This is a genomic window from Methylobacterium nodulans ORS 2060 (assembly GCF_000022085.1).
GTDB lineage: Bacteria > Pseudomonadota > Alphaproteobacteria > Rhizobiales > Beijerinckiaceae > Methylobacterium > Methylobacterium nodulans.
The window spans coordinates 4,555,361-4,668,962 of record NC_011894.1 but is presented as its reverse complement, the minus strand read 5'-3'; the positions used below and the strand labels follow the sequence as shown (position 1 = coordinate 4,668,962).

At 70.8% G+C, this 113,602-nt stretch carries 97 protein-coding genes, 1 other RNA gene, 2 pseudogenes and 1 riboswitch (1 of these 101 only partly in view); of the genes and pseudogenes, 54 read left to right on the top strand and 46 right to left on the bottom strand.

Features of this window, described 5'->3' with window-relative positions; translation table 11 throughout:
• Both MNOD_RS21690 and gltX read left to right on the top strand, forming a co-directional pair.
• A protein-coding gene (locus tag MNOD_RS21690; RefSeq protein ID WP_015931108.1) for an alpha-amylase family protein crosses the window boundary here: on the top strand, window positions 1-1,567 show its 3' portion. Its footprint begins 98 nt before the window's first position; the window shows 1,567 of its 1,665 coding nt (coding positions 99-1,665); its start codon lies beyond the left edge, outside the window; it ends in the stop codon at window positions 1,565-1,567.
• Between the two features lie 195 nt (window positions 1,568-1,762).
• Entirely contained in the window at window positions 1,763-3,106 is a 1,344-nt protein-coding gene (gltX, locus tag MNOD_RS21685; RefSeq protein WP_015931106.1) for a glutamate--tRNA ligase, read from the top strand.
• Window positions 3,107-3,184: 78 nt separating this feature from the next.
• On the opposite strand, the gene MNOD_RS21680 is transcribed toward gltX, so the two are convergent.
• A complete protein-coding gene (locus MNOD_RS21680; RefSeq protein ID WP_012631076.1) occupies window positions 3,185-4,822 on the bottom strand; it encodes an ISL3-like element ISMno5 family transposase in 1,638 nt (545 codons plus the stop codon).
• 252 nt (window positions 4,823-5,074) lie between these two features.
• On the opposite strand from MNOD_RS21680, the gene MNOD_RS21675 reads away from it, so the two are divergent.
• From MNOD_RS21675 to MNOD_RS21660, 4 genes are all read left to right on the top strand, one after another.
• Window positions 5,075-6,448 (top strand): MBOAT family O-acyltransferase, encoded by a 1,374-nt coding sequence (locus tag MNOD_RS21675; protein WP_015931105.1) that lies wholly within the window; start codon window positions 5,075-5,077, stop codon window positions 6,446-6,448.
• Window positions 6,449-6,568: 120 nt separating this feature from the next.
• Window positions 6,569-7,639 carry a hypothetical protein gene (locus tag MNOD_RS21670; protein WP_015931104.1) on the top strand — a complete coding sequence of 357 codons (1,071 nt, stop codon included), beginning with the start codon at window positions 6,569-6,571 and terminating at the stop codon, window positions 7,637-7,639.
• Window positions 7,640-7,767: 128 nt separating this feature from the next.
• A complete protein-coding gene (locus MNOD_RS21665; protein ID WP_015931103.1) occupies window positions 7,768-8,301 on the top strand; it encodes a FecR domain-containing protein in 534 nt (177 codons plus the stop codon).
• On the top strand, window positions 8,298-10,166 hold the full coding sequence (locus MNOD_RS21660; RefSeq protein ID WP_015931102.1) for a CHASE2 domain-containing protein: 1,869 nt from the start codon (window positions 8,298-8,300) through the stop codon (window positions 10,164-10,166). Before MNOD_RS21665 ends, MNOD_RS21660 begins: the two co-directional genes overlap by 4 nt.
• 18 nt (window positions 10,167-10,184) lie before the next feature.
• On the opposite strand, the gene MNOD_RS21655 is transcribed toward MNOD_RS21660, so the two are convergent.
• The 3 genes from MNOD_RS21655 to MNOD_RS21645 form a co-directional block, all read right to left on the bottom strand.
• Window positions 10,185-10,871, bottom strand: coding sequence for a Crp/Fnr family transcriptional regulator (locus MNOD_RS21655; protein WP_043751803.1), 687 nt, complete (start codon window positions 10,869-10,871; stop codon window positions 10,185-10,187).
• A gap of 513 nt (window positions 10,872-11,384) precedes the next feature.
• Complete coding sequence (locus MNOD_RS21650) at window positions 11,385-12,959, bottom strand: L,D-transpeptidase family protein (protein WP_015931100.1); 1,575 nt, start codon at window positions 12,957-12,959, stop codon at window positions 11,385-11,387.
• 390 nt (window positions 12,960-13,349) lie between these two features.
• Window positions 13,350-14,303: an acetyl-CoA carboxylase carboxyltransferase subunit alpha gene (locus MNOD_RS21645; RefSeq protein ID WP_015931099.1), complete on the bottom strand. Its 954-nt coding sequence runs from the start codon at window positions 14,301-14,303 to the stop codon at window positions 13,350-13,352.
• Window positions 14,304-14,573: 270 nt separating this feature from the next.
• On the opposite strand from MNOD_RS21645, the gene MNOD_RS21640 reads away from it, so the two are divergent.
• The 3 genes from MNOD_RS21640 (at window position 14,574) to MNOD_RS21630 (ending at window position 17,344) form a co-directional block, all read left to right on the top strand.
• Entirely contained in the window at window positions 14,574-15,698 is a 1,125-nt protein-coding gene (locus MNOD_RS21640) for a patatin-like phospholipase family protein (RefSeq protein WP_015931098.1), read from the top strand.
• A gap of 79 nt (window positions 15,699-15,777) precedes the next feature.
• A complete protein-coding gene (locus tag MNOD_RS21635; RefSeq protein WP_015931097.1) occupies window positions 15,778-16,521 on the top strand; it encodes an acetoacetate decarboxylase in 744 nt (247 codons plus the stop codon).
• Window positions 16,522-16,558: 37 nt separating this feature from the next.
• The gene (locus MNOD_RS21630; RefSeq protein WP_015931096.1) at window positions 16,559-17,344 is read left to right on the top strand and encodes a 3-hydroxybutyrate dehydrogenase; all 786 of its coding nucleotides are present in this window, start codon (window positions 16,559-16,561) and stop codon (window positions 17,342-17,344) included.
• A 91-nt stretch (window positions 17,345-17,435) separates the two neighbouring features.
• Here the strand turns inward: MNOD_RS21630 and MNOD_RS21625 are convergent, their stop codons facing one another.
• Window positions 17,436-18,038: a pyroglutamyl-peptidase I family protein gene (locus MNOD_RS21625; RefSeq protein ID WP_015931095.1), complete on the bottom strand. Its 603-nt coding sequence runs from the start codon at window positions 18,036-18,038 to the stop codon at window positions 17,436-17,438.
• Window positions 18,039-18,049: 11 nt separating this feature from the next.
• Window positions 18,050-19,294, bottom strand: coding sequence for an amidase (locus tag MNOD_RS21620; RefSeq protein ID WP_015931094.1), 1,245 nt, complete (start codon window positions 19,292-19,294; stop codon window positions 18,050-18,052).
• Between the two features lie 211 nt (window positions 19,295-19,505).
• On the opposite strand from MNOD_RS21620, the gene MNOD_RS50050 reads away from it, so the two are divergent.
• Entirely contained in the window at window positions 19,506-19,631 is a 126-nt protein-coding gene (locus MNOD_RS50050; protein ID WP_015931093.1) for a hypothetical protein, read from the top strand.
• A gap of 138 nt (window positions 19,632-19,769) precedes the next feature.
• Here the strand turns inward: MNOD_RS50050 and MNOD_RS21615 are convergent, their stop codons facing one another.
• Both MNOD_RS21615 and MNOD_RS21610 read right to left on the bottom strand, forming a co-directional pair.
• The gene (locus MNOD_RS21615; protein WP_015931092.1) at window positions 19,770-21,533 is read right to left on the bottom strand and encodes an ABC transporter ATP-binding protein; all 1,764 of its coding nucleotides are present in this window, start codon (window positions 21,531-21,533) and stop codon (window positions 19,770-19,772) included.
• On the bottom strand, window positions 21,530-22,348 hold the full coding sequence (locus MNOD_RS21610; RefSeq protein WP_015931091.1) for a glycosyltransferase family 2 protein: 819 nt from the start codon (window positions 22,346-22,348) through the stop codon (window positions 21,530-21,532). Before MNOD_RS21610 ends, MNOD_RS21615 begins: the two co-directional genes overlap by 4 nt.
• A gap of 707 nt (window positions 22,349-23,055) precedes the next feature.
• On the opposite strand from MNOD_RS21610, the gene MNOD_RS21605 reads away from it, so the two are divergent.
• Window positions 23,056-27,108 (top strand): PAS domain S-box protein, encoded by a 4,053-nt coding sequence (locus tag MNOD_RS21605; RefSeq protein ID WP_015931090.1) that lies wholly within the window; start codon window positions 23,056-23,058, stop codon window positions 27,106-27,108.
• A 100-nt stretch (window positions 27,109-27,208) separates the two neighbouring features.
• Complete coding sequence (locus tag MNOD_RS21600) at window positions 27,209-27,823, top strand: pyridoxamine 5'-phosphate oxidase family protein (RefSeq protein WP_015931089.1); 615 nt, start codon at window positions 27,209-27,211, stop codon at window positions 27,821-27,823.
• 95 nt (window positions 27,824-27,918) lie between these two features.
• Here the strand turns inward: MNOD_RS21600 and MNOD_RS21595 are convergent, their stop codons facing one another.
• Complete coding sequence (locus MNOD_RS21595; protein WP_015931088.1) at window positions 27,919-28,275, bottom strand: c-type cytochrome; 357 nt, start codon at window positions 28,273-28,275, stop codon at window positions 27,919-27,921.
• A 270-nt stretch (window positions 28,276-28,545) separates the two neighbouring features.
• Between MNOD_RS21595 and MNOD_RS21590 the strand changes: the two genes are divergently transcribed.
• From MNOD_RS21590 to MNOD_RS21570, 5 genes are all read left to right on the top strand, one after another.
• Window positions 28,546-29,979 carry an FAD-linked oxidase C-terminal domain-containing protein gene (locus MNOD_RS21590; RefSeq protein ID WP_015931087.1) on the top strand — a complete coding sequence of 478 codons (1,434 nt, stop codon included), beginning with the start codon at window positions 28,546-28,548 and terminating at the stop codon, window positions 29,977-29,979.
• Window positions 29,980-30,305: 326 nt separating this feature from the next.
• The gene (locus MNOD_RS21585) at window positions 30,306-30,683 is read left to right on the top strand and encodes a hypothetical protein (RefSeq protein WP_015931086.1); all 378 of its coding nucleotides are present in this window, start codon (window positions 30,306-30,308) and stop codon (window positions 30,681-30,683) included.
• Window positions 30,684-30,797: 114 nt separating this feature from the next.
• Complete coding sequence (locus tag MNOD_RS21580) at window positions 30,798-31,514, top strand: class I SAM-dependent methyltransferase (RefSeq protein WP_043749196.1); 717 nt, start codon at window positions 30,798-30,800, stop codon at window positions 31,512-31,514.
• 57 nt (window positions 31,515-31,571) lie between these two features.
• On the top strand, window positions 31,572-32,888 hold the full coding sequence (locus MNOD_RS21575; RefSeq protein WP_015931084.1) for a flavin monoamine oxidase family protein: 1,317 nt from the start codon (window positions 31,572-31,574) through the stop codon (window positions 32,886-32,888).
• Window positions 32,889-32,991: 103 nt separating this feature from the next.
• Window positions 32,992-33,213, top strand: a complete 222-nt coding sequence (locus tag MNOD_RS21570; protein ID WP_015931083.1) for a hypothetical protein — start codon at window positions 32,992-32,994, stop codon at window positions 33,211-33,213.
• Between the two features lie 4 nt (window positions 33,214-33,217).
• On the opposite strand, the gene MNOD_RS21565 is transcribed toward MNOD_RS21570, so the two are convergent.
• The 3 genes from MNOD_RS21565 to MNOD_RS21555 all read right to left on the bottom strand — a co-directional run bounded on the left by MNOD_RS21565 (window position 33,218) and on the right by MNOD_RS21555 (window position 35,097).
• Window positions 33,218-33,571, bottom strand: a complete 354-nt coding sequence (locus tag MNOD_RS21565) for a hypothetical protein (RefSeq protein WP_015931082.1) — start codon at window positions 33,569-33,571, stop codon at window positions 33,218-33,220.
• Window positions 33,572-33,652: 81 nt separating this feature from the next.
• Complete coding sequence (locus tag MNOD_RS21560; RefSeq protein WP_015931081.1) at window positions 33,653-33,940, bottom strand: hypothetical protein; 288 nt, start codon at window positions 33,938-33,940, stop codon at window positions 33,653-33,655.
• Between the two features lie 32 nt (window positions 33,941-33,972).
• Window positions 33,973-35,097, bottom strand: coding sequence for a S1C family serine protease (locus tag MNOD_RS21555; RefSeq protein WP_043751796.1), 1,125 nt, complete (start codon window positions 35,095-35,097; stop codon window positions 33,973-33,975).
• Window positions 35,098-35,346: 249 nt separating this feature from the next.
• On the opposite strand from MNOD_RS21555, the gene MNOD_RS21550 reads away from it, so the two are divergent.
• From MNOD_RS21550 to MNOD_RS21535, 4 genes are all read left to right on the top strand, one after another.
• Window positions 35,347-38,049 (top strand): ATP-binding protein, encoded by a 2,703-nt coding sequence (locus tag MNOD_RS21550; RefSeq protein ID WP_015931079.1) that lies wholly within the window; start codon window positions 35,347-35,349, stop codon window positions 38,047-38,049.
• Between the two features lie 153 nt (window positions 38,050-38,202).
• Complete coding sequence (gene scpA, locus MNOD_RS21545; protein WP_015931078.1) at window positions 38,203-40,365, top strand: methylmalonyl-CoA mutase; 2,163 nt, start codon at window positions 38,203-38,205, stop codon at window positions 40,363-40,365.
• A gap of 90 nt (window positions 40,366-40,455) precedes the next feature.
• Complete coding sequence (locus MNOD_RS21540) at window positions 40,456-42,303, top strand: M23 family metallopeptidase (RefSeq protein ID WP_015931077.1); 1,848 nt, start codon at window positions 40,456-40,458, stop codon at window positions 42,301-42,303.
• Between the two features lie 139 nt (window positions 42,304-42,442).
• Complete coding sequence (locus MNOD_RS21535; protein ID WP_015931076.1) at window positions 42,443-42,679, top strand: hypothetical protein; 237 nt, start codon at window positions 42,443-42,445, stop codon at window positions 42,677-42,679.
• Between the two features lie 15 nt (window positions 42,680-42,694).
• On the opposite strand, the gene MNOD_RS21530 is transcribed toward MNOD_RS21535, so the two are convergent.
• Complete coding sequence (locus MNOD_RS21530) at window positions 42,695-43,219, bottom strand: Uma2 family endonuclease (RefSeq protein ID WP_244424541.1); 525 nt, start codon at window positions 43,217-43,219, stop codon at window positions 42,695-42,697.
• 268 nt (window positions 43,220-43,487) lie between these two features.
• Here MNOD_RS21530 and MNOD_RS21525 point away from each other — a divergent pair, with 268 nt between their 5' ends.
• Genes MNOD_RS21525 through MNOD_RS21510 form a run of 4 tightly spaced genes read left to right on the top strand, consistent with a single transcriptional unit; the run spans window position 43,488 to window position 47,719 of the window.
• On the top strand, window positions 43,488-43,955 hold the full coding sequence (locus MNOD_RS21525) for a (2Fe-2S)-binding protein (protein ID WP_015931074.1): 468 nt from the start codon (window positions 43,488-43,490) through the stop codon (window positions 43,953-43,955).
• A gap of 16 nt (window positions 43,956-43,971) precedes the next feature.
• The gene (locus MNOD_RS21520; protein WP_425277515.1) at window positions 43,972-46,149 is read left to right on the top strand and encodes a xanthine dehydrogenase family protein molybdopterin-binding subunit; all 2,178 of its coding nucleotides are present in this window, start codon (window positions 43,972-43,974) and stop codon (window positions 46,147-46,149) included.
• A complete protein-coding gene (locus MNOD_RS21515) occupies window positions 46,146-46,442 on the top strand; it encodes a c-type cytochrome (protein WP_015931072.1) in 297 nt (98 codons plus the stop codon). The genes MNOD_RS21520 and MNOD_RS21515 overlap by 4 nt, the downstream gene beginning before the upstream one ends.
• Window positions 46,439-47,719 (top strand): NAD(P)/FAD-dependent oxidoreductase, encoded by a 1,281-nt coding sequence (locus MNOD_RS21510; protein WP_015931071.1) that lies wholly within the window; start codon window positions 46,439-46,441, stop codon window positions 47,717-47,719. Before MNOD_RS21515 ends, MNOD_RS21510 begins: the two co-directional genes overlap by 4 nt.
• A 422-nt stretch (window positions 47,720-48,141) precedes the next feature.
• On the opposite strand, the gene MNOD_RS21505 is transcribed toward MNOD_RS21510, so the two are convergent.
• Window positions 48,142-48,696, bottom strand: coding sequence for a DUF4337 domain-containing protein (locus tag MNOD_RS21505; protein ID WP_015931070.1), 555 nt, complete (start codon window positions 48,694-48,696; stop codon window positions 48,142-48,144).
• 141 nt (window positions 48,697-48,837) lie between these two features.
• Here MNOD_RS21505 and MNOD_RS21500 point away from each other — a divergent pair, with 141 nt between their 5' ends.
• Window positions 48,838-49,533 (top strand): hypothetical protein, encoded by a 696-nt coding sequence (locus MNOD_RS21500; RefSeq protein ID WP_015931069.1) that lies wholly within the window; start codon window positions 48,838-48,840, stop codon window positions 49,531-49,533.
• Window positions 49,534-49,555: 22 nt separating this feature from the next.
• The gene (locus tag MNOD_RS21495) at window positions 49,556-49,813 is read left to right on the top strand and encodes a DUF6894 family protein (protein WP_015931068.1); all 258 of its coding nucleotides are present in this window, start codon (window positions 49,556-49,558) and stop codon (window positions 49,811-49,813) included.
• A 79-nt stretch (window positions 49,814-49,892) separates the two neighbouring features.
• On the opposite strand, the gene MNOD_RS21490 is transcribed toward MNOD_RS21495, so the two are convergent.
• The 3 genes from MNOD_RS21490 to MNOD_RS21485 all read right to left on the bottom strand — a co-directional run bounded on the left by MNOD_RS21490 (window position 49,893) and on the right by MNOD_RS21485 (window position 53,025).
• Window positions 49,893-50,195, bottom strand: coding sequence for a hypothetical protein (locus tag MNOD_RS21490; protein WP_015931067.1), 303 nt, complete (start codon window positions 50,193-50,195; stop codon window positions 49,893-49,895).
• A gap of 528 nt (window positions 50,196-50,723) precedes the next feature.
• Complete coding sequence (locus MNOD_RS48195; RefSeq protein ID WP_015931066.1) at window positions 50,724-50,864, bottom strand: hypothetical protein; 141 nt, start codon at window positions 50,862-50,864, stop codon at window positions 50,724-50,726.
• A gap of 376 nt (window positions 50,865-51,240) precedes the next feature.
• Window positions 51,241-53,025, bottom strand: a complete 1,785-nt coding sequence (locus MNOD_RS21485) for a glucan ABC transporter ATP-binding protein/ permease (protein ID WP_015931065.1) — start codon at window positions 53,023-53,025, stop codon at window positions 51,241-51,243.
• 213 nt (window positions 53,026-53,238) lie between these two features.
• Between MNOD_RS21485 and MNOD_RS21480 the strand changes: the two genes are divergently transcribed.
• Window positions 53,239-54,012, top strand: coding sequence for a motility protein A (locus MNOD_RS21480; RefSeq protein ID WP_043749192.1), 774 nt, complete (start codon window positions 53,239-53,241; stop codon window positions 54,010-54,012).
• Between the two features lie 131 nt (window positions 54,013-54,143).
• Window positions 54,144-54,977, top strand: coding sequence for an OmpA/MotB family protein (locus MNOD_RS21475; protein ID WP_015931063.1), 834 nt, complete (start codon window positions 54,144-54,146; stop codon window positions 54,975-54,977).
• Window positions 54,978-55,102: 125 nt separating this feature from the next.
• On the opposite strand, the gene MNOD_RS21470 is transcribed toward MNOD_RS21475, so the two are convergent.
• Both MNOD_RS21470 and MNOD_RS21465 read right to left on the bottom strand, forming a co-directional pair.
• Entirely contained in the window at window positions 55,103-55,612 is a 510-nt protein-coding gene (locus MNOD_RS21470; RefSeq protein WP_015931062.1) for a CAP domain-containing protein, read from the bottom strand.
• A complete protein-coding gene (locus tag MNOD_RS21465; protein ID WP_015931061.1) occupies window positions 55,609-58,260 on the bottom strand; it encodes a DUF3772 domain-containing protein in 2,652 nt (883 codons plus the stop codon). The genes MNOD_RS21470 and MNOD_RS21465 overlap by 4 nt, the downstream gene beginning before the upstream one ends.
• Window positions 58,261-58,806: 546 nt before the next feature.
• Here MNOD_RS21465 and MNOD_RS21460 point away from each other — a divergent pair.
• The gene (locus MNOD_RS21460) at window positions 58,807-59,355 is read left to right on the top strand and encodes an HNH endonuclease (protein WP_043751791.1); all 549 of its coding nucleotides are present in this window, start codon (window positions 58,807-58,809) and stop codon (window positions 59,353-59,355) included.
• 7 nt (window positions 59,356-59,362) lie between these two features.
• On the opposite strand, the gene MNOD_RS21455 is transcribed toward MNOD_RS21460, so the two are convergent.
• The 8 genes from MNOD_RS21455 to MNOD_RS21420 form a co-directional block, all read right to left on the bottom strand.
• Entirely contained in the window at window positions 59,363-59,635 is a 273-nt protein-coding gene (locus tag MNOD_RS21455) for a hypothetical protein (protein WP_015931059.1), read from the bottom strand.
• Window positions 59,636-59,726: 91 nt separating this feature from the next.
• Window positions 59,727-60,494: a glucose 1-dehydrogenase gene (locus MNOD_RS21450; protein ID WP_015931058.1), complete on the bottom strand. Its 768-nt coding sequence runs from the start codon at window positions 60,492-60,494 to the stop codon at window positions 59,727-59,729.
• Between the two features lie 86 nt (window positions 60,495-60,580).
• Window positions 60,581-61,438, bottom strand: coding sequence for an outer membrane protein (locus MNOD_RS21445; RefSeq protein ID WP_015931057.1), 858 nt, complete (start codon window positions 61,436-61,438; stop codon window positions 60,581-60,583).
• A gap of 236 nt (window positions 61,439-61,674) precedes the next feature.
• On the bottom strand, window positions 61,675-62,514 hold the full coding sequence (locus MNOD_RS21440; RefSeq protein WP_015931056.1) for an outer membrane protein: 840 nt from the start codon (window positions 62,512-62,514) through the stop codon (window positions 61,675-61,677).
• 85 nt (window positions 62,515-62,599) lie between these two features.
• Entirely contained in the window at window positions 62,600-63,550 is a 951-nt protein-coding gene (locus MNOD_RS21435) for an outer membrane protein (RefSeq protein ID WP_015931055.1), read from the bottom strand.
• Window positions 63,551-63,716: 166 nt separating this feature from the next.
• Window positions 63,717-65,057, bottom strand: a complete 1,341-nt coding sequence (gene glmM, locus MNOD_RS21430; RefSeq protein ID WP_015931054.1) for a phosphoglucosamine mutase — start codon at window positions 65,055-65,057, stop codon at window positions 63,717-63,719.
• A gap of 172 nt (window positions 65,058-65,229) precedes the next feature.
• Entirely contained in the window at window positions 65,230-65,565 is a 336-nt protein-coding gene (locus MNOD_RS21425; RefSeq protein WP_015931053.1) for a hypothetical protein, read from the bottom strand.
• A 39-nt stretch (window positions 65,566-65,604) separates the two neighbouring features.
• Window positions 65,605-65,883 (bottom strand): hypothetical protein, encoded by a 279-nt coding sequence (locus tag MNOD_RS21420; RefSeq protein WP_015931052.1) that lies wholly within the window; start codon window positions 65,881-65,883, stop codon window positions 65,605-65,607.
• Between the two features lie 150 nt (window positions 65,884-66,033).
• On the opposite strand from MNOD_RS21420, the gene MNOD_RS21415 reads away from it, so the two are divergent.
• The 10 genes and pseudogenes from MNOD_RS21415 to MNOD_RS21380 all read left to right on the top strand — a co-directional run bounded on the left by MNOD_RS21415 (window position 66,034) and on the right by MNOD_RS21380 (window position 76,436).
• A complete protein-coding gene (locus MNOD_RS21415; protein WP_015931051.1) occupies window positions 66,034-66,969 on the top strand; it encodes a sugar kinase in 936 nt (311 codons plus the stop codon).
• Window positions 66,966-67,616 carry a bifunctional 4-hydroxy-2-oxoglutarate aldolase/2-dehydro-3-deoxy-phosphogluconate aldolase gene (gene eda, locus MNOD_RS21410; protein ID WP_015931050.1) on the top strand — a complete coding sequence of 217 codons (651 nt, stop codon included), beginning with the start codon at window positions 66,966-66,968 and terminating at the stop codon, window positions 67,614-67,616. Before MNOD_RS21415 ends, eda begins: the two co-directional genes overlap by 4 nt.
• A 67-nt stretch (window positions 67,617-67,683) precedes the next feature.
• A non-coding RNA gene (gene ssrS, locus MNOD_RS42400) (6S RNA) lies at window positions 67,684-67,841 on the top strand.
• Window positions 67,842-67,848: 7 nt separating this feature from the next.
• Window positions 67,849-68,436 (top strand): 5-formyltetrahydrofolate cyclo-ligase, encoded by a 588-nt coding sequence (locus MNOD_RS21405; protein WP_015931049.1) that lies wholly within the window; start codon window positions 67,849-67,851, stop codon window positions 68,434-68,436.
• 3 nt (window positions 68,437-68,439) lie between these two features.
• A complete protein-coding gene (locus MNOD_RS21400; protein ID WP_015931048.1) occupies window positions 68,440-69,261 on the top strand; it encodes a TIGR00282 family metallophosphoesterase in 822 nt (273 codons plus the stop codon).
• Window positions 69,262-69,703: 442 nt separating this feature from the next.
• On the top strand, window positions 69,704-70,690 hold the full coding sequence (locus MNOD_RS21395; protein WP_015931047.1) for a MotA/TolQ/ExbB proton channel family protein: 987 nt from the start codon (window positions 69,704-69,706) through the stop codon (window positions 70,688-70,690).
• Window positions 70,691-70,715: 25 nt separating this feature from the next.
• On the top strand, window positions 70,716-71,729 hold the full coding sequence (locus tag MNOD_RS21390) for a peptidoglycan -binding protein (RefSeq protein WP_015931046.1): 1,014 nt from the start codon (window positions 70,716-70,718) through the stop codon (window positions 71,727-71,729).
• Window positions 71,730-71,846: 117 nt separating this feature from the next.
• Window positions 71,847-72,464 carry a LysE family translocator gene (locus tag MNOD_RS21385; protein WP_015931045.1) on the top strand — a complete coding sequence of 206 codons (618 nt, stop codon included), beginning with the start codon at window positions 71,847-71,849 and terminating at the stop codon, window positions 72,462-72,464.
• 124 nt (window positions 72,465-72,588) lie between these two features.
• A pseudogene (locus tag MNOD_RS47010) lies at window positions 72,589-72,714 on the top strand (cysteine synthase A); the annotation flags it as partial.
• A gap of 203 nt (window positions 72,715-72,917) precedes the next feature.
• Window positions 72,918-76,436 carry a hybrid sensor histidine kinase/response regulator gene (locus MNOD_RS21380; RefSeq protein ID WP_015931044.1) on the top strand — a complete coding sequence of 1,173 codons (3,519 nt, stop codon included), beginning with the start codon at window positions 72,918-72,920 and terminating at the stop codon, window positions 76,434-76,436.
• Window positions 76,437-76,609: 173 nt separating this feature from the next.
• Here MNOD_RS21380 and MNOD_RS21375 read toward each other — a convergent pair whose 3' ends face one another.
• A complete protein-coding gene (locus MNOD_RS21375; RefSeq protein WP_015931043.1) occupies window positions 76,610-77,239 on the bottom strand; it encodes a S24 family peptidase in 630 nt (209 codons plus the stop codon).
• A gap of 143 nt (window positions 77,240-77,382) precedes the next feature.
• Here MNOD_RS21375 and MNOD_RS21370 point away from each other — a divergent pair, with 143 nt between their 5' ends.
• Both MNOD_RS21370 and MNOD_RS21365 read left to right on the top strand, forming a co-directional pair.
• Window positions 77,383-77,730, top strand: coding sequence for a DUF952 domain-containing protein (locus tag MNOD_RS21370; protein ID WP_015931042.1), 348 nt, complete (start codon window positions 77,383-77,385; stop codon window positions 77,728-77,730).
• An 8-nt stretch (window positions 77,731-77,738) separates the two neighbouring features.
• Entirely contained in the window at window positions 77,739-78,818 is a 1,080-nt protein-coding gene (locus MNOD_RS21365; protein WP_015931041.1) for a quinone-dependent dihydroorotate dehydrogenase, read from the top strand.
• Window positions 78,819-78,842: 24 nt separating this feature from the next.
• Here MNOD_RS21365 and MNOD_RS21360 read toward each other — a convergent pair whose 3' ends face one another.
• Together MNOD_RS21360 and MNOD_RS21355 are read right to left on the bottom strand one after the other, a co-directional pair.
• Entirely contained in the window at window positions 78,843-80,198 is a 1,356-nt protein-coding gene (locus MNOD_RS21360) for an MATE family efflux transporter (RefSeq protein WP_015931040.1), read from the bottom strand.
• A gap of 6 nt (window positions 80,199-80,204) precedes the next feature.
• Window positions 80,205-80,552: a DUF6460 domain-containing protein gene (locus MNOD_RS21355; RefSeq protein WP_015931039.1), complete on the bottom strand. Its 348-nt coding sequence runs from the start codon at window positions 80,550-80,552 to the stop codon at window positions 80,205-80,207.
• A 196-nt stretch (window positions 80,553-80,748) separates the two neighbouring features.
• Here MNOD_RS21355 and MNOD_RS21350 point away from each other — a divergent pair, with 196 nt between their 5' ends.
• A complete protein-coding gene (locus MNOD_RS21350) occupies window positions 80,749-81,699 on the top strand; it encodes an alpha/beta hydrolase fold domain-containing protein (protein ID WP_015931038.1) in 951 nt (316 codons plus the stop codon).
• A gap of 160 nt (window positions 81,700-81,859) precedes the next feature.
• On the opposite strand, the gene MNOD_RS21345 is transcribed toward MNOD_RS21350, so the two are convergent.
• Together MNOD_RS21345 and thiC are read right to left on the bottom strand one after the other, a co-directional pair.
• Complete coding sequence (locus MNOD_RS21345; RefSeq protein WP_015931037.1) at window positions 81,860-82,234, bottom strand: flagellar protein FlaG; 375 nt, start codon at window positions 82,232-82,234, stop codon at window positions 81,860-81,862.
• Window positions 82,235-82,639: 405 nt separating this feature from the next.
• On the bottom strand, window positions 82,640-84,523 hold the full coding sequence (gene thiC / locus MNOD_RS21340) for a phosphomethylpyrimidine synthase ThiC (RefSeq protein ID WP_015931036.1): 1,884 nt from the start codon (window positions 84,521-84,523) through the stop codon (window positions 82,640-82,642).
• A 57-nt stretch (window positions 84,524-84,580) separates the two neighbouring features.
• Window positions 84,581-84,688: riboswitch (TPP riboswitch) on the bottom strand.
• Window positions 84,689-84,876: 188 nt separating this feature from the next.
• On the opposite strand from thiC, the gene MNOD_RS21335 reads away from it, so the two are divergent.
• Window positions 84,877-85,251: an HNH endonuclease family protein gene (locus MNOD_RS21335; protein WP_015931035.1), complete on the top strand. Its 375-nt coding sequence runs from the start codon at window positions 84,877-84,879 to the stop codon at window positions 85,249-85,251.
• Window positions 85,252-85,366: 115 nt separating this feature from the next.
• A complete protein-coding gene (locus MNOD_RS21330; RefSeq protein WP_015931034.1) occupies window positions 85,367-86,440 on the top strand; it encodes an acyltransferase family protein in 1,074 nt (357 codons plus the stop codon).
• 209 nt (window positions 86,441-86,649) lie between these two features.
• On the opposite strand, the gene MNOD_RS21325 is transcribed toward MNOD_RS21330, so the two are convergent.
• Window positions 86,650-87,108, bottom strand: a complete 459-nt coding sequence (locus MNOD_RS21325) for a GatB/YqeY domain-containing protein (RefSeq protein WP_015931033.1) — start codon at window positions 87,106-87,108, stop codon at window positions 86,650-86,652.
• Window positions 87,109-87,273: 165 nt separating this feature from the next.
• Between MNOD_RS21325 and carA the strand changes: the two genes are divergently transcribed.
• The gene (gene carA / locus MNOD_RS21320; protein ID WP_015931032.1) at window positions 87,274-88,491 is read left to right on the top strand and encodes a glutamine-hydrolyzing carbamoyl-phosphate synthase small subunit; all 1,218 of its coding nucleotides are present in this window, start codon (window positions 87,274-87,276) and stop codon (window positions 88,489-88,491) included.
• Window positions 88,492-88,504: 13 nt separating this feature from the next.
• On the opposite strand, the gene MNOD_RS21315 is transcribed toward carA, so the two are convergent.
• The 4 genes and pseudogenes from MNOD_RS21315 to MNOD_RS21305 all read right to left on the bottom strand — a co-directional run bounded on the left by MNOD_RS21315 (window position 88,505) and on the right by MNOD_RS21305 (window position 91,668).
• Window positions 88,505-89,521: an NAD-dependent epimerase/dehydratase family protein gene (locus MNOD_RS21315; RefSeq protein WP_015931031.1), complete on the bottom strand. Its 1,017-nt coding sequence runs from the start codon at window positions 89,519-89,521 to the stop codon at window positions 88,505-88,507.
• A 220-nt stretch (window positions 89,522-89,741) separates the two neighbouring features.
• A pseudogene (locus MNOD_RS45760) lies at window positions 89,742-89,882 on the bottom strand (flagellar basal body protein); the annotation flags it as partial.
• Window positions 89,883-89,969: 87 nt separating this feature from the next.
• Window positions 89,970-90,347 (bottom strand): DUF2794 domain-containing protein, encoded by a 378-nt coding sequence (locus MNOD_RS21310; RefSeq protein WP_015931029.1) that lies wholly within the window; start codon window positions 90,345-90,347, stop codon window positions 89,970-89,972.
• Window positions 90,348-91,014: 667 nt separating this feature from the next.
• Window positions 91,015-91,668, bottom strand: coding sequence for a peroxidase-related enzyme (locus tag MNOD_RS21305; RefSeq protein ID WP_015931028.1), 654 nt, complete (start codon window positions 91,666-91,668; stop codon window positions 91,015-91,017).
• Window positions 91,669-91,796: 128 nt separating this feature from the next.
• Between MNOD_RS21305 and MNOD_RS21300 the strand changes: the two genes are divergently transcribed.
• Complete coding sequence (locus tag MNOD_RS21300; RefSeq protein WP_015931027.1) at window positions 91,797-96,641, top strand: NAD-glutamate dehydrogenase; 4,845 nt, start codon at window positions 91,797-91,799, stop codon at window positions 96,639-96,641.
• Window positions 96,638-97,279, top strand: coding sequence for a 5,6-dimethylbenzimidazole synthase (gene bluB / locus MNOD_RS21295; protein ID WP_015931026.1), 642 nt, complete (start codon window positions 96,638-96,640; stop codon window positions 97,277-97,279). Before MNOD_RS21300 ends, bluB begins: the two co-directional genes overlap by 4 nt.
• Window positions 97,280-97,402: 123 nt before the next feature.
• Here the strand turns inward: bluB and MNOD_RS21290 are convergent, their stop codons facing one another.
• The gene (locus MNOD_RS21290; protein ID WP_015931025.1) at window positions 97,403-98,566 is read right to left on the bottom strand and encodes an FIST signal transduction protein; all 1,164 of its coding nucleotides are present in this window, start codon (window positions 98,564-98,566) and stop codon (window positions 97,403-97,405) included.
• A 247-nt stretch (window positions 98,567-98,813) separates the two neighbouring features.
• A complete protein-coding gene (rpmB, locus tag MNOD_RS21285) occupies window positions 98,814-99,104 on the bottom strand; it encodes a 50S ribosomal protein L28 (protein WP_015931024.1) in 291 nt (96 codons plus the stop codon).
• A 294-nt stretch (window positions 99,105-99,398) separates the two neighbouring features.
• Between rpmB and MNOD_RS21280 the strand changes: the two genes are divergently transcribed.
• Window positions 99,399-100,262 (top strand): DUF3108 domain-containing protein, encoded by an 864-nt coding sequence (locus tag MNOD_RS21280; RefSeq protein WP_015931023.1) that lies wholly within the window; start codon window positions 99,399-99,401, stop codon window positions 100,260-100,262.
• Between the two features lie 135 nt (window positions 100,263-100,397).
• Here the strand turns inward: MNOD_RS21280 and panB are convergent, their stop codons facing one another.
• Both panB and MNOD_RS21270 read right to left on the bottom strand, forming a co-directional pair.
• Window positions 100,398-101,291 (bottom strand): 3-methyl-2-oxobutanoate hydroxymethyltransferase, encoded by an 894-nt coding sequence (panB, locus tag MNOD_RS21275; protein ID WP_015931022.1) that lies wholly within the window; start codon window positions 101,289-101,291, stop codon window positions 100,398-100,400.
• Window positions 101,288-101,941: a TetR/AcrR family transcriptional regulator gene (locus tag MNOD_RS21270; protein ID WP_015931021.1), complete on the bottom strand. Its 654-nt coding sequence runs from the start codon at window positions 101,939-101,941 to the stop codon at window positions 101,288-101,290. The genes panB and MNOD_RS21270 overlap by 4 nt, the downstream gene beginning before the upstream one ends.
• Window positions 101,942-102,037: 96 nt before the next feature.
• Here MNOD_RS21270 and MNOD_RS21265 point away from each other — a divergent pair, with 96 nt between their 5' ends.
• From MNOD_RS21265 to MNOD_RS21255, 3 genes are all read left to right on the top strand, one after another.
• A complete protein-coding gene (locus tag MNOD_RS21265; protein ID WP_015931020.1) occupies window positions 102,038-102,742 on the top strand; it encodes a PspA/IM30 family protein in 705 nt (234 codons plus the stop codon).
• Window positions 102,743-102,781: 39 nt separating this feature from the next.
• Window positions 102,782-103,057, top strand: coding sequence for a YiaA/YiaB family inner membrane protein (locus tag MNOD_RS21260; protein ID WP_015931019.1), 276 nt, complete (start codon window positions 102,782-102,784; stop codon window positions 103,055-103,057).
• Between the two features lie 74 nt (window positions 103,058-103,131).
• Entirely contained in the window at window positions 103,132-106,551 is a 3,420-nt protein-coding gene (locus tag MNOD_RS21255) for an acyl-[ACP]--phospholipid O-acyltransferase (RefSeq protein ID WP_015931018.1), read from the top strand.
• Window positions 106,552-106,832: 281 nt separating this feature from the next.
• On the opposite strand, the gene MNOD_RS21250 is transcribed toward MNOD_RS21255, so the two are convergent.
• Both MNOD_RS21250 and MNOD_RS21245 read right to left on the bottom strand, forming a co-directional pair.
• Window positions 106,833-108,515, bottom strand: a complete 1,683-nt coding sequence (locus MNOD_RS21250) for an acyl-CoA dehydrogenase family protein (RefSeq protein WP_015931017.1) — start codon at window positions 108,513-108,515, stop codon at window positions 106,833-106,835.
• A gap of 109 nt (window positions 108,516-108,624) precedes the next feature.
• A complete protein-coding gene (locus MNOD_RS21245; RefSeq protein ID WP_085984990.1) occupies window positions 108,625-109,512 on the bottom strand; it encodes a DMT family transporter in 888 nt (295 codons plus the stop codon).
• Window positions 109,513-109,656: 144 nt separating this feature from the next.
• Between MNOD_RS21245 and MNOD_RS21240 the strand changes: the two genes are divergently transcribed.
• A complete protein-coding gene (locus tag MNOD_RS21240) occupies window positions 109,657-110,538 on the top strand; it encodes a YihY/virulence factor BrkB family protein (protein WP_015931015.1) in 882 nt (293 codons plus the stop codon).
• Window positions 110,539-110,860: 322 nt separating this feature from the next.
• Here the strand turns inward: MNOD_RS21240 and MNOD_RS21235 are convergent, their stop codons facing one another.
• Together MNOD_RS21235 and MNOD_RS21230 are read right to left on the bottom strand one after the other, a co-directional pair.
• Entirely contained in the window at window positions 110,861-111,901 is a 1,041-nt protein-coding gene (locus MNOD_RS21235; RefSeq protein WP_015931013.1) for a glutamine synthetase beta-grasp domain-containing protein, read from the bottom strand.
• 76 nt (window positions 111,902-111,977) lie between these two features.
• Window positions 111,978-112,184 carry a hypothetical protein gene (locus MNOD_RS21230; protein WP_015931012.1) on the bottom strand — a complete coding sequence of 69 codons (207 nt, stop codon included), beginning with the start codon at window positions 112,182-112,184 and terminating at the stop codon, window positions 111,978-111,980.
• Between the two features lie 192 nt (window positions 112,185-112,376).
• Here MNOD_RS21230 and MNOD_RS21225 point away from each other — a divergent pair, with 192 nt between their 5' ends.
• Complete coding sequence (locus MNOD_RS21225) at window positions 112,377-112,571, top strand: DUF2735 domain-containing protein (RefSeq protein WP_015931011.1); 195 nt, start codon at window positions 112,377-112,379, stop codon at window positions 112,569-112,571.
• Window positions 112,572-112,633: 62 nt separating this feature from the next.
• Here MNOD_RS21225 and MNOD_RS21220 read toward each other — a convergent pair whose 3' ends face one another.
• On the bottom strand, window positions 112,634-113,563 hold the full coding sequence (locus tag MNOD_RS21220; protein WP_015931010.1) for a glutaminase: 930 nt from the start codon (window positions 113,561-113,563) through the stop codon (window positions 112,634-112,636).
• Between the last annotated feature and the right edge of the window lie 39 nt (window positions 113,564-113,602).

The following is a 113,602-nucleotide window of genomic DNA, read 5'->3' as shown; positions in this document are numbered from 1 at the left end:
GCTGGAGCGGCGGCTCGACTATCTGGTCGGCCTTGGCGTCACGGCCCTGTGGCTGATGCCGTTCCAGCCCTCCCCGATGCGCGACAACGGCTACGATATCAGCGACTATTACGGCGTCGATCCGCGCTACGGCACGCTCGGCGACTTCGTGGCCTTCACGCACGCGGCCAAGCAGCGCGGCCTCAAGGTGCTGATCGACCTCGTGGTCAACCACACCTCCGACCAGCATCCCTGGTTCCAGTCCGCCCGCTCCGATCCGGATTCGCCCTACCGGGACTGGTACGTGTGGTCGAAGACGAAACCGCCGCACGCCGACAGCGGCATGGTCTTTCCGGGCGTGCAGAAGACCACCTGGACCTACGACCGCGCCGCGCGGGCTTGGTATTTCCACCGCTTCTACGACTTCCAGCCGGATCTCAACACCACGCATCCGAAGGTCCAGGCCGAGATCCTCAAGATCATGGGCTTCTGGATCCAGCTCGGCGTTTCCGGCTTCCGCATGGACGCGGTGCCCTTCGTGATCGCCGAGAAGGGGCCGGAGGTCGAGGGCGAGCCGATCGAGCGGTTCGGGATGCTGCGCGAGTTCCGCGAGTTCCTGCAATGGCGCCAGGGCGACGCGATCATCCTGGCCGAGGCGAACGTGCTGCCGCGGCAGGACCTCGAATATTTCGGCGCGGATGGCGACCGCATGCACATGATGTTCAACTTCCAGGTCAACCAGGCGCTCTTCCTGGCCCTGGCGACCGGCAGGACCGGGCGGCTGATCGAGTCGCTGGACAGGACCCGCGCGCGGCCGGCCGTGGCGCAATGGGCGCAGTTCCTGCGCAACCACGACGAGCTCGACCTCGGGCGGCTCCAACCGGAGGAGCGTGCGGCGGTGTTCGCGGCCTTCGGGCCCGATCCCGAGATGCAGCTCTACGGCCGGGGCATCCGCCGCCGCCTGCCGCCGATGCTCGGCGGCGACCGCAGGCGCCTCGAACTCGCCTACAGCCTGGTGTTCACCCTGCCCGGCACGCCGGTGCTGCGCTACGGCGACGAGATCGGCATGGGCGACGACCTCTCGCGGCCCGAGCGCGAATGCGCCCGCACGCCGATGCAATGGTCCGACGAGCCGCAGGGCGGCTTCACCAAGAGCAACCGGCCGGCGGCGCGCCCCATTAGCGGCGGCCCCTACGGCTTCGAGCACGTCAACGCCGCCGCCCAACGCCAGGACCCGAACTCGCTCCTCAACTGGCTGGAGCGGATCATCCGCATGCGCAAGGAGGTGCCGGAGATCGGCTGGGGCGACTTCGCGGTGCTGAAGACCGGCGCGGAGAGCGTGCTCGGGCTGCGCTACGACTGGCGCAACAACGCGGTGCTGTGCCTGCACAATCTCCAATCCGAGCCGGTGGAGATCCGGTTCGCCACCGGGCTCGACGGCGAGGGCGGGCTTTTGATCGACCTCCTCACCGGTGAGCGCAGCCGCGCGGACGGGAAGGGCCGCCACACGGTTCTCCTCGAAGGCTATGGCTACCGCTGGTACCGGGTCGGAGGGCTCGACTACCTGCTCAAGCGCAGCGAGGTGTGATACCAACGGGCCTTGAAAAGGACCGTTGGTTCCGTTCTCGAATTTTCGCCAAGCCACAGGCTTGGTGTCGAAAATTCGAGATGGTCAACGGCCCGCTGCGTCAGCACTTGGCTTACGTCAGCAGCCCGGGCCGTTGGTATGACGACGCCGATCGAGACCTGTGACAGCGCGCGCGAGGATGCGTAGAAGCCCATCATGGCTCCCGTCGTCCGCTTCGCCCCCTCCCCCACGGGCTACCTCCACATCGGCAATGCCCGCACCGCCCTGTTCAACGCGCTGTTCGCGCGGCGCGAGGGAGGCACCTTCGTGCTTCGCCTCGACGACACCGACACGGCGCGCTCGACGCCCGAATTCGCGGCGGCGATCGCGGAGGACCTGCGCTGGCTCGGCATCGCGCCCGATCGCTCGGTGCGCCAGTCCGACCGCATCGCGCTCTACGACGCGGCGGCGGAGCGGCTGCGGGCGTCGGGCCGGCTCTACCCGGCGTATGAGACGCCCGACGAGCTGGAGCGCCGCCGCCGCCGCCAGCTCGGGCGCGGCCAGCCGCCGGTCTACGACCGCGCGGCGCTGCGGCTGACGCAGGCGGAGCGCACGGCGCTGGAGGCCGAGGGCCGCCGGCCGCATTGGCGCTTCCGTCTCGATCCGGGGCCGGTGACCTGGACCGACCTCGTGCGTGGCCCCTGCCACGTCGAGGCCGAATCGCTCTCCGACCCGGTGCTGGTGCGGGAGGACGGCAGCTATCTCTACACCCTGCCCTCCGTCGTGGACGATGCCGAGATGGGCATTACCCACGTCATCCGGGGCGAGGACCACGTCACCAACACGGCGGTGCAGATCCAGATCTTCGCCGCGCTCGGCGCCCCCGTGCCGGTCTTCGCGCACCACAACCTGCTCACCACGGCGAGCGGCGAGGGCCTGTCGAAGCGGCTCGGCCACCTCTCGCTGCGCGGCCTGCGCGCGGACGGCTACGAGCCCGGCGCCGTGGCCTCGCTCGCGGTGCTGACCGGCTCGGCGGAGGCGGTGCGGGCCGTCGCCGACCTCGACGAGCTGGCGCGCCTCCTCGACCTCGCCCATGTGTCGCGGGCGCCCGCCAAGTTCGATCCGCACGATCTCGACCAGCTCAACGCCCGCATCATCCACGGGATGGATGCCGCGGAGGCACTGCCCCGCCTCGCCGCGCTCGGCATCCCGCCCGCCCGGGCCGAGGCGTTCTGGACCGCGGTGCGCGCGAACCTGACGAAACTCTCCGACGCAGCCGCGTGGTGGCGGGTGGTGGAAGGGCCGGTGATGCCGGTCGTCGCGGATGCGGCCTTCGCCGCGCAGGCGGCCGCGCTGCTCCCGCCGGAGCCCTGGGACGGCGGCACCTGGAAGGCCTGGGGCGATGCGGTCAAGGCGAGAATCGGCCTCAAGGGCAAGGCGCTGTTCCTGCCGCTGCGGCTCGCGCTGACCGGCCTCGATCACGGCCCGGATCTCTCCGGGCTGCTCCCGCTGATCGGGCGCGAGCGGGCCCTGCGGCGCCTCCGGGGCGAGGCCGCCTGACGCCGGAAGGTCACAGAAGAGGCGCGTCGACTGCTCGAGTCTGTTCAGGAGAAGTGGTTCTTCCGCACTTTGCGTGGATCAGGCAGCGATGAGGATGCGGCTACGGAGGAGTGCGAAGCTGGCGCGACCGTACATGGTGCGCTTGAGCATCTTCAGCCGACTGATCTGCCCTTCCGCCTGAGCATTGCTCCAGGACGTCGTCAGCGCCGCCCGAACGGCCGCCCCATCCTGCGCCAAACCGGCCGCGAAGGTCTCCAGCGCAGCGACACCGCAGTTCCGGGTTTCGAGCAGCCATCTGTCGAGCTCGCTGGCAGGGTCCGCCGGCCGGTCGCCGCCCAGGCCACAGGCACGCACGAGCATCGTGAACCGCCGCGCCAGATCGGCGATCCGTGCGGCTTCAGGATCCTGCCGGATGCGGGCGAGGTCAGCCGCGGCGCGGGGCTGCAGTGTCGCGAGGGGCTGCACCAGGATCCAGGCCAGTTGCTTGGGTGAGGCGATGGGTGAGGGTCTGATCGCCTCAGTGCTCGTCGAGGCGGGCTGCGACAGCCATTTGCGAGCCGTGCGCCGCTCGGCGACGAAGCGGTGCACCTGCCGATGGGTTCCCGCGAAGCCCTGGCGGCGGATCTCGCGCCAGAGCGCCATAGCGTTCTCGCAGCCCTCGGCCATGCGCTGCTCCAGATGGGCGAGGTAGGGATCGAGGCGAGAGGGATTGGGTCTGCGGATCGCGCGCTCCGGGAAGCTCTCGGCCTGGGCGTACTTGCGCACGGTCGCTCGCGCCAGACCCGTGGCGCGGCCGATCGCCAGGAGGGTCTCGCCAGCGAGATGGCGTCGGCGCACGTCCTCATAGGCCGCCAGCCGGCGGGCGCGGCTGTCGAGGCTGACGGCAATCTCGGCTGCGCTGCGGCGATAGGCGCGCGGGCGCTCCCCTGGCTGTCGTCCGTCACCACTCGCAAGAGGAGGGAGCTGTCGCAGCCGGCCATGGACGCGGCCAAGCCAGCGTTCGAGAACCTGGCGCAGGTTGAGGAGCAGGTGCCATCGGTCGGCGACCTGGAGGGCGGCCGGCGCGCCCGCGGTGGCCGCTCGGGCGTACTCGGTCGAGCGGTCGCGGGCGACGATCTGGATGCTGGGATGGCGACGCAGCCATGCGGCAACGGTCGCCCCTGAGCGGTCGGGCAGCAGGTCGATCGGGCATCGCCGTTCGAGGTCGACGAGAAGCGTGCCGTAGCTCCGACCTTTGCGGATGGCCCAGTCGTCGATGCCCACGGCGCGCGGCGCGTTCGCTCTCGGCAACGGGAGGCGGTGCACGAGGCGCAGGATCGTGTCGGGGCTGGTTTGCATCCCCAGGTGGCCGGTCAGGCGCGCGCCGGCCTCGCCGCCGACTGCAAGCCCGATCCGGGTCTGGGCCTGAGCGAGGCGGCGGGTCCGGCGCGCTCGCGGCGGTATCAGCCGCGGAAGAGGCTCGGCGAACGTGCGGCGGCGGCAAGCGGGATGATGGCAGTAGAAGCGTCGGATACGCAGGCGCAGCGTCACAGGCTGGCCCATGCTCGGCAGATCGGCCGGACGGCGATCATAGCGGCTGTGAACGGCGGAACTGGGCGTGCCACAGGTCGGACATCGACCATGACAACGGCGGCCATGGGCGATGACGACAAGGTGATCGGTGTGGCGAAAGACCCGCTCGATCGTGCAGCCCGGCAGGGATGAGGACAGGATCATCCGCCTCGTGAATCAGCCTGCGCTTCCCGCGTCACCGCGACCGTTCCACGCAAAGTGCGGAAGAACCGGAGAAGTGGACACCTTTTCTCCGTCCGGAATCCGTTCGATCAATGGCTTGGAGCCTGTCAGGCGCTTCTAAAAGGGCCTGACAGGCTCTAGCATCGTTGACGCGCCTGATTCGATCTCCCACAACGGCGCAAGCTCGGGCGGCCGGCCGATCCCGCCGGAGGATCTCCCGCACATCCGGCGTCGATGCTCTTCAACTCCTTCCCGTTTCTCCTCGGCTTCCTGCCGCTCGCCCTCGCGCTCCACGCCTTCGTGGAGGGCTCCCGGCCGGGCTGGCGGCTGCCGCTCCTCGTCCTCCTGTCGCTGGCCTTCTACGGCTGGTGGGATTGGCGCTTCCTGCCCCTGCTGGCGGCCTCGATCGCGCTGAACTGGCTCGTCGCGCGCTGGTTCGTCCGCCTCCGCGCCGCCCTCCTCATCCCGCTCGCCATCGCGGCCAACCTCGCGCTCCTCGCCGTCTTCAAGTATGCGGGCTTCCTCGTCGACCTCGCCAATCTCGTCCCGGGCCTCGACCTGTCCAGGCCCTCTCTCGCCCTGCCGCTCGGCATCTCCTTCTTCACCTTCCACCACGTGATGTACCTGACGGACCTGGCGCGAGGCCGCGCCCCGTCCATGGACCTCACGCGCTACGCCCTCTACATCGCCTTCTTCCCGCAGGTCCTCGCCGGCCCGCTGGTGCGCTGGAGCGAGATCCTCGACCAGTTCGACGAGCGACCCTACGACCGCCCGGACGCAGCCGAGCGCTTCGGCCGCGGCCTGATGCTGCTCGGCGTCGGCCTGGCCAAGAAGGTCTTCCTCGGCGACCCGCTCGCCGCCTACGCCAATCCGGTCTTCGAGGCGGCGAGCCTCGGCCGGTCCGTCACCGTGGTCGAAGCCTGGCAGGCGACGCTCGCCTTCACGTTCCAGATCTATTTCGACTTCTCCGGCTATACCGACATGGCGCTGGGCCTCGCGCTCCTGTTCGGGATCGTGCTGCCGCAGAACTTCGACGCGCCCTACCGGGCGACCTCGCTGCGGGACTTCTGGCGGCGCTGGCACATGACCCTGTCGCGCTTCCTGCGCGACTACCTCTACGTGCCGCTCGGCGGCAACCGGCGGGGCCTCGCGGTGCAGCTCGGGGCGCTCCTCGCTACGATGACGCTCGGGGGCCTGTGGCACGGGGCGGGGCTCGCCTTCGTGGCCTGGGGTCTGGCCCATGGGCTCGGGCTCGGCGCCGGGGTGTTGTGGCGGCGGGCGGGCCTCGCGATGCCGGCGCCGCTCGGCTGGGCGCTGACCTTCGGCTTCGTGATGCTGACCTGGGTGCTGTTCCGGGCGACGAGCTTCGAGGCGGCGCTGACCCTGTTCAAGGGGCTGTTCGGCCTCGCCCCCGTGGGCCACGGCTTCAAATGGCGCGCCTTCGTGCCGGCCGTGCTGGTGGCGCTCGCCGGTCCCACCGCCTGGGCGGCGGTGCACCGACTGCAGCCCAGGCCCGCCCTCGCAGTGGCCTTCGGGCTCCTGTTCGTCGCGGCCCTCCTGCGCATCGGCGACGATGCGAACTACGAGTTCATCTACTTCCAGTTCTGAATGCCAGCGGCCGCTCGGCCGCCGTGAGAGGGAGGAACGGTTGCGCGCGCTCCAAGGCAGCCCGGACAACCCGGCCCGCATGGCGCCGATGAGCCCCGCCGCGAGGAGCGAGCGTTCCGCGTGAAACCGGCCGATCCCATCACCGCGCCCCGGGCCCCCGAGGCTCCGCCCGCCGATGGCCGCGGCTCCGCGGCGGCGTGGCGGCGATTCTCCGGGCTGGTTCTCGGCAGCATCGTCGCGCTTCTCGCCGGCTACCTGGCCCTGGCCCTCGCGATCGACCCCTACGACACCGGCCGGCCGCGGCTCCTGGACCGCGACGGCGTCCGCCCGCAGGGCCCCCGCACCGCTTCCGCGAGCCGGGGGCGCGATCCCGCCTTCACGGGCGCCATCATCGGCAACTCCCACATCCAGCTCGTGACGCCCGAGCGCCTGCGCACTGAGACCGGCATCCCCTTCGTCCAGCTCGCGGTGCCGGCGACCGGCCCGGGCGAGCAGCTGACCCTGGCGGCGTATTTCCTGCGCCACCATCCGCGGCCCCAGGCGCTGGTCCTCGCCGCGGATGCCTTCTGGTGCGGCGACGACCCGGCGCTGCCGCCGTCGAAGCCATTCCCGTTCTGGCTTCTCGCGCCCGACTGGCCGGGCTACCTGCGCGGACTCCTCCGCTCGACGGCCGCGGCGGAAGTCGCCACCCGGATCCGCTGGGCCGTCCGGCCCGAGAAGCGGCGGGCCCGCCCCGACGGCTACTGGGATTACGAGCCGGAATACCTGCGGCTCGGCGATCCGGACGATCCGGTCCGTGTGGCGGCTCGCGAGCGGCGGCCGCCTGCCGAGCCGGATCCCGGCCGCGCCGGACCCGCCTTCCCGGCGGCCGATCGCCTGCGCGAATTCGCAGGCAGCCTGCCGCCGCAGACGGCGCTCGTGCTGGTCTTCCCCCCGGTCTATGCCGGTGCGCAGGCTGCGCCCGGCACGCATCGGGCGGCAGCCGAGGCCGCCTGCCGCGCCGCACTGGCGGACGCCGTCGCCGGCCATTCCCGCCATCGCGTCATCGACTGGTCCGGCGGCCGGCCGGAGCTCGCCGATCCGGCGGCGTTCTTCGATGCCACCCATTACCGCCAACCGCTCGCGCGGCGCGTGGAAGCCGATATCGCCATGGCTCTCTTCGCCTTGAAGGCCGAGCGGGCGGAACGGTGACGGTCGCCACGGGCCCGGGCGGGGAAGGCGAGGTCGGGCTCAGGCGCAACTTCGGCGCGATACGGCGCCGCCGCGGGGCGGTACAATGCCTCGGCATCCGCGAGGATCAGCGAGGTCGGAGCCGCAGCATGAGCGTCGCCGCTTTCCGTCGCGCCAGCCTGGTCTGTGGACAGGCCCTGGCAACCTGTCTGGTGCTTCTCCCGGCCGATGCCGCCCGGGCGCAGAGGAGAGGCTGTACGATCACCCCATACACCGATCCGCCCCGGCAGGTGCTGGCCTGTCCGGACGGCTTCACGCTGAGCGCGGAAAACGCCAGCACCTACCGGTTGATCGACCGCAACCGGGATGGACGTCCCGAAGCCGCCGATCTGAACGGACGGGGCCTGCTGGTCGACGCCCCGCCACGCCAAGGCAGCTTCCAGGTCCGGACGCCGCACGCCATCGCCTCGGTGCGCGGCACGACCTGGGCGGTGGATGTGACGCCCGGCCGAACCTCGGTCTTCGTCCAGGCAGGGGAGGTATCGGTCAGCCGGCTGAGCGGTCCGGGTGTGGTGTTGCGTGCGGGGGATGGCGTTGATGTCGATGCCGGGACCGCGCCCCTTGAGGTCAAGCGCTGGAGCAGGGAGCGCGCGGCCGGCCTCCTGGCCCGGTTCGGGCGTTGACCTTTCGGCCGAACAGCGCGCGGACATGGCACGCGCTCGCCGCCTTCGCGCTCGCGGCCGTGTGGTCCGGATTCCTGGCCTCCGCCCATCTCGAGGGACGCGCGACCTTCCTCGACCGCATCGAGGCGCCTCTGCTGGATCTGCGCTTCGCCCTCGCCGGTCCGCGGCCCGCACCCTCGGAGGTCATGATCGTGGCGCTCGACGACGCGACGGTCGCGCAGGCCGGCACCTACCCGCTGCCGCGCGCCACGCTCGCCCGCCTGATCGGGACGCTCGCCGCGGCCTCTCCCCGCGCCATCGGCCTCGACGTGTTGTTCCTCGAACACGGTCCCGAGGCCGGCGATCAGGCCCTGGCTGCGGCTCTGCGCCAGACCGGCGCCGTCATCGCCGGCGCCGCCCTCTTCGCAAGCGGAGAGGTCGACGACGGGGTGGCGGAGATCCCCCGCGCCACGCAGGTGCTCTGGCCCATCGAGGCGTTGCGCACGCAGACCAGCCTCGGCCTCGTCAATGTCTCGACCGATCTGGGCGGGACACCGCGCCACGTCCCGTTGCTGATCCGCAGCGGCGACGCCCTTCTCCCCTCCTTCCCGCTGCAGCTCGCCGCACGGGCGGCGGGGGCGGAGCCCGTGCTCGCGGCGGGCGAGCTGGGAATCGGCCCGACCCGCCTGCGCCCGGATCTCGGCCTCACCCTCCCGCTCCGGTTCTACGGCCCGCGCGGGACGGTGCCGACCCTCAGCGCTGCAGCCATCCTGGGCGGCCGGGTGGCGCCGGATGCCTTGCGGAACCGCATCCTGCTGGTGGGCTCGACCGCAACCGCCGCGGGCGACAGCTTCGCGACCCCGTTCGATTCCGTGCTGCCGGGCGTCGAGGTGCTCGCGACGGCGCTCGCCCATCTCGTCACGGGCGACGGGCTCGTGCGCGACCGGCACATCCGGCGCGTCGATGCCTCGACCGCCATCGGGTTCGCCGGGGCGGCCGCCCTGCTGCTGCCGCTCGCTCCTCCGTCCATCGGCCTGGCGGTGCTGGGCCTTGCGGTCGCCGCGTGGCTCGGCCTCGTGCAGATCGCGTTCATGCAGCAGGGCCTCTGGCTCGCCGCCGCCCTGCCGATCGCCGCGCTGGCGCCGGTCGCGGCCTTCGGCATCGCCGGACGGGTGATCCTCGAGCGCCGCCTCGCCGGGCGCCTGGCCCGCGCCGAGCAGGCCCTGAGGGTGTTTCATCCGCCATCCCTCGCCACCCGGATCGCTCGGGATGCGGGCTTCCTGGCCGCGCCGGTCACGCAGCCGGCCGGAATCGTGTTCGTCGACCTGAGCGGCTTCACGGCGCTCAGCGAAACGCTCGGACCCGCCGCGACCCGCAGCTTCCTGCGCGACTTCCACGCCCTCGTCGAACAGGAGATCACCCGCGCCGGAGGCGTCGTGATGGCCTTCATGGGCGATGGCGCCATGAGCCTGTTCGGCCTGCCGGAGCCGGCGCCGGAGGATGCCGACCACGCGCTGGCGGCGGCCTGCTCCCTGATCCCGCGGGTGCGCTCCTGGCTGGCGACAGAGGCCCGGATCAATGCCGTCGACCTGAGGGTCGGGGCGCATTACGGAACCGTCGTGGTGTCGCGCCTCGGGTCGGACGATCACCAGCACATCACCGCCACGGGCGACAGTGTGAACGTCGCGAGCCGGCTGATGGAGGTCGGCAAGTCCCTCGGCGCGGCCCTCGTCGCGAGCGAGGATCTGCTCGCCGCATGCCGCGCGTCGCAGCCCGAGATCGCCGCGTTCGAGGGCCGGCGCGACGTCGCGATCCGCGGCCGGAATCAGCCCCTCGGGGTCGCGTTCCGGTGGACGCAGCCGGGACGGCCCGAGCGACCGGGCTGAGATGCGGTGCGGGCGCCGTCACTCCCGCTCCGTCCTGACATCCGCGATCACATCGAGCGCCGGCCGGTCGAGCAGGCGGATGCGCCCGCGCGCGAGCTGGACGATGCCGTCCCGCTTCCAGGCCTGCAGCTGCCGGTTGACCGTCTCGCGGCTGGTATTCGCGAACACGGCCAGCTCCTCCTGCGTCGCCTGGATCTCGTTGCCGTAATCGTCGGCGAGCGCGGCGAGGCGGCGGGCGAGGCGCGCCGGCACCGGGAGGAAATTCGTCTCCTCCATGCGCTCGCTCATCCACCGCACGCGCTTGCAGAGCAGCTCGATCAGAGCGATCGCGACCTCCGGCTGCTGGGACAGGAGGTCGAGCAGGTCGCGGCGCCGGATCACGAACAGCTCCGTCGGCTCCGTGGCCACCGCATCGGCCGTGCGCGGATGGCCGTCGAGGAGGGCGACCTCGCCGAACACGTCGCCGGGACCCAGCAGGTTGAGCGTGAGCTGGCGTCCCTCCGCCGTCCCGGTGGCGATGCGGATCTCGCCCCGGCGCACCGCATAGAGGGCGTCGGCCGGATCGTTCTTCTGGAACAGCACCTCCTGCGGCGCGAGGCTGCGCGTCACGCACAGGCGCGCAACCGCCTGCAGCGCCGGGTCGCCGAGGCCGGCGAAGAAGGGATTGGCCGAGAGAAGCCGGGCGAGCTGATTGGGTTCCGACATGGTCATGCCCGCAGAGCCGTCCCGCCCGCCGCAGCCGGGCGGGCGGGTTCGCTCAATCGTAGAAACTCGCGTCGACGCCGAGCCAGACGCTCTTGATCTTGCCCTAGATCGAGGTGTTGCCGCCGCCAGCCGTCTGCGAGCTGCCACTATCAACCACGGCCTGGAGATCCTCCATCGCCAGTTCGTCCCGGCCGGTGCGGGCGCGGGATCCTGAGAGAATCGGATGCTCGAGCAGGCCCGGTTCCCCCTTCGTCGCGTCACATACTGATCTGCATCGTGCTCTCCATCGCGTTCGGAGCTCAAGGAGAGGCTCCGTGGCGAGGATGCTCGCCCCTTTGCCGGCTCGCCTTCCGTGATCCAGGTCACACAGGCTGGCATGACCGGCGACGGGGATCCGGGCCGCCGAGCACGAGGCGACGGCAGAAACCGACCGCAGCCTCCGTTCAGGGCGGAACGAATGCCGCCCGAGGGGCGCCGGGTTCGACGGGATCCGGCGAGAGGATCCAAGCGCCGCTAGTTCGCAACTCCGGCGACGCTCGGGCCGGCAGGCGCGGCCGCACGCTTGCCGGCCGCCTCGGGCGCCTTCTCGGAGCCGGCGGGCTTGTGGGCCTCGGCCGGCTTGGCGGCCGCCGGCTTGCGCCCGTCGGCAGGCTTATGCGCATCCGCGGGCTTGCGCCCTTCCGCAGCCTTGGCGGACGGGTGCGCATGCGCCGCGACTTTCTTCGGGGCGGGCGCGGCGGGTTCCGGCTCGGGCGCGGGCGGCGGAAGCGCGGCCTGGGCGGTCGGCGGCGCCGAACTGCCGAACAGGTTGCCGAGGAGCTTGCGGTAGGCAGAGGGGTCGTCCTCGGCGCTCGCGACCGTCACCGGCGCCGCGGCGGGCTGCGGCGCCGCAGCGGATTGCGGCGCGAGGGCCTGGGCGGCCTCCTTCGTGGGGATCGGCGCGGGCGTGGCAGCAGGCGCCGCGAAGGCGAGCGCGGTCGGCCGCGCGGCGGCCTTCGGATCGCCCGCCTTGCGGGCGCCCCTGGAATCCTTCGCAGACTCCACGGACCTGGCATCCGGCGCCTTCGCCTCGGCGATCAGGATCGGCCGGCCCTTCGCGTCGACCGGAACCTCCTCGGGCCCGGCGGCGATGGCCTCGGGCCGGCTCACCACGCCGAGATTGGGCCGGCGGGTCTGCTGCTCGGCGAAGAGCTGGGTGCTCGGCGAGGTCTCGCGGAAGAACGGATGCTGGCCGCCATCCTGGTAGACCACCCGGACAGCCGGGGTGCCCTTGGCGATCAGCTCCGCGACCTCCTGCTCGTCCTTGCTGCGCTTCTCGGCCACCAGCGGATCGAGCTTCGGGCTGCAGGTGCCGGCGGCCGCGTCCGCGCCGCCGAACACGTAGCGCGTGCCGCAGACGCCGACCTTCGGCTCCTCGCGCAGGGCCTCGAAATAGTCGGAGCCCTCCTTGAGGTTCTTCCAGAACGGCATGTTCGGGTCGTTGCGGTACTTGGCGACGTTCTGCGCCGTCATCCGGAACGGATAGGACTGGAACTGGAAGCCCCGCTGCCCGCCCGCGAAGGCCTCCCGCGCGATCGCGTAGATCTCGGCGATCGCCTCGTCCGTCATGGCGAAGCAGCCGGCCGAGGAGCAGGTGCCATGCACCATCAGGTAGGTGCCCGTGCGGCCGTTCGCGCGGTCGAAAGCGTTCGGGAAGCCGGTATCGAAGGAGAGATAATAGGAGGAGTTCGGGTTCATCTGGCCCGGGGTGATCGTATAGAACCCCTCCGGCGCCTGGCGGTCGCCCTGGCGGATCTTCGGCCCGAGCTGGCCGGACCAGCGGCAGATCGGGAAGGTCTTGAGCAGCGCGTAGCGGCCGTCGCTCCCGCGCTTCCAGACCTCCATCTCGGATTCCTTCTTGTAGGCCCGGATGAGGATCGGATCGCCCGCCGACATGCCCTTGGTGGACATCAGCGCCAGGGTCTTCTGGGGGATCGGCTGCAGGTGCCGGGTGGAGCCGCCGCCCGCGAAGCCACCGTCCTGGCAGGCCGCCAGGGAGAGTGCGAGCAGGAGACCGCTTGCTGCCGCCAGCACCGGACGCTTCGCCATGGGGCTCCCCGTTCTCGACAAATGCCTGAAGCACCTTGCCGCTTCAGGACGACCTCGCCCAACCCCATAGCTTGGTTAAGCTTGACCGGATCTTACCGCAAGCAGCGGCGGCGCGATCCGATCGGGCTCGGCCAGGGCCGGTGCGATCCAGCCATGCCGATCCGATGAGGTCGGGATGGAACGCTTCACCGGCCTCTTCGGCGAAACGAAGGCCGAGCGGCGCGCGGGTCCTGTGGATCACGGGGCGCCGAGCGGGTTCGGGCGCAATCGATCCGGGACCAGGGCGCACCCCGAAGCCCGCTTCATCTGGCCGGACCACTGGCCGGACCAGCGATCGACGCGAGCGTGGCAGTATGCCGCAGACGGTCTGGCCGGCTCGCGGGCCCGCCGTCACAGCCTGCGTCCGATCTCCAGGAATTTCTGGGCGCGCTGCTCGCGCAGCGCGTCGGCATCGAGATCCGCGAGTCCGGTCAGCGCCTCCGCGAGCGCGTCCCCGGCGGCGCGGATCGCCGCTTCCGGCTCGCGATGCGCGCCGCCGGTCGGCTCGGGCACGATGCCGTCGATCACGCCGAGGCGCAGCAGGTCCTGGGCGGTGATCTTCATGGCGGTGGCGGCGTCCTGGGCGCGGCCGGCATCGCGCCAGAGGATGGAGGCGGCACCCTCCGGCGAGATCACGCTGTAGATCGCGTGCTCCAGCATCAGCACCCGGTTGGCGGTGGCGAGCGCGATGGCGCCGCCGGAGCCGCCCTCCCCGATCACCAGCGCCACGTTCGGCGTGCCGAGGGCCAGGCACGCCTCGGTCGAGCGGGCGATGGCCTCGGCCTGCCCGCGCTCCTCCGCCTCGATGCCCGGATAGGCGCCGGCAGTGTCGACGAAGGTGAGGACGGGCAGGCCGAAGCGTCCCGCCAGCTCCATCAGCCGGACGGCCTTGCGGTAGCCTTCCGGGCGGGCCATGCCGAAATTGTGTCGGATGCGCGCCTCGGTCGTCGCACCCTTCTCCTGCCCGATCACGCAGACCGGCCGGCCGCGGAAGCGCCCGAAGCCGCCGACCACCGCCTCGTCCTCGCCGAAGCTGCGGTCGCCCGCGAGCGGAGTGAACTCCTCGATCAGCCCCGCGCAGTAATCGACGAAATGCGGCCGCTGGGGGTGACGGGCGACCTGCGTCTTCTGCCACGGGGTGAGGGTGGCGTAGAGTTCGGCGAGGGCGGCGGCCGCCTTGCTCTCGAGCCGCGAGACGTCGTCGCTGATCGCCACCGCACCGTCCCGGGCGCCGAGGGCGCGCAGCTCCTCAAGCTTGGCTTCGAGTTCGGCAACGGGCTTTTCGAAGTCGAGATAGGAGCGCATCGCATCCCGTGCAGGTCGGTCCGGCGAGGGCGCGGGGCCGGGCTTCGAGGGGGGCGGCCGGCCTGCAGGCTTAGCCGAGCCGGTTCAGGGGCCGCGTCGACCGGCGTTAAAGGGTGCGGGCCACGGGCGGCGGACGCTTGGCGGAGCGGCCGGGCGCTGTCAAGCCGCGCCGATCACGGGACCGGACGGGACCGGACATGAGGCTTGCTCTCCGTCACCGTTGCGACATGTTTGCGGGTGACAGCAGAGCGGTGGCGGAGACGGACCGGAATGACGTCGCTCTCAGGCGATCAGGGCGAGTGCCACGTTCTTGTTCTCCAGGGTGGCGGGGCGCTCGGCTCCTACCAGGCAGGCGTCGTCGAGGCGATGCAGGAGGGCGGCGTCGCCCCCGACTGGGTCGCCGGCATCTCGATCGGCGCCATCAACGCCGCGATCATCGCCGGCAACCCGCCCGAGCGCCGGATCGAGCGGCTCCGCCTCTTCTGGGAGCAGGTCTCGTCCGGCTTCCAGCTCAGCCCCTGGTGGCCCGGCGAGCAGGCCCGCAGCCTCCTCAACGAGGTCAGCGCGAATTTCGGCGCGACCTTCGGCGTCGCCGGCTTCTTCCGGCCGCGCCTGCCCCCGCCCTATCTCTACCCGCCGGGCGCGCTGGAAGCGCTGAGCTACTACGACACCCAGTCGCTGCGCGAGACCCTGCTTCGGCTCGTCGACTTCGATCACATCAACCGGCGCGCGACGCGGCTCAGCGTCGGGGCCGTCAACGTCCGCACCGGCAACTTCACCTATTTCGACAATTTCCGCGAGGCGATCGGCCCTGAGCACATCATGGCCTCGGGCGCCCTGCCGCCCGGCTTCCCGCCCATCGAGATCGATGGCGAGCATTACTGGGACGGCGGCCTGGTCTCGAACACCCCCTTGCAGCACGTGCTCGACGAGGAGCGCTGCAAGGATCTCATGATCTTCCAGGTCGACCTGTTCAGCGCGCGCGGGCCGATGCCCCGCACCCTCTTGGAGGCGGCCGAGCGCGAGAAGGACATCCGCTATTCGAGCCGCACGCGCCTGAACACGGATGACCAGGTCGCGATCCACAAGGCCAAGACCGCCTTCCGCCGCCTCGCCGACAAGCTGCCGCCGGAGCTGCGCCAGGATCCGGACGTCGCCTACCTGCTGGAGCTCAGCCACGAGAACACGGTCTCGATCCTGCAGCTGATCTACCGGCGCAAGAACTACGAGGGGAATGCGAAGGACTACGAGTTCTCGCGCCAGACCATGCTGGAACATTGGTCGGCCGGACGCAGCGACGTGCGCCGCTCGTTCCGCCACCGCGACTGGCTGGAGCGCTGCCGGCCCGAGCAGGGCGTGGCGGTGTTCGATCTGACCCGGGACGCCCGGGACTGAAAGCCCCGGCCTAAGGTCAGCACGGCCGGCCCGGGCAGCCCCCGCCCCTGCGGCGCCGCGCAATCAGGAGAGACAGGGCATGACCCGTGACGAGATTCTCCGCAGCCCCTCGATGCCGGTCTTCAGTCCGAGCTATCCGCACGGGCCCTACCGCTTCATCCGCCGCGAATACCTGATCATCACCTACGAGACCGACCCGGACGCCCTGCGGGCCGCCCTGCCCGAGCCGCTCGAACCGGCGCCCGGCAACCTTGCCTTCTACGAGTGGATGAAGATGCCGGATTCCTCCGGCTTCGGCGATTACGAGGAGAGCGGCACCGGCATCGTCGCCCGCTACAACGGCGAGCCCTGCAACTTCTCGGTCCAGATGTATCTCGACGACGAGCCGCCGATCACCGCCGGCCGCGAGATCTGGGGCTTTCCGAAGAAATACGGCGTGCCCCGGCTCAAGGTGATGAAGGACACGCTCACCGGCACCCTGCACTACGACGAGGAGCGGGTCGCGCTCGGCACCATGACCTACAAGCATCACAGCCTTGCGGGCGAGCTCGACCGGGTGCGCGAGGGGATCGGCCAGCTCAACGTCAACCTGAAGCTGCTGCCGGACGTGGATGGCGGCGTGAAGGTGGCCCAGCTCATCGGCTACCGGCTGCAGGACATCACGGTCCACGGCGCCTGGGAGGGCGACGCGCGCCTGCACCTGATCCCGCATGCCAATTGCCGGGTCGCCGACCTGCCGGTGCGCCGCATCGTGCGCGGGCGCCACCAGGTCGTCGACTTCACCCTGCCCTACGGCCGCGTGCTGCACGACTATCTCGCCTGAGACATTCCCCTTCCGCATCAAGCCTGGAGGCTTTTGCATGACCCTGACATCGAAGACCGCCGTCGTCACCGGCTCGACGAGCGGCATCGGCCTCGCCATCGCGCGGGGCCTCGCCAAGGACGGGGCCAACATCGTCCTCAACGGCTTCGGCCAACCTGAGGACATCGAGCGCGAGCGCGCGGCGATCGAAGCCGAGTTCGGTGTGAAGGCCCGCTACTCGGGCGCCGACATGTCGAAGCCCGACGAGATCGCCGGGATGATCGCGGAGGCCGAGACGGCCTTCGGCGCGGTGGACGTGCTGGTCAACAATGCGGGCATCCAGTTCGTCTCGCCGATCGAGGAATTCCCGGTCGGCAAGTGGGACCAGATCATCGCCATCAACCTGTCCTCGGCCTTCCACGCGATGCGGGCGGCGATCCCCGGCATGAAGCGCCAGGGCTGGGGCCGGATCATCAACACCGCCTCGGCGCATTCGCTGGTGGCCTCGCCCTTCAAGGCGGCCTATGTGGCGGCCAAGCACGGCATTGCCGGCCTGACCAAGACGGCGGCGCTGGAACTGGCCACCCACAAGATCACGGTGAACTGCATCTCGCCGGGCTATGTCTGGACGCCGCTGGTGGAGAGCCAGATCCCCGACACGATGAAGGCGCGCGGCCTCACCAAGGAGCAGGTCATCAACGACGTGCTGCTGCAGGCGCAGCCCACGAAGGAATTCGTCACGGTGGATCAGGTCGCGGCGATCGCCGTGTTCCTGTGCTCGGACGCGGCGAGCCAGATCACCGGCGCCAACATCTCCGTCGACGGCGGCTGGACGGCGCAATAGCGCATCCTCCCCCGGCTCCCCGCAGGACGGGCGGCGCAATCAACGCGGGAGCGGCTTCCGCTTCGTCTGGATCGGCAGCCGCTCCCGGGGCTCACCCGCCGGACCGCCGCCCCTCCAGCGCGAGGAGGCGCGCCACCTCGGCGAAGGCGGCCGCCAATCCGGCCTCCCAGGCGCGTGCGCCGCTCCGGGGCGGCCGGGGAATGTGGAGGAAGAGCACCGGGACGGGCTGGGCGAGGGCCCGGAAGTAGGAGGCGTTGCAGAGGTAGCGGCCCGCATCCCGCGAGAGCCCCGCCGGCAGGCCCCGGCGCCGCAGCAGGGCGCCGGCCTTGACCGCGACCGCCCCGGCCCGGCGCAGAGCGGGGCCCTCCGGGTCGAGGGCGAGCCGCGCCGCGATCCGCCCCGAGGCGTCCGGGAAGAGCCGGCTCGCCCGGTTCAGGGCCCGGACCTCGACCCGCACCTGCCGGCTGCGGCCCGCGACCCCGATCATCAGCACCGCGCCCGGATCCTCCGTCAGGGCGGGCGTGAGTTCGGAAACGATCGCCCCGTAGGCAGTGGTGAGGATGCGCAGGCGCGGCGCGCCACCGAGCGCACGGGTGAGGTGGGGCGAGGCGGCAAGCCGGCGCGCGAGGGCCGCGCTCGGATTGACCGGCATGCCCGGGAACGGGCCGAAGCCCGTGATGAGGAGGGAGCGCACCGGCGGGCGGGTCAGCCGATGGCCCGCTCGATCAGCCGCGCGGCAGCAAGCGCCCGGCCGTCGTCGCCGAACCGCGCGATCACCTGTACGCCGAGCGGCAGCCCCTCCGCCGTCGTTTCGACCGGCACCGTCACGCAGGGGACGCCCATCAGGGTCCAGAGGCGGTTGAAGCGGGCGTCGCCCGTGGAGGCGAGCCCCTCCGGGGCCGGGCCCGGAGCCGAGAGCGTCAGGATCACGTCGACGCCCTCCTCGCCGAACACATCCTTGAGGCTGCGGCGAGCCTGATGGGCGATGCGCCGCGACGCGTCGTACTCGGCCGGGCCCACGCGCTGGGCTCCGTCGAGCTGCGCGCGCAGGAGCGGCGGCAGCGCATTGCGGTGGTGGTCGTATTCCCAGGCCAGCGCCTGGGCCGCCTCGAAATCCTGGATCACCGGATGACGGGCGAACGCCTCCGCGAAGATCGGCGGCAGATCGAGGTCGCGCACCTGCGCGCCCGCCCGCTCCGCCGCCGCAGCGGCGCGCTCCAGGGCGGCGAGGGCCTCCGGGGCCGGCGGCGCGCAGAAATCCTGCCTCAACAGGCCGATGCGCGGCAGGCCGGGATCGCCCGCCGGCAGGTCGATGGCGGGCCGGTCCGCCAGGAGCGCCAGCGCGTGGGCGGCATCCGCCACGCGGGCTGCGAACAGCCCGACCGTGTCGAGTGCCCAGGAGAAGCATTTCACTCCCACGGTCGGCAGGAGCCGGAAGGACGGCTTGACGCCGACCACGCCGCAGAAGGCGGCGGGACGGATGACGGAGCCGCCGGTCTGGGTGCCGAGCGCAAGCGGCAGCATCCCGGCTGCGACCGCGGCGGCCGACCCGGCCGACGAACCGCCCGGCGTATGCGCGAGGTTGCGGGGATTGCGCGTCTCCGTCGGGTCGAGGAAGGCGAAGGCCGTCGTGGTGGTCTTGGCCAGGGGGACGGCGCCGAGCCGCTTCAGCCGCGCTACCACCGGCGCATCCGCGCGCGGCCGCCAGCCGGCATAGAGCGGCGACCCCATCTCGGTGGGCAGGTCGGCGGTATCGATGATGTCCTTGAGGCCGACCGCGATCCCGGCGAGCGGGCCCTCGTCCGGCACCGGGGCCGCGGGGTCGAGCCGCACGATCGCGCCGACTTCCGGGTCGCGGTTGGCGATCGCCTCACGGGCCAGCGACACGGCTCCCTGCGGGGTCAGGCGCCCGGCACCGATCCGGTCGCGCAGGTCGACGAGCGAGAGCATTCCGAGCCTCCCAATACCCTGACGTTGGCCCGGCTGACGGGCTTGTCCTCCCGCTTGGCCGCAAACCGGCCGACGGAGTCAAGGACCGTTCTGCAACTGCGGGGTGTTCAAACAGGTCTTGCGGCGGGCCGCAACTATGGGGCGAGCCGCTCGACGCACGCTTAAGTCATCTCTGCTTCACTGGCCGCGACCGCGCAGCGAGGGGCGGCTGATGAGGAACGGCGGCTTCTACAATGGCATGACCATGGGCGCCTGCACCCGCCAGGGCGCGCTCGACCAGATCGCCATGACGCAGCGCCGCCTGGAGGAGGTCGCGCGCGCGATCGGGACCCGTTAGGGCCTCTTCCCCTTCGCGTCGGTCTTGGGAAAGGCCCGACGGGATGAGTCCCCGTTCGACGGATGACGATCGCGATGAGCGGCGATCGACCCGGCCGGTCCCGGTCTCGCCCGCATCGTCCGGGTCGCCGGTCCAGGCTCAGGCGGCGCCTGCCACCGGCTCGACCCCGTTTCGCGCCTCGGCTGCGGGCGCATGGTTCTCCAGCGCCTCGGCCTCCGCCCGGCCCATCACGAGGTCCGGAGGTCCGAAGCGGATGACGCGGCCGCCTTCCATCACCGCAATCTGATCCGCCGCCATGTAGGTCGAAGGCCGATGGGCGACGATCACCGTCGTGCGTCCGGCCATCAGGCGCCGCACCGCCTCCTGCACGCGGGCCTCGGAGGCCGGATCGAGCGCGCTCGTCGCCTCGTCGAGAAGGAGGATCGGCGCGTTCTTGAGGAAGGCCCGGGCCAGGGTGACGCGCTGGCGCTCGCCGCCCGAAAGCCTGGATCCGCCGGGACCGACCCGGAAGGCGAAACCGTCGGGCAGATCGTCCACGAAATCCGCCGCGGCGGCGCGGGCGGCGGCGCGCACCTCCTCGGGCGAAGCGCCCGGCCGGCCGAAGGCGATATTGGCCTCGACCGTATCGTCGAACAGCATGACATCCTGCGTGACCATCGCGATCGAGGCCCGCAGCGAGTCCAGGGTGACGTCTCTCACATCCTGGCCATCGATCGCCACGCGCCCCTCGGACACTTCCTGGAGCCGCGGGACGAGATCGAGCAGCGTCGACTTGCCGGCACCGGAGCGCCCGACGATGGCGGTGACCGCCCCGGCGCGGGCGACGAGGTCGAGCCCCCGCAGGACGGGCGGCCCGCCCTCATGGGCGAAGACCACGCCCTCGAAGCGGATCTCGCCGGCCCCGATCCGCAGCGGGCGCGCGCTGGGCCGGTCGGCGATGGTCGGCCGCTCGTCGAAAGCCTCGAAATAGCGCTGGAGCGCGCCCGCGGCCTGCTGGAGCACCGCGCCGAGCGAGCCGAGGGTGCGGGCGGGCTGGGAGGCGAGGAGGAGCGCCGTGACGAAGCCGGTGAAATCGCCCACCGAGCGCTCGCCGGACATCACGCGGTCCCCGATCAGGATCATCACGGCGGCGACGCCGAGGCCGCCCCCGATCTCGAGCAGCGGGTCGAGGCGGCCCCTGGCATTGGCGGCCTTCACCTTGAGCCGGCGCACCTGCTCGAAGCCCTCGCGGGCGCGGGCGGAGAGCAGATCCTCCATCCCGTAAACCTTGGCGACCCGCGACCCGAGCAGGCTCTCGCCGATCAGCCCCGCCGTGGCGCCGACGGTCTCGTGGATGGCGCGGGCGTAGCGGCGCAGCTTCTGCCCGATCTGGCTGACCGGACGCGCCACGAGCGGCACCATCACCACCGAGACCAGCGTCAGGACGGGATCCATCCACAGAAGCGCGGCGCCGAGCGCGATCAGCATCGCGACGTCCCGCAGCAGCACCGTCGAGAGGCGCGAGAGCGCCTCGGAGACCGGCGCGAAGTCGCCCGTGAAGCGCTGGGAGAGCGCGGCGGGGCTCTCCCGGGTGGTGCGCCCGACATCCGCGCGCACCATGCGGGCGAACAGGTCCGAGAGCATGTCGGCCTCGACCCGCGTCACGATGCGGTTCGTCAGGACGAGCTGCGCCAGGAGTGCGCTGCCCCGTAAGGCGGTGGCGAGCAGGATGGCGAGCGGCACGTAGGACAGCGACGACCGGTCGTTGGCGGCATAGGCCTCGAAGGCGAACCGCACCACCACCGGATAGATGCCGGTCGAGGCGCCCACCACCGCGATGGCGACCGCGAGCCAGGCCAGGAGGGCCTTCTGGCGGCTGAGCCAGCCGCGCCACACCCGCAGGAACATCTCTCGTCTGGTCATCGCGCCTCATCCGCCGCGGCTTGCGCCGCCGGATCGACCGCCCGCGACGCCGCCTGCTCGCGCATCTTGGCGATGCGCAGGAACCGCCCGAAGGCAAGGATCGTCGCCATGGCGAAGCCGTCGGCCCCGGCGAGGAACAGCCGCCTCAGGAAATAGAAGCGGAGAAAGTAGAACGGGAATTCCACGAAGACGCGCAGGCCGAGTTCGAGCCGCGAGCGCGGCTCGGAGGTGCGGGCGGCGAGCTCGGCGACGTAATTCGCCTTCGCGACCGCATGGTTCCAGTCGCGGTAGGTGAAGTGCCAGGCCACCGCCTCGAGCCGCCGCGGCTTCTCCGCCGTGCGGATGTCGAGATGGTCCCAGTTCGGGTTCTCGGTCGTGCGCGCCACCCGCCGGTCGTAGATGTAGATCTGCTCGGTGCAGAAGGCGAAGGGGGGCGGCCGGTCGTGGTGCGGCAGCGCCATGGCCTTACGCAGCTTCATCAGGGCGGGGGGCGGCCCGAACAGGAAGATCCCCCGGATCTCCCAGACCAGCTCGGGCGTGAGCACCTCGTCCGCATCCATGCTGAAGACGTGGTCGTGCGTGCACAGGGCCTCACCGAATCGCCTCTGCGGCCCGAAGCCGCCCCAAGGATTCGTGACCACCCGGGCGCCGAGGGACCGGGCGATGGCGACGGTCGCGTCCGTCGAGCCGGAATCGATCACCAGGATCTCCGCCCGCAGGGGCAGCGCGGATCGGATGGCCGCCTCGATTCGGTCTGCCTCGTTGAAGGTCCGCATCAGGACCGTCAGCGGGATGGGGGGTTCGTCCTGGGTCAATCGACTCTGCTCCGGCGCGCGCTTAACCGGTGCGAGTGTGGCGGAACTTGGTCAAGCCCGCCGAGGCGGCGTGAGCCTCCCGGCCGGCCGCCCGGTCCGGGAGACGCCGCGGTCCCGCCGGCCCACGCCGCGCCGGGGCGGCATCGCCCGCAGCCGGCCGAGATCCGGCGCGACCAATCCGGCACCGCTCCGGAGCCGCGGGCCGGCCCGCGATTCTTGATATTTGTGAAGGCGCCCCTCGGACGGAACTCGCATAGTCCGTCTGTTGGCGCAGCCCTTCGCGTGCCATCTGCTTCGCTGGACAATCCGGCGGACAGGCGGAGGCGTGGGGATGCTTCCGAGGCCCCCAAAGCGACTTGGCCGCCCTGCCCGCATCCGCCGGCAGGGCACTTTTTTGAGGCCGAACCGCGACTTGGCCGAACCGCGACTTGGCCGCATCGTCGGCGGGACCGCGCGGATGGGCCACACCAGCTCACTGTGCGGCCGAGGTCTTTCATCGGAAACCGGGGCCGGGTCGGGCCCTCCGTGGTGATTCGCACATCGCTTGCATCAGTGTTGCGCCGCATTGCCGCCGGCTACGAATAGTGGTCTTTGCTCAGGACGCGACGACTGCATGCGGCAAGGGCTGCCGGGACTCGCGACACACGTGGGATTCCTGAGAGTCTGCGTGCGGAGCACAGGGGCGGAGCGAAGCGGGTGGCATCCCGGTGAGGCAAAATTGTCCAGAAGGGTTCGCCGGGGGTCTTACGGCGGGGCGCGATCCGCACGGCGCGGGCCAGGCCTCCGCCGTCACCATCACCACGCGGCTCGCGGTCCTGTTCGCGACCGTCCTCATCTCGCTCGCGGGCATCGTCGCGCTGGTGTCCTGGCAGAGCTACAGCGAGACGCTGCGCGACGCGCGGGTGGCGGCCGAGAACCTCGCCAGCGCGCTCGACCAGCACACGGCCCGGACGATCGAGGCGATCGACCTCAAACTCGGCATCGTTCAGCTCTCGATCGAACGGGATGGGCTCGACGCCTTCACGCGCAGCGCCCACCCGCTGCTGGCGCACCTCGCCGCCTCGTCGCCGCAGATCCGCTCCATCGTGATCTTCGATGCGGATGGCCGGATCACCGCCGACTCAGGCGGAGCGGTGCCGCGCCGGGTGCCGCAGGTCGTCGACCGCAGCTTCTTCTCCGTCCACCGGGACGACCCGCAGGCCGGCCTGTTCATCAGCCCGGCCTTTCGCAACCGCCTCGACGGGGCCTGGACGATCATCGTCAGCCGCCGCATCAACCATGCGGACGGGCGATTCGCAGGCGTCATCACGGCCTCGATGAACCCGAACTACTTCCGGGCCTTCTACGAGACGATGAAGGTCGGCGCGAACGGCATCGTGGCCCTGCTGGCGGCGAATGGCAGCGCGCTCGTGGTCGATCCCTGGCGCGACGATCTGATCGGAAAGCCCATCGCGAGGGACGGAAAGCTGCCGGAGGGCAAGGCCGGCCCCGACGGCACGGTCGTGGCGGAGACGCAGGCCTTCGGCCCGGAGCGGATCCTCGCCTTCCGGCGGGCCGAATCCCTCCCGCTCATCGCCATGGTGGGATTGGCGCGCGACGACGCGCTGTCGCCCTGGCGCCATCAGGTCCTGGTGCTGACCGGGATCGCCCTCGGGGTGCTCGGCCTCACCGCCCTGACCGGCCTTCTGCTCGGACGGGCGACGGCACGGCTGCGCGCCAGCGAGGTGTTGTTCCGCGCGCTGTTCGACGCCTCCACGGACGGGCTCCTCATCTGCCGCCTCGGACCGGATGACCGCTTCCGCCTGGAGGCGTGCAACCAGGCCGCAGCGGCCGCCCTGCAGGCGGAGCCGGACGGGCTCGTCGGCCGCCGCCCCGAGGAGGTGATGCCCGCCCTCCAGGCGGCGAGGGTCGAGGCGGACCTGCGGCGCTGCCTCGCGGTCGGCGAGCCCATCCGCTTCGAAAGCAGCGTCGATCTCGATAGCGGCCGCCGGGACCGGGAGATCGTCCTGGTCCCGCTGCGCAACGAGAAGAACCGGCTCGACCGCGTCTTCGCCTCCTTCCGCGACATCACGCATCTGAGGCGGGCCGAGGCCGCGACCCGCGAGACCAACCGCATGCTGCTCATGGCCGAGGAGATCGCCCATGTCGGCCACTGGCGGCTCGACGTGCGGGAGAACCGGCTGACCTGGTCCCAGGAGATCTACCGGATCTACGGCGTCGATCCGGATTCCGGCGAGCAGACGGTCGACAGCGCGGTGGCGGCCTATCATCCCGAGGATCAGCCGGTGGTCGCAGCGGCGGTCGCGGACGCGATCGCGCATCGCCGTCCCTTCACGCTGAACCTCCGCATCCTGCGGCCGGACGGCTCCGTCCGGCACGTCGTCGCCCGTGGCCTCTGCGAGGAGGACGAGACCGGCGAGGTCGCGGCGATCTTCGGCACGCTGAGCGACGTCACCGAACTGCGACGCGTCGAGCGGGAGGCGGCCGAGACCGCCTCCCTCCTCGCCACCACCCTGGAAAGCATGGACCAGGGGCTGGTCGTCGTCTCGCCGGAGGGCCGCGTCGAGATCTGCAACGCCCGGGCGATCGCGCTTCTCGACCTGCCGCCGGAGCTGATGGCGGGGAAGCCCACCGCCGGGCAGGTGCTCGACCACCAATGGGCGAAGGGTGAGTTCGCCGGCACGGAGGAGAGCATACGCCACCTGTTACAGCTCGGCAGCATCGTGCTGGCGCCCCAGGCCTATACCCGCACCCGTCCCAACGGCACGGTGATCGAGGTGCGCACCATGCCAATGGCGGGCGGCAGCCTGGTGCGGACCTATACCGACATCACCGCGCGGCGCGTCGCCGAGGAGGCCCTGCGCGAGAGCGAGACCCGCTACCGCCTGATCGCTGAGAACGTCAGCGACGTCATCACCCGGCTCAACCTCGATCTTGAATGGGACTACGTCTCCCCCGCCTGCCGCGAACTCCTCGGCTACGAGCCCGAGGATCTCGTCGGCACCAAGCCCCTCGACGGCATCCATCCGGATGACCGCGCCTGCAGCGCCGAGACCTTCGCGTGCCTCACGACGGGGCTCGTCGACACAGCGACGAGCCGCCAGCGCTGCCGGCGTCGCGACGGCAGCTACGTCTGGGTCGAGGCCCGAATCCGGCTGCTGCGCGGTGCCGACGGCGCGCCGAGCGGCTACGTCGCCTCCCTGCGCGACGTCTCGGAGCGCCAGCAGCAGGCCGAGGCCCTGGAGCAGGCGCGCGACGCCGCCGAGCAGGCGAGCCGGGCGAAGACCGACTTCCTCGCCTTGATGAGCCACGAGATCCGCACGCCGCTCAACGGCATCCTGGGCTACACCGACCTTCTTCTCGAGGACGCCACCCTCGGCGAGGGCCAGCGCCGGCAGGCCGAGCGGATCCAGTCGGCCGGGGCGGCGCTGCTGACGATCGTCAACGACATCCTGGACTTCTCCAAGATCGAGGCGGGGCAGGTCGAGCTCGACCCGCGCCCCTTCCTCCTCGACGCTCTCGTCGACAACACGATCTCGGTGGTGCGGGGCTTCGTCGGCAAGAAGGCGATCGCCATCTCGACGGTAGTGGACCCCGACGTGCCGCGCACGCTGGTGGGCGACCAGGATCGCCTGCGGCAGGTTCTGCTCAACCTTCTCAACAACGCGGTGAAGTTCACGCATGCGGGGTCCGTGACCCTGTCGGTCAGCTGCCTGGAGCCCGCGGGCGCCACCGCGGCCCTGCGCTTCTCCGTCACCGATACGGGGATCGGGATCCCGGAGGACAAGCGCGGGCGGCTGTTCCAGCGCTTCAGCCAGCTGGACAGCTCGATCGGTCGCGACTTCGGCGGCACGGGGCTCGGTCTGGCGATCTCGAAGAACCTCGTGGAGCTGATGGGCGGCACGATCGACGTCGAGAGCGAGGTGTCGAAAGGGACGACCTTCTGGTTCACGGTGACGCTGCCGGTCGGCGGTGCGCTCACCGCGCCGTCCGAACCGAGCCGCGCCGCCGCCGGCACTGCCCCCGCCCGCGTCCTCCTGGTGGAGGATCTGGAGATCAACCAGGACATCGCCCGCGCGGTGCTGGAAGGCGGCGGGCATCTGGTCGATGTGGCGAACGACGGCCTGGAGGCGATCGTCGCCGTGCAGACCAAGGACTACGATCTCGTGCTGATGGACGTGCAGATGCCCGGCATGGATGGCATCGCCGCCACGCGGCACATCCGCAGGCTGCCCCATCGCGCGCATGCGCTGCCGATCATCGCCATGACGGCGAACGTGCTGCCCGCCCAGATCGCCGAGTTCCGGGCCGCCGGCATGGACGATCACGTGGGCAAGCCCTTCAAGCGCGACGATCTGCTCCGGGCGATCGCGCGCTGGGCCCACCCGCAGGGCCGCACCCGGGTGCCGAACGGGGCCGGGCCGGAGGAGCCGATCCTCGACCGCCACGTGTTCGAGGATCTGCGGAGCTCCGTCGGCCCGGAGGGCGCTGCGGCCCTGCTCGCGCGGCTCGTCACCCAGATCGAGGAGCATCTCGCCGAACCCCGGCTGACCCTGGACGATGGCAGCCGGCTCGCCCGCGACGCCCATGCCATCGTGGGCGCCGCCGGCATGCTCGGCTTCATCGAACTCTCCCGGGCTTGCGCCGAGCTCGAAATCGCCTGTCAGCGCGGGCTTGCCCTCGATCCGGCGGTGGCGCGGGTCCGCGCGGCGCGGCGGCACGCCCTGACCGAGATCGAAGGATTGCGGGCACCGGCCTGACGCCTTGAGCCGGTTCGGCCGGATGCACCGGACGCGGCTGCCTTGCCGCGGCGGCGTCTGCTACCCTCCGGTTCGCCTGCGAGAGACCGGACCCATTCTCATGAGCACGACCGACACCTCGCCCGCGGCGATCCGGGCCCATTACGGCTCGCCGAGCGAGCGGGCGCTCAGGAAAGAGCTCACGCGTCTCGACGGCCACGCCCAGGCCTTCATCGCCCTCTCGCCCTTCCTCGTCATCGCCTCATCGGATGCGGCCGGACGGGGCGATGCGACGCCGCGCGGCGACGCTCCCGGATTCGTAGCGGTCCTCGACGAGGTGACCCTGCTGATTCCCGACCGGCCGGGCAACCGCCGCGCCGACACCATGCTGAACGTCGCCGAGAACCCGCAGGTCGGCCTGCTCTTCCTCGTGCCGGGCCTCGACGAGACGCTCCGCGTGAACGGCCGCGCACGCTTCACGACCGACGAGGCGCTGCTCGCCCCGCTGGCTGTCGAGGGACGCAACCCCGTGGCGGGCCTCGTCGTGGCGGTCGAGGAGGTCTTTTTCCACTGCGGGAAGGCGATGCTCCGCTCGCGGATCTGGGACCCGGACAGACAGGTCGCGCGCGGGAGCTTTCCGTCCCTGGGCCGGATCCTGGCCGATCAGATCGCCGGAGAAGACACGGCCGAGGCCGAGCGGGCGATCGAGGAGAGCTACCGCACCCGGCTCTACTGAACACGCCGGTGATGCAGCAGCACGCGGCACACCCGCCACAATGAAAGACCCCGCCGCTGTCGCGGCGGGGTCCGGCAACCGTGCGGCGCCCGATCCTACTGCTGGGTCTTCAGATAGGCGATCAGGTCGCTCACCTTCTTCTCGTCCTTGAGGCCGGCATAGATCATCTTGGTGCCGGGGACGAGACCCTTCGGATTGGCGAGCCACTTGTGGAGCGTGGCCTCGTCCCAGGTCAGGCCCGAATCCTTCAGCGCCGCCGAATAGTTGTAGCCCTCATGGGTCCCGGCCTTGCGCCCGACGGTGCCCTTCAGGTCCGGCCCGACGCCGTTCTTGCCGAAGGCGTGGCAGGCCTTGCACTGAGCGAAGAGCTTCTCGCCTGCCGCAGCGTCCTGCGCCTGCGCGGCGAGCGGCGCCAGGAGCGCAAGGGCGGCACCGAGGATGAACTGACGCATGAGGTTCCCTCCGATAGGCCTCGATCGACGGCCATGGTCCGTCTGGCCAGGGGTGGATATGGCCGAGCTTTCGAATTGGTAAAGTTAAAACGCGGCCGGATCAGCCCGGATGCGTGCGGCGAAAAGAAGCTGTGCGGCGCGGGTGAATCAATGGGACGAAAGTGCATGGCGCGGCAACGCGTTGCCGCGGCGATGCATCCGCCCGCCCCCGGCGCTATAAGGCACCAAGAGCGGAGGCCCGCTGCCCCATCAGCCTCCCGAGGAGACGCCATGTCGATCGCCTTCCCGGCTCCGGATCCCGCCATTCTCGCGCGCCGCGAGGCGATCATCGGGGGGCTGCGCCCGCTCGTCGCGCCCGAGGCCCTGGTGACGAGCGAGGACGAGCGGCGCGCCTTCGAGACGGACGGGCTCACCGCGTACCGGCAGATGCCGCTCGCGGTGGTGCTGCCCTCCACGACCGAGGAGGTCGCGGCCGTGATGCGCTACTGCCACGAGCAGGGCGTGCGGGTGGTGCCGCGCGGCGCCGGCACCTCGCTCGCGGGCGGGGCGATCGCCCAGGAGGACGCCATCATCCTCGGCGTCGCGAAGATGAACCAGGTTTTGTCCCTCGACTTCCCGAACCGCACCGCCCGCGTGCAGGCCGGCATCACCAACCTGGCGATCAGCGGCGCGGTCGCCCACGAGGGCTTCTTCTACGCCCCCGACCCGTCGAGCCAGCTCGCCTGCACCATCGCGGGCAACATCGCGATGAATTCGGGCGGGGCCCATTGCCTGAAATACGGCGTCACCACCAACAACCTGCTCGGCGTTACCCTGGTGCTGGTCGACGGCACGGTGGTGGAGATCGGCGGCGAGCATCTCGACAGCGCGGGCTACGACCTGCTCGGCCTGATCTGCGGCTCCGAAGGGCAGCTCGGCATCGTGACCGAGGCGACGGTGCGGATCCTGCGGGCCGCCGAGGGTGCGCGGCCGGCGCTGATGGGCTTCGGCTCCGTCGAGGCGGCCGGGGCCTGCACGGCGGCGATCATCGGCGCCGGCATCATCCCGGTCGCGATCGAGTACATGGACCGCGAGGCGATCACGATCTGCGAGGCTTTCGCCAAGGCGGGCTATCCCCTCGACGCCGAGGCGATGCTGATCATCGAGGTCGAGGGCTCGGATCAGGAATGCGACGCGATGCTCGCGCGCATCTGCGAGATCGCCAGGCCGTTCAACCCGACGAGCCTCAAGGTCTCGCAATCCGAGGCCGAGAGTGCGGCGATCTGGAAGGGCCGCAAGTCGGCCTTCGGCGCCACGGGGCGCATCTCCGACTACATCTGCATGGACGGGACGATCCCGACCGGCCAGCTCGCCCATGTGCTGGAGCGCATCGGGGAGATCACGAAGACCTACGGCCTGCGCTGCGCCAACGTCTTCCACGCTGGCGACGGCAACCTCCACCCGCTGATCCTCTTCGACATCAACAGGCCCGGCGAGATGGAGAAGGCCGAGAAGGCGGGCGAGGACATGCTCAAGCTCTGCGTCGAGGTCGGCGGCTGCCTCACGGGCGAGCACGGGGTCGGCATCGAGAAGCGCGACCTGATGAATGTCCAGTACACGCCGGAGGACCTCGCCCAGCAGATGCGGGTGCGGGCGGTGTTCGATCCGTCCTGGCTGATGAACCCCGCCAAGGTCTTCCCACTGGAGGGCCGGATCGCCGCCTAACCAAAATAGAACCTGAGGTGCGTGGAATCCGCCCCGCTCCTCATGCTGAGGTGCTGGCGATCGAAGATCGCCAGCACCTCAGCATGAGGGCCGGTGGGGCTGCCATCGGGGGCCTTGCGGCCGGGTTCATCCGTCAGGGTTGGCGCAGCCGGTGGCGAACTGATGCCAACGGTCATTGGAAATGACCGTTGGCATGCGGGCCCCGGCGCCTGCCGGGCGTCATAAAAAACCCGAACTCGCGGGGCACGAGCGGCGTGTTCCGCCCGCCAAGACGACGCTGCAAGACGAAGTGATCGTCGCGGGCCGTAAGTATTCGGGGCTTGCCAGTGATCACCCGCCACCCTGCCGCGACCGATGCCTTCTCGCGCCTGCACCGGACCTTCACGACCCATCTCGGCATCGCGGTGACGCTGGCCTGGGGCACGGCCCTGGTGGCCGCCTGCTACGCGCCCTGGGTGCGCAACATCCGTCCGCTCCTCGATCCGGGCACGGGCCGGGTCGAGAGCACGTGGTCCTTCCTCTTCGCCATGCCGGTCGTGCTGACGCTCGCCTTGGCCGCCGCTCATTTCGGCCGGGAGACCCTGCGCCGCACGCAGATCCTCTCGAACGAGGCGGCGGAATTCGCCCTTGCGGCGGCGGTCGCCTTCGGGGTGTTCTACCTGGCCATCGACCGGGCCGTAGCGGCCCTCTCGCTGGCGCTCTGAGCAGGGCCCGACACATGCGCCGCGCTCGCTTCGAGGATATCCGCAAGGCGCCGGAAGGCTCGTCGGGCCGCCTGCCCGCCGGCCGCGGGGGCTAGGCCCGGCATGTCGGCGTCCATGTCGGCGTCCTGGCGCGAGTTCTGGAACCGCACGAACCCGATCTACGTGAACGAGCGGCACCGGGTCCGGCATTATGCCGGCGTCGCGGAGGAGATCGCCGCCCTGGTGCCCCATGCGGGCGCCCATGTCCTCGATTACGGCTGCGGGGAGGCGCTGTCGGCCGGGCGCGTCGCCCGGATCTGCGCGCGGCTCTATCTCTGCGACGCGGCGCCCCGGGTGCGGGATGCCCTGGCCGACCGGTTCGGCGACGAGCCGCGCGTCACGGTGCTCGCGCCCGAGGCGATCGCTGCCCTGCCCGACCGGAGCCTCGACCTCGTCGTGGCCCATTCGGTGGCCCAGTACCTCACGCCGGCCGAGCTCGATGCGGCTTTAAGCCTCTGGCGGGAGAAGCTCCGGCCCGGGGGCTGCCTGGTCCTCGCCGACGTGATCCCGCCGGACCTCGGCGCCCTGGCCGATTCGCTCGCGCTTCTCGCCTTCGCACGGCGCGAGGGCTTTCTCGGCGCGGCGCTGCTCGGGCTCGTGCGCACCGCCTTGTCCGACTATCCGTCCCTGCGCCGCCGCCTCGGCCTCACCCGCTATACGCAGGCCGCCATGCTGGAGCGCCTGCGCGCCGCCGGCTTCACCGCCGAGCCGCGGCCCAATCTCGGGCACAACCCGCAGCGCCTCGCCTTCACGGCGCGCGTGGCCGGCGCCCGAGACGGAGCGCCGCCTTGAAAGAACGCGCCCCGGGCCGGAATCTCGGGGCGTGAAGGATCACGGAAGGCTGAGGCGATGCCCCTCTCCCGCCGCTCCCTCCTGGTCGGTGCCGCCGCGCTCGTGCTGCCGGGCCGGGCGCGGGCGGCGGCCGATGCCGATGTCGCCGTGGTGGGTGCCGGCGCGGCCGGCCTCGCGGCGGCCGCCGCGATCGCCCGCAGCGGCCACAGCGTGGTCGTGCTCGAGGCCCGCCCCCGCATCGGCGGGCGCGCCTTCACGGACGCCTCCCTCGGTCCCGAGCGGGCCTTCGACGCGGGCGGCCAGTACATCCACTGGGCGGAGCGCAATCCCTGGAAGCCGATCGCGCTCGCCGACGGCGTGCGGCGGGCGGACGACGAGTCCGGCCCCTGGCCGATGCTCTTCATCGACGGCGCCCCGGCGAGCGAGGCCGACCGCAGCCGGCGCCGCCTCGGCTTCGCCCGCCTGACCGGGCTCCTCGACCAGCACCCCGCCGGCGACCGCTCGATCCGCGATGCGGCGGGCGGCGCGGATCCGGCCCTCCTCGCCGCCGCCGCCGGCCTCACCCGCCTCTCCCTCGGCGAGGAGCCGGAGCGCGTCTCGGAGCAGGATTACGATCAGCTCTGGTCGGGGGACGACATCTGGGTCGACGGCTACGGCGCCCTCGTCGAGCGCCATTATGCGGGGCTCGCCGTGCGCACGCATTGTCCGGTGCGGACGATCGACTGCAGCGGCCCGGGCGTCGTGCTCGACACACCGGCCGGCACGCTGCGGACCGCCGTCGCGATCGTCACCGTGCCCCTTGGCGTGCTGGCCGCGCAGGCCATCCGGTTCGTCCCCGGGCTGCCGGCCGATCTCGCGGAGGCGATCGACGGGCTGGGGATGGGAGCCTACACCAAGATCGCCCTCGCGCTTAGCCCCACGAGCCTGCCGGACCTGCGCGATGCGGTCATCGTGCGCTCGCCGCGCGACGGCAGGCCGGGCCTGACGGCCTATCTGGAGATGCGTCCCTTCGGCCGTCCACTCGCAGTTCTGCATGCCGGCGGCGATGCGGCGCGGGCGCTCTGCGAGGCGGGCGAGGCCGCTTCCGTCGCTGCCGCCACGGACGAGGTCGCCTCCATCTTCGGCGCCAAGGCCCGCGGCGCGGTCAGGGGCGGGCGCCTCGCGGGCTGGTGGACTGATCCCTATTCCCGCGGCAGCTATTCCCTCGCCCGCCCCGGCCACGCGGCGGCCCGCGAGGTCCTGCGCCGCCCGGTCGCCGACCGGCTATTCGTTGCAGGCGAGGCCGCGGCGGGCGGGGGCGCCATGACCATCGGCGGCGCCACGCTGGACGGCGAGCGCGCGGCCGCCGCGGCGCTCGCGGCCCTGCGCGCCTGAGTCTTCTGGCAGCCCTGCCGGATCGCCCTATCTTCCCGGCAGGCGGAACCGGACGGCGCGATGGCGCGCCGTCCCGCGGTCCGCCAGGCAGAAAGGCCGATCGATGTCGGGAGAGAACAGCGCGGTGCGCGACCGGGCCGAGACGCGCGCAGCCCGCGCGCGGATGCAGGCCGAGGCCGCCGCGGGAGCGTGGTCCGACCTGGAGAAGGCGAACCGTCAGCGGGACGAGAACATGGCGCGCCTGCGGGCGCTGCGCCTCAAGAAGGAGGCGGAGGAGGCCGAAGCGGCCCCGACCGCCCCGACCCGCAGGATCCGCAAACGCTGACGATTCAGTGGAGCGCGCGCCGGGGTTGGCCGGTGCGCTGCTCCTCCCAGGCTTCGAGCGCGGTGCCCGAGATCCCGCCGTCGCAGAGGCGGCTGCTCAGATCGACGAAGGTCCGCTCGCAGAGTTCGAGGTCGGTCGCGCTCTCCGGATCCTCGTCGGCCTCGTCCCCGCTGGCGAAGCGATCGAAGGCCGCGGACATCTGCGCATAGGCGAGCGCAACCGGCATCGTGCGGAAGATCGTGACGAAGTCGTCGTCCACGTCCCCGGTGTAGAGGTCCCGCATGCGCACGGCATAGCCGTCGGCATGCTCGGCGATCTCGTACTGCCAATGACGGCCTTCGCAGGCTGCTAGGATCATCGCCGTCTCCTGTCGCGCCCTGCGTCACGAATGCGGCGGACCGCCGGGAGGTTCCGACGCCCGGCGCGCCGAAATGCACGCTCAGGGCCGGATGCCGACCTCGAACCCCGCCCGGCCGCTGATCCGCAGCTGCGTGCCGTTGCCGAGATCGATGAAGCCCGGCGCCTTGGGCGCCTTCGCGGGGCTGGGCGCCGCCTCCCGGCATTCGGCCCGGTTCGGCAGGCGGACACCCGGCGGCGCGTCCTGCGGGCAGAGGCGCGGCCGTCGGACCGTCGGATCACCGGCCCGCGCCTCCAGCGCCCCCGCGGCGCAGCCCGCCGCCAAGGCGGTCGCGCAGGCGAGGAGCCGGAGAAGGGAATGCGCGCGCATTCCGAACCTCCTATCAGCCCGCGCCCGCGCCGTCACGGCCGCGTCTGGCCGACATCCGCCGTCGTCACCTGCACGGTGCGGGTGCGGTTGTCGCGCAGGATCGTCAGTTCGAGGGTCTGCCCGACCCCAGCGGCCTGTATGGCGGCCGTGAGGTCGGTAAGGCGGTGGACCGGCTTGCCGTTGACCCCCACGATGATGTCGCCGAGATCGCCGGTGGTCGGGTCGACCCCGCGCAGACCGGCTGCCGCGGCCGGCGAGCCGCGCAGCACGCGCACCACCGCGACGCCATCGATGCCGAGCTGGGCCGCGGCCTCCTCCTGGGCGGCGATGATGCCGATCCCGGGCGTCGGCGTGCGGCCGGTGCGGATGAGGTCCGGGACGACGCGGTTCACCACATCGACCGGCACCGCGAAGCCGATGCCGGCGCTCGCGCCCGATGGCGAGAAGATCGCGGTGTTGACCCCGATCACCCGGCCGGCGGAATCGAGCAGCGGGCCGCCGGAATTGCCCGGGTTGATCGCCGCATCCGTCTGGATGACGCCGGACAGCTCGCGGCCCTCCTGAGTCGGCAGGCGGCGCTGGAGGGCGCTGATCACGCCCGAGGTCAAGGTGTGGTCGAGGCCGAACGGGTTGCCGATCGCATAGACGAACTGCCCGACCTTGAGGTCGCCGGAGCTGCCGATGGCGATGGGCGGGGGCATGGCGCTGACGCGCCCGAGACGGAGCACCGCGAGGTCGTAGTTCGGCGCCGTGCCGACCAGCGTCGCGGGAACGACCTCGCCGCCCGACAACCGCACGGAAATTTCGGATCCGCCCTGGATGACGTGGTTGTTGGTCACGATGTGACCGGCCGCGTCCCACACGAATCCCGTGCCGGTCCGCTCGCCGCCCTGGCCACCCTGCTCGCCACCATAGGGATCGCGCATCAGATCCTGCGCTCTCGGCGCGCGCCGCGCGAAGACGTAGACGACGGAGGGCGCGGCGCGCTCGAACAGCGACACCGTCGAGGCCTCAGCGGGAGACAGCTCACCCCGCGGCGTCACCGCGCGGGGCTGCTCCACGGAGAAGAGCAGTGCCGTGACGTAGGGCTGGGCGACGAAGAGCGCGAGCAGCACCAGGGCGACGCCGAGAGCGACCCGCAGAAAACGATCCGGCACCATGACAACTCCGAGCAACGCTCACGCCGAGCCCCGATGCCCTAACTGGGCTGCATCCGCCCGGCCTTCAATGCAAGCCGGGCCGGGCCCCGTCGCATCGGCCTCGCCCCGGTCGACGCCATCGGTACAGGCCGAATGCATTAGGCCGCCGCCCTCTATCGCGGCGCTTCGATCTCCATGGTATCCCTTCTCGAAGGATCGGCACGACAGGAGGGACCACCAGTCTTGCGTGTGACTTCGGTGACATGCATGGCGTCTCGTCGCGCGCGGCCGCTCTGGTATTACGTCGCTGCACTGAACTTGGCGCTGCTGGTGCCGGCACTCGCCGTCACCATCGTGCTGCTGCACCATTGGGTCGCGGCCGAGCGGTCGCGTCTCGAGAATACAACCGTGGCGATCAATTCGGAGGCCCTGGAGACGGTCGATTGTTTCCTGGCCTCGCAGATCGCGATGCTGCAGGCGCTCGCCACCTCGCCGGCGCTGGAAGCGGGGGATCTCGAACGCTTCGGCCGGCAGGCCGCCGAACTCTCCGCGCTCCAGGGCCTCACCATCATCCTGCGCGACACCGCCGGGCAGGAACACGTCAACACGCAGGTCCCCCGGGGGAGCCCGCTGCCGAGCCTGCCGCGCGTGACCGACCGAGCCGTCGCGGCGACCGGCAAGCCGACGGTCTCGGACCTCCTGATCGGCGCCGTCTCCCGGCAGCCGGAGGTGCGGGCCGGCGTGCCGGTGCGTCTGCGAGGGGAGATCGCCTATGTGCTGAGCGCCAGCTTCCCGGCGGCGCGAATCGGCGCCCTGCTCAGCGAGGCCGGCATCGCTCCCCCCTACTCCGCCTCGGTGACGGACCGCACCGGCACGATCATCGGCCGCTCCGTCGCGACCGACCAGGCCACGGGCAGGCCGCTGCCGGGCTTCGCCGAGACCGTCGGCGACAGCGGAAGCTGGACGGGCAGCAACCTGCTCGGCGTGCCGGTATTCGGGACGTATCGGCGCTCGGCCCTGTCGGGATGGATCGTCACCGTCGGCATCGAGCAGCAGGCGCTGCAGGCCCCCCTCTACGCCTCGCTCTGGATCTCGATCCCGATCCTGATCGGGCTTGGCCTGACCGCCCTCGCGGCCTCGGGGCTTATGGCTCGGCGGATCCTGCTCGCCAAGAACCGGCTGGCCGAGGGCGCCCGGGCCCTGGCGGATGGCCGCGTCATCGATGCGCCCGTCACGCCGGTCCGCGAGGTGAACGAGATCGGAGCGACGCTCGCCGCCGCTTCGGTGCGGCTGCATCAGCAGGCCGAGGCGCTCCAGGCGGCGAACCGCGAACTCGAGACCCGCGTCGCCGCGCGCACGCGCGAACTCGCCGAGAAGGAAGCATTGCTGACGATGACCCTCGATGCCATGGACCAGGGTCTCGTCATGGTGGATGCGCGCGGCGTCGTGGCGGTCACCAACCGGCGCTTCGCCGAGATCCTCGACCTCGATCCGGCTTTCCTCGCCTCCCGCCCGACCGACGAGGCGATGAGCCGCGCGCTGGATGAGGCGGGAGCCTTCGCCTCGGCCGGCCCGGCGGTCAGGGCCGGATTGCAGGCGGACGACCTCGCCCCGCCGGACGCCCGCTGCGAGCGCGTGCGGCCGAACGGCCAGGTGCTGGAGGTGACCAGCACCGCCACGGCCGATGGCGGCATCCTGCGGATCTATACCGACGTCACGGCGCGCAGGAAGGCCGAGGCGGCCCTCGCGGAAGCGCACCGGATCGCGCAGGTGGCGCGCCGCGAGGCGGAGGCCGGCAGCGCCGCCAAGTCGGAATTCCTGGCGACGATGAGCCACGAGATCCGCACGCCGCTCACCGGGGTGCTCGGCTACGCCGACCTGCTCACGGCGCAGAGCGACCTCGCGCCCGAGCACCGCCGGCTCGTCGGCCGGATCCGGAGCGCCGGCGAGGCGCTGCTGACGATCGTGGACGACGTCCTCGACTTCTCGAAGATCGAGGCGGGCGAGATCACGCTCGATCCCAAGCCGTTCAGTCCCGCCCAGCTGGTCGACGAGGCGCTCGCCCTGGTTCGGGCGGCGGCCGACCGCAAGCAGCTCGCGCTCTCGGCCCGGATCGATCCCGCTATCCCTGAGCGGCTCGTCGGCGATGTCGGCCGCCTGCGGCAGGTGCTCCTCAACCTCCTCAACAACGCGGTGAAGTTCACGCGGGCCGGCAGCGTGACGGTGACGGTGGCCTGCGAGCCGGCCGGGCCGGATGCGCAGGACTGCCCGATCCGGATCTGCGTCACCGATACCGGGATCGGCATCCCGGAGGAGAAGCGCGGGCGGCTCTTCCAGCGCTTCAGCCAGGTGGATGGCTCGATCCAGCGGCATTACGAAGGCACCGGCCTCGGGCTCGCGATCAGCCGCCGGCTGATCGAGGCGATGAACGGGCGCATCGACGTCGACAGCCGGGCGGGCGAAGGCTCGACCTTCTGGTTCGCGCTGAAGCTGGCCAAGGTTCCGCTTGAGCCCTCCAAGGAGGCGGAGGAGACCGCCTCCCCCGCCTGGCCCGGGATGCTGGCCCGCATCCTCCTGGCCGACGACAATGCCATCAACCGGGAGATCGTCCGGCGGCTTTTGGAATCCGTCGGGCATGCCGTCGAGGTGGTCGAGGACGGCGCGGCGGCGATCCAGGCGGTGCGCAACGCGGCCTACGATCTCGTGCTGATGGATGTTCAGATGCCGGGCACGGACGGGCTGACGGCCACCCGCAGGATCCGGATGCTGCCGGGCGCGCCCGCGCGGGTCCCGATCATCGCGCTGACCGCGAACGTGCTCCCGTCGCAGGTCGCGGAGTTCCGCGCGGCCGGCATGGACGATCACATCGGCAAGCCGTTCAAGCGCGAGGATCTCTTTGCGGCCGTCGCCCGCTGGTGCGGAGCGGGCTATGCGCCCCGCGGCCGGCTGAGGGCGGCGACGAGGGGGTAGGAGATCGGCCGGATCCCCGCGCCGGGTTGCGGGACGGAGCCGTGCGAGAGCCGGCGACGGAGCGCACGGCGCCTCCCACCTTCATCCCATTGGCCCCCTTTCCGGCGGCGCCTATAAGGGGCGGATAGCAGCGTGAACGAGGGCCGCAGGCCGATGACCCGCATCCCGGATTTCTCGGACATCGCCTTCTCGGCGCCGAGCCTCGGCACGGCCGCCGCCGGCCCGGCCGAGCCCTGGATGACGCCCGAGGGCATTCCCGTGAAGGGAGCCTACGGCCCACAGGACCGCGAGGGCATCGACTTCCTCGAGACCTATCCGGGCATCGCGCCCTTCCTGCGCGGCCCCTACCCGACCATGTACGTCACCCAGCCCTGGACCATCCGGCAATATGCCGGCTTCTCCACGGCGGAGGATTCGAACGCCTTCTACCGGCGCAACCTCGCGGCCGGCCAGAAGGGGCTCTCGGTCGCCTTCGACCTCGCCACCCACCGCGGCTACGATTCCGACCATCCGCGCGTCTCGGGCGATGTCGGCATGGCGGGCGTCGCCATCGACTCGATCTACGACATGCGCACCCTGTTCGCGGGGATTCCCCTCGACCAGATGACCGTGTCGATGACCATGAACGGCGCCGTCCTGCCGGTCATGGCGCTCTACATCGTCGCCGCCGAAGAGCAGGGCGTGTCGCCCCAGAAGCTCGCCGGCACGATCCAGAACGACATCCTCAAGGAGTTCATGGTCCGCAACACCTACATCTACCCGCCGGCCGGGTCGATGCGGATCATCTCGGACATCTTCGCCTATACCTCGGCCCATATGCCGAAGTTCAACTCGATCTCGATCTCCGGCTATCACATGCAGGAGGCCGGGGCGACGCAGGATCTCGAACTCGGCTACACGCTGGCCGACGGCGTCGAGTACATCCGGGCCGGGCTCGGGGCCGGGCTCAGCATCGACCAGTTCGCGCCGCGCCTGTCCTTCTTCTGGGCGATCGGCATGAACTTCTTCATGGAGGTGGCGAAGATGCGGGCCGCGCGCCTGCTCTGGGCCAAGCTCGTGAAGGAGTTCTCGCCCCAATCCGACAAGTCGCTGGCTTTGCGCACCCATTCGCAGACGAGCGGCTGGTCGCTCACCGCCCAGGACGTGTTCAACAACGTCACGCGCACCTGCGTCGAGGCGATGGCGGCGACGCAAGGGGGTACCCAGTCGCTCCACACCAACGCGCTGGACGAGGCGCTGGCCCTGCCCACCGACTTCTCGGCCCGCATCGCCCGCAACACCCAGCTGTTCCTGCAGCAGGAGAGCGGCACGACGCGGATCATCGATCCCTGGGGCGGCTCCTACTACGTGGAGCGCCTGACGCGGGACCTCGCCGCCCGCGCCTGGGGGCATATCCAGGAGGTCGAGGGCCTCGGGGGCATGGCCAAGGCGATCGAGGCCGGCATCCCGAAGCTGCGCATCGAGGAGGCGGCGGCCCGCACCCAGGCGCGGATCGATTCCGGCCAGCAGACCATCGTGGGCGTCAACAAGTTCAAGCCGGACGGCGACCGCCCGATCGAGCTCTTGCGCGTCGACAACGGCAACGTGCGCGCGATGCAGATCGACAAGCTCAAGCGCCTGCGCGCCGAGCGCGACGAGGCCGCGGTCGCGACGGCGCTCGACGCCCTGACCAAGGCGGCGAACGGGGACGGCAACCTGCTCGCGCTGGCGGTCGCGGCGGCGCGGGCCAAGGCCACGGTCGGCGAGATCTCGGCGGCGCTGGAGCGGGCCTGGGGCCGGCACCAGGCGGAGATCCGCTCGATCTCGGGCGTCTACAAGCGGGAGATGGGCGGCATGTCGGGGGCGGTCGAGCGGGTGCGCAAGCTCGTCGAGGCCTTCGAGGAGGCGGACGGAAGGCGTCCCCGCATCCTCGTCGCCAAGATGGGCCAGGACGGACACGACCGCGGCCAGAAGGTGATCGCCTCGGCCTTCGCGGATCTCGGCTTCGATGTCGATATCGGGCCGCTCTTCGCGACCCCCGAGGAAGCGGCGCGGCAGGCGGTGGAGAACGACGTGCACATCGTCGGCGTCTCCTCGCTGGCGGCCGGCCACCTGACGCTGGTGCCCGAACTCAAGGCGGCGCTCGTCGCCGCCGGCCGGCCCGACGTGATGATCGTAGTGGGCGGGGTGATCCCGCCGGGCGACTTCGAGGCCCTGCGTCAGGCCGGCGCCTCGGCGATCTTCCCGCCCGGGACCGTGATCGCGGAGGCCGCCGCGACCCTGATCGCCGAGCTCAACCAGCGCCTCGGCTACGCCCCCCGACAGGCCGCCGAGTAGGCCGGCCTCAAAAGGCAGGCCGGTCTCAAAACGGTCACGGTTGTCCGGCCTGAGGCGGGGAATTTCCCCGACTCACCTTCAGGTTCGCGCGTGCAGGCCGGCGCTTCCGATTCCCTCGACGATACCGCCTTCTCGCGGCCGGGAGGCCAGAGGGTCAATCTGCGCTGGCTTGCCGCCTGCCTGCTCACGGGCTTCGCCGGGGCCGGGCTCCTCGGCGTCGCGCTCGATCTCGCGGCCTCCAACGGCATCGTCGCCGTTCCGCCGGAACTCGCGGTGCGGCCGCATCCGGACGGCCCGACGAGCGATGTCGCGCGCAAGGGGGACCGCCTCGTGCGCGACGAGGTGGTGGTCGCGGCCAAGCGCGAGTTCCGCGCCCCGATCACCGAGAGCGCCGGCGAGCGCGAGCTCATCCGCGTCCATTCCGTCGTGCAGATCGCCACCGACCTGCCGCTGCGGGCGCCGGGTACCCCGATCCCGCCCTTCGATCCGATGCGCAGCGCGCGGATCGAGGCGGCCGCCGTGGAGGAGGCGGGGACCGATCCGGCCGAGACCGCCGTCACCCTGGTGCGCAGCCGCCTCGCGGAATCATCGGACGAGCAAGGCCCCGCCCTCACGGACGAGGAGGTCGACGCCCTCGTCGCCGAGACGCAGCGCATCGCCGGCGGTTCGGGGCCGCTCCCGCCGGCCTTCCCGCCGGAGCGGATGCTGTCGCGGGCGCTGCGGCTCGGCGCGGGGTCGGAGGAGGTCGAAGCGCCCTCCGGCGCCATCGAGGTCAAGATCCTGCCGGAGAACCTGACGGAGATCCCGGAGATCCTCGCGGCGCCCGCCGCGCCCCTGTTCGAGACGCGTGAGGCCGTGCTCGGCAAGGATCAGACCCTCGACGCGCTCCTGCGCGAGAACGGCGCGCCGCCACAGCGCGTGGCCGCGATCCTGGCGGCCTTGAGCCCGCATGCCCGCACCGACCTGCCGGAGGGCCAGCACCTGCGCCTCCTCATCGCCCGCGAAGGAGCCGAAGCGGGCATCGCCCGGGTGACGCTCTACGGAGAAAGCGGCATCGAGGAGATCGCAGCGGCGAACGACCGCGGAGCCTTCGTGTCGGTGGCGCCGCCGCGGTCCGGGGCTGCCGCCGCCGAGGACGCGGAGGGAGGCGTCAGCCTCTACGAGAGCCTCTACGGCGCCGGCCTCAAGAACGGGGTGCCGCGCACGGTGATCGAGGATCTGGTGATGGCGCTCGCCGCCGGCAGCGATCTCCAGAGCCGCACGGAGCCGGGCGACCACATCGAGATCGTCTTCACGACCGACGAGGATGCCAGGCCCGAACTCCTCTACGCGGCCCTGCGCAGCCATGGCGAGACGCAGACCCTCTACCGCTTCCGCATGCCGGGCAGCGGCGAGGTCGAGTACCTCGGCGCGGAGGGCCGCTCCACGCGAAAATTCCTGATCCGGCGGCCGGTGGCGGAGGGGCGGATCAGCTCGCCCTTCGGCGCGCGGCTGCACCCGATCCTCGGCTATTACCGGCCTCACAACGGGGTCGACTGGGCGGCGACTCGGGGCACCCCGATCATGGCGACGGGCGACGGGGTGGTGATCTCGGCCGGCGCCCGCTCCGGCTACGGCAACCGCGTCGAGATCCAGCACGCCAACAACTACGTCACCGCCTACAACCACATGGCGCGGATCGCCCGCGGCATCGTGCCGGGCGCGCGGGTGCGGCTGGGGCAGGTGATCGGCGCGGTGGGCACCACCGGCCTCTCCACCGGGCCGCACGTCCATTACGAGGTCGCCATCAACGGGCGCTTCGTCGACCCGATGAAGATCCGCCTGCCGAGCGCCCGCGAACTCACCGGACCGGCGCTCGCCGCCTTCCGGGCGGTCGAGGAGCAGATCGACGCGCTCCGCCAGCACCGCGGCGGCACGGCCACGGCGGCGCGAAGCTGAGCGGGACAACCGGCCCTGCTCGCCCCAGGAAGAATCTTCTCTGCGGCTTCTCGCCGGGAGAACGGTCTGCTCTGTTCGGGACGAACTTCGAAAAACGTGTCCATTGATCGCGCGGGATGCCGAGGCAACATTCCGGCGCATGAACGAGCGCCCCGAGACCACCCCGACGGTCTTCGATCCTTACGGTGAGACGCTGGCCTGCGGCTCGGCCTGCCCCTTGGAGGCGGGCGAAAGCCGCGCGCGCCGGGCCGCGATCGTGTTGTTCTGGAGCCTCGCCCTGCTGCTGGTCGCCGGCCGGGTCTACGTGGCCGGCGAGCCATTCGGTCAGGGAACGCCGCGACTGACCGCCTCCGCCGCCACGACGACGATCCGCTGACGCCCGTCCCGACACTCACGCGAGGTCTGCGAGCGGAATCGCGACCGCGGCGAGTGCTGCCGCCTGCGGAGTCAGGACGGCGCTGTGCGGGTGGTCGGTGACCGCGCCATAACCGGCATCGCCCGACGGTCGCCGATGAACGCGGGCAACCCGCTCCTGCGCGTCGATCACCCAGTATTCCGGGACCCCGTAGCGGGCATAGAGGTGCGCCTTGCGGCCGAGGTCGTAGGCGAGACTCGATGCGGCGACCTCGATCACCAGCAGGATCTCCGGGCCGGGAATCACGCAGAAGCCCTCCGGAGAGGGACGATGCGCCGTCTCGAAGGCCAGAAGGAAGTCGGGTTCGAGCAGAGTGCGAGCATCCAGTTGCACGGTGCTCTCGGTCGCCAGGTAGATGGAGGAAGGCAGCACCGCGGTCAGGCGCCGGTTCAGACGGTTCTTGACGAGATCGTGCGCATAGCTCTTCGACGCCATCTCGACCAGTTCCCCGTCCAGAAGCTCGATCCGCTCGCCCTCCGCGATGACGCCGGCTTCGATCATCCGGCGCAGATCCTCGGCGCTGAAGCGGCGCAGGAGCGGGTTCTCGGGTCCGGGCGGTACATGGATGGTCATGGCGACCCTGCATCGATCCCTCTGCGGACAGGATAGCACGGTCCATCCCACCGGTCCGTTCAACCGGAAGATGCCGGTTTCGGCTCGCGCATCCGTCAATTGACGTCCCAGCCATCCGGATTAGTTCTCTGCCGGTCTCCAGCGGACGAACCCGCGGCGTGCCCCGGGTCCCGCGCCATCCGGAATGGGACTGGCCATGATGCGTCTCAACGTGAACGGATCCGTGCGCGAGGTGGATGCGGAGCCGGACACTCCCCTGCTCTGGGTGATCCGCGAGCAGATCGGCCTCACCGGCACCAAGTACGGCTGCGGCATCGCCCAGTGCGGTGCCTGCACGGTCCATGTCGACGGCCAGGCGGTGCGCTCCTGCTCCGTTCCGGTCTCGGCGATCGGCGAGGGGCAGAGAATCGTCACCATCGAGGGCCTGAGCCCGGACCGGTCGCATCCGGTGCAGAAAGCCTGGGCGGCGCTCGACGTGCCGCAATGCGGCTTCTGCCAGTCGGGGATGATCATGGCCTCGGCGGCGCTGCTCGCCCAGAATCCGAAGCCCTCCGACGACGACATCCGCCGCGAGATCACCAATATCTGCCGCTGCGGCACCTACAACCGCGTGCTCGCGGGCATCCGCCTCGCCGCCGAGGGCGGCGAGGCCGGGCGCGGCTGAGGAGGCAGGCATGACGATGGGATCCCCCACCACCCCCACCCGCCGCCGCTTCCTGGCAGGGGCTGCCGCGACGGCCGGCGCCTTCAGCTTCGGCTTCCACGTGCCCTTCGGCGCGCAGGCGGCACCTGCGCCGACACCCGAGGTGAATGCCTGGGTGGTGGTGCGGCCGGACGAGACCGTGGTGATTCGGATCGCCCGGTCCGAGATGGGCCAGGGCACCCTCACCGGCCTCGCCCAGCTCGTCGCCGAGGAACTCGGCTGCGACTGGGCGCAGGTGACGACCGAATATCCCACCCCGGGGCAGAACCTTGCCCGCCAGCGGGTCTGGGGCGATTTCTCCACCGGCGGCAGCCGCGGCATCCGCGAATCCTTCGTCGCCGTGCGCCGGGGCGGCGCGGCCGCCCGCCTGATGCTCGTCGCGGCGGCGGCGCAGGATTGGGGCGTGGCCCCGGGCGAGTGCCAGGTGCAGAAGGGCGTGATTACCCATCCGGCCTCGGGCCGCAGCACCACCTTCGGCAAGGTCGCGGCGCGGGCCGCCACCCTCGAGCCGCCGAAGGAAATCCCCCTCAAGGATCCGAAGGACTGGACCATCGCGGGCCAGTCGCTCAAGCGCCTCGACACCGCCGCGAAGCTCGACGGCAGCCAGGTCTACGGCCAGGATCTCCGGCTCGACGGCATGCTGAACGCCGCGATCCGCGACTGCCCGGTGCCGGGCGGCCAGGTGAAGAGCTTCGACGCCCGGGCGGTATCCGGGATGCCGGGCGTGCGGAAGGTGGTGCAGGTCGGCGAGAGCGGCGTCGCGGTGATCGCCGACACCTTCTGGCGGGCGAAGACTGCCGTCGAGGCGCTGCCGGTCGTCTGGGACGGGGGCCCGAACGCCTCCGTGTCGAGCGAGACGATCGCCGCGACGCTCAAGGCGGGCCTCGACGCCGAGGAGGCCTTCGTCGGCAACAAGGCCGGCGACGTGAGGTCCGCCCTGCACAGCGCCGCCAAGCTGGTCGAGGCGACCTACGCCTACCCGTTCCAGAATCACGCCACCATGGAGCCGATGAACGCCACCGCCCGGTGGACGCCGGAGCGCTGCGAGGTCTGGACGCCGACGCAGAACGGCGAGGCGGCCCTCGCCGCGACGGCCGAAGCGGCCGGCCTCTCGCCCCGGCAATGCGAGGTCTACAAGATCCATCTCGGCGGCGGCTTCGGGCGGCGCGGCGCCACGCATGACTGGGTGCGCCAGGCGGTGCTGATCGCCAGGGAGATGCCCGGCACGCCGATCAAGCTGATCTGGAGCCGCGAGGAGGACATGACGCATGGCCGGTACCATCCGGTCACGCAGTGCCGGATGCGCGCCGCCCTCGACGCCGAGGGCAACCTCACCGGCCTCCACATGCGCATCTCCGGCCAGTCGATCCTCGCGGCGATCGTGCCGGGCCGGCTCGGGCCGGACGGCAAGGACCCGGTGACCTTCCAGGGCCTCAATCCGGGCGGGGCGGAGGCGGCGATCGGCTACACGATCCCGAACCTCCTCATCGACCACGCCATGCGCAACCCGCACATCATCCCGGGCTTCTGGCGCGGCGTGAACACCAATCCCAACGCCATCTACCTCGAATGCTTCATGGACGAGGTGGCGCATGCGGCGGGCCAGGACCCCCTCGCCTTCCGCCGCAAGCTGATGGCCAACCACCCCAAGCACCTCGCGGTGCTGAACGCGGTTGCCGAGCGCATCGGCTGGGACCGCACGCCGCCGGACGGCGTCCATCGCGGGCTCGCCCAGATCATGGGATTCGGCAGCTACGTGGCGGCCGCCGCCGAGGTCTCGGTGCGCGATGACGGCACGCTGAAGATCCACCGCATCGTCGCGGCGACGGATCCGGGCGTCGCCGTGAACCCGCAGCAGATCGCCGCGCAGGTGGAGGGATCCTTCGTGTACGGGCTCTCGGCGGCCCTGTACGGGGAATGCACCGTCAAGGACGGACGGATCGAGCAGACGAATTTCGACACCTACCCGGTGCTGCGGATGGACGAGATGCCGGCGGTGGAGACGATCCTGATGCCGTCGGGCGGCTTCATCGGCGGCGTCGGCGAGCCGACCATCGCGGTCGCGGCGCCGGCCGTGCTCAATGCCGTCTTCGCGGCGACCGGCAAGCGGGTGCGCCAGATCCCGCTCAAGCACACCGACCTGCGGCGCGCGTGAGAGCCCGTCTCGCCCTGGCGCTCCTCGCCGCGAGCCTCGGCGGCGCCCGTGGGGCGCCGCTCCAGGCCCCGCCCGGCGCCTCCTCCTGCTCGGGCTGCCACGGCCCGCACGGGGAGGGCGCCTTCGCGCCGCTGGCGGGCCGCCCGGCCGAGGAGATTGCGGCGGCGCTCAAGGACTACCGGGCGGGCACGCGCCCGGCCACCGTGATGACCCGGATCGCCAAGGGATTCTCCGAGGAGGAGAGCCGCGCGATCGCCGACTATCTGGCGCAGCAGCCGCAGGAGGCGCCGTGACCGACGCGACGCGGAGAAGCCTCCTCGGCGGCCTTGCGGGGCTCGCCCTCGCCCGCCCTGTGCGGGCGCACGCCCGTCCTGTGCGGGCGCAGCAGGGCGCTTCCGGCCGTGTCGTCGTCCTCGGCGGCGGCTTCGGCGGCGCCTCGGCGGCGCGGGCGCTGCATCAGGCGGGGCTGTCCGTCACGCTGGTCGAGGCCGAGACGACCTACACGGCCTGCCCCTTCAGCAACGAGGTCATGGTTGGCCTGAGGCCCATGACGGCGCAGCGCTTCGGCTACGAGGGCCTGAAGGCGAGCGGCGTCACGGTGGTGCAGGCCCGCGCAAGCGGGATCGACGGACGCGCCAGGCGGGTGGCGCTCGCGGACGGCACCGCCCTGCCCTACGACCGCCTGATCCTCTCGCCCGGCATCGCCCTGCGTTTCGACGCGCTCCCGGGCTACGACGAGGCCGCGGCCGAGGTGATGCCGCATGCCTGGAAGGCCGGTGCCCAGACCGAGCTCCTCGCCCGCCAGCTCGCGGCGATGCCGGATGGCGGCACGGTGGTGCTGTCGGTGCCCGGCAATCCCTATCGCTGCCCGCCGGGTCCCTACGAACGCGCGAGCCTCATCGCCCACCTGCTCAAGACGCAGAAACCGCGCTCGAAGCTGATCGTCCTCGACGCGAAGGACACGTTCTCCAAGCAGAAGCTGTTCGAGGCGGCCTGGAAGGCCCTCTATCCCGATCACCTGGAATACGTTCCCCTGGCGGCGGGCGGGCAGGTCACGGCGGTGGATCCCGGCACGATGACGGTCCGGACGGACTTCTCGGATTACCGGGCCGCCGTCGCCTGCATCATCCCGCCCCAGCGCGCCGCTCCGATCGCGGCCGCGGCGGGGGTCGCAGACCGGTCGGGCTGGTGCCCGATCGACCCGGTGACCTTCGAGTCCCGCCTCGTCCCCTCCATCCACGTGATCGGCGACGCCGCCATCGCGGGGGCGATGCCGAAATCCGCCTTTTCGGCCAATGCTCAGGCGAAGGTCTGCGCCGAGGCCGTCGCCGACCTGCTGGCGGGGCGCCCGCCGGTCACGCCGAAGCTGATCAACACCTGCTACAGCCTCGTCGCGCCCGGCTACGGCATCTCCGTCGCGGGCGTCTATCACCCGGTGAACGGGGTGCTCGCCGATGTCGAGGGTGCCGGCGGGACGAGCCCGCTCGACGCCCCGGCCGAGCTGCGCACCGAGGAGGCCGCCCACGCAGCCGCCTGGTATCGGACCATCACGGGCGACGTCTTTGGCTGAGCGCCCGCGTGATACCAACGGGCCTTGAACAGGACCGTTGGTTCCGGTCTCGGAATTTTCGCCAAGCCAAAGGCTTGGTGTCGACACTTCGAGATGGGTCAACGGCCCGATGCGTGAGCATGCGCGTCAGCATCTTGGGCCCTTGGGATCAGTTCACCACCGGCCAAGCCGGCCCTAGGGGGATGAAACCGGCTGACCGAGCGCTCCCTCCCGTGGCAGCCAACCCCGGCCCTCATGCTGAGGTGCTCCGAAGGAGCCTCGAAGCACACCTGGACGGTGGTCCGAGCCTCCGGTGGATGGGATGAGCAGTCAGGCGTGCGTGCCGGCTGATGCCGGCCAGAGGGCCGGCTGCCGGTGCGATCTTCGATCGCCGCCACCTCAGCATGAGGAGCGGGGCGGATTCCACGCCGGTCGGTTTCTATTTAGATGAGATGCAAGGCGTGCGGGGCGAACAGGCCGACGGCCAGCATGCCGATTCCCGCCACGCCGAGCAGGCCGCCAGTGACGGCGAGCGCCGTGATTCCGGTGATCACCTGCGCGGAGGCGAGCACGATGCCGATCTGGAACGCGGCCGACCCGACCTCGAAATGGTGGTAGCGCGCCAGCGCGAGCTCGCGCTTCTCCTCCGCCGTCTTGGCCCTGGCGGCGAGTTCCTTGCGGCCCTCGCCCGTGGCGGGCTCGGAATCGTAGCGGGCAATGGTCTTCTGCCAGTCCTCGACCTGCTTCTTCACCGCCTCCGGCGCGGCACCCGGGGCCTCCAGCGCCGCCTGCTCGACCGCGGTCTTGAGGACCGTGCTGCGGATCGTGCGGGCCTGGAAGAACGCCCACAGGTTGCTCGCCTCGACATTCGCGCTGATCGCATCCGTCTGCGCGCTCTTGGCCAGCGTCTCGCCCAGCGCCAGGAACAGCGCCAGAACCGAGATCAGCAGCGCCACCTTCTTGTTCGACCCTTCGACCGCTCCGTGACCGCCCGACATCGCCATCTCCCTCGCGTCAGCGGGCCCTGTCATACCCATCGATCTGCGAACCGCCAGTGACTTCTCGCCCTCGCCGGCCCCCCCTTTCCTTCCGCAGCGAGTCGCGGGATGAGACGGCCGAGTCTTCTCAGGACCCTCCCCATGCTCCGCACGCCTGCCCTGCTCGCCAGCCTCCTCGCGATCGCCGCGCTGCCGGCGCGCGCCGAGACCCGCCCCGCCTGGCCCGACACCTATCTGAGCCGCGTCGAGGCGATGGCGGTGATGCAGACGCTGAACGCGCAGCTCCTCGCCGCCCGCAGCGCCACCACGACCCTCGAAGCGTGGTGCGGCGCGCACGGGATCGCGGCGGAGCCGCGGCTCGTCGCCCGGCTGGTGCGCGAGGTGGACCGGCCGGCGAGTGCCGAGACGCGTCAGCGCCTCCAGGTCGGCCCGGACGAGCCCCTGCGGTACCGGCGGGTGCGGCTCGCCTGCGGCGATCAGGTGCTGTCGGAGGCCGACAATTGGTACGTGCCCGCGCGCCTCACGCCCGAGATGAACCGGGCGCTCGACACCAGCGACACCCCCTTCGGGCGAGCGGTGCAGGGTCTCAAGCCGACCCGGCAGACGGTCGAGAGCCGCCTCCTTTGGCAGCCGCTCCCGGAGGGCTGGGATCAGGCGGCGCCGAGCGCGGGATCCTGCGGGACGCTCCCGGTCCCGGAGGCGCTCTTCAGCCATCGCGCCGTGCTGTTCACCGCCGAGCGGCAGCCGTTCTCGGAAGTGGTAGAGACCTATGCGCGGACCGTGCTCGACTTCGCGCGGGCACCGAGGCCGGCGGATCCCGCCTGCGCGAAGCCCTGAGATGGCGACCGGAGGCCATGCCATGCCCCGCTACTTCTTCGCGACACGGGTCGGCGCGGATCTGCTGCCCGATCCTGAGGGCCGAACCTTGCGCGACGCGGACGAGGCCTGGGAGGTCGCGCGCAACCTGATCCGCGAGGTGCTGCGCGAGAGCGGCCCCACCTCGCGGCTGCTCTCGGCGATCCTCGAAGTCACCGACGAGGCCGGCGAGATCGTCTTCGAGTTCCCCTTCTCGGAAGCGGTTGTGCCGCCCGGGGAGCCGGGCGGGACGCTCCACTGAGCGCCTCCCGGCGCTGCGCGCCCGGCATCGAGGGGCCACATCCTCGCGATGGCGGATCGGGCACGAGGGCCGCGCCGACTCAAACGCCCTCGACACTGCGCCGGTGCGCGACATCCATTTCGGCGGCGAGGTTGTGCAGGAGATAGTCGAGCATCTTTCGGTCCACGCAGACGGCATCGAGCCGTGCGCGCAGCTCCTCGACGCTCGGCGGGACCTGCGGGAAGCTGCCGGACGGCGCGAGAACGCGCTTGAGCACCGCACTGACAATGACGGAGCGGTCATACCCGCGATGCTGGGTCAGACGCCGGAGCGCGCGCGCCAGACTATCGAGTTGTTGCTCCGTCTGAAATTCCGATGCGGCGTTGAACCGGCGCCGTGTCATGTCGCCTTCTCCAGCTTTTCGTCCGGAGATGCTAGCGCTCGGGCCGGGAAGAGACTGTTAAAGGCGGAGCCGGAGCCGGTTTTGCACACGGCTTCAGCCTGCTCTCCGAGGCGGCAGAGGTGCCGCGGCTCGCACGATAGCGGATTTCGGCCTTGCTCAGGTGGGCGCGGAAGGAGATCCGGGACCCAGACAATGAAGTCGCGCAGCGACCGCTTTCAACGACAGTGCTGACATACGGAGCCGCTTCGCGGCGAGTTCTCGTGCTGGATCCCGGGTTGCATTCCGCTGACGCTGCATGCGCCCGGGACAGGGAGAGCGGGCGAGAGGCCGGGCGGGACGATCATCGATCGTCGCTGAGCGTGTCAGACGGACGGCGTCGCGGGGGCTGACGCGGTCTCAATCGACCCGGAGATGCGTGGAAGCCGCTCCGCGGCTTCTATTTTAGGCGCCACTCGACGCAGAGGATCCCCTGTCGGCGCGAAGCGCGACACCCCGGGACCGTGAGGCTGAGCCGCGATCGGCGCGGCTCTACTCGCCGGCCGGATCGTCCGGCGTCCCCGCCGGGGCGAGGCGGATCCAGGCATCGAGCGCCAACCGGATACCGTGCCCGGCTGCGGCGACGATCGCCATCGCGCCGGCGAGATTGAGGAAGAGGGATGCATCCGACATGGGAACTCTCAACGCTCGTGAGGCGGCGCCTGGACCATCGGGCGGGACGCCCGGCACGCACAGTCTCTCTCACCGCATTTCGGCAAAACGATGAGCCGGACCGCCTCACCGCAAAGCTTGATCCCTCCCGCGCACCAGACAATCGAGCAAATCGATGGCGGATTCACTCGATTAATATTTCGTAAATCCCTGTTTCTTCAACGATGAAAGCTCGTTCGGGCGACGAGACAATCCCGAACCGGTCGTGGCAAGTCCTCTCGCGTGGAAATGCGCGCGGCCCGTCTCCGTCCGCGTCCGGCGCTGTGATCGAGAAGGACTGTCCCGCTCCCGTCCCGGGGAGCGGGGTTCCGGCGCCCCGCTGTCGGCGGCCGGGCGCTCAGGCCGCGAGCGCGCAGGAATCCGCCGGCGTCCCGGCCGCCATGAACTGCGCCCGCGCGAGTTCCGCGAACCGCCCGCCCTGGGCGACGAGGTCGTCGAAGCGGCCCGCCTCGATGATGCGCCCCTTGTCGAAGACGAGGATGCGGTCGGCATTGCGGATCGTGGCGAGGCGGTGGGCGATCACGAAGGTCGTGCGGCCCTCCATCACGGCTTCGAGCGCGCCCTGCAGCTTGCGCTCGGTGGCCGCGTCGAGCGCACTCGTCGCCTCGTCCAGGATCAGGACCGGCGGGTTCTTCAGCAGGGCCCGCGCGATCGAGAGCCGCTGGCGCTCGCCGCCCGACAGCGAACGTCCGCGCTCGCCGATCACCGCATCGAGCCCGTCCGGCTGGCGGGCCAGGAAGTCCATCGCCTGCGCGCGCTCCAGGGCGTCCAGCATCTCGGCATCGGTGGCGTCGGGCCGACCGACCTGCAGGTTCTCGCGGATCGAGCGGGCGAACAGCATCGGCTCCTGGAACACCACGCCGATATTGTGCCGGAGCGACGCGACGGAGAGGTCGCGGATGTCCTCGCCGTCGATGCGGATCGTCCCGGTCTCCGGGTCGAAGGCGCGGTGGAGCAGGCTGAGCGTCGTGGACTTGCCCGACCCCGTGGTGCCGACGAGCGCCACGGTCTCGCCCGGCCGGACCGAGAAGCTGATCCCGTCGAGAGCGCGGCGCTTGCCGTCATACGAGAAGGTCACGTCCTCGAAGGCCACCTCGCCGGCGATCCGGGTGACCGCGCGGGCATTCGGACGATCGTGCACGGCCGGGACCGTGTCGAGGATGTCGAAGAATTCCTGCATCTTGGGCGCCTGCATGAACAGCCCGTTGACGAAGGACACGACCTGATCGAGGCGCCCGACGAGGAGCGTCGCGAGGCTCATGAAGGAGACGACCTCGCCGACGCTCGCCTGGCCCCGGAAGTGCAGCGCGAGGCCGGTGACGAAGATCGCCGTCATCGTCAGCGTCGCCGAGGCGCGGGTCGCCACCGAGGCGAGCGCCCACCAGGACAGGACCGGGGTCTGGGCGGCGAGGAGGTTGCGGATGATGCCGTGCATCGCCTCCTTCTCCGCCCTGGCGCGGGTGAAGGACTGGATCACCGCGACGTTGCCGAGCGCGTCCGAGGCGTGCTCGGCGAGGCCCGAATGGTAGCGCTCCACCTCGCCCTGCAGGCTCTCCGTGCGGCGCAGGACGAAGGTGGTGAGCGCCGTGAAGACCGCCACCAGGACGAGCAGGATCGCGCCGAGCTGCCAGTTGAGGAACAGGGTCATCGGCAGCAGCACGGTGAGCGACACCAGGGCCGCGCAATGGTCGCGGAAGAAGCCGAGCCACAGCGACGCCATGCCGCTCGAACCCTCCAGCATCGCCTTGAGCACCCGGCCCGAATGATGGGCCGAGTGGAAGGCGAGCGGCAGGTCGAGGACATGCTCGAAATAGCTCGCCATCACGCCGAGGCGGCGCCGGTGCGAGAGGCGGTCGGCATGGAGCGCGATCAGAACCCCCGCCGCGATGGTGAACAGGCCGAAGCCGACCCAGGCCGCGACGAGCAGCATGATGTCCCCGTAGGACGTGCCCTCGGCGCGCGCCGGCAGATGCGTCACCCGGTCGATGATCCGTCCGAACAGCACCGGCTCGGCGAAGGCCGCCACCGCGAGCGCCACATTGGCGAGCGCGAGCACGGCGCCGAGCCGCAGATCGGGTCCGAGCTGGCGCATGACCCGCCCATAGAGCCGCAACAGCCGCATGTAGTGAACTCCGAAACCCCCAGGCGCGGAAAAATCCGCCGGCGCCGTCCGCGGCGCCCGTCGCCCGCGCCCACGATGCTCTCATGGCAGACGCCGCCTGAACGCCGCATGACGGGACGGGCCCAGCTTTACGCTTCGTTGAGCCTGATCGCCTTAAAGCTTGAGGACGGGTCGAGCCGGCCTCTTCCCTCCGACAGGAACCACTTGCGCGTCATGGATCTCGCAACCGGCCTCGGCCTGCTCGGCGGCGCCTCCGTCGTCATCGTGCTGATCCTCATCGATGGCGGCAACTTCGCGGCCTATTTCGATAAGCACGCCCTGATCGTGATCTTCGGCGGAGCCACCGCCGCGACCATGCTGCGCTTCCCCTTCTCGGTCATCGTGCACGGCGTGCCGATGGGCCTGCGCTACGCCTTCACCATGCGCTCCGTGAAGCCGCGCGACCTCATCGAGGAGATCACCCGGATCGCCGAGGTGGTGCGCAAGTCCGGCCCGATGGCGCTGGAGAACCTGGAGGTCTCCGATCCGTTCCTGGCCCAGGGCGTGCGCTACATCGCCGACGGCTACGACCGCGAGTTCATTCGCGACACGATGGAGCGCGACCGCGACAACTTCCTGATGCATCTGGAGGAGGGCTCGAAGGTCTACCGCGCCTTCGGCGACTGCGCCCCAGCCTGGGGCATGATCGGCACCATCCTCGGCATGGTGACGATGTTCGCCAACATGTCGGACCCGTCGAAGCTTGGCCCCGCCATGGCGACGGCGCTGCTCGCTACCCTCTACGGGGCGCTCATCGCCAACATGATCGCGCTCCCGATCGCCGACAAGCTGCACGTCAAGCTGGAGGAGGAGGACGTGTCGCGCTCGCTCGTCATCGACGGCATCCTGCTGATCCGCGATGCGAAGAGCGCATCGCTCGTGCGCGAGATGCTGATCGCCTACCTGCCCCACAATACCCGCGAGGAGTTCACCGCCGAGGCGGCCTAAGTGCCAAGAGACCGTCCGGGAGATGGGGATCCGGCTCTCCGTCCGGACGGGCGACTTGAGAATGACCGCGCCTGCATCGGGCCTCTCCGGAGAGGCCCGACGGAGGTCCGGGCCGAGGCGAGGACGAATCCGTGGCGAGGAAGAAGCGGGGCGGAGCGCATGGCGGTCACGGCTGGTTCGTGACCTTCGCCGACCTGATGGCGCTCCTCATGAGCTTCTTCGTGATGATCGCCGCCTATTCGACCCAGGACCAGAAGAAGCTGCAGGCGGTCGCCGGCTCCATGCGCGACGCGTTCGGCACCAACCGGGAGAGCCGGTTCAACGGCATCATCGAGAAGAACGGCCTGCCGAGCGCGACCCGGCTGCGCGACCCGCGCGACGTCACGCCCGACAAGGCCTCGGACCGCACCACGCCGCCCCTGCCGGACGAGGTCTTCGACAACGGCGTTCCGCAGAACGGCTACCGCGACGGCTTCGGCCTCGCGATGGCGAGCCTGCGGCAGGCGCTGCAGGACCTTCCCGACATCGCGGAACTGTCGAAGAACGTGCTGATCCATGAGACCGAGCGCGGCCTCGACGTCTCGCTTGTGGACCAGGACAACCGCTCGATGTTCCCGGATGGCTCGACCCGGCCGAACGACCGCACCCGGCAGGTGCTGGAGCGGCTCGCGCCGACCATCCGGAGCCTGTCGAACAGGATTGCGGTCGCGGGCTACACCGCGGCCACGCGTCCCGGGCGCCGCCCGCCCGCCCCGCCCTGGGAATTGTCCACCGGCCGGGCGATCAGCGTGCGCGAGATCCTGGCGGGTGCCGGCATCCCGGACGACCGCTTCGCCGTCGTCTCCGGCAAGGCCGACACCGAGCCGCTCTTCCCGGACAATCCCTACATCGCCGCCAACCGCCGGGTGACGATCACGCTCTTGCGCGACGCGCCACCGCTGGCGCCGGGCCAGTCGCTGCCCTGATCCGGTTTCGGACGACCGGTTCGGAGACCGTCTTACCGAGCCTGCGCGGCGATTGAGCGCAGCCGAGATCCGCATGGCGAAGCCAGCAAGCGGATGTCGGATGACGCCGCTCCTGCCGCGATGCCCTACTTCGCCACCAGCAGGGTCCAGTAGACCTTGTACTTCGATCCCGGGGCGTAGGCGGTGGCGATGCCCATGCGGGTGGCATCGGGCGCGAGCAGAACGGCGTTGTGGGCGGGACTGTCGCGCCAGCCGGAGAACGCCTCCGCCAGCGTGTGATAGCCGGCCGAGAGATTGGCCTTGGGGTCGGAGAAGCCCATCCGCGCCGCCACCGTCTTGACGATGTCCGCCTGGCTCGGCCGGTCGGCGGCCGCCATGGCGGCGCTCTCCGTCTCGGCGAGGCGCTGGAGCCCCGGATCGAGGGCAAGTGCGGGCAGGCCCTTGTTGCGCCGGTAGGCCCCGATCATGTCGCGGGCGGTGGCGAGGTCGAGCTGTGCGCTCGCGGTCGTCATGGGCCAGTAGAGGGACGGGCCCGCCTGCGTCTGGCGCGCGACCTCGCTCCCGGCGCAGGCGGCGAGGGAAGCTGCGAGCGCCGAGAGGGCGATGAACCGGAAAGCGGCTTGCGTCAGGGTCACGGCACGGACTCGGGCGTTCGGCGGCGCTCGCCCCCGCCCGCCGGGGACCGCGTAACCGGATCGGCCGGGGGAGCCACCGCGGGCACCACCGCCCGGGCGATCTGCCCCAACGCGTCCTGAACCGGCTCCAGCCCCTGCACGGTGACGATGCTCGCCCCGGGCCCGAGATTGGGGATGAGCCCCTCGTCCGACAAGGTCTTGAACACCGCGAAGTTGAGGTCGCTCTGCACCTTCAGCTGCGAGGCGACATCCGTGATCATGGCGATCAGCTCGAATTCGAGGAAGGGATCGCCGATCTTGCGGAACACCACGCGGGGCGGCGGCTCCTTCAGCACGTCGGAATGGGCCTTGGCGCAGCCGACGATCAGCTCGGCGGCGCGCACCGGGTCCTGGTTGCGCAGCACGTTCACGGTGATCGAGACGCGGCCGGTGCGGTCGCCGCGCACCCGGTTCTTCACCACGCCGGAGATCAGGTTGGAATTCGGCACGATCACGGCCGAGCGGTCGAAGGTCTGGATCTCCGTCGAGCGCACGCTGATGCGCCGCACATAGCCCTCGTTGTCGCCGATCACCACGAGGTCGCCGACCCGGATCGGCCGCTCCCACAGGAGCAGCAGGCCCGAGACGAAGTTGTTGACGATCGATTGCAGGCCGAAACCGATACCGACCGAGAGCGCGCCGGCGACGATCGTGATCTTCTCCAGGCTGAGGCCCAGATACGAGAAGGCGACCGTGAGCGAGACCAGGAAGCCGATATAGCCCGTGATGGTCGCGATCGAGTTGCGCAGGCCGGCTTCGAGATCGGTGGCCGGCAGGTAGGTGTTCTCCAGCCAGCGCTTGACCACCCGCGAGATGGCGAGGCCGAGGATGAACAGCCCGAGCGCGATGACGATGGTCGAGAGCGAGATCGTGACGTCGCCGACCTTGAAGCCGAAGAAGGCCGCCCGGAAGGAGGCGTAGATGTCGGTCGAGTCGACGCCCCAGGTCGCCAGCAGCAGCACCGCCGCGACCGTGACCAGCACGACGCGCACGAGGCCGCCCATCAGGACGGCGATCTGATTCAGGGACTTCTTGCGCAGGCCGGTATTGGCCTGGAGGGCGGTGGCGATCCGCGAATCGTTCTGCAGCGTGCCGCCGATGAAGGCATCGGCGCTGGTGATGGCGAGATAGAGCAGCGCCACCGCGATGGCGGTCCAGACCAGCTGGTCGATCAGGAAGGAGGAGAGCGCGATGTAGCCGGAGAGCGCGCAGAGGCCCACCGCCGCGGTCACGATCCAGCCGACGATCCGCAGCGGGCCGCCGATGCTGGTGCTCGATTCCGCCGCCACGTAGGGGCCGAGGCAGGCCTCGTCGGTCTCGGCCCGGGCGGCGAAGCGGCGCAGGCCCTCCGCCATCACCACTGTGACCACCGCCGCGAAGATGCCGCGCGTGATGATGCTGACCGGCAGGCCGACCGCGATCGCCTCGTTGAACTCCTCGATCGTGCGCCCGATGGCGATGACGAAGGCGATCCCGACCACGAGGCGGGTCAGGCGCTCGGCCGTCGCGTCCTCCATGGCGACGAGGCGCCAGTCGGGCTTGCCGGGCGACAGGAGCGCATCCGTCACCGCCTCGACCACGGCCACGAAGGCCAGGGCCATCAGAATCCCGTGCGCCACGGTGGAGAACCGGTCCGGCACGAGGTCCGTCGCCGTGATGGCGAAGCTCACCACGAAGCTGCCGGCCACCGCAGGCACGGCGCCCGCCAGCACGACGCGCCAGGCGGCCAGCACCTTCGCCCGGCGCGAGGGCGCTTTGGCGGTCTCCTTGGCGGCGTCGCGCCGCCCGAGCCGCGGGGCGATGTGGCGCCGGGCGATGTAGAGCGCCACCGAGACGCCGATGGCGAGCGCGACCACGAGGAGACGCAGCGGCGTGCCGTTGCGCCCCAGCTGGCCGACGATGTCGTCGAGTGCGGTCTCGGCCGCCTTGAGGTCGCGCGGCAGGCTCGTGGCCGCCCGCGCGTAGAGGTTCGGGCTCACCAGCCCGTCCGTGCGCTCGAACAGGGCGCGGGTGAAGGCGGCCCGGCGGCGGTTGCTGATCTGGTCGGTGATCTGCTCGCTCTGGACGAGGAGCGAGCGCGCGAGGCGCATGGTCTCGTCGATCTCGGCGACGCCGCCCTCGCGCTGGGCGCGCTCCTGGGCCACGTCCGGGGCCTCGGCGCCCTCCTTGGGCTTGGGTCCGAGCTGGTTCAGGCGCTCCTTGGCCGCCTCGAGCCGCGGACCGAGGTTGTCGATGACGTGGCGCAGCCGCTCGGCCACCGGATCGATGCCGTCGCGCAGGAGAGCGAGATCGTCCTTGTTGAGGTCGTGGTGGGTCAGCGCCTGCTCGCGCTGATCGAGATCCGCCTTCTCCTGGTCGAGCTGGGCGCGGATCTGCTTGATCTGCTCGGAGATCGGGGTCGGCGGCGGCTTCGGCGCCGGGGCGGCCGGCGGGGCGGTCTGCGGCGCAGCCTGCGCCGGCGGCGCGGCTTGCGTGGCCTGCGGCGCTTGCGTGGCTTGCGGCGCCTGCGCCTTGGCATCCGGTTTCGCCGCGGGGCCTTGCGCGGCCGCGAGGCCCGGCGCCAGCACGGCGGCGGTCATCAGGGCGGCGATCCATCGGCGCAACGTCATGGCGTTCCTTCTCGTCCTGCGGACCCAAGCGGTCCGGGCTGCGGACCCGGCGGTCCGGGCGCGTCCTCTCCGGGATCGGAGCCACCGCGGCTCCGCTGGTCCCGCAACGGTAGCGCAGGGGACGCCTCACGTGGAGGCCGACAGCCCATCGCCGAGCAATGGGGCGAAAAATCGCCGGTCCGCCTCGGACGGTTGCTCGAAGGGGCTGTGGGCGCGACGCCGCAGGACAAGTCCGAACCTTCACAAGCCTGTCATCCTGCTACTAGAATGAAAGAGCAATGGACTCGGCCCTTCCGGTCTGCTGCGAGCAGGTGGCGTCGATCATCTCGGTCCAGCAGCACATAGGCCCGGCACCGTCTCGGGCTCGCGCGATCCACGGCAACCGCCGTCCCGGCGGCCATGCCGGCCTTCCGCCGTGTCCCCTCACTCCCCCGGACATAGCGTGAGGTAGGCGATGCAGCCCATCCCCTGCCTCCGCGAGCGTCGCGAGCCCCGGCCATCCTCCGGGAGCCCTCGCCGCAGCCGGACAGTCGTCAGGGCAGGATGATGCTGGATCTTCAAACCCTCGTGCTGAACGCGGATTATCGGCCGCTCTCCTACAATCCGCTCTCGCTGTGGTCCTGGAAGGACGCGTTCACCGCCCTGTTCCTCGACCGCGTCACGCTGGTGGCGAGCTACGATGTCGAGGCGCGTTCGCCGAGCCGCTCGCTCAAGGTGCCGAGCGTGGTCGCCCTCAAGAACTACGTGGCGATGGCGCGCAGCCCGGCCTTCACGCGCTACAACATCTATCTGCGCGACACGTTCAGCTGCCAGTATTGCGGGATCCGGCTGCCGGCGGGAGGGCTGACCTTCGACCACGTGGTGCCACGCTCGCGCGGGGGCCAGTCGAACTGGGAGAACGTGGTCGCGGCCTGCAGCCCCTGCAACCTGCGCAAGGCGAACCGCACGCCCGAGGAGGCCGAGATGCCCCTCCTCAACCCGCCGCGGCGGCCGAGCCGCTACGAGCTGCATCGCCGCCAGCCGGAGTTCGACCACCGGCAGTACCACCACACCTGGATGGACTACCTGTACTGGGACAGCGAGCTGGAGACCTGACCCGGGCTCAGTCCTCGGGAAAGAACGGCGGCGGCTCGTTGTAGATCGGCAGGCGCTCGTTGCGCGGCATCCAGGCGTGATAGGCCACGCCGTCCGTCTCGCCGTAGGTGACCGGCTGGATCCGGAACGCCCGGTCGGGTCGGCGCGGGCGACGATCGAGATCTGCCGGAGCATGGCGGGGCAGCGCCGGGGCGTAGCCCGGCGGCATGCCGTCGGCTGCGGCGGGAATCGCCAGGGCGAGGCAGAGAAGAAGACCGGCAGGCAGGACGGGGCGGCGCATGGGCGAGAACTCCGGCGGTCCGCGGAGGATCGCCGCCCGGGCCGAGCGGAGCGTTAAGCCCCGCGCAGGATCCGTGCGTATGGTTTCCGCCCTACTGCGCCGTGACCCCGCCGTCGATCACGAACTCGGCCCCCGTGACGAAGCTCGACTCGTCGGCCGCGAGGTAGGCCGCCATCGCGGCGATCTCGTCGGCCCGCGCATTGCGCCCGAGCGGCACCGAGGCCCGCAGGCGCTCGCGCAGGGCCTCGGGGTCGCGCCCGCCCGCCGCGAGGTCGTACAGCATGTCCGTCTCGGTGAAGCCCGGATGGATCGAGTTGCAGCGGATCCCGTAGCCCTGCCGGGCGCAGTGGAGCGCCACCGATTTCGTCAGCAGCCGCACCGCGCCCTTCGACGCGTTATAAGCCGCCAGATTGTGACCGCCGACGATTCCGGACACCGACGAGAGATTGATGATCGCGCCGCCGCGGCCCTGCGGCGGCTTCATCACCCGCACGGCATGCCGGCAGCCGAGGAAGGTCCCGTCCACATTGACGTCCTGCACCCGGCGCCACTGCGCGAGGGTGACGGATTCGATCGTCGCCACCACGGCGATGCCGGCGCTGTTGACCACGACGTCGAGGCCGCCGTGGCGCCGCACGGCCTCGTCCGCCACCTCCTGCCACGCCTCGTCGCGGGTCACGTCGAGGGCGGCGAAGTGGAAGGCCGGATGCGTGGCGGCGGCCCGCGCGCCGGCCTCCGCGTCGATATCCCCGAGGATCACCGCGGCCGCCCCCTCCTCGGCGAAGCGCCGCGCCGTGGCGAGGCCGATCCCGCGCGCGCCGCCGCTGATCAGGGCGACCTTCCCGGAGAGACGCTGCATGCCGGAGCCTCGCATCGCGCCGCCGGCCGGCGGCGCGCGACACTGGGCCGGTTCGGCGCCTGCCGCAAGCGCCTCAGAACTTCGCCTCAGAACTTCACCGAGGCGCCGCCCCGCACGGTGTTGATGTTCGCCTTGTGACCGTCGAAGTCGTTGAACTGCACGAACTGGTACTCCGCCCGGAGCAGGATGTTGGCCGTGAGCGCGAACTCCATGCCGGCGCCCGCCGCGATGCCGCCGACGATCTTCTCCCGCGTCCGTTGCACCACGTCGGGATCGGCGACGACGCTCCGGCTCACGTTCGTCGGGTCGAACGACCGGTAGCCGTCGCGGTTGACATACGCCGTGGCGCCTGTCGCCTGATTGCTGTTGTAGGTGGCTTGATCGTAGCCGCGGGCCTGGATCGTCACCGTGTCGGTGATCTGCGCGCGGCCGATGGCGAAGCCGCCGGTCACGTAGGGCATGAAGTTGCCGGCATCATAGCCGAACCGGGCGCGGATGGTCGCGTAGTCGTCGAGGCGGGTCTTCGCCTCGCCCACCAGAGACAGCGCCTGCCAGTAGCCGTCCGTGACCTTCTGCCGGGCGATCGCGTCTGTCGTGGATCCCGTAACGCCGAGATGAGTGTAATCGAGCTCGGCGCCGGCCACGAACTCGTCGAACTGGAAGTTGACACCGGCATAGGCGCCGAACGAGGTGCCGTCACGCCGCGCGTCCTGCGCGCGCAGGAGCGTCGAGGCGCTCAGGTTCGCCTCGTAGGTGGTCAGCCGGAAATAGTTCGCGACAGGGGCCTGGAAGACGTTGCCGAAACCGAAGCTCGTGCTCGTCCAGCCGCCATGCCCGCCGACATAGAACCCGTCCCAGTTTCCGACCGGTGCGGGCGTGTCGTAGCTGCCGCCGCGCAGGGTCCCGAAGTCGAGATCCGCCGCCCGCGCCGGGGTGACACCCATGATGCACAATCCGGCAAGAAACCCGGAGATCACGATACGCATGAGGGCGGCCCCGGCGGTGCGTCGACTTCAGCTGTGGAACGTCTCGGTCGATAATCGCGCGGTAACCTTAAGATTGTCTTGCGCGTTAATGGGATTCGCCTGTTCCGGAACGGACGAGGCCCGGAGCGGTTGCGCCGCTCCGGGCCTCCTACCGGGCCTCCTGACCGCAACGGGTGCGACGGCGCCCTGCCCGGTCAGTAGGCGGCGGGCATGCCCGCCAAGCCCGCGAAGGGCACCGCGCCGAAGGCCCAGCGCAGGCCGATCCGGAACTCGTCGGCGGTGATGTTCTTGAGGCGGGTATTGTAGCCGTAGGCGTCGAAGCCGGTCCGCGCCTTGCCGATGTCGAGGTAGCGGTAGCTGGCGTCGATGCTGACGCCCTTGCCGATTTCGTAGGACAGGCCCGCCATGGCCGCCCAGGCGAAGGTCGTGACGCTGTGGTTCGCCCGCAGATCGACGGCCTGCGGGCCGATCGCGTAGATCGGCTGCGTGTCGCCGCAAGTGACCGTGAGGCAGGTGGTCCGCGTCCAGGCGCTGTGGAACCGCTTCTCGGCGAAGCCGACGCCCGCGCCGATATAGGGCGTGAAGCCCCACCAGGTGCCGAGGTCGGCATAGACGTTGAACAATCCGGTCAGCACGTCGAGCTTGCCGGCCTCTTCGTTGAAGCCCTCCACGAACCCGGTGCGAGAGCTGTAATCGTGGAAGCGGCTGCGGCTGCGCGCATCGACGGTGAAGTCGGCCCGCAGGAAGCTGTTGAAGCGGTAGCCGATGCCGCCGCCATAGCCCTGCGTCGAGCTCAGGCGCAGGTCGACGAGCTTGGCCCCGGGCGTGCCGGGCAGCGTATCATCGCCCGGCTTGTGGAAGTCGCTCGCCGTGAAGTCACCGCGCAGATACCAGCCGGTTCCGATCTCCACGGCCGGCGCAGGAGCCGGCAGGGGCGGCGGCGGCGGAAGGAGATCGGCGGCGCCGGCCGGCGAGGCGCCAACCAGGACCAGGCCGAGCGCCGCAGCCGGCCAGCATTGACGCAATCCTTCCATGATTCGCCCTCTCCGGCGGAACATCCGGCTTTCCGGCGCCGCCCTTCGCTCCCGTGATGGTGACGATGAACCGCCGAACGCGACCTCAATATTTGCGCACGATCGGCCCGGGCGGCGGCTCGTAGGCGGCGACCGGTGCCGGAACAGGAGCGACCACCGGCACGCCGAACATCCAGCGCATGCCGAGCTTGATGTCGTGCGACTCGATATCCTTGATCTTGATCGGTGCGTAGCTCGCCCCGCAGAAGCAGTTCAGGACGCCGGTGCGCGCCTCGCCCAGGTTCATGTAGCGGTAGGCCAGTTCGAGCTTCAGTCCAGGCGTGACCGCATACGACAGACCCGCATGCAGCGCCCAGGCGAGGCTGGTCGTCGTCCTGGACTTGTAGATGCCGCCGCTCACGCCGCCCTGCGAATAGACGTCCGTGCCGACATTGCCGGCAGCGTCGATGAGGTTGTACCTGATCAGATTGAGGCTGCTGTCGGAGAAGCCCGACAGATGGTTGAACGCGACGCCGACGCCGCCGCCGATGAACGGCGTCACGCCGTACCAGGTGCCGAGATCGGCGTAGACATTCGCCAGCACGACACCGGATGACAGATGTCCGTTCGTGGTCTCGTCCGTGTGATCGGAGAAGACGCCACGCAGGCCGTCCGGGCCCTGCACGGTGTAGGGCACCTTGGCGTCGATGCTGTCATTGGTCCGCAGGCCGGCTGAGAACCGGTACTCGCCCGTAACGTCGCCGCGCAGCCAGGGATTGAACTGATAGCCGATACCCACGCCGGCGAATCCGCCGCCGCCGATGTCGCTGTTGTAGTAGCGCACCGGATCGGGCTGCGGCAGGGTCGAGAGCTTCGGCTCGGTATAGATGCTGGCGCCGACATCGCCGCGCAGGTACCAGCCGCCGCCGACATCGAGCGGGGGCGGCAGCGGAGGCGGCGGCGGGAGCAGATCAGCCGCCTGGACGAGGCCCGGCAGGCCCACCGCGGCGGCGAACGTGACGATGCGCGCCAGCGTGAGAGGCTTGGAGCGGCCCATGACGAATCCTTGATTGGGGGCCGCAAGTCGGCGCAGCGGCCCGTCCTGGAAGACGTCATGACTTTCGGTGCAAGAGGTAAATCCCCGCTTAACGTTAAACCTTAGCCTTACTCAGAGATGAAGATCGCCGGCCGATGTGTTCGGGACGACGCGGTCGGGGCGGCGCTCAGGCCGCCGCCTTGCGCAGGGCCTCGACCACCTCGTCGACCACCTCGACCACGAGGTCGCGGTCGTCGCCCTCCGCCATCACGCGGATCACCGGCTCGGTGCCGGATGGCCGGATCACCAGGCGGCCGGCATTGCCGAGGCGCTGGCGGGCGCCCTCGATGGCGGTGACGACGGAATCCTTCCGCAGCGGCTCCCCGGCCCCGTAGCGCACGTTCTTCAGCACCTGCGGCAGCGGGTCGAAGCAGTGGCATACCTCGCTCACGGGGCGCTTCTGGCGCTGCACCACGGTGAGCAGCTGCAGCGCCGCGACCAGCCCGTCGCCCGTCGTGGCGTAGTCCGACATGATGATGTGGCCGGACTGCTCGCCGCCCAGATTGTAGCCGTGCTCGCGCATGTGCTCGAGCACGTAGCGGTCGCCCACCGCCGTGCGCACGAGGCTGAGGCCGAGGCCGCCGAGATACCGTTCGAGGCCGAGATTCGACATGATCGTCGCCACGATCCCCGGCTGGGTCAGCCGCTCGTCCTCCTTCCAGGAGCGCGCGACCACGGCCATGAGCTGGTCGCCGTCCACCCGCTGGCCCTTCTCGTCCACCACCAGCACCCGGTCCGCATCGCCGTCGAGGGCGATGCCGATATCGGCCCGCAGCTCGCGCACCTTGCGCACCAGCGCGTCCGGCGCGGTGGAGCCGACGTCGCGGTTGATGTTGAAGCCGTCCGGCTCCGTGCCGATGGCGATGACCTCGGCGCCGAGCTCCCAGAGCGTCTCGGGCGCCACCCGATAGGCGGCGCCGTTGGCGCAATCGACCACCACGCGCAGCCCGTCGAGGGTGATGTTGCGCGGCAGCGTCCGCTTGGCGAACTCGATGTAGCGGGCATGCACGCTCTCGATGCGCTTGGCGCGCCCGAGATCGGCGGATGCCGACAGCCGCTTCTGGAGATCGGAATCGATCAGGCGCTCGATCTCGTGCTCGACCTCGTCGCTGAGCTTGAAGCCGTCCGGCCCGAACAGCTTGATGCCGTTATCCTCGTACGGGTTGTGGGAGGCGGAGATCATCACGCCGAGATCGGCGCGCATGGAGCGCGTGAGCATGGCGACGGCGGGGGTCGGCATCGGCCCGAGCAGCAGCACGTCCATGCCCACCGAGGTGAAGCCGGCGACGAGGGCGGTCTCGATCATGTAGCCCGACAGCCGGGTGTCCTTGCCGATCACCACCCGGTGGCGGTACTCGCCGCGCTGGAACAGCAGGCCGGCCGCCTGTCCGACCTTGAGGGCGAGTTCCGGGGTGATGACGCCGTTCGCCCGGCCCCGGATGCCGTCGGTTCCGAAGTACTTGCGCAACGCCGTCTCCCCTCATGTCGGCTCGGCCCGATCCGCCCTGAACAGCGTTCCCTACCGCAGGCGGATGCCGGTGAAAATGAAAGTCTCGCCCCGACCATATGCGGCCAGGATCCCCTAAGGCATGGTTGCGCCGGCCTGCCGCCGACACCCGTCCGGGACCGCGCCGGCGCGGTCAGGGGCGGATCTCGTCGGCGGCGCGCTCGGGCGCCCAGTCGAGCTCGACGACGGTCTCGCCTTCCTCGCGGTTGAAGCGCAGGGCGGCCTGCCGCATGGCGCGCAAGACCGTCGCCGCCTCGGCGCGAGGGCATTGCACCGGGTCGTGGATGCGCTGATCGCGGTCGAGCCGCTGCGCGAAGGCCGCGTTGATGCGATCCATGGAATCGAGCGTGGAGAAGGGCGCGGAGACGTAGACGATCCGCTGCGGGGCGCGGGCGAGGCAGTAGCGCCAATCGGCGAGCGCCGGCCCGGCGAGGAGCAAGAGGCAGAGGGCGGGGATCAGCGGTCTCATCGGCGGGGTCCGGCGCGCCGGGCGGCACTCACTGACCTGCTATCGCCGCCCCATTGCGGCGTGACGATGGCCGCCAGCGCAGATCAAGCCTCCGGCGGGCGGCTCGGCCTCCTCGATCGGCAGCGCCCAGACGAGATCGCCCGACTCGTCGGTGAGCCACGCGAAGGTGGCCTCGTCCGAGAACAGCTCGTCGGCCCGGCCGAGAGCCCGGGCCGAGGCTTGGCGCACGCTCGGCGCCTCGATCTGCACGTCGCGGAGGGCGCGACCGACCGTGCCGTGCCGGCCGCGCGGGGCAACCCGGAGGCGGTAGGTAGGCATGCCGTCGAGGGCTCCCGTCGATTGACGTAAGATCGCTTACACCCCGTTTGCGGCTCCGGCGCAAGAGGGCTCGGCAGGAGGGTTCGGGTCGCACGTTGACATCCCCGGGCGGCAGCTTAGGCCTGACGGCCTGGAAGGGGAGACGGCCGGATGAGGGTGGCCTGCATCGGCGAGTGCATGGTGGAGCTGGCCGAGCGTCCGGACGGGGCGCTCTCCCGCGGGTTCGGCGGCGACACCCTCAACACCGCCCTGTATCTCGCGCGGCTCGGCGTCCCGGTCGACTACGTGACGGCCCTGGGGGACGACCCCTGGAGCGAGGAGATGGCGCAGGCCTGGGCGCGCGAGGGAATCGGCCTCGGGCGCGTGCGTCGCCTGCCCGGCCGCATGCCGGGCCTCTACATCATCCGCACGGATGCGACGGGCGAGCGCAGCTTCCACTACTGGCGGGACAGCGCCGCCGCGCGCGACCTGTTCACGGAGCCGGAAGCCGCCGCGACGCGGGCGGCGCTCGAAACCTACGACGTCGCCTATCTCTCGGGCATCAGCCTGTCGCTCTACGGCGAGGCCGGCCGGGCGGCGCTCGGGGAAACCCTCGCGGCTTTGCGCGCCCGGGGCGGCCGGGTGGCGTTCGACACCAACTACCGCCCGCGCGGCTGGCCCGACCGCGAGCAGGCGCGCGCGGTGTTCCGCGACGCGATGGCGGCCGCCGATCTGATCTTCGCCTCGGTCGAGGATCTCGACTGGCTCTACGGAGAGACCGGCGAGGACGAGGTGCTGCGCCATCGCGGCCGGGCCGAGATCGTCCTCAAGGAGAGTAGCGCGCGCACGCCCACGGCGCGCGTTCTGCACGGGGAGGCCGAGGAGAATGTGGCCGCCGAGCCCGTCGCCGAGGTCGTCGACACGACCGCGGCGGGCGACAGCTTCGCGGCGGGCTATCTTGCGGCCCGCCTTGCGGGCCTGCCGCCCCGCGAGGCGGCGGTCTGCGGCCACCGGCTCGCCGGCGCGGTGATCCGACATCGTGGCGCCGTGATCCCCGCATCCGCGATGCCCACCCTGCCCTTCGGGCCCGCAGGAGAGACCCAATGACGAGCCCTGCCGAATCCCGCCTTGCCCGCCTCGACGCGCTCCTCACTGACGCCCCGGTGATCCCGGTGATCACCGTGCCGGAGCTGGCGCAGGCCGTGCCGCTCGCCCGCGCCCTGGTGGCGGGCGGCATCCGCACGCTCGAGATCACCCTGCGCACGCCCGTCGCCCGGGACGCCGCGCGGGCGATCATCGCCGAGGTGCCGGAGGCGGTGGTCGGCATCGGCACGGTGCTGACGCCGCACGACCTGCAGGCCGCTCACGATCTCGGCGCCCGCTTTGCGCTGAGCCCTGGCGCCACGCCGGAGCTGCTGCGCGAAGCGGCCGCGAGCGACATGGCCTTCATGCCCGGCATCGCCACGCCCTCGGAGCTGATGCAGGTGCTGGAAGCGGGCTTTCGCATCGCCAAGTTCTTCCCCGCCGTGCCGGCCGGCGGCCAGGCGGCGCTCAAGGCCCTCGCGGGGCCCTTCCCGCAGGCCCGCTTCTGCCCGACGGGCGGCATCGGCGAGGCCGACGCCAAGGCATGGCTCGCGCTGCCGAACGTGGTGGCGGTCGGCGGCTCCTGGCTCGCGCCGGAGGCGGAGATCCGCGCGGGCCGCTTCGAGGCCATCACCGAGCGCGCAAGGCGCACGCTCGCCGGGCTGGCATGACGGGCGCGCCGCGTGAACCTGCATGACGCCCCTGGCGCCGGCCCCCGCCCGACGCTACATGAGGGAGGCGGGGCTGCGGGGTGCGTCAGGAGACACATATCCCCGGGGCCTTATCGACTCCCTCGGGAGCTGTCCCCGCCCTGGTCCGTGGACCGGGGCACACGGCGCCCACCTACGCTGTAGGTTTCCCGGGATCGATCCTCCAACGGCTTTCGTGGCTCCGCACTCTCTCATGTCCGACACACCGGCTGTTACCTCCGCCAAGGCGTCCCTGCGCAGAGAGGCCCTGGCCCGGCGGGACGGTCTCGATGCCGCCTTTCGGGCGCAGGCCTCGCGGCGCATCGCCGAGACGGTCCTCGCCATGCCCGACCTCGCCGGCCCCGATCTCGTCAGCGCCTATTGGCCGATCCGCAGCGAGGTCGATGTCCGCCCGCTGATCGCGGCCCTGCGGGCCCGCGGCCAGGCGGTGGCCCTGCCGCAGATCACCCCCGAGGGGCTCGTCTTCCGGCGCGTCGCGCAGGGCGACGCGCTGCAGGTAGGCGGGTTCGGCCTCAGCGAGCCGGGGCCGGATGCGCCCGTGGTGCGTCCCCGCGCCCTCCTGGTGCCGCTCGCCGCCTTCGACCGGCGCGGCCACCGCATCGGCTACGGCAAGGGCTATTACGATCGGGCGCTCGCCGCGCTGGCGCGGGAAGGCCCGATCCTCGCCGTCGGGATCGCCTTCGCGGTCCAGGAGATCGGCTGCGTGCCCGACGGCCCCTACGACCACGGGCTCGATCGCATCGTCACGGAAGCGGGCGTGATCGCGCCCACCGGAGCCTGAGCCATGCGCCTGCTCTTCCTCGGAGACGTGGTCGGGCGGCCGGGCCGCAACGTGGTCGCCGACCGCCTGCCCGGCCTGCGCGAGCGCTGGAGGCTCGACTGCGTCGTCGTCAACGGCGAGAACGCTGCGGGCGGTTTCGGAATCACGGAATCGATCTGCGACGAATTGCTCGATGCCGGGGCGGATGCGGTCACCCTCGGCAATCATTCCTTCGATCAGCGCGAGGCGCTGGTCTTCATCGCGCGCCAGCCCCGGCTGGTCCGGCCCGCGAACTACCCGCCGGGCACGCCCGGCCGCGGCGCCACCGTGGTCGAGACCCGGGCCGGCGCCCGGGTGCTCGTGGTCAACGTCATGGGCCGGATCTTCCTCGACGCCCTGGACGATCCCTTCGCGGCGGCGGACCGGGAACTCTCGGCCTGCCCGCTCGGCGCCGCCGCCGACGCGGTCATCGTCGATGTCCACGCCGAGGCGACGAGCGAGAAGGAGGCTTTCGGCTACTTCCTCGACGGGCGGGCGACGCTCGTCGTCGGCACCCACACCCATGTTCCCACCGCCGATCACCGCATCCTGCCGGGCGGCACCGCCTACCAGTCGGATGCGGGCATGTGCGGCGACTTCGATTCGGTGCTCGGCATGCAGAAGGACGAGCCTTTGCGCCGCTTCCTGCAGAAGACCCCCGGCGCGCGCCTCGAAGCCGCGACCGGCGAGGGGACCCTCTGCGGCCTCGCGGTCGAGACCGACGACGCCACCGGGCTCGCCCGCCGGGTCTCGGCGGTGCGCCTCGGCCCGCATCTGGAAGAGACCTGGCCCCGCCACTGGGATTGAGCGGCCGCTGTCGGGCGCCCTCAATCGAAACTGAGGTGCGTGGAAGCCGCTCCGCTCCTCATGCTGAGGGTGCCATCGGGGGGAGGAGCGCTCAGCCAGCCGCGATGTCATCCGCCAGGGTCTCGGCCCGGCCGGTGGTGAACCGATACCAACGGCCCAGGCTGCTGGCGCAGCGGGTGCCGACGCGCATGCTCACGCATCGGGCCGTCGACCCGTCTCGAATGGTCGCCAAGCCTTTGGCTTGGCGACCATTCGAGAACGGAACCAACGGGCCTTTTCAGGGCCCGTTAGTATTGCGCGTTTTGACTGACGCCACCGCGACTTGATCCGCAGCCGCCCAGTCGGCACAGTGCCGCCGGTTGCGCCTGGATCGGTCCGGGCCGGAGCCCCTTGCGCGCGGCGGCCGGCGCCGCGCCCCTGACAGAGCGAGACGAACGACGCGATGGCGGCGAGTGCTGCGTCCCCTCCCCTGACATCGCCCCGGATCTATCTCGTCCGCATGGTGGTGTTCCTGATCCTGGTCGGTTTCCTGGCCTTCGTGCTCTACCGCCAGATCGTCCCCGCCTTCCTGGCGAATCCGGGCCTCAACGGGTTGATCCTGGGCGTTCTCTTCATCGCCGTCCTGCTCGCCTTCGGGCAGGTGCAGCGTCTCTTCCGCGAGATCCGATTCGTCAACCGCACGGTGATGCAGGAGACCGGGGCGGGCGAGCCGCGGGTGCTCTCGGCGCTCGCGCCCACCCTGCGCGAGGCGGCGGCGGGGCAGCCCATCCCGCCCTCCGTCTTCCGCCCGCTGCTCGATTCCGTGGTCTCCCGCCTCGACGAGGGCCGCGACATCCTGCGCTACATCGCCGGCATCCTCATCCTGCTCGGCCTGCTCGGCACCTTCTGGGGCCTCATCGACACGCTCTCGGCGGTGGGCAACGTCATCCGCTCAATGCGCGCGGGCGGGGGCGACGCGGCCGTGATGTTCGACGAGCTGAAGAGCGGGCTCGCCGTGCCGCTCTCCGGCATCGGCCTCGCCTTCTCGGCCTCGCTGTTCGGCCTCGCCGGCTCGCTCACCATCGGCTTCCTCGATCTTCAGGCGGGGCAGGCCCATACGCGCTTCTCCCACGAGCTGGAGGATTGGTTCGTCGCTCGCGCCGGCCCCGAACCGGTGCAAGGCGCCATCCAGCCGGCGCGGACCTCGGAAGCCTCGCTGCGCGACCTCGCCGAGGCGGTCACGCGGCTCTCCAGCCTCGTCGGCGACAGCACCGGCAACAGCCGCGCCAGCACCCAGGCCATGGCCAATCTCGCCGAGGGCATCCAGGGCCTCGTCCAGCACATGCGTGCCGAGCAGCAGATGATCCGCGACTGGGTCGAGGCGCAGGCGAGCCGCGAGCGCGAGCTGAAGCAGGTGCTCGACCGCCTCAGCCGGGAGCGTGTGGAATGATCCGTGCCCTTCGGAGCCCCCGCTGATGGCCAGCCGCCTTCTTCGCCGCGAGCGTGCCCTCAATGTCTGGCCGGGCTACGTCGACGCGCTCACCACGCTGCTGCTCTCGGTCGTCTTCCTGCTGACGATCTTCGTGACCGGCCAGTTCTTCCTCTCGCAGGAGATCTCGGGCCGGGACTCGGTGCTCGACCGGCTCAACCGCCAGATCGCCGAGCTTACCGACCTTCTGGCCCTCGAACGGTCCGGGCGTCGCACCCTGGAGGAGACGACCGCCGCGCTGCGGTCGAACCTCCAGGAATCGGAGACCGAGCGGCGGCGCCTCCAGGACGCCCTCACGGCCGATCAGGGCGCGCAGGGCAAGGCCACGGAGCTCGGGCGCCAGCTCGATGTCGAGAAGGGCGCGACCAACCGGGCGCTCTCGCAGGTCGAGCTTTTGAGCCAGCAGATCGCGGCCATGCGCCAGCAGCTCGCCGCGCTGGAGGAGGCGCTCGCCGCCTCCGAGACCCGCGACCGCGAGAGCCAGGCCCGCATCGCCGACCTCGGCAGCCGCCTCAACGTGGCCCTGGCCCAGCGCGTGCAGGAACTCGCCCGCTACCGCTCGGATTTCTTCGGGCGCCTGCGGCAGATCCTCGGCAACCGCTCCGACATCCGCATCGTCGGCGACCGCTTCGTGCTGCAATCCGAGGTGCTGTTCGCGGCGGGCCAAGCCTCGCTGCGCGCCGAGGCCGGCCCGGAGCTCGACCGCATCGCCACCGCGATCCGGGAACTCAACCGGCAGATCCCCTCCGACATTCCCTGGGTGCTGCGGGTCGACGGCCACACGGATGCGCGGCCGATCAGCTCCTCGGCCTTTCCGTCGAACTGGGCGCTCTCGGCCGCCCGCGCCATCGCGGTGGTGCAGTACCTGGTCGGCCGGGGCATCCCGCCCCAGCACCTCTTGGCCGGCGCCTTCGGCGAGTTCCAGCCCATCGACACCGGCACGTCCGACGAAGCCTATGCCCGCAACCGCCGCATCGAGCTCAAGCTGACGGAGCGCTGAGCCGGCGGATCTCGCGACGTGCTTCCGCTTCCCGGCAACTGGCCATTAGGTCAACGGGTGCTGTTTCATTGCCATGTGACGCAATCTATGCCAGAGGAGGACTTTGGAGAGCTCCCCATGACGCTTGCCGGCTTCATTGCCTATACTGGCGCGCTCGCGCTTGCGGCCGCCATTCCCGGTCCGGGCATCACGGCGCTGGTGGCGCGGGCGCTCGGCTCCGGCTTCCGCTCGTCCCTGTTCATGTGCCTCGGCTTGGTCCTCGGCGATCTGACCTATCTGACTGCGGTCGTGCTCGGACTGGCGCTCGTTGCCCAGACCTTCGGCACGGTCTTCCTGGTCATCAAATGGCTGGGCATCGCCTATCTCGCTTGGCTGGCCTGGACGTTCTGGACTAGCGGCATCAGCGCGGAACAGGTTGAAGCCGGAAAGGAGAAGGGCGGATTGGTCTCCAGCCTCCTTGCCGGGCTCACGGTCACGCTCGGCAACCCGAAGACGATGGTCTTCTATCTCGCCATCACGCCGACCATAATCGAGCTGAACTCGATCACCCTGGCCGATTATGGCGTGCTTGCGGGCATCACCATCGTCGTGCTGCTCATCGTGCTGGTGCCCTATCTGATGCTCGCGGCGCAGGCGCGCTGGCTGCTCAGGACACCGCGTGCGCTCAAGGCGCTCAACCGCACCGCCGCCGTGTTCATGGGAGGCGCCGCTGCGGCAATCGCCGCCCGGCAGTGAGGCTTCCGTCGCAGCCGATGGCGCGTGCGCAGTCGCTGTTTGGCTCCGGAAATGGCATTCCGCCCAGGGGCACTTCGAAGTATGAAAGCTGGACGGCTTTCTAAGTGATTGCGGCAGGAGAGCGATGAACAAGTCCGATACGCGGGTCCCCGGGCGCGGGCGCATCTAGAACTCGATCACCGAGACGATCGGCGACACGCCGCTGGTCAGGCTGGACAAGCTCGCCAAGCACAAGGGCATCGTCGCCAACGCGTCAAGGCGCGTCCGGGATACGAGAGCGGCATCCATTCACGTTGGAACGGACCCTACTCTAGCTTTTCGATTGCGCCGCATTGTCTGCGACGAACCGGCATCCACTTCGTCGGAGAATGCTCTAATACGGTTTCCGGTTGATCTGTTCCGACACGAGAATCCGGGCCCGGGGGCCCGCAGGGCAAGAAACGGGCGGCGCCGATGATCGCGGGCTGGGCGGTGGTGCTGACGGCGCTCATCTACATCTGCGGCCTGTTCACGGTGGCGCATTGGGGCGACGTGTCGGGCCGGCGCCTGATGCGCGACGAACGGGTGCGGCCGACCATCTACGCCCTCTCGCTCGCGGTCTACTGCACCTCGTGGACCTTCTTCGGCTCGGTGGGCCTCGCGAGCCATTCGGGCCTCGACTTCCTGACGATCTATGTCGGCCCCGTCCTGGTGATCGGCCTCGGGCACCGGCTCGTGGCGCGCGTCGTGCGGATCGCCAAGGCGCAGAACTCGACCTCGATCGCCGACTTCGTGGCCGCGCGCTACGGCAAGAGCGAGCGCATCGCGGCTCTCGTCTGCCTCATCGCCATCGTCGGGGCGATCCCCTACATTGCGCTGCAATTGCGGGCGGTCGCGGCCTCGCTCCAGGTCTTCCTGCACGCGACCGACGGGCCCGGCGCCGGCGTCCAGGGCCTGATGGGCGATCTCGGCCTGTTCACGGCGCTGGTGCTCGCGGGCTTTGCGGTCGCCTTCGGCACGCGGCATGCCGACGCGACCGAGCATCAGGACGGGCTCACCCTCGCCATCGCGCTCGAATCCCTGGTGAAGCTCCTGGCCTTCCTGGTGGTCGGCGGCTTCGTGGCCGGCTGGGTGCTGCGCGATGCGCCCGTGATCACGCCCGAAGCGCTGGCGAGCGGCGCTGCCTCGCTGGCCGCCGACACCTCCGGACCGGGGACGATCATCGTCCAGACCCTGCTCTCGGCCTGCGCGGTCCTGCTGCTGCCGCGCCAGTTCCACATGGCGGTGGTCGAGAACCGGTCGGTCGCGGATGTGGAGCGCGCGGCCTGGACCTTCCCGCTCTATCTCGTGCTCATCAACCTCTTCGTCGTGCCCCTCGCGGTGGTCGGGCTGATGCTGTTTCCCGACGGCACCGTGGCACGGGACATGACGGTGCTGGCCCTGCCGCTCGCAGAGCGGGCGGACGGCATCGCGCTCGTCGCCTTCATCGGTGGGCTGTCGGCCGCGACCGCGATGGTGATCGTGGAATCGGTCGCGGTCGCGATCATGATCTCGAACCACCTCGTGATCCCGGTGGTGCTGCGCCGCCGCCCCGCGGGGGGCGCCTCGAATCTCGGCAGCGTGGTGCTGGGGGTGCGCCGTGTCGCCATCGTGGTGGTGATCCTGGCGGCTTACGCCTATTCCCGGGTCGCCGGCGAGGTCGCGCTCGCCTCGATCGGGCTCCTCTCCTTCGCGGCGGTGGCGCAGATCGCTCCGGCCTTCGTCGGCGGCATCCTCTGGCGCCGCGGCACCGGGCTCGGCGCGGTGGCCGGGCTCACGGTCGGCCTGTCCGTCTGGGCCTACACCCTGCTGCTGCCGAGCCTGTTCGGCGAAGCCGCGAGCTCCTGGGCGGCCGATCTCCTCCGGGATGGCCCGTTCGGGATCGCGGCCCTCAGCCCGACCGCCCTGATGGGCCTCGACGAGCTGCCCCGCCTCGTCCACGGCACGCTCTGGAGCCTGGGGCTCAACACGCTCGCCTATCTGGGCTTCTCCCTGCTGCGCGCGCCGAGTGCGATCGAGCGCCTGCAAGCGGAAGCCTTCGGGCACGTGGGGGCGCGGGGGGCCCCGAGCTTCCGCCTGTTTCGCGGCACGCTCACCTTCGGCGAGGTGCGCAACGCCGTGGCGCGCTTCCTCGGCGAGGAACGCGCCATTCGGGCCTTCGAGGAGTTCTTCGCGGCGAGCGGCCGCGTGCCCCTGCGCCCCGATGCGGTGGCGGGCTTGGCCGAGCTGCGCCATGCCGAGCATCTCCTGGCCTCGGCGATCGGGGCGGCCTCGGCCCGGCTCGCGCTCTCGCTGCTGCTCGGGCGGCGCAACGTGTCGCCCCGGGCGGCCCTGCGCCTCCTCGACGACGCCTCCGCGGCCTTCCAGTACAGCCGAGACCTGCTGCAGCACGGGCTCGACCATGCCGGCCAGGGCATCACGGTCTTCGACCGGGACATGACCCTGATCGCCTGGAACCGGGCCTTCGCGGATCTCTACGACCTGCCGAACGACATCATCCGCACGGGCACGCCGCTCGAGGAGATCGTGCGCTTCAACGCCGCCCGCGGCGCCTACGGCGACCGCAGCCCGGACGAGCTCGTGCGCGAGCGCATCGCCGCCTTCCGGCAGGAGAGCGGACCGCAGCGCCTGCGCCTGCATCCGAGCGGGCGGGTGATCGAGATCCGGGCCAACCCGCTGCCGAATGGCGGCGTCGTCGCGACCTACACGGACGTCACCGACGCGGTCGCCGCCGAGGAGGCGCGCACGCGCCTCAACGAGGAGCTGGAGCGCCGGGTGCGCGAGCGGACCGAGGAGCTCACCCGGCTCAACGCGGCGCTCACCCGCGCCAAGGCGGAGGCCGAGGACGCCAATGCCTCGAAGACGCGGTTCCTCGCCGCCGCGAGCCACGACATCCTCCAGCCCCTCAATGCGGCCCGCCTCTATGCCGCCGCCCTGGTGGAGCGGGACCGGTCGGGCGATCCCTCGCTCGCCGAGAATGTCGATGCCTCGCTGGATGCCGTCGAGGAGATCCTCACGACGCTCCTCGACATCTCCCGCCTCGATACCGGCGCGCTCAAGCCGCAGCTCTCGGCCTTCGGCGTCGCGGACCTCCTGCGCCAGATCCGGCGGGAATTCGAGCCGATGGCCCGCGCGAAGGGCCTGCGGCTCACCGTGATGCCCTGCGGGCTCGCCATCCGCTCGGACCGGCTGCTCCTGCGGCGCCTGCTCCAGAACCTCGTCTCGAACGCCATCAAGTACACGCCCTCGGGCCGCGTGCTGGTGGGCGCGAGGCGGCGGGGCGACCGGGTCGAGCTGATGGTCTGCGACACCGGACTCGGCATCCCGGCCTCCAAGCAGAAGCTGGTGTTTCAGGAATTCCAGCGCCTCGACCAGGGCGCCAAGGTCGCCCGCGGCCTCGGCCTCGGCCTGTCGATCGTGGAGCGGGCGGCGCGCCTCCTCGACCATCCGCTGTTCTTACGCTCGACGCCGGGGCGCGGCTCGATCTTCTCGCTCTCGGTGCCGCTCGCCTCCTTCAGCCCGGCGCCGGAATCCGCCGCGGAGGCGCCCCGCCCCGCCAGTGCCGCCCTCTCCGGACTATCCGTGCTCGCCGTCGACAACGAGCCGGCCATCGTGGATGGCATGGCACGGCTCCTGACGAGCTGGGGCTGCAGGGTCGACACGGCCGGCTCCATCGGCGAGGCGGTGCAGCGCGTGCTCGCCGGCGGTCTGCGGCCGGACGTCATCGTGGCCGATTATCACCTCGACGAGGGCAACGGCCTCGACCTGATCACGTCCCTGCGCGCTGCGCTTGCCGCCGACGTGCCGGCCGTGCTGCTCACCGCCGACCGCTCGCGCCCCGTGCGCGAGACCGCCGCGGCGCAGCGGGTTCATTTCCTCACCAAGCCCCTGAAGCCGGCCGCCCTGCGCGCCCTCCTCACCCGGTGGCAGGCGGCGCGGATGGCCGCGGCCTAGAGGGTGTCATCCGACATCCGGTCGATGGCTTCGCCATACGGGATGGCTGCGCCATGCGAATGTCGGCCTCTCTCAAGCGGGCGCGATGATCTGGTCTCTGCCCCTTCGCGCGTCCTCGTTCCGAGAAGTCGTGGCATGCCCCGACAAGCGATGCCGGGGCATGCCGCCTCGGATCAGTGGCGCACCCACATCACCCGGGCCATCCAGGCGATCCGCGCCGTGGGAACCGTCCGCACCGGCTCGCCGGGCGTGCGGCCCGCGAATTCGGTCGTGCGGACGGTGCGCCGGCGCAGATCCGCGGCGAACAGGCCCTCGCCGTCCAGGCAGACAAGGGTGCGGTCGCCCCGGCGGGCCGGAGCCGTGGCGCAGACCACGAGCACGTCCCCGTCGTGGTAAAGGGGCAGCAGACCCTCACCCTGGACCTCGATGGCAAAGCAGCTCTGCGCACCCAGATCGGGAAATTCCATCTCCTCCCAGCCGGCGCCGGCCGGGCGGCCGTCCGGGCCGATCCGCCGGCCCGCGGCGAGCGCTGCGCTGCCGATCAGCGGCAGGATCGCGGGCGGCGGCGCCGGGCGCGGCTCGACGAGTTGCAGGAAATCATCGAGCGACGCGCCCGTCGCGGTCAGGATCTTGGCCAGGGACTCCGTCGAGGGCCAGCGCTTGCGGCCGTCCGGCGCGATGCGTTTCGACCGGTTGAAGCTCGTCGCGTCGAGGCCGGCCCGCCGCGCGAGCCCGGATGGCGTCAGGCCGTGGCGCTGCGCCAGATGGTCGATCGCCAGCCAGATACGCTCGTGAGACAACATGGGCGGAGTATCCGCAGGAAGCGACACAGATCAGCGAGCCGCGGATGCGGACACTACCCGACGTCACCCGAAAGGCAACGTTGCCACGCCGCCCTTTCGAAATCGCGCGGCAGCCATCCCCAAACCTCCGAGGAGCCCCGACCATGCCCCTGATCTACAAGATCTGCCCCGCCGCCCTGTGGCGGGAGGCCGAGGCCGCCGGGCAGTTCCTCGGCGCGCCGGTGGACCTCGCGGACGGCTACATCCATTTCTCCACCGCCGCGCAGGTGCGCGAGACCGCCGCCCGGCATTTCGCCGGGACCGACGATCTCGTGCTCGCAGCGGTCGACGCCGAGGCGCTCGGCAGCGCGCTGCGCTATGAGCCCTCCCGCGGCGGCGATCTGTTTCCGCATCTCTACGGCCCGCTGCCCCTGAGCGCGGTCCGCTCCGTGGTGCCGCTGCCTCTCGCCGAGGACGGCCGTCACCGCTTCCCCGCCACCCTCGACGCCTGATCTCTGCCTTGCTCGCCTCCCTGTTCCCCCTCGCCCGCCCCGTCCTGCACGCCCTCGATGCCGAGACGGCCCATCGCCTGACGATCCGGGCGCTGTCTCTCCTGCCCGCCGGCGCCCCGCCCGCGGACGATCCCAGGCTCGCGGTCTCGGTGCTCGGGCGGCACTTCCCCAACCCGGTCGGTCTCGCAGCGGGCTTCGACAAGGGCGCCGAGGTGCCGGATGCGCTGCTGTCGCTCGGCTTCGGCTTCGTGGAGGTGGGCGGCGTCGTGCCCCGGCCCCAGCCGGGCAATCCGCGGCCCCGGGTGTTCCGCCTCACCGGCGACCGGGCCGTCATCAACCGGTTCGGGCTCAACAGCGAAGGGCTCGCCGTCGTGGCGGCCCGCCTCGCGGCGCGCGCCGGCCGTCCCGGGATCCTCGGGGTCAATATCGGGGCGAACAAGGACGCGACCGATCGGCTCGCTGATTACGTCGCCTGCACGCGGGCGCTCGCGGGCCTCGTGGATTTCGTGACCGTGAACGTCTCCTCGCCCAACACGCCGGGCCTGCGCGACCTGCAGGGCGAGGTTTTTCTGGACGACCTCCTCGCCCGCGTCGTCGCGGCGCGGGACGAGGCCGCCTCGCCGCGGCGGGCCGCCATCCTGCTCAAGATCGCCCCGGACATCACGCTGGATTCCCTCGACGCAATCACCGCCACGGCCCTGCGCCGCGGGGTCGAGGGGCTGGTGATCTCGAACACCACGGTGGCGCGGCCGGCGAGCCTCACCGAGACGACGCTGGCGGCCGAGGCCGGCGGCCTCTCGGGCCGGCCGCTCTTCGCGCCCTCGACGCGGCTCCTCGCCGAGGCCTTTCTGCGGGTCGGCGACCGCCTGCCGCTCGTCGGCGTCGGCGGCGTCGATTCGGCCGAGGCCGCCTGGACCAAGATCCGGGCGGGGGCGAGCCTCGTGCAGCTCTACTCGGCGCTGGTCTATGCCGGGCCCGGTCTCGTGCGCGAGATCAAGGCGGGGCTGGTCGAGCGGATCGCCCGCGAGGGCGTCCCGCTCGCGGCCCTGGTCGGGCGCGACGCCGCCGCCCTCGCCCGCATGGAGTAGCGCCTTGTGAGCCGCCGGGCGGCTTCAGCGCGCGACCAGCGGATCCGCGCCGAGCCGCATCTGCGGGAAGGCCTCGCGGGCGAGCCGCGGATAGAGCAGCGCCTGCCCGAGGCCGCGCGCGGTGAGGAAGATCAGCATGGCGAGCCACAGGCCGGTATTGCCGAGGCCGTGCAGGGCCGCGAGGATCAGCAGATAGGCCGCCAGCGCGGCCAGCATGAGGTTGCGCATCGGCCGCGTCCAGGTCGCGCCGATATAGATCCCGTCGAAGGCGAAGGCCGCCGCCGCAACGAGGGGCGTGAGGGCCGCGAAGGGCAGGTACGACCGGGCGAAGGCGCGCACCTCCGGGTTGGTGGTGACCGCGTCGATGAAGGCGCCGCCCGCGACGAGGAACAGCCCCGACACCGCGAGCCCGAATCCCACGCACCAGCCGAGCGCGTAGCGCACGGCCCGCCGGAAGGCACCCTCGCGGCCGGCGCCGAGCGCCTGCCCGCACAGCACCTCGGCGGCGGTGGCGAAACCGTCCAGGAAGAAGCTGCCGACGAGGAAGAGGTTCTGCAGCACGGCATTCGCCGCGAGGGTCAGGTCGCCGGCCCGGGCGCCGAGCGCCGAGAACAGGCCGAAGGCGACGATCAGCGCGAGCGTGCGCACCATGACGTCGCCGTTGACTGCGAGCATGCGCAGGAGCCCGGCGCGCTCCAGCACCTCCGCCCGGGCGATGCGCCAGGGCCGGGCGCCGAGCCGGCGCAGGACGAGGAGGCCGAGGAGGAATCCGAACGCCTCCGCGGCGAGGGTCGCGAGCGCGGCGCCCGCTACGCCGAGGTCGAGCCCGAGCACCAGGGCGACCGTGAGCGCGATGTTGAGCAGGTTCATCGCGACCTGAAGGGCGAGGCCGAGATCGGTGCGCCCGCGTCCGAGCGTCGAGCCGAGGACCGCGTAATTCGCGAGCGTGAAGGGCGCCGCGAAGATGCGGATGCCGAAATAGGTGGAGAGGGCGGTGGTCACCGCCGGGCTGGCGCCCGCAAGCGCGAAGGCCGCCGCGCCGAGCGGCGCCTGCCCGACCACCATCAGGATTCCGACGGCACCCGCGACGGCGAGCGCCCGGGCGAGGGCCCGGTCGATCTCGGCGGCATCGCCCGCGCCGGCCGCCTGCGCGGTCAGCCCGGCGGTCGCCATGCGCAAGGAGCCGAAGCTCCAGAACAGGTAGTCGAAGATCACCGCTCCGAGGGCCAGGGCGCCGAGGAGCGCGGCGTCGCCGAGCCGCCCGATCGCCGCCGCCCCGACGATGCCGAGGAGCGGCGTGGTGACGTTGGCGAGCGTCATCGGCAGCGCCAGCGCCAGCAGCCGGCGGTGCGTCACCGCCGGCGAGGAGCCCGGGAGCATCGGCCGCTAGCGTCCGCCCGAGAGGAGCCGGGAGAGGAACCAGAGCGGCACGACCACGACGGCCCCCGCCACCAGCCAGGCGCCGGCATCGTGGAAGGTGGAGAAGCCGAGCTCGGCGAGGGCCCGCAGGGTGTCGTAGGCGTGGAGATAGAGCGCCCGCGGCGTGATCCCGACCATCGCCATCCCGGCGCCCACGAGCAGCGACAGGAAGACGAGCTTGACGAAGACCGTGGCCGGCGAGCCGCCGAGGAACCGGCGCAGCTCCGAGCCCGCGCGGTGCGCGCCGGACGACTCGTAGGCGCCCCTCGTGTCGTGCGAGCGGCCGGGCGGCATGGTGAATCTCGAGTCGGTCATCGGCTCCTCGCGGGCGGGGTCGGGACTCCCGGCTGCGGCGAACCGCACACACTTCCCCGCAAATGTGAATCTGATGCGTTACGTCGCCTCGCGGCACGTCGTAAAGATGGCAAGCTCTAGCGCCGGCACCAGCGTGGCGCGCGAAATTTCGACGAGGGAGACGCCCGCCACGGCCGGGCGGTGACGAGACCGGAGCATGATCGATCACGCGCTCTTCGACCCCGCCAAGGCCGATCCGGATGCCGAGCGACTCAACCGGGAGATCATGGCGGCGCAGGCCAGCGCCCCCGATCCCTGGTCGCTGCCCATCGCAGAGATGCGCGCCCTCCGCCGCGAGGGCAGCCTCGCCTTTCCGGCCATGCCGCGCAGCCCGCGGGCCGAGACCCTGGCCATCCCGGGCCCGGGCGGGCCGGTCGCGCTGCGGGTGATCCGGCCCGTGCGCAAGACGCGCGGCGCCTACCTGCACATCCATGGCGGCGGCTGGATCTGGGGGGGCGCGGACGAACAGGACCCTTGGCTGGAACGGATCGCCGACCGCTGCGGCTTCGTCTGCGTCTCGGTAGAGTACCGCCTTGCCCCCGAGCACCCCTACCCGGCCCCGATCGACGATTGCGAGGCGGCGGCCCTCTGGCTGCACACGGAGGGGCGCAAGCTGTTCGGCGTCGAGGCGCTGACGATCGGGGGCGAATCGGTGGGAGCGCACCTCTCCGTCATGACCCTCCTGCGCCTGCGCGACCGCCACAGGCTGCCGAAGGCGTTCCGGGGCGCCAACCTGTTCTCGGGGCTGTACGACCTCGGCGTGACCGCGAGCGCCCGCAACTGGGGCGAGGAGCGCCTCGTCCTCAATTCGCGCGACATACGCCGCTTCGCCGACGGGTTTGTGCCGGAGGGCGTGCCGCGCCGCTCACCGGAGGTCTCGCCGCTCTACGCCGACCTGAAGGGATTGCCGCCGGCCCTGTTCTCGGTCGGCACCCGCGACCCGCTCCTCGACGATACGCTGTTCATGTCGATGCGCTGGGCGGCGGCGAACAACGGCGGCTACACGGCGGTCTATACGGGCGGCTGCCACACTTTCATCCGCTACAAGCTGGCGATGACCGAGCGGGCCCTGGAACTCATCGAGCGCTTCCTGATGGCGCTGGCGTGAGGTTGCGCGCAGTCATAGCAACGGCCCGGGCTGCTGACGCAGCAGGTGCTGGCGCAGCGGACCGTTGATCCATCTCGAACTTTCGACACCAAGGCAAAGGCTTCGTCAGAGGCTTGGCGAAAATTCGAGAGCGGAACCAACGGTCAAATGACCGTTGGTCTCAGGCCGAGCGCGCAACGGTGGTGCCGAGCGGGGTGGTCTGCGCGGCCTGAGTTTCGCGGGCATAGGTCCTGGCGCGCAGCGCCGATTCCGAGGGAAGCTGGTCGAGGACCGAGCCCGTGGCCGGATCGAGCACCTGGAACACCATCTGCTGGCTGTCGACGTCGCGCCGGTAGCGCGCTTCAGCCTGGGCCGTCCCGGCGCGCGGGGTGTCCTCCACGATGGCGCGCTTCGCCTCGGGGCTCAGATCGAGCGTCACGGCATCAGTAAGCGGCGTCGGGTCGGCATCCCGTCCATCGGCCGGGCGGTTCGGCGGAGGCTCTGCCTCGATCGCGGCCGGCGCGGGCGGTGCCGGCAAGGACCGGATCTCGAGCATCGGGAATCCCCTGATGTTCACGTTTGGGGGATCAGAAACCCGATATCCCTACCCGCATCTTAACGGGCCGAGGCGACCACGACGTTGTGTGAAGGGCGGATTAACGGGACGGCAACGATTTGCCGTGGTTCGCCCCGCGTGGGGAAGCGGCGCCGCCGCGAGTCTGTCATACGGTTTCCGATTGATCTTTTCGAGACGAGGACGCGCGGGGAACCCCTCTCCCGAGTGGGAGAGGGGCAGGGGTGAGGGTGGAGACGGTTCCGCGAGAAGCCTGACCCGTGCCGCTGCCAGCGCGACGCTCAGTGCCTTGTTCTAACGCGTAGCACCCTCACCCCTACCCCTCTCCCACTCGGGAGAGGGGTTCCCGCGCGTCCACTTCTCCTGGACATACTCCAGGACCCCGCACTACTCCGCGGCGTCGACGTAGAGCTTGCCGCCCTCAGCCAGGAACTCGGCCGATTTCGCCGCCATGCCGGCGGCCCGGTCCTCCTCGCTCATCGCCGGCGCGGCGCCCACCACCGTCCCGGCCGCCTCCATGGCGAGGACGTCGGCGCGCAGATCCTGCGTGATCTTCATCGAGCAGAATTTCGGGCCGCACATCGAGCAGAAATGCGCGACCTTGTGGGCATCCTTCGGCAGCGTCTCGTCGTGATAGGCGCGCGCGGTGTCGGGATCGAGCGAGAGGTTGAACTGGTCCTCCCAGCGGAAGTCGAACCGGGCGCGGGAAAGGGCGTCGTCGCGCAGCTGCGCGGCCGGGTGGCCCTTGGCGAGGTCGGCAGCGTGGGCGGCGATCTTGTAGGTGATGACGCCGGTCTTCACGTCGTCGCGGTTCGGCAGGCCGAGATGCTCCTTGGGCGTCACGTAGCAGAGCATTGCGGTGCCGAACCAGCCGATCATCGCCGCCCCGATGCCCGAGGTGATGTGGTCGTAGCCGGGCGCGACATCGGTGGTCAGCGGCCCGAGCGTGTAGAACGGCGCCTCGCCGCACTCGCGCAGCTGCTTCTCCATGTTGACCTTGATCTTGTGCATCGGCACGTGGCCGGGGCCCTCGATCATCACTTGGCAGCCCTTGTCCCAGGCCACCCGGGTGAGTTCGCCCAGGGTCTCCAGCTCCGCGAACTGCGCCGCGTCGTTGGCATCCGCGATCGAGCCGGGGCGCAGCCCGTCGCCGAGCGAGAACGAGACATCGTAGGCCCGCATGATGTCGCAGATCTCGTCGAACCGCTCGTAGAGGAACGATTCCCGGTGCCCGGCGAGGCACCAGCGCGCCATGATTGAGCCGCCGCGCGAGACGATGCCGGTGACGCGCCGTGCGGTGAGCGGCACATGGGCGAGGCGCACGCCGGCATGGATGGTGAAGTAGTCGACGCCCTGCTCGGCCTGCTCGATGAGCGTGTCCTTGAACACCTCCCAGTCGAGCTTGAGGGGATCGCCCCCGACCTTCTCCAGCGCCTGGTAGATCGGCACGGTCCCGATCGGCACCGGCGCGTTGCGCAGGATCCAGCCGCGGATGTTGTGGATGTTGCGGCCGGTCGAGAGGTCCATGACGGTGTCGGCGCCCCAGCGGATCGCCCAGACCATCTTCTCGACCTCCTCGGCAGCCGACGAGGTCACGGCCGAGTTGCCGATATTGGCGTTGATCTTGACCAGGAAGTTGCGGCCGATGGCCATCGGCTCGAGTTCGGTGTGGTTGATGTTGGCCGGGATGATGGCGCGCCCGCGGGCGACCTCGTCGCGCACGAATTCCGGCGTGATGAAGGGCGGGATCGCCGCGCCGAAGCTCTCGCCATCCGCGAGCTTGGCCTCGGCCTGCTCCAGCATCGCCTTGCGGCCGAGATTCTCTCGGTGCGCGACGTAGATCATCTCCTCGGTGATGATCCCGGCCCGGGCGAACTCGTACTGGGTCGTCATCTGGCCCGGCGCCGCCTTGCGGATGGTGCGCTTCGCCGGACAGGGGGCGACCAGCCGATCCTCGCCCACGAAGCCGTTATCCTCCGGCTTGACGGCGCGGGGCGTCACGGCGGCGTAGCCGCGGGACGCGATCCAGGGCGCGCGCAGCTCCGGCAGCCCGGCCGCGAGGTCGACCTTGGCCTCGTTCTCCGTGTAGGGGCCGGAGGGATCGTAGACACGCACCGGCGCTTCGGAAGGATCGCTCAAGCCGATCTCGCGCAGGGGCACCCGGATGTCAGGCCGCCCCTCGGGACTGGCATAGACCTTCACGGAGCCGGCGATCGGCCCGGTGGTCACACTCTGCGGCAGGCCTTTGGGGGGGATGACGGGGGCGTTCATGGATCTCTCCCGGTTCGAGGAGATCCGGACCAGTGACCGTGGCGTGCGGGGGGCGAATCGCGCGGTGGTTCCCGTCCCTCCGCCGGTATGACCCGGATCAGGTTCAAGGGTCAGGGCGCGTGAAGCCCACTCTCAGCCCCATGCGGGGCCCCCCTCGGAACGCCCGAACTCTCTGCGGCGCCGGTGGATTTGTCAATTGTGCGCGATCCGCCGCAGCGCCGGGGCCTCGCCGGGCGGCCGCACGCCCCCCAGATCGGGCGGGCCGGCGGATCTCCGTCGGCCCAAGACCCGAACCCAAGACCCGAACCCAAGACCCGAGCTCAAGACCCGCGAGCCTGTCCGGAGAGAATGAGGTGGGGCGGCGAACCCGACGCTGGCGCGATGACGATCCCTCGACCCACGGCCCGCCCTCGCCCGCCGCGGCGATCTGCCCGCTCTGCGAGCGACCCATTCCTCCGGGCGCCCGCCAGAGCCGCCACCACCTCACCCCGAAGCTCAAGGGCGGCACCCACGGCGAGACGGTGCGGCTGCACCAGATCTGCCACTCGGCGATCCATGCCCGTTACAGCGAGGCCGAGATCGCCCGCCGCCTCGCCGACGTGGCGCGCCTGCGGGAGGATCCGGAAATCGCCCGCTTCCTCGCCTGGATCCGCACCAAGCCGGACGATTTCCATGCGGCGACCCGCATGACCCGCTCCCGGCGGGAGACGAAGCGCCAGCCGCGCTAGAGTCTGTCCAGACTTCGTCAACCCTTTCGTCATCGTCCGGTGATCCGAGATGCGGCCTTTACGGGTGCGGCGCCAAGATCGGGGCAACCCGGATCCCGTCCCTGCGAGGCCCGCCATGTCCGACCGCCCCCCTGCCGCACCCGGCCGTCTCGCCTGGGTCGACGTCGCCAAAGGCATCTGCATCATCCTCGTGGTGATGATGCACTCGACCCTCGGTGTAGGCGACGCGATGGGAAGCGAGGGCTTCCTGCATACGGTCGTGGCCTTCGCGAAGCCCTTCCGCATCCCGGACTTCTTCCTCCTCTCGGGGCTGTTCGTCGGGCGCGTGCTCGACCGCGACTGGCGCCTCTTCGCCGATCGGCGCGTCGTGCATTTCGCCTATTTCTACCTGCTCTGGACCCTGATCCAGTCGGCGGTGAAGTACGGGCCGATCACGGACGGGGCGGGTCCCGGCGCCTTCGCGCTTCACCTCGCCCATGCGCTCGTCGAGCCCTACTCGACGCTCTGGTTCATCTATCTGCTGGCGGTCTTCTCGGTCGCCACGAAGCTGCTGCGCCGGGTGCCCTGGCCGCTGCTCCTCGGCGCAGCCGCCCTGCTGGAGATCCTGCCGATCGAGACCGGCTCTCTTCTGATCGACGAGTTCTGCGAGCGCTACGTCTACTTCCTGGGCGGGGCGCTCTTCGCCGACCGGATCTTCGCGCTGACCGACAGCGCCCGGCGCCACGTCGCTCCGGCCCTCGCCGCTCTCGCCGCCTGGGCGGTCATGGACGGTTTCCTCGCCTTCTCACCCTCCGGCCTCGACGGCCATCCGACCCTGGCGAGCCTGCCGGTGGTGAGCCTTCTCCTCGGCGCGGCGGGCGCGCTCGCCATCGTGACGGGCGCCTCCCTGCTCGTCCGGGCTGGTGGTCCGGTAACGGCGGCCCTGCGGCACTGCGGCGAGCGCTCGATCGTGATCTACCTCGCCTTCTTCCTGCCGATGGCGGCGACCCGCCTCGCGCTGCTGAAGACGGGCGCGATCCCCGATGTGGGCCTGGCGTCGCTCGTCGTGACGGCGGCTGCGGTGGCGGTGCCGCTCGTGATCGAGCAACTTGTGCGCCACACGCCCGCGCGCTTCCTGTTCATGCGGCCGCAGGCGTTCCACATCGTGCCGGGCCGCACGGCGCCGCTTGGGACGCTTCGGAGCGCGTAGCGGATGGGATCAGGGCATGAGTTGACCACGGCTGCGCCAACCCTGGCGGATGAGCCGCAAAGGGGTTGAATGACCGTGACATCCTCTTTCCCGGACGACTGGAGCGGGCAGCGGAATGCGACCCGGGAAAAGGGAGAGCGGGCGGAGGCCGGGCGAGACAACGATCTCCGAACGGAGCGTTTCCCGCCTCCATTGGTCGACGGGGGCGGTCAGCCCCCGGCCAGCATCCCCTTCACGAGGCCGCTCGCCTTCGCGAAGTCCATCCGCCCGGCATATTTCGTCTTCAGGGCCCCGATGACCTTGCCCATGTCCTTGGGGCTCGCCGCGCCGGTCTCGGCGATGGCGGCCTCGATGGCCGCGCGGGTCTCGGCCTCGTCCATCTGCTGGGGCAGGAAGGAGGCGATGATCGCCGCCTCGGCGCGCTCGGCGGCAGCGAGTTCGGGCCGCTCGCCCTGCTCGTAGAGGGAAGCCGACTCGTTGCGCTGCTTGATCATCTTCTGGAGTAGCGCGAGGATCTCCTCGTCGGCGAGCGGTCCCTTGCCGAGGCCGCGGGCCTCGATGTCCTTGTCCTTGAGGGCGGCCTGGATGAGGCGGACGGTGGCGAGCTTCGCCTTGTCGCCGGCCTTCATGGCCTCCTTCATCTCGGCGGTGAGGCGCTCCCGCAGCATGATCCCCGGTCTCCGTGTCGCGTGAGGAACTTGAGAGCGCTGCGCGGGATGCCCACATTGACCCCGTCGGGGCGCGCCCCTTAAAGACGCCGTGCCGGACAAATTCCCGTGCGAACCGCCCTCGGGCGTGTCTGCCGTCCGCGCGACATAAGCGAGATCACGATCATGCTGCAAGACGACGCCGCGGGCGCCCCCGCGCCTCACGACGGCTGGGCCGAGCCGGTCGCCACCGCCCTGCTGGTGCTGGCCGACGGCACGATCCTCGAAGGCTTCGGCATCGGCGCGACCGGCGAGTCGGCGGGCGAGGTCTGCTTCAACACCGCCATGACGGGCTACCAGGAGATCCTGACGGACCCCTCCTATGCGGGCCAGATCGTCACCTTCACCTTCCCGCATATCGGCAATGTCGGCACCAACGACGAGGATCTGGAGAGCCTCGACGCGGCCCCGGCCTCGGGCGTGCGCGGCGCGGTGATCGCCGCCGCGGTGACGAACCCGTCGAACTGGCGCTCATCGAGCCACCTCGACGCTTGGCTGAGCGCGCGCGGCATCATCGGCATCACGGGCGTCGACACGCGGGCGCTCACCGCCCTCATCCGCGACCGCGGCATGCCGAATGCCGTGATCGCTCATGATCCGCAGGGCCGCTTCGACCGCGAGGCGCTGAAGGCCAGGGCCCGCGACCTGCCCTCCATGGAGGGGCTCGACCTCGTTCCGCCGGTGACGAGCCGGGAGCCCTCGGCCTGGGGCGAGACCGTCTGGCAGCTCGGCCAGGGCTACGGCACCCGCGAGCAGGGCGCGGGCCTGCGGGTCGTCGCCATCGATTACGGCGTGAAGCGCAACATCCTGCGGCTTCTCACGCGGGCGGGCTGCGACGTCACCGTCGTGCCGGCCACCGCCACGGCGGAAGAGATTCTGGCGCTCAAGCCCGACGGCGTCTTCCTGTCGAACGGCCCCGGGGATCCGGCCGCGACGGGCGAATACGCCGTGCCGGTGATCCGCACCCTCCTCAACCACAAGGTGCCGACCTTCGGCATCTGCCTCGGCCACCAGCTCATGGGCCTCGCGCTCGGCGCGCGGACCGTGAAGATGGGCCAGGGCCACCACGGCGCGAACCACCCGGTGAAGGACAAGACCACCGGCAAGGTCGAGATCGTGTCGATGAACCACGGCTTCGCGGTCGATCGGCAGAGCCTGCCCGAAACGGCGGTGGAGACCCATGTCTCGCTGTTCGACGGCTCGAATTGCGGGCTCGCCCTCACCGACCGCCCGGCCTTCTCGGTCCAGTACCATCCGGAGGCCTCGCCCGGCCCGCGCGACAGCCATTACCTGTTCGACCGCTTCGTCTCGCTGATCCGCGAGACCAAGGGGAGGACCGCGTAGGGCGCTCCTCCCGTCAGGCTCCGGCGCCAGACGGGGATGCCCCGTAATGCTCCCGGTACCACGCCACGAAGGCGGGGATGCCGACCGTCACGGGCGTGGCCGGCACATAGCCGATGAGATCCTCCAGCAGCCGCGTCTCGGCCTCCGTCCGCGAGACGTCGCCGGGGGGCAGGTCCCGCAGCAGGCGCGTGGCCTTCATCCCGAGGGCGGCTTCGAGCACGTCCAGCATCGCCCCCACGGTCACCGGGGCGCCCCCGCCGATATTCACGATGCGGAAGGGCGCGACCGGGCTCAGGGTATCGGCGGGCGAAACCGGCTCCGGCCCCGGCGGCACCTCGATCAGCCGAACGATGCTCTCGACGAGGTCGTCGATATAGGTGAAGTCGCGGACCGCGCGCCCGTGGTCGAAGACCTCGACCGGCTCGCCGGCCAGGATCTTCCGCGTGAAGAGGAACAGGGCCATGTCCGGTCGGCCCCAGGGGCCGTAGACGGTGAAGAACCGGAAGGCCGTCGTCGGGATCCGCCAGAGATGCGCATAGGCATGCGCCATCGCCTCCCCGGCGATCTTGGAGGCGGCGTAGATGGTGAGGGGCGTCGCCACGGTGTCGGTCTCGCGGAAGGGCGTGCGCGGATTTCCGCCATAGACCGATGACGTCGAGGCCATGAGGGCGTGGCGCACCGGGTGCTGCCGCAGGCCTTCGAGCACCTGGAACGTGCCGACCATATTGGCGGCGACGTAGCTCTCGGGATTCTCCAGGCTGTAGCGCACGCCGGCCTGGGCGGCGAGATGCACGACGATGTCCGGCTTTACCTCGCCCATTAGGGCCGCGAAGGCCCCGGGCTCCTCCAGCATGAAGCTGTGGTTGGCAAAGCCCGGGCCCGCGAGCGCCGACAGCCGCGCCCGCTTCAGCGCCACGTCGTAATAGTCGGTCAGCCCATCGACGCCCACGACGGCGTGGCCGGCGGCGAGCAGCCGGCGGGCGAGATGGAAGCCGATGAAACCGGCCGTTCCGGTCACGAGACAGCGCATCTCAGGCCCCCGGCCGGACGCGGTCCGGCGCCGGCCGGCCGATTCCTCGCGGATGCCCTGTCCCATCCCGGCCTGCACAGCGATGCGGCAACGCAACCATTCCTTCTCGCTCGTCCCCCTCCCACGGCGGGCCGGCCCCTGCGGGACGGCCCGTGGCGCGGCGGGCGGGTGAGACCGCCCGCCCGAACCGTAGGCGCGACGGCGGCCCGACGCAAACCGGGATCGGCCGGAAGGGCACGACGTCGCGCGCCCGGTAGCCGGGCGTGTCGGCATTGGCGATGTTGCCCGCGACCGTTGCCTGCCGCGCCGAGAGATGCTGCGCCTCCCGCAAGGCAAGGTCGATGAGATAGACGCCGCTCACTGTCAGGTCCTCGGAACCGATCCGGTGGTCCGAGGTCTTAAGAGCGCCACCTTGTCCGAGGCTGGCGGAGAGCCTGCGGCGACGCCCCTACGACACGACCCGCAGCGGCTTCTCCAGCACCCGCAGCACCTGCGCGAGGTCGTGCCCGCGCTTGAGGATTCGCCCGGTCTCCGCCACGACCGCATAGGCGCCCTGGCGCCGGGCGAGGCGCGGGTCCTTCTCGATCCGGTAGAGCGGCCGCTCCGAGGTGCGCCGATGGATCGCGAACACCGCCTTCTCGCGGGTGAAGTCCATCGTGTAGTCGCGCCATTCCCCGGCCGCGACCATGCGGCCATAGAGATTCAGGATCTCGCGCAGCTCGTGGCGATGGAACGATACCGGCGGCGGGGGCGCGGATCGAGGAAAGGGAATGACCCGGGCCTCCGCGCCCGATATCCGACTGCCCGCCGTCTCTCCCTCGCTCATCGCTCCTCCGCCTTTCCCACGGGCGCCGCCGCGCCCCGTGGGCAGCATGATGGGATGCGCCCCCACGCCCCGCAAGGGCCGGCGAGCGGCGGCCGATTGCCGGCTTCATACCAGCCAGCATCGAACTGGCCGCCGGTTCCGGTCTCGAAGGGCTGCCGGCCCGATGCGTCAGCATCCAGAACCGTTGGCCTCATCCGAAATTCGATATTCTCCGCCCCTTTCCGCTCGCTCGTCTCCGGACGCGTCGGGCGGACGGCGTTGCGGGGGCCGACGCGGTCTCATCCGACACCCGCTTGCCGGCTGCGCCAGGCGGATGGCGGCGCTCAGGCGCCGCGGAGCCCCGCGCCGCACGCCGGAACGGCCGAGCTGCCGCCGGATGGTCATCATTCCGCCCGCTTCGCGCCTTTGCCCGGCCGTGAAGCGGCGCTACTCGTTAACAGACCTCTCGGCTCGGTTCGTCGATGCTCCCGGCTCCTGCCCATGCGGAACCGGGGATCGCTGCGGCGGCCCTTGCCTCCTCCAGAGGTTTCGAGACCCTTACCTAAGACCGCCTCTCCGGAGCGCGGTCTTTTTTCTGGCGCGCGGTCCGATCGATTCCGGCCCGGAGCTCCGCCCGCCGTCGCGTCCGGGAGGGACGGGGAGCGCGGTCGGAGCTGCGCGGAGAGGATCAGGTCTCCGGCAACGCGCGCGCGTCGCCGTGATAGGAACGGTTCGGACGCATGTCGACGGCCGAGGCCATCCGGTTCGTCATGTTGAAGAAGCTCGCCACCGCGGCAATGTCCCAGATGTCCCGGTCCGTGAAGCCGGCGTCACGCAGGGCCTCGCGGTCCTCCTCCTCCACCGTCCAGGGCGCCTCGCTCAGCGCCACCGCGAAGTCGAGCATCGCCCGGTGGCGCGGCGACAGGTCGGCGGCACGGTAGTTCATCGCCATCATCTCGCCGAGCACCGGGTCGCCCGACAGGCCGCGGACCGCGGCGCCATGCGCGGTCAGGCAGTAGTAGCAGCGGTTGATGCTCGAGACCGCCACGGCGATCATCTCGCGCTCCAGCTTCGACAGGCCGGAGGGCGCCAGCATCAGGTCGTTGTAGAAGGTCACGAAGGCATCGAGCTTCGCGGTGTCGTGCGCGTAGGCGAGCAGCACGTTCGGCACGAAGCCGATCTTCTCGCGGCACTTGTCGAAATAGGCCGCGAGATGAGGCGGCAGATCCGCCGCCGGATCGAGATCGAGCGCCATCACGGCGCCCTCGGCCTCCTGGCGCCGCGGCATCTCGCCGACCTCGGGCTTGTCGCCCCGCTTCTCCTTGGTCTTGGCTCCGGCCATGATTCGTCTCCCTGTCGCGATGCCGGAGCTATAGGACGGGAGACGAGAGCGGGCGAGACATCAGGGTTGCAGGCCGCCAAGGTCTGTGCCACCCGTCGCCTGCTGACACCTCGGCGGAGGAACGAGCCGTGGACCTGTCGACCGCGACGCCCGAAGCCCAGGCGAGCCGCACCGATCTGATCGCCGCAGCCGCTGCGGCGGCCGAGCGCCGGCACGAATCCGGTGAATTCGTCCGCGACCTGTTCGGCCGGGTACCGCCGGAGGACCTCAACGTCTACGCGGCCGAGACGCTCGCCGACCTTGCGCTCGCCGCCCGCCAGCATCTCGCGGCGGCGCGGCTCGACGGCGCCGCCGCGGATATCCGCCTCACCGACGTGGAGGTGGTGCGCGGCGGCCATCGCCGCGACGTCACGGTGCTGGAGGCCGTCAACGCCAACCGGCCCTTCCTGCTCGATTCGACCCTGGCGGAGCTCGTCGCCCGGGGCTACGAGCCGCGCCTCGTCGCCCATCCGATCCTCGCCGTCGAGCGCGGCCCGGACGGCGCCCTGTTGCGGCTCGTCGGCGAGACCACCGCCAACGGTTCGGCGGCGTTGAGCCGCGAGAGCTTCATCCACATCCATCTCAACCGGATCGACGACGAGGCCGAGCGCGCGAGCCTGGTCGCCGGCCTCGCCCAGGTCTACGCGGACGTGGCGGTCGCCACCGACGACCACGCCGCCATGCTGGCGCGCCTCGACGCCGCGGCCGCCGCCTACGAGGCGGCCCCGCCGCCCCTGCCGGAGGCCGAGGTCGCCGAAGCGCGCGCCTTCCTCGGCTGGATCCGGGACGAGCAGTTCACCTTCCTCGGCATGCGCGAGTACCGGCTCGGCGAGGGCGCCGAGTATCGCGGGCAGCCGGAGAGCGGGCTCGGCCTCCTGCGCGATCCCGCCGTCGAGGTGATGCGCCGCGGGCGCAGCATGGTGGCGATGACGCCCGAGATCCGCGCCTTCCTGGAGCGGCCCGAGGCGCTCATCATCACCAAGGCGAGCCTGATCTCGCGGATTCACCGCCGCACCCATCTCGACATGGTCGGGATCAAGCTGTTCTCGGCCGACGGCAAGGTGGCGGGCGAGCTGCGCATCGTCGGGCTCTTCGCCAGCACGACCTATACGAGCCGCGCCGAGGAGGTGCCGTATCTGCGCCGCAAGGTGGCGACCGTGGTGGCCGAGGCCGGCCTCGACCCGACGAGCCACGCGGGCCGCTCGCTCCTGCACGTGCTGGAGACCTATCCGCGCGACGATCTCTTCCAGATCGACACCGACCTCCTGCGCCGCTTCGCCCTCGCCATCGTGTTGCTCGCCGAGCGTCCCCGGGTGCGGGTGCTGGCGCGACCGGACAAGTTCGGGCGCTTCGTGTCGCTCCTCGTCTTCGTGCCGAAGGATCGCACCGACGCCGCGCTGCAGAAGCGGATCAGCGCGCATCTCGCGGCGCGGCTCGGCGGGCACATCTCGGCGGTCTATCCGGATTACCCGGAGGGACCGCTCGCGCGCTTCCACATCATCATCGGGCGGCGCGAGGAGACCCCGCCCGACCTCGACCCGGGCCAGCTCGAAGCCGAGGTGACGGCGCTCAGCCGGACCTGGGCGGACGGGTTGCGCGAGGCGCTCACCGACACGATGGACGGCACCCGCGCGCGGGCGCTCGGCGCCTACTACGCCGAGGCCTTCCCGGCGGGCTACCGGGACGTCTATGCGAGCCGGGAGGCTTTGTCCGACATCGCGATCCTGGAGCGGATCTCCGCCGAGCAGCCCCGCGCCGTCGACCTGCACCGGCGCCCCGGCGATCCCGAGACCCGGATCGGCCTCAAGGTCTTCTCCAAGGCAAGCGCGCTTCCCCTCTCCGACCGGGTGCCGGTGCTGGAGAATCTCGGCTTCCGGGTCATCGACGAGCGCACCTTCCTGATCGGCCGGCCGGGCGCACCGGACAGGGAGGGGATCTGGCTGCACGACATGCTGCTCGAACGGGCCGGCGGCGGGCCGATCGAGCTTGCGGCCGTGGAGCGTCCGGTCGAGGCGGCGCTGCTCGCCATCGCGCGCGACCTCGCGGAATCCGACCCCTACAACCGGCTGGTCCTCGAAGCCGGGCTCGGCTGGCGCGACGTCGCGCTGATGCGGGCGCTCGGCCGTTACTTGCGCCAATTGCGCATTCGATACGGCCAGGACTACCTCGCGGCGACGCTGAGCCGCCATGCCGACCTCGCCCGGACGATCGTCGATCTCTTCTATGCCCGCTTCGATCCCCGCACCGAGGCGGACCGGGCCGGGCGCCAGGAGGCGATCCGCGCCCAGATCGAGGCGGGCCTGTCGGCCGTCACCAGCCTCGACGAGGACCGCATCCTGCGCCGCTTCGTGAACCTCGTGGAGGCGGCCCAGCGCACCAATTTCTTCCAGGTCGCCCCCCACGGCCTGCCGCCGGAGACCATCGCCTTCAAGTTCCGCTGCGCGAAGGTCGACGGGATGCCCCTGCCCCGGCCGCTCTTCGAGATCTTCGTCTACTCGCCGCGGGTCGAGGGCGTGCATCTGCGCTTCGGCTACATCGCCCGCGGGGGCCTGCGCTGGTCGGACCGGCCGGAGGATTTCCGCACCGAGATCCTCGGCCTCGTGAAGGCCCAGCAGGTCAAGAACGCCGTGATCGTGCCGGTGGGCGCCAAGGGCGGCTTCTTCCCCAAGCGCCTGCCCCCTCCTTCCGACCGGCAGGCCTGGCTGGCGGAGGGCACCGAGAGCTACCGGATCTTCATCCGCACCCTGCTGTCGATCACCGACAACATCGTGGGCGGCGCCATCGTGCCGCCCCCCGACACCGTCCGGCACGACGGCGACGATGCCTACCTGGTGGTCGCGGCCGACAAGGGCACCGCCACCTTCTCGGACATCGCCAACGCCATCTCGATCGAGACGGGGCACTGGCTCGGCGACGCCTTCGCGTCGGGCGGCAGCCAGGGCTACGACCACAAGGTGATGGGCATCACCGCCCGCGGCGCCTGGGAGGCGGTGAAGCGCCATTTCCGCGAGATCGACATCGACATTCAGAGCGAGCCCGTGACGGTGGCGGGCGTCGGCGACATGTCGGGCGACGTCTTCGGCAACGGCATGCTGCTGTCGCGCTGCATCAAGCTGGTGGCCGCCTTCGACCACCGGGACATCTTCCTCGATCCCGACCCGGACCCGGCGACCGCCTATGCCGAGCGCCGCCGCCTCTTCGACCTGCCGCGCTCCTCCTGGGCGGATTACGACCGCGGCAAGATCTCGGCGGGCGGCGGCGTCTTCTCCCGCTCGGCCAAGACGGTGCCGCTCTCGCCGCAGATCCGGGCGCGGCTCGGCTTCGACCGGGAGGAGGCCACGCCCGCCGAGGTGATGCAGGCGATCCTGAAGGCCCCCACCGACCTCATGTGGTTCGGCGGCATCGGCACCTATGTGCGGGCCTCGACCGAGAGCGACGACGAGGCCGGCGACCGTGCCAACGACGCGATCCGCATCACCGGCGCCGACCTGCGCGCCCGGGTCATCGGCGAGGGCGCCAATCTGGGCCTCACCCAGCGCGGGCGCATCGAGGCGGCGCGCCGGGGCGTTCGGCTCAATACCGACGCCATCGACAACTCGGCGGGCGTGAACACCTCCGACGTCGAGGTGAACATCAAGATCGCGCTCACCACCCCGGAGCGCGATGGGCGCCTGGGACCCGATTCCCGCCGGGCGCTTCTGTCCGGGATGACCGGCCAGGTTGCCGACCTCGTCCTGCGCAACAACCAGCTGCAGACCCTCGCCCTCTCGCTCGGCCACCGCCAGGGCGCCGGCGAGAACGGCTTCGCGATCCGGCTGATGCAGGCGCTCGAGGCCGAGAACCGCCTCGACCGCGCTGTCGAGTTCCTGCCTTCCGACGCCGCCCTCGGCGAGCGGACGCAAGGAGACGAGGGGCTGACGCGGCCCGAACTCGCGGTGCTCCTCGCCTATGCCAAGCTCTCGCTCAAAGACGCGCTCCTCGACAGCGCGGTGCCGGACGATCCCTACCTGTCCCAGGAGCTGGAGCGCTACTTCCCGCCGGTGCTCGTCGCCCGCTACCCCGATGCGGTCGCCAACCACCGGCTGCGCCGCGAGATCATCGCGACGGGGCTCGCCAACGCGATCATCAACCGCGGCGGGCCCACCATCGTAACCCGGCTCGCGGACGAGACCGGCGCGGAGGCGCCGACCATCGCGGCGGCCTACGCGGTGACGCGCGACGCCTTCGGCCTCATCGATCTCAACCGGGCGGTGGATGGCCTCGACGGCGTGATCACGGGCGAGCAGCAGCTCGCCCTCTATGCCGAGCTTCAGGACCTGCTGCGCCAGCGCATGGTCTGGTTCATCCGCAACACGGACCTCGCGGGCGGTCATGGCGGCATCGACGCGGTGGTGGCGCGCTATCGCGACGGGATCGCGGCGGTGGCCGGCTCCCTGGCCGAGGTCCTGCCGGCCTCGGCCCGCGAGGCGCTCGCCAAGCGCTGCCGGGGCCTCGTGGATCAGGGTGTTCCCGAGGCGCTGGCGGGCCGGCTCGCGGCGCTCCCCGAACTCGGCGCGGCCCCGGACATCGTGCGGGTGGCCGAATCGACCGGGCGCCCGCCCGCTTCCATTGCGGCGACCCACTTCGCCCTCGAGGATCTGTTTCGCCTCGGTCCCCTCACCCGCGCGGCCCGCAGCATCCCCGTGGCCGACACCTTCGACCGGATCGCCCTGGAGCGGGCGGTGGCGGGCATCGCCGCCGCCCACCGGGCGCTCACGGCGGAGGCCGCCGTTACCGGCGAGCAAGGTCAGGCGGCGGTGGAGCGCTGGAGCGCGGCCCGCGGCGCATCGCTCGGCCGCATCCGCACGGCCGTGGCGGCGATCGCCGCCTCCGGCCTCACCGTCTCCAAGGTCTCGGTCGCGGCGAGCCTGCTCGCGGACCTGACGCGCCCGTGACCGGATCTCCGGTCTTCGACGAGGCCTTTCGCGAGCACCTCGCCGATCTCATCGCGTGGCGGCGCGACGTGCGGCGCTTCCGCGGTGATCCGGTGCCGGAGGAGACGCTGAAGGATTGCCTTGCGCTGGCCTGCCTCAGCCCCTCGGTGGGCAACAGCCAGCCCTGGCGCTTCGTCCGGGTGGCGGACGCCGCCCGGCGCGCCGCCGTGGTCGCGAACTTCTCCCGCTGCAACGAGGAGGCGGCCGAGCGCTATCCCGACGAACGCGCCGCCGCCTATCGGCGCCTGAAGCTCGAGGGTTTGCGCGAGGCGCCCGTGCATCTCGCGGTGTTCTGCGACGAGGAGACCCAGGTCGGCCACGGGCTCGGGCGCGCGACCATGCCGGAGATGCTGCGCTACTCGGTCGTGCTCGCGATCCACACCTTCTGGCTCGCGGCGCGTGCCCGGGGGATCGGCGTGGGCTGGGTCTCGATCCTCGATCCCGCGCCGCTCTCCGCGATTCTCGCCGTGCCGGCGGCCTGGCGGCTCGTCGCCTATCTGTGCGTCGGCCACCCGCAGGAGGAGCATGCGGATCCGGAGCTCGTGCGCCATGATTGGCAGCAGCGCCTCGCCCCCGAGAGCCTGCTGATCGAACGCTGACACATCAGGCCGCCCGCTGAGCGACCTCTCTCCGCTTCTCCGGATCTCCTTCCGCTGGCGCTTCAGTCGGGCAGGCCCGAACGGATCAACCGGAAGCCGTATGAAGCGGCACTCTCGGGCCGCTCAGGCCCGCGGCAAGGCGCCGATCGCGATGCCCGTGAAGGTGTGATTGAGGTGGATGGCGCGGTACTGCTCGCCGCAGGTCTCGAATCCGATGACGTTGTAGCGCCGGTACAGGTCCGAGAGCCGGTGGCGGACCTGATGCAGCTCCGCGTCGAGCCGGCGCAGGACGCAGTCGAAGCCGATCACCAGATCGAGCCCCCCGAGCGCTGCATCGAGGCGGGCGAGCTCGTCGCGCGTCGTCGTGACGAGGTCCTTGCGGCCGGCGAGGGTGAGCACCACGCCCTCGTCGACCGCGCACAGGAAGCTCAGCGAGCCGTCCGGGTTGAGCCGGTGGATCGACCGACAGAAATAGTCGCCCCCGACCCGCACGGCGAGCGGATTGGCGGCGAAGACCGTCGGGGTCAGCATCTCGGGCTGGAGGCCCAGCGCCCGCGCGTATTCCGCCGCGGCCGGCTCCGCATTGAGCTCGCGCACCGTGCGGTTCTCGGCATCGGTCTGGGTCACCACGAACTTGACCGCCTGCGGCTCCAGATTGTCGGTCTTGAACACCTCGATCGGATGGTCGGTGGCGACGATGAGCAGGATTGCCGCCCCGTGATGCACCTGTCCGTCATGGATCAATGCGGTGTCCGAGACGGTGAGCGCATCTCCCGCCGATCCGCCGACGAGCGGGATCGCATCGAGGCCGAAGGCCACCGCCGAGGTGACGCGCTCCTCCGCCAGGGTGAGCCCGTCGATGAGCGAGATCGCGAAGCGCTGGGCACAGCCCTCCCCCGCCATGTCGAGCCGCATCCGCAGGGTCCGCACGGAGGCCACCGCCTCCTCGACGTCGAGCTGCTCGACGCCGGTCAGGACGGTCGAGACGACCCGGAAGCCCTCACGCGGGAAGGCGACCACGACGAGGCCCCGGTCGAGGCCGCCGGCCGGGCTGATCTCGCCCGAGGAGGTGCAGCCCGCCACGCCAATGCCCGGGAAGCGGCGCGCCAGGGCCGCACTCATCGCTTCGGCCCCATAGGACGGCGAGAAGAACACGAGAAGCTGCGCGACGCGCGTGCCGTCGATGGCGGCGGCGACCTCCGCGACGGCGTCCTCGGCCCGCGCCAGTTGGGACCACGCGGTCTGCACACCGCAGAGATGCGCGCGCCCACGCCCTCCGTTCACCACAGGACGCCTCCCTCGCCGTCGGCCGCGATCCGGCCGCGCCGGGTCCCGCTTGAGGACCCGGTTCTGTTTGCCCCAACGCTGCGGCAGATCAGGCTGCGCGGCAAGGGGATCGGGACCGACACGGCGTCACAGGTCAGAGCGAGCGGCGCCGCATCCAACGCGAAAACAACGCGAAAAGCCGCCTGCCCGGACGGACGGCGGCTCGCCTTGTCAAGACTCGCGGAACTTGAGGCTCGCAGAACTGGCCTCAGGCGGCCTCGGCGAGCTTCTTCTCGATCTCGCGCTTCAGGAGGCGCGCATTCTGCGACAGCTCCTGCTCGCCGGCCTTGACCAGGAAGGCGTCCAGGCCGCCGCGATGCTCCACCGAGCGCAGGGCGTTGGCCGAGATGCGCAGGCGCACGGAGCGGCCGAGCGTGTCCGAGAGGAGCGTGACCTTGCACAGGTTCGGGAGGAACCGGCGCTTCGTCTTGCGGTTCGAGTGGCTCACCAGATGGCCGGTGAGCACGGCCTTGCCGGTGAGTTCGCAGCGACGCGACATTGTATCAATCCTTCACAATCCGATAGGCCACGGGCCGCTTGACGCTCACGCCGGGCGCTGGAAAAGCGACCTCGGCGGCGACCGGACCGCGCGAAAGCCAGGAAGGCTCGCGCCTATAGGGGAGAGAGGGCGGTTTCGTCAAGCGTAAGCGCCCGCCCGCCGGGACCAAGCCCCCGCGCGCCTTGCGCGCAAGACGCACGCGAGACGAACCGTTAACCTTAAACTCGTCACGATGCCGCGCGATTCCTGCGAATCGCGGTCCCGCACCGCATCCCCTCAGAACGGTCAGTTCCCATGCCTGCGAAGCCCCTCCTCCCGGCCCTTCTCGCTCCGGGCCTGCTGCTCGGGCTGGGATCGGCGGACCCGGCTGCGGCGGCGCGGGTGCGGGCGGCCTCCACCGCGGTGACGGTGGATTACGGCATCATGCTGGCGGGCGTCCCGATCGGCACCGCGCAGATGAACGGTGCCATCAACGGGGCCCAATACAAGATGGACGTCACGGCGCGGCTCACCGGCCTCGTCGGGGCGATCACCGGCGGCTACGGCTCGGGCCGGGCGAGCGGGCAGGTGGCGGGCGCCGGCCGCCCGGTTCCCGGCAGCTTCGCGGTCGCCTCGCATTCCTCCAGCACCTCGATCACCGTCCGCATGGCGCTGGCCCGCGGCAACGTGGTCGCCTCCGAGATCGTCCCGCCCCTCGTCGTCGATCCCGAGCGCGTGCCCCTCGATGCGGCCGCGAAGCGCGCCGTGGTCGATCCGGTGAGCGCGCTGCTGATGCCGGCTCGACGGCAGGGCGACCTCACCGATCCAGAGAACTGCAACCGGGTGATCCCGGTCTTCGACGGGGCGAGCCGCTTCGACGTGATCCTCAGCTACGGGGAAACCCGGCGGGTCGAGAAGCCGGGCTATGCCGGGCCGGTCCTGGTCTGCAACGCGCGCTATCGGCCGATCGCCGGCCACCGCCCCGACAAGCCCGGCGTGAAGTTCATGGAGGAGAACACCGACATGTCGGTCTGGCTCGCCCCCGTGGAGGGCGCGCGCGTGCTCCTGCCCCTGCGCATCTCCGTGCGCACCATGCTCGGCACCAACATCATCGAGGCGACCCGGTGGACGCAGACGGGCGCCGGCGCCACCACCGCCCAGGCGGCGGTGGCGCAGTAAAGGGCGGAGATCCTGCGATACGGCTTCCGGTTGATCCGGTCTGCCTCATCGCGGCCCCTTAAGCGAAGCCGTTGCTCCGCATGAGGAGCCTGGCGGCTGCCACGCACGTCAGGCTCGATCGACTCTCGTGGCGTTTCAGCAGATGTCCTCTCTCTGGGCCCGGATCTCATCCAGCGCCGCCCGAGCCGCCTCCGGCAGCGCGTAGGATTCGGCCGGCCCCGGGAAGCGGCCGGCCCGCACATCCTCCGCAAAGGCCGAGAGCCCGGCCTGGAGCAGGCCGTAGCCGTCCACATAGGTCCGGACGAACTTCGCCTTGCGGCCCGGCAGCAGGCCGAGCAGGTCGTGCAGCACCAGCACCTGCCCCGAGCAATCCGGCCCCGCCCCGATGCCGATGGTCGGGATGCCGAGCGATTCGGTGATCCGCGCGGCGAGTTCGGCCGGGATACCCTCGAGCACGAGGGAGAAGCAGCCCGCATCCTCCAGGCGCCTGGCATCGTCGAGGATCTGGCGCGCCTGCGCCACCGCGCGCCCCTGCACCTTGAACCCGCCCATGGCGTTCACGCTCTGGGGCGTGAGGCCGAGATGGCCCATCACCGGGATCTCGCAGGCCACCAGCGCCTGCACCGCGGGCACCCGCGCCGCGCCGCCCTCCAGCTTCACCGCCGCGGCGCCGCGCTGGAGGAAGCCGCCCGCGTTGCGAATCGTGTCCGCGAGATCGAGGTGGAAGCTCAAGAATGGCATGTCCGCCACCAGGAGCGCGCGCGGGCGCGCCCGCGCCACCGCCTCCACGTGGTGGTTCATCATCGCGAGGCTCACCGGCAGGGTGTTGTCGAAGCCGAGGCACACATTACCGACACTGTCGCCGACCAGGATCACGTCCACGACCGGATCCACGAGCCGCGTCATCGCGGCATCGTAGGCCGTCACCATCACGATGCGGCGCCCCTCCGCGCGCCATGCCTGGAGCAGCGGGATGGTGACGGGCGGCTCGGCAGCCGGGGAGGCTGCAGTGTCGGGGTGATGGCTCATGGCCTGACCTCCTGGTGGTCCGGGGCGTTCTCCGGCGTCAGGCCGAGCCCGATCGCCATTACCACGGTCTCGATCTGCCGGCGCAGCACGGGCTCGCTCAGCGTCATCAGCTTCTCGTCGAGCCCGAGGCTGACCATGCCGTGCGTCGCCGAGAACAGGCTGCGGGCCAAGAGGGCCCGCGCCTCGTCGTCGAGATCCGGCCGCAGCACGCTAAGCGGCGCCTCGATGTGCCGGAACAGGCGCACCTGCTCGCGCAGGAACCATGCGGGCGGCATCTCAGCCATCCGGTGCTGGAACAGCGCGCGCCAGCGGGCCGGATGCTCGATGGCAAAGCGCAGATAGGTCACGGCGAGCCGCACCAGATCCTCGATCGCCGCGCCCCGGTCCGGCGGCGCGGCCTCGCCCCCGCCGCCCGTCGCCGTGCGCACCGCCGTGATGGTGCGCTCGAACAGGTGCAGGGTGCGTAAGTTCACGCTGAGGATCAACGCGTCGAGATCGGGAAACACCGTGTAGATCGCGCCTAGCGCGCAGCCCACCGTCCTGGCGAGGTCGCGGGCCTTGAGTGCGCTCAAGCCCCCTTCGGCGATCGCCGTCTCGGCCGCGTCGATCAGTGCGCCGCGCAGCTGCTCGCGGCGCTCCTCGGTCGTCATGCGGGCCTCCCCGATGAACGGCGTTCAAAAAAGGGCTTGAACATCGTTCAAAGACATGCGAGCGTGGCTTCGTGAACAACGTTCATGAGGTCCCCGATGCTCCGGATCTTCGCGACCCTCGCCCGCGGCGCCGCTGCGCGCGCCTGCGAGGATATCATCGACCAGAATGCCCTGCCGCTTCTCGACCAGCAGATCCGCGATGCGGCCGCCGCCCTCGACCACAGCCGCCGGTCGCTGGCCGAGGCCATGGCGCAGGAGAGCGCCGACGCCAAGCGCGAGGCGGCGCTTTCCGGCAAGCTGGCAGATCTCGAGCAGCGCGCCGTCGCGGCCCTGTCGGGCGGGCGCGAGGATCTGGCGGCCGAGGCCGCCGAGGCGATCGCCGGCCTGGAGGCGGACATCGCTTCCCTGCGCGAAGCCCGCAAAAGCTTCTCGGCGGAGGTCGAAACCCTGCGGCGCAGCGTGCGGGAGGGCGGAAACCAGCTCGCCGAACTGGAGCGCGGCCGCCGCCTCGCCGAGGCGGCGGAGGCGGTGCGCCGGCTGCGCCTGCGGCGCGGCGAGGGCGCGCCCGGCGCCGCGGCGGCTTTGGCCGAGGCCCAGGCCACCCTGCGCCGCCTGCGCGAGCGGCAGGCCGGCGAGGCCGCGGCGGCCGAGGCGCTCGCCGCCTTCGATGCGACGCAGCCCACCGGCATTGCCGAGCGGCTCGAAGCGGCCGGCTTCGGCCCCCGCACCAAGCCCAGCACTGCTAGCGTGCTGGAGCGCCTGCGCGCCAAGGCGGCCGGAGAACCAGTCCCCGCCGCCTGACCCTGCCATCATGTAGCCCACCGAAGGACGTTTCATCCGATGAACACGCAACCCGCGACCCAGCACACCTCGGCCTGGGTGGCCTTCACCTACGCCTCCTTCCTCGGCTCCGCCACCATGGTGGGAGGCGGCATCCTGTTCCTGCCCCTCGATCTCTGGATCAAGGGCTATCTCGCCATGGGGGTGGTCATGCTGGTCCAATCCTGCATCACGGTGGTCAAGACCGTCCGCGACGTGCACGAGAGCAAGCGGATGCTCAACCGCATCGAGGACGCCCGGGCCGAGCGCCTGCTGATGGAGATGAGCAAGGATTGACCTATAGAATGCCGGCCGCCCCCTCCCCCTGGCGCCGGTCTCTCGGCTGACCCCAACCGATCGAGGTTCCGATCATGTCCGGATCGCTGATGGCCACGCGGCGCTTCGCGCCGCTGTTCTGGTGCCAGTTCTTCTCGGCCTTCAACGACAACTTCCTCAAGAACGCCCTGGTGTTCCTGATCCTGTTCGGGGTCGGGGGCACGGGCGGCGGGGCGGATGGCGGCTCGGCGGCCCTGGTCACCCTCGCGGGTGCGGCCTTCATAGCGCCCTTCTTCTTCCTCTCGGGGCTCGGCGGCGAGCTGGCGGACCGGCACGACAAGGCGTGGCTGACGCGCCGTCTCAAGGCGGCGGAGATCGCGGCCGCCGGAGTGGCGGTGCTCGGCTTCTCGCTGGCCTCGGTGTCGGTGCTGTTCGTCGCGCTCGTGATGTTTGGCGCCATCGCGGCTTTGTTCGGGCCGATCAAGTACGGCATCCTGCCCGACCACCTCGCCCGCGCCGAGCTGCCGGCCGGCAACGCTCTGATCGAGGCGGCGACCTTCCTCGCCATCCTCGGGGGCACCATCGTGGGGGGCCTTGCGGTCACGCATGGCGGTCCCTCGGTGTTCGGTGGGCTCGTCATGGGCTTCGCGGTGCTGTGCTGGGCGGCGAGCCTGCTGATTCCCCCGACCGGCGAGGCGGCGCCGCACCTCGTCGTCGACCGCAACGTGCTGCGCTCCACCGCCGGCCTCGTGCGCGACCTCTACGCGGATACGCGCCTGTGGCGCACCGGCCTGATCACGAGCTGGTTCTGGCTCGTCGGGGCGGTCGTGCTCGCGCTGCTGCCCGCCGTCGTGAAGGGGAGCTTCGGGGGCGACGAGACGGTGGTCACGGCGATGCTCGCCCTGTTCTCGATCGGCGTCGCGGCCGGGTCCGGCCTCGCCTCCTGGCTCTGCGCCGGGCGCATCGTGCTGCTGCCGACCCCGATCGCCGCCCTGATCATGGGGCTCGTCTCCCTCGACCTCGCCGCCGTGGCCGCGCACGCCACCCTGCCGGCCGCGCCCCTCTCGGCCGGCGCCTTCCTGTCGACCTTCCAGGGCGGGCGGATCGCGCTGGACTTCACGCTGCTTGCCGCCGCGGCCGGGCTCTTCATCGTGCCCTCCTTTGCGGCGCTCCAGGCCTGGACCCCGAAGGCGTACCGCGCCCGGGTGATCGCCGCCTCGAACGTGCTTTCGGCCGGCCTCATCGTGCTCGGCGCCGCCGGGATCGCGCTCCTGCAGCGGGCGGGCCTCTCGGGCTTCGGCCTCTTCCTCGTGGTGGCGCTCGCCAATCTCGCAGCGGGCGTCGCGATCCTCGCCGTGCTGCCGACCAGCGCCTTCCGGGACTTCCTGTCGATCCTGTTCCGGGCCTTCTACCGCCTGGAGCTGCGGGGCCTGGAGAACCTCGACAAGGCGGGCCCAAACGCCATCATCGCCCTCAACCACGTGAGCTTCCTCGACGGCGGCCTCGCGCTCACGCTGACCGAGCGGGAGCCGACCTTCGCCATCGACCACGCCATCGCGCAGCGCTGGTGGGTGAAGCCCTTCCTGTGGCTCACCAATGCCCTGCCGCTCGACCCGACGAAGCCGATGGCGACCCGCCGCCTCATCAATGCGGTGAAGGCGGGCGAGACGCTGATCATCTTCCCCGAGGGCCGGCTCACCGTCACGGGCAGCCTGATGAAGGTCTATGACGGGGCGGGGCTGATCGCCGACAAGTCCGGCGCCCTGGTGGTCCCGGTGAAGATCGACGGGCCGGAGCGCACCCAGTTCTCGCGCCTGTCGCGGGCGCAGGTGCGCCGGCAATGGTGGCCGAAGATCACCGTGACGGTGCTGGAACCGGTGCGCCTCGCCGTCGACCCTTCGCTCAAGGGCAAGCAGCGCCGGCAGGCCGCCGGCGCGGCGCTCTACGGCATCATGTCGGACCTGATCTTCCGCACGGCGCGGATCGACCGCACGGTGTTCACCGCCGTGGTCGAGGCCGCCGAGCGCGAGGGCAGGCGGCGCGTCGCCGTCGAGGATCCGGTCACGGGTTCCCTCACCTATCACCGCCTCCTCGTCGGGGCGCGGGTGCTCGGGGGCAAGCTCGCGCCCCTCAGCCCCCCGGGCCGCGCCATCGGCGTGATGCTGCCGAACGCCAACGCCGCCGCCGTGACCGTCATCGGCCTGATGTCGGCCGGCCGCATCCCCGCGATGATCAACTTCACGGCGGGCGCCGCCACCATCCTCAGCGCCTGCAAGGCCGCGGAGGTGGACACGATCGTCACCTCGCGGGCCTTCGTGGAGAAGGGGCGGCTCGACGCCCTCGTGACCGGCCTCTCGCAGAGCCTGCGCATCGTCTACCTGGAGGATGTCCGCGGCCGAATCGGGCTCCTCGACAAGCTCGGCGGCTTCCTGCACTGGGGCCGGCCCCTCGCCCCGCGCCGCCCGGATGATCCGGCCGCGATCCTGTTCACCTCGGGCAGCGAGGGCCTGCCGAAGGGCGTGGTGCTGTCGCACCGCAACATGCTGGCGAATGCCGCCCAGGCCCAGGCCCGCATCGATTTCGGCCGCACCGACAAGGTCTTCAACGTCCTGCCGGTGTTCCACTCCTTCGGTCTGACCGTCGGCCTCGTGCTGCCCCTGGTCTCGGGCGTGCCGGTCTACCTCTATCCCTCGCCGCTGCACTATCGGATCGTGCCGGAACTGGTCTACGGCGCGAACGCCACCATCCTGTTCGGCACCGACACCTTCCTGACGGGCTATGCCCGGGCCGCCCACCCTTACGACTTCCGCTCGCTCCGCTACATCCTGGCGGGCGCCGAGCCGGTGAAGGACGCGACCCGCCGGACCTATGCGGAAAAATTCGGCCTGCGCATCCTGGAGGGCTATGGCGTCACCGAGACCGCGCCGGTGCTCGCGCTCAACACGCCGATGTTCAACCGGTTCGGCACGGTCGGCCGCATCATGCCGGGCATGGAGGCCCGCCTCGAGCCCGTCCCGGGCGTGCCGGATGGCGGACGGCTGTTCGTGCGCGGCCCGAACGTGATGCTGGGCTACCTGCGCGCCGAGAATCCCGGCGTGCTGGAGCCGCCGCCGGAGGGCTGGCACGACACGGGCGACATCGTGACGATCGATCGGGACGGCTTCGTCACCATCAAGGGCCGCGCCAAGCGCTTCGCCAAGGTGGGCGGCGAGATGATCTCGCTTGCGGCGGTCGAGGCGATGGCCGCCGAGCTGTGGCCCGGCGCGGCCTCGGCGGTCGCGGCGGTTCCCGATGCCCGCAAGGGCGAGCGGCTGGTCCTGGTGACCGAGCAGCGCGACGCCGGCCGCGCCGCCTTCCTGGCCCATGCGCGGGCGCACGGCGCCAGCGAGCTGATGGTGCCGGCCGAGATCCTCACCGTCGACCGGCTGCCGCAGCTCGGCTCGGGGAAGACGGATTTCGCCGCGGTGACGCAGCTGGCTCGCGCCCGCACCAGCCTGCCCGCGGCGGCGGAGTGATGCCGAGGAAATACCCGGCCGTGACGATCGAGCCGCGGGTCGCGCGGGAACCCCTCTCCCGTGCGGGAGAGGGGCAGGGGTGAGGGCCCAGGTGGTTCAGCAAGTATCCTGAACCGGCCCGCTGCCAGCACCGCCGGCTCAGTTTTATTCTGAAGGGTCCGGGACCTTCACCCCTGCCCCTCCCCCACTCGGGAGAGGGGTTCCCCGCGCGACCCGCGCCAGGCAACAACCCCGCAGCGATCCCCGGCTGCCGCAGCAGGTCGCGGACCAGCCGCCTCCGCTCACTGCACCTCGAGCAACCGGCGGGCGATCACCTGCGCCTGGATTTCCGCGGCGCCCTCGAAGATCGAGAGGATGCGGGCGTCGCAGAGCACGCGGCTGATCTGGTACTCCAGCGCGAAGCCGTTGCCGCCGTGGATCTGGAGCGCGTTGTCGGCCGACGCCCAGGCGACCCGGGCGGCAAGCAGCTTGGCCATGCCGGCCTCGAGATCGCAGCGCTTGCCCTCGTCCTTCTCGTGCGCCGCGAAATAGGTGAGTTGGCGCGCGATGTTGATCTCGACCGCCATCATGGCGAGCTTGTCGGAGACCCGCGGGAAGGCGACGAGCGGCTTGCCGAACTGCACCCGTTCCTCCGCGTAGCGCAGGCCAATATCGAGGGCCGATTGCGCCACGCCGACCGCGCGGGCCGCGGTCTGGATACGGGCCGACTCGAAGGTCTGCATGAGCTGCGTGAAGCCCTTGCCCTCGACTTCGCCGAGCAGGTTCTTGGCCGGGACCGAGAAGCCGTCGAAGGCGAGTTCGTATTCCTTCATGCCGCGATAGCCGAGCACCTCGATCTCGCCGCCCGAGAGGCCTTCGACCGGGAAGGGATTCTCGTCATTGCCGCGGGGCTTCTCGCCGAGCAGCAGCGACAGGCCGCGATGGCCCGGCTCCTCGGGCTTGGTGCGCACCAGGATAGTCATCAGGTCGGCGCGGACCGGATGGGTGATCCAGGTCTTGTTGCCGTAGACCTTCCAGACGTCGCCCTCCCGCACGGCCTTGGTGCGTAAGGAGGCGAGGTCGGAACCGGTATTCGGCTCGGTGAAGACGGCGGTGGGCAGGATCTCGCCCGAGGCGATCTTGGGCAGGAAGCGCTGCTTCTGCTCCTCGGTGCCTCCGCAGAGGATCAGCTCGGCGGCGATTTCCGAGCGGGTGCCGAGCGAGCCGACGCCGATATAGGCGCGCGACAATTCCTCTGACACCACGCACATGGAGATCTTCGGCAGGCCCATGCCGCCGTATTCCTCCGGGATGGTGAGCCCGAACACGCCGAGCTCGGCCATCTGGCCGATGATCTCGATCGGGATATAGGCGTTCTTCTGGTGCCACTCATGGGCATGCGGCACGACCTCGGCCTGGCCGAAGCGGCGCATCTCGGAGCGGATCGCCTCCATGTCCTCGTCGAGGCCGGAATCGCCGGTTGTCGCGGCGCCCTGCCCCTCGCGGATGCGCTTGACGAGGGCGGCGCGGTGCGCGGGCGTGTTGCCCTCGGCGATCATCGTCTCGACGGCGCCGGTCCGGTGCCGGGCGACCTCCTGGGCGGTCAGGCCGAGCGAGGTCGTCGGGCGCACCATCTCGCCCTGGCTCATCGGGATGCCGCCGAACATCTGGTCGAGATACTCGCCGATACCGATGCGCACGAGAAGCGTCTCGGTCTCGCCGAGCCGGCCGGCCGCCTGCAGACGCTCCGCATAGGAAGCGAGCTGCGTCACCGCCTCCGCATAGGTGCTGAGCCAGGCAAGGCCGTGGGCCGCGTGCTGCTCGGCCTCCAGCTTCTCGGCGGAGAGCCGGCCCTCGGCCGTGACCACGCTCGCCCTCACGCGGCGCCCGGCATCGGCGGCCAGCGCCTTCGCCGCGACGGCCGCCTCGCGGGCCAGGGTCACCAGATCGGCGTCGGCGGTCAGGGGCGCTCCCTGTGCGGACATTGCTCTCATCTCCGGACGGAATGACTTGTGCGCTGCATGATAGCGGCGATTGCGACGGCTTGTAGAGGGCCGCGTCCCCTTGCGTCTGCCCGACCTTTCGGGGGTTCACTCAGCCCCGGCTCGCGACGGCGACGCCCGCCGCCGCGACGATCATCCCGAGGACCTGGACGGGGCCGAGCACCTCCCCGAACAGTCCGAAGGCCATGGCGGCGGAGACCGGCGGCACGAGGTAGAACAAAGCGGCGACGCCCGCGACTGCCCCCCGCCGGATCAGCCAGAGCAGGATCAGGATCCCGCCGACCGACAATCCCAGCACCGACCACGCGAGCCCGGCCAGCGCCGGCGGCGACGCATCGAAGCGGCCCTCTTCGAGGAGAAGGGCCAGCGGCAGCGTCATCAGCGCGGCGCCCAGGAACTGCACCGCCGCATTGGTGCGCAGGTCCACGGCCGCGGCCGTGCGCTTCTGCCACAGCGTGCCGAGGGTGATCGCGACGGTGGCGGCAATGCAGACGCCGAGGGCCGAGAGCGGGATCGCATCCGCCGCCGCGCCGAGCTTGGGGGCGAGCACCAGCCCGGCCCCCAGGAAACCGAGGCCGATGCCGAGCCAGCGGCGGCCTGAGACCCGCTCGCCGAGGAGCGGCCCCGCCACCATTGCGGTCAGGAGCGGCTGCAGGCTCGTGACCAGCGCGGCGATGCCCGCCGGCAGGCCGCGACTCACCGCCCAGAACACGCCGTCGAGGTAGAGGCCCTGCATCAGGATCCCGGCGACGAGCGCGTCGCGCCAGCCGCGCCAGCCCGCGGGCCAGCGCGCCCCGGCGAGCAGCGCCACGCCGGCGAGCAGCGCGACCGTGCAGAGGAAGCGCAGGGACAGGAAGGTCAGCGGCTCGGCATGCGGCGCCACGAGGCGCGCCACCACGAAGCCCGTCGCCCAGATGACGACGAACAGGGCCGGGGCGAGTCGCGCGGCAAGAGCTGAGGAATCTGGCGCGTGCTTCATCATTCTGCCCGCGCAGGCAGCACGCGCGTTGCCGCTGCGCAACCGCCGCCATCGGCATCGGGCTTGCGCTTCGCGTGCATGGCTTAAGGCCCCCGGATTCCGCTCCCGCCCCGGGCTTGACCCGGTGTAGAAGCCGGAGCCGACATGCGCATCCGCACCGCCTTCGAGATCGCCGCCATCGCGGCCCAGCGCTTCGTCGCGCATGACGGCTGGGCGATCGCGAGCCACATCGCGCTCTCGCTGCTGACCTCGCTGTTCCCGTTCCTGATCCTGCTCACGGCGCTGGCGAGCGTCTTCGGCTCCAAGTCGCTCGCCGACGAGGCCAGCAACCTGCTGTTCGAGGTCTGGCCGAGCGAGGTGGCAGGGCCGGTCGCGACGGAGGTCCACCGGGTGCTCACCGAGCAGCGCGGCGGGCTCCTCACCGTCGGCGCGCTGCTCGCCCTTTACTTCTCGTCGAGCGGCGTCGAGAGCCTGCGGGTCGGGCTCAACCGGGCCTATGGGTTGCGCGAGGTGCGGCCCTGGTGGCTGACCCGTCTCGAATCGATCGGCTACGTGATCTGCGCCGCCTTCGCGATGCTGGCCTTCACCTTCCTGGTGGTGCTGGGGCCGCTGATGTGGCGCGGGCTGATCCTGGTGGCGCCGGGGCTCGAACCGCTCGGGCTCACCATCGCGGTGGTGCGGGTGTTCCTCACCGCCCTCCTGATCGCGCTCGTGCTGGTGATCGCCCACAAGTTCATCGCGGCCGGGCGGCGTCCCTGGCACATGGTGCTGCCGGGGGTCGCGGTGACGCTCGGCATGTGGGTGCTAGCCGGCCTCGGCTTCGGGATGTATCTCGACCGTTTCTCGGGCGCCTACGTCTCGACCTATGGCGGCCTCGCGACCGCGATGGTCTTCCTCGTCTTCCTCTACTGGCTCGCCGCCATGTTCCTGTTCGGCGGAGAGATCAACGGCACCATTATCGCCGCGCGGCGACGGCGCCTCCAGGCCCGGGCCCAGAGCCGCAAGGACACGATCAAGTTGATGTGACCGGGGCTCGCTGAAATTTGTGCGTGTCCCGCGCTCATCCCTCGATCCATCCCCCAAATGGATGATGCGGCGCCGCAGCGACCATGCTCTGGTCGGTCCGGCTCTCACGAGACGGAGACCTCCCTTTCGCCCGCCCAGCCCCCGCTGCGGCGGGCGCTTTCCTGCGCCGGGAGGATGTCCCGCCGATGGGGCACCGGTTCTCCGCCCGGACGGATGGCCGATCGACAACCGAGACCCTGCCAGGCTCTCAGCCCCGTGCACGCAAAAAGAAACGCGGCGGGGATGGGCCGTCCCCGCCGCGTTTCTCAGGTGTCGTCGGGCCTTACGCCGCAGCCGAGACGTCGGAATCCGTCGGCACGGAGGAGATCGTCTTCAGCACCTGCGAGGCGATCTGGTAGGGGTCGCCCTGGGAGTTCGGACGGCGATCCTCAAGGTAGCCCTTGTAGCCGTTGTTCACGAAGCTGTGGGGCACGCGGATCGAGGCGCCGCGATCGGCCACGCCGTAGCTGAAGGTGTGGATCGAGGCCGTCTCGTGCTTGCCGGTCAGCCGCATGTGGTTGTCCGGGCCGTAGACCGCGATGTGGTCCTCGCGGGCGGCATCGAAGGCGGCCATCAGCCGTTCGAAATACGCCTTGCCGCCGATTTCGCGCATGAACTTCGTCGAGAAGTTGCAGTGCATGCCCGACCCGTTCCAGTCGGTGTCGCCGAGCGGCTTGCAGTGGAACTCGATGTCCACACCGTACTTCTCGCAGAGGCGGAGCAGCAGGTAGCGCGCCATCCAGATCTCGTCGGCGGCCTTCTTGGAGCCCTTGCCGAAGATCTGGAACTCCCACTGGCCCTTCGCCACCTCGGCGTTGATGCCCTCGTGGTTGATGCCGGCGGCGAGGCAGAGGTCGAGGTGCTCCTCGACGATCTGGCGGGCGATGTCGCCGACATTCTTGTAGCCGACGCCCGTGTAGTACGGGCCCTGCGGCGCCGGATAGCCGGAAGCCGGGAAGCCGAGCGGACGGCCGTCCTTGTAGAAGAAGTATTCCTGCTCGAAGCCGAACCACGCGCCCTCGTCATCGAGGATGGTCGCGCGCGTGTTGGACGGATGCGGGGTCTTGCCGTCCGGCATCATGACTTCGCAGAGGACGAGCACGCCGTTGGTGCGCGCCGCATCCGGGAACACCCGAACCGGCTTCAGCACGCAATCCGAGCTCGAGCCCTCGGCCTGCTTGGTCGAGCTTCCGTCGAAACCCCACAATGGCAGCTGTTCCAGCGACGGGAAGCTGTCAAATTCTTTGATCTGCGTCTTGCCCCGGAGGTTCGGTACAGGCGTGTACCCGTCAAGCCAAATATATTCGAGTTTGTACTTTGTCATTTCGAGCCTCTCGTCATGGAACCATGCGGAGCTTGAGGCGGTGCTGCCAGTTACCTTGCCAACCAAGGCGAGCGAGCTAAAGCATGGCCCGTGCCAAGGGCAGCTGGCGATCCTGCCTGCGCCCGGCCTCCAGCCGCCGCCCGGCATCGCCCTGCAAGAAAATCCCCGCCGCCGGGAACCAAATCGCCGCCTGCGCGTCGGTGCGAACGCGGAATATCGCCACCACGTGCGCGCGATGCTTGAAGTCGCGCAGTTCACCGGGCCGCGCCTGACCAAAAGGCATGCGGCGTCGGCAATCCGGCCGTGCATGCCGCGCTGCAATAATGCCGACTGAACTGGCAAGCCCCTTTCTGCACATATTGTGAGCATTCCCTGATTTTATTCGCAGCAGACCGTGCAAGGGATGCGCAGGCACTGCTATATCGGCGAGGCATGTGGCGCTCGAACGCGCAGCCGAGATCAGGAGACAGGGTTGATGACGACTGCACCCCGTCGAGAAACGGCCAAGATCTACCAGTTCCCCGTGAGGGGCCGGACCGACCAGGGCGGCCGTCGGCCGGAGACCACCTCCACCGAGCGCAGCGCCTACCGCTTCGCCGATGCGGCCTTCGGGAGCGGCTGGTATCACGACGCCGCCATCCAGGACGCGGAACGCTCGCGCAAGCCGTGACCCGCCCAAGACGCCTCACGAGGGCGAGGCGGGCCCGAAGGACCGACCCCGCCCTCACGGCGTCATTGGCCGAAGATCGACCAGCCGAGCCGCTTCGTAAGCCTTTCGAGGGCGATGCGCCCGAGATGGGAATTGCCCGAGGCATCGAGGCCTGGCGACCAGACGGCGATGGAGGCCCGGCCCGGCGCGACCGCCAGGATGCCCCCGCCGACCCCGCTCTTGCCCGGCAGGCCGACCCGGAAGGCGAATTCGCCCGACCCGTCGTAATGGCCGCAAGTGAGCATGACCGCGTTGATGCGGCGCGCCCGCTCCGGCTGCACCACCAGATGCCCCGTCGAGGGGTTGCGGCCCGAATGGGCGAGGAACCGCCCGGCCTCGGCGAGTTGCCGGCAGGTCATCGCGATGGCGCAATGGTGGAAATAGACGCCGAGCGTGTACTCGACCGGATTGTCGATCACCCCGTGCGCCTTCATGAAATTGGCGAGCGCCGCATTGCGAAAACCCGTCCGCAGCTCCGAGGCCGCCACCGCCTCGTCGATGGCGATCGAGGAATCCTGCGCCAGGAATTGCATGAAGCGCAGGATTTCGCCGAGCGCCTCGCGGGGCTGGTGCCGCGACAGGATCAGGTCGGTCACGGCGATCGCCCCGGCATTGATGAACGGGTTGCGGGGAATGCCGCGCTCGTATTCCAGCTGGACGATGGAGTTGAAGGGGCTTCCCGACGGCTCGCGCCCGACGCGCCGCCACAGCCGGTCGCCGACCATGCCGAGCGCGAGCGTGAGGGTGAACACCTTCGAGATGCTCTGAATCGAGAAGGGCACGTCGCTGTCGCCGGCCGCCGCGACCTGTCCATCCGCATCGATCACCACCAGACCGAAGGCTTTCGGATCGGCGCGGGCGAGTTCGGGAATGTAGGTCGCGACCTCGCCCCGATCGGGGCGCTCGCGCATCTCCTCGGCGATCTCCTGGACGACACTGGTCAGGTCCGGCACGGGGTCTCTCGTCGGCTCACGGGGCTTACGGATTTCGGC

Excerpts from the sequence above, each read along its gene's own strand:
- gltX (WP_015931106.1), top strand. The coding sequence starts at position 1,763 with ATGGCTCCCGTCGTCCGCTTCGCCCCCTCCCCCACGGGCTACCTCCAC.
- MNOD_RS21680 (WP_012631076.1), bottom strand. The coding sequence starts at position 4,822 with ATGATCCTGTCCTCATCCCTGCCGGGCTGCACGATCGAGCGGGTCTTT.
- MNOD_RS21675 (WP_015931105.1), top strand. The coding sequence starts at position 5,075 with ATGCTCTTCAACTCCTTCCCGTTTCTCCTCGGCTTCCTGCCGCTCGCC.
- MNOD_RS21665 (WP_015931103.1), top strand. The coding sequence starts at position 7,768 with ATGAGCGTCGCCGCTTTCCGTCGCGCCAGCCTGGTCTGTGGACAGGCC.
- MNOD_RS21655 (WP_043751803.1), bottom strand. The coding sequence starts at position 10,871 with ATGTCGGAACCCAATCAGCTCGCCCGGCTTCTCTCGGCCAATCCCTTC.
- MNOD_RS21650 (WP_015931100.1), bottom strand. The coding sequence starts at position 12,959 with ATGGCGAAGCGTCCGGTGCTGGCGGCAGCAAGCGGTCTCCTGCTCGCA.
- MNOD_RS21645 (WP_015931099.1), bottom strand. The coding sequence starts at position 14,303 with ATGCGCTCCTATCTCGACTTCGAAAAGCCCGTTGCCGAACTCGAAGCC.
- MNOD_RS21640 (WP_015931098.1), top strand. The coding sequence starts at position 14,574 with ATGACGTCGCTCTCAGGCGATCAGGGCGAGTGCCACGTTCTTGTTCTC.
- MNOD_RS21635 (WP_015931097.1), top strand. The coding sequence starts at position 15,778 with ATGACCCGTGACGAGATTCTCCGCAGCCCCTCGATGCCGGTCTTCAGT.
- MNOD_RS21630 (WP_015931096.1), top strand. The coding sequence starts at position 16,559 with ATGACCCTGACATCGAAGACCGCCGTCGTCACCGGCTCGACGAGCGGC.
- MNOD_RS21620 (WP_015931094.1), bottom strand. The coding sequence starts at position 19,294 with ATGCTCTCGCTCGTCGACCTGCGCGACCGGATCGGTGCCGGGCGCCTG.
- MNOD_RS50050 (WP_015931093.1), top strand. The coding sequence starts at position 19,506 with ATGAGGAACGGCGGCTTCTACAATGGCATGACCATGGGCGCCTGCACC.
- MNOD_RS21615 (WP_015931092.1), bottom strand. The coding sequence starts at position 21,533 with ATGACCAGACGAGAGATGTTCCTGCGGGTGTGGCGCGGCTGGCTCAGC.
- MNOD_RS21600 (WP_015931089.1), top strand. The coding sequence starts at position 27,209 with ATGAGCACGACCGACACCTCGCCCGCGGCGATCCGGGCCCATTACGGC.
- MNOD_RS21595 (WP_015931088.1), bottom strand. The coding sequence starts at position 28,275 with ATGCGTCAGTTCATCCTCGGTGCCGCCCTTGCGCTCCTGGCGCCGCTC.
- MNOD_RS21590 (WP_015931087.1), top strand. The coding sequence starts at position 28,546 with ATGTCGATCGCCTTCCCGGCTCCGGATCCCGCCATTCTCGCGCGCCGC.
- MNOD_RS21580 (WP_043749196.1), top strand. The coding sequence starts at position 30,798 with ATGTCGGCGTCCTGGCGCGAGTTCTGGAACCGCACGAACCCGATCTAC.
- MNOD_RS21575 (WP_015931084.1), top strand. The coding sequence starts at position 31,572 with ATGCCCCTCTCCCGCCGCTCCCTCCTGGTCGGTGCCGCCGCGCTCGTG.
- MNOD_RS21570 (WP_015931083.1), top strand. The coding sequence starts at position 32,992 with ATGTCGGGAGAGAACAGCGCGGTGCGCGACCGGGCCGAGACGCGCGCA.
- MNOD_RS21565 (WP_015931082.1), bottom strand. The coding sequence starts at position 33,571 with ATGATCCTAGCAGCCTGCGAAGGCCGTCATTGGCAGTACGAGATCGCC.
- MNOD_RS21560 (WP_015931081.1), bottom strand. The coding sequence starts at position 33,940 with ATGCGCGCGCATTCCCTTCTCCGGCTCCTCGCCTGCGCGACCGCCTTG.
- MNOD_RS21550 (WP_015931079.1), top strand. The coding sequence starts at position 35,347 with ATGGCGTCTCGTCGCGCGCGGCCGCTCTGGTATTACGTCGCTGCACTG.
- scpA (WP_015931078.1), top strand. The coding sequence starts at position 38,203 with ATGACCCGCATCCCGGATTTCTCGGACATCGCCTTCTCGGCGCCGAGC.
- MNOD_RS21535 (WP_015931076.1), top strand. The coding sequence starts at position 42,443 with ATGAACGAGCGCCCCGAGACCACCCCGACGGTCTTCGATCCTTACGGT.
- MNOD_RS21530 (WP_244424541.1), bottom strand. The coding sequence starts at position 43,219 with ATGATCGAAGCCGGCGTCATCGCGGAGGGCGAGCGGATCGAGCTTCTG.
- MNOD_RS21525 (WP_015931074.1), top strand. The coding sequence starts at position 43,488 with ATGATGCGTCTCAACGTGAACGGATCCGTGCGCGAGGTGGATGCGGAG.
- MNOD_RS21520 (WP_425277515.1), top strand. The coding sequence starts at position 43,972 with ATGGGATCCCCCACCACCCCCACCCGCCGCCGCTTCCTGGCAGGGGCT.
- MNOD_RS21505 (WP_015931070.1), bottom strand. The coding sequence starts at position 48,696 with ATGTCGGGCGGTCACGGAGCGGTCGAAGGGTCGAACAAGAAGGTGGCG.
- MNOD_RS21500 (WP_015931069.1), top strand. The coding sequence starts at position 48,838 with ATGCTCCGCACGCCTGCCCTGCTCGCCAGCCTCCTCGCGATCGCCGCG.
- MNOD_RS21495 (WP_015931068.1), top strand. The coding sequence starts at position 49,556 with ATGCCCCGCTACTTCTTCGCGACACGGGTCGGCGCGGATCTGCTGCCC.
- MNOD_RS21490 (WP_015931067.1), bottom strand. The coding sequence starts at position 50,195 with ATGACACGGCGCCGGTTCAACGCCGCATCGGAATTTCAGACGGAGCAA.
- MNOD_RS48195 (WP_015931066.1), bottom strand. The coding sequence starts at position 50,864 with ATGTCGGATGCATCCCTCTTCCTCAATCTCGCCGGCGCGATGGCGATC.
- MNOD_RS21485 (WP_015931065.1), bottom strand. The coding sequence starts at position 53,025 with ATGCGGCTGTTGCGGCTCTATGGGCGGGTCATGCGCCAGCTCGGACCC.
- MNOD_RS21480 (WP_043749192.1), top strand. The coding sequence starts at position 53,239 with ATGGATCTCGCAACCGGCCTCGGCCTGCTCGGCGGCGCCTCCGTCGTC.
- MNOD_RS21465 (WP_015931061.1), bottom strand. The coding sequence starts at position 58,260 with ATGACGTTGCGCCGATGGATCGCCGCCCTGATGACCGCCGCCGTGCTG.
- MNOD_RS21460 (WP_043751791.1), top strand. The coding sequence starts at position 58,807 with ATGCTGGATCTTCAAACCCTCGTGCTGAACGCGGATTATCGGCCGCTC.
- MNOD_RS21455 (WP_015931059.1), bottom strand. The coding sequence starts at position 59,635 with ATGCGCCGCCCCGTCCTGCCTGCCGGTCTTCTTCTCTGCCTCGCCCTG.
- MNOD_RS21450 (WP_015931058.1), bottom strand. The coding sequence starts at position 60,494 with ATGCAGCGTCTCTCCGGGAAGGTCGCCCTGATCAGCGGCGGCGCGCGC.
- MNOD_RS21445 (WP_015931057.1), bottom strand. The coding sequence starts at position 61,438 with ATGGGTGTCACCCCGGCGCGGGCGGCGGATCTCGACTTCGGGACCCTG.
- MNOD_RS21440 (WP_015931056.1), bottom strand. The coding sequence starts at position 62,514 with ATGGAAGGATTGCGTCAATGCTGGCCGGCTGCGGCGCTCGGCCTGGTC.
- MNOD_RS21435 (WP_015931055.1), bottom strand. The coding sequence starts at position 63,550 with ATGGGCCGCTCCAAGCCTCTCACGCTGGCGCGCATCGTCACGTTCGCC.
- MNOD_RS21425 (WP_015931053.1), bottom strand. The coding sequence starts at position 65,565 with ATGAGACCGCTGATCCCCGCCCTCTGCCTCTTGCTCCTCGCCGGGCCG.
- MNOD_RS21420 (WP_015931052.1), bottom strand. The coding sequence starts at position 65,883 with ATGCCTACCTACCGCCTCCGGGTTGCCCCGCGCGGCCGGCACGGCACG.
- MNOD_RS21415 (WP_015931051.1), top strand. The coding sequence starts at position 66,034 with ATGAGGGTGGCCTGCATCGGCGAGTGCATGGTGGAGCTGGCCGAGCGT.
- eda (WP_015931050.1), top strand. The coding sequence starts at position 66,966 with ATGACGAGCCCTGCCGAATCCCGCCTTGCCCGCCTCGACGCGCTCCTC.
- MNOD_RS21405 (WP_015931049.1), top strand. The coding sequence starts at position 67,849 with ATGTCCGACACACCGGCTGTTACCTCCGCCAAGGCGTCCCTGCGCAGA.
- MNOD_RS21400 (WP_015931048.1), top strand. The coding sequence starts at position 68,440 with ATGCGCCTGCTCTTCCTCGGAGACGTGGTCGGGCGGCCGGGCCGCAAC.
- MNOD_RS21395 (WP_015931047.1), top strand. The coding sequence starts at position 69,704 with ATGGCGGCGAGTGCTGCGTCCCCTCCCCTGACATCGCCCCGGATCTAT.
- MNOD_RS21390 (WP_015931046.1), top strand. The coding sequence starts at position 70,716 with ATGGCCAGCCGCCTTCTTCGCCGCGAGCGTGCCCTCAATGTCTGGCCG.
- MNOD_RS21385 (WP_015931045.1), top strand. The coding sequence starts at position 71,847 with ATGACGCTTGCCGGCTTCATTGCCTATACTGGCGCGCTCGCGCTTGCG.
- MNOD_RS21380 (WP_015931044.1), top strand. The coding sequence starts at position 72,918 with ATGATCGCGGGCTGGGCGGTGGTGCTGACGGCGCTCATCTACATCTGC.
- MNOD_RS21375 (WP_015931043.1), bottom strand. The coding sequence starts at position 77,239 with ATGTTGTCTCACGAGCGTATCTGGCTGGCGATCGACCATCTGGCGCAG.
- MNOD_RS21370 (WP_015931042.1), top strand. The coding sequence starts at position 77,383 with ATGCCCCTGATCTACAAGATCTGCCCCGCCGCCCTGTGGCGGGAGGCC.
- MNOD_RS21360 (WP_015931040.1), bottom strand. The coding sequence starts at position 80,198 with ATGCTCCCGGGCTCCTCGCCGGCGGTGACGCACCGCCGGCTGCTGGCG.
- MNOD_RS21355 (WP_015931039.1), bottom strand. The coding sequence starts at position 80,552 with ATGACCGACTCGAGATTCACCATGCCGCCCGGCCGCTCGCACGACACG.
- MNOD_RS21350 (WP_015931038.1), top strand. The coding sequence starts at position 80,749 with ATGATCGATCACGCGCTCTTCGACCCCGCCAAGGCCGATCCGGATGCC.
- MNOD_RS21345 (WP_015931037.1), bottom strand. The coding sequence starts at position 82,234 with ATGCTCGAGATCCGGTCCTTGCCGGCACCGCCCGCGCCGGCCGCGATC.
- thiC (WP_015931036.1), bottom strand. The coding sequence starts at position 84,523 with ATGAACGCCCCCGTCATCCCCCCCAAAGGCCTGCCGCAGAGTGTGACC.
- MNOD_RS21330 (WP_015931034.1), top strand. The coding sequence starts at position 85,367 with ATGTCCGACCGCCCCCCTGCCGCACCCGGCCGTCTCGCCTGGGTCGAC.
- MNOD_RS21325 (WP_015931033.1), bottom strand. The coding sequence starts at position 87,108 with ATGCTGCGGGAGCGCCTCACCGCCGAGATGAAGGAGGCCATGAAGGCC.
- carA (WP_015931032.1), top strand. The coding sequence starts at position 87,274 with ATGCTGCAAGACGACGCCGCGGGCGCCCCCGCGCCTCACGACGGCTGG.
- MNOD_RS21315 (WP_015931031.1), bottom strand. The coding sequence starts at position 89,521 with ATGCGCTGTCTCGTGACCGGAACGGCCGGTTTCATCGGCTTCCATCTC.
- MNOD_RS21310 (WP_015931029.1), bottom strand. The coding sequence starts at position 90,347 with ATGAGCGAGGGAGAGACGGCGGGCAGTCGGATATCGGGCGCGGAGGCC.
- MNOD_RS21305 (WP_015931028.1), bottom strand. The coding sequence starts at position 91,668 with ATGGCCGGAGCCAAGACCAAGGAGAAGCGGGGCGACAAGCCCGAGGTC.
- rpmB (WP_015931024.1), bottom strand. The coding sequence starts at position 99,104 with ATGTCGCGTCGCTGCGAACTCACCGGCAAGGCCGTGCTCACCGGCCAT.
- MNOD_RS21280 (WP_015931023.1), top strand. The coding sequence starts at position 99,399 with ATGCCTGCGAAGCCCCTCCTCCCGGCCCTTCTCGCTCCGGGCCTGCTG.
- panB (WP_015931022.1), bottom strand. The coding sequence starts at position 101,291 with ATGAGCCATCACCCCGACACTGCAGCCTCCCCGGCTGCCGAGCCGCCC.
- MNOD_RS21270 (WP_015931021.1), bottom strand. The coding sequence starts at position 101,941 with ATGACGACCGAGGAGCGCCGCGAGCAGCTGCGCGGCGCACTGATCGAC.
- MNOD_RS21265 (WP_015931020.1), top strand. The coding sequence starts at position 102,038 with ATGCTCCGGATCTTCGCGACCCTCGCCCGCGGCGCCGCTGCGCGCGCC.
- MNOD_RS21260 (WP_015931019.1), top strand. The coding sequence starts at position 102,782 with ATGAACACGCAACCCGCGACCCAGCACACCTCGGCCTGGGTGGCCTTC.
- MNOD_RS21255 (WP_015931018.1), top strand. The coding sequence starts at position 103,132 with ATGTCCGGATCGCTGATGGCCACGCGGCGCTTCGCGCCGCTGTTCTGG.
- MNOD_RS21250 (WP_015931017.1), bottom strand. The coding sequence starts at position 108,515 with ATGTCCGCACAGGGAGCGCCCCTGACCGCCGACGCCGATCTGGTGACC.
- MNOD_RS21245 (WP_085984990.1), bottom strand. The coding sequence starts at position 109,512 with ATGAAGCACGCGCCAGATTCCTCAGCTCTTGCCGCGCGACTCGCCCCG.
- MNOD_RS21240 (WP_015931015.1), top strand. The coding sequence starts at position 109,657 with ATGCGCATCCGCACCGCCTTCGAGATCGCCGCCATCGCGGCCCAGCGC.
- MNOD_RS21235 (WP_015931013.1), bottom strand. The coding sequence starts at position 111,901 with ATGACAAAGTACAAACTCGAATATATTTGGCTTGACGGGTACACGCCT.
- MNOD_RS21230 (WP_015931012.1), bottom strand. The coding sequence starts at position 112,184 with ATGCCTTTTGGTCAGGCGCGGCCCGGTGAACTGCGCGACTTCAAGCAT.
- MNOD_RS21225 (WP_015931011.1), top strand. The coding sequence starts at position 112,377 with ATGACGACTGCACCCCGTCGAGAAACGGCCAAGATCTACCAGTTCCCC.